A 114571-nucleotide genomic window follows, 5' to 3' on the forward strand; every position below is an offset into this window, starting at 1 on the left:
GCGGGGCGGGGCGGGGCGGGCGCGACGCGGGGGGGGGCGCGACGCGGGGGGACGCGACGCGGGGGGGTGGGCACGGCACGCGGGGGCGGAGCCGGTACGAAACGGGAATGACGTGTTGCGGCACCGCGTCGACGGGGTTCGGCCTGCACATGCTCCCTCTGAGATCACCTCACGGGTCACGCGTCCGCAGGATTCCACAGGGATGGGACGAGACTGTTGCGTGCCAGCGTTATCCACCGCTTGTCCCCAGGAAGTTTCCCCAGCAGTGGATAACGCTGGCTCCCACAAACCACAGATGTGGACAACTCCTGGGGAAACCGCTGTGGACAAGTACGGAGGGTTATCTTCCTGTCCACCGGTGCGGGAAGGGTGTGGAATTCCTGTTGAAGGTTCTGGGGACGACGAGCCGGTACCGTTCCGGCGTTATCCCCAGGCCTGGGGGCAAACCCCGTGGATAGCCGGTGGATAGCCGGTGGACAACGGTGGACAACTTCCGCCCGGTCCGCGACTGTGGACGCAGACGGGGGTTTGTACCCCGGTTTCACACAGGCTGCACACCGGTGGATAACCCTCCTACCTGCGTAAACGCGGGTTCTCCACACTGTGCACAGCCCCGATGAAGATGACGAGTTATCTCTTCTAAGAAAACAAAAACCAATCATCACCGTTGTGGAAGGTGTGGATGCTCGTCAGACCGGCTTCACGGCCGTCGAGCCTGAAGAACTCACCGGGGGCGGGCGCACGCCGCAGCGGCCCGCGCCATAGAGTTCTCAAGTCCGCCCCTATAAGAGGAAGCACGCGGAGGACACCATGAAGTTCCGGGTGGAGCGAGACGCCCTTGCCGACGCCGTGGCATGGACGGCGAAGAGCCTGCCCAGCAGGCCGTCGGTGCCGGTCCTCGCCGGGGTCATGCTGCGCGTGACCGACGGCAGACTGCACGTCTCCGGCTTCGACTACGAGGTCTCCAGCCAGGTCACCGTCGAGGTGCAGGCGGACGCGGACGGCGCCGCGCTGGTCTCCGGGCGTCTCCTCGCCGAGATCACCAAGGCGCTGCCGGCCAAGCCGGCCGACGTCGCTGCGGTCGGCGCGCATCTGGAGCTGGTGTGCGGCAGCGCCCGCTTCACCCTGCCGACCATGCCCGTCGAGGACTATCCGACGTTGCCGGAGATGCCGTCCAGCGCGGGCACCGTGGATGCGCCGGCCTTCGCCGCCGCGGTGGCTCAGGTGGCCATCGCGGCCGGACGCGACGAGACGCTGCCGATGATGACCGGCGTCCGCATCGAGCTGAACGGTTCCAGCCTGGCGATGCTGGCCACCGACCGGTACCGCTTGGCCCTGCGTGAGATGGAATGGCAGCCGGACGACCCGGAGATCAGCCTGAACGCGCTGGTGCCGGCGAAGACGCTGAACGACACCGCGAAAACGCTCGGGCCCCTCGGCGGCGCGGTCACCGTGGCTCTGGCGCACGGCAACGCCGGCGAGGGCATGATCGGTTTCGCTGGCGGCACCCGGCGCACCACCAGCCGGCTGCTGGACGGTGCCAACTACCCGCCGGTCCGCTCGCTCTTCCCGGCCAGCCACAACGCCGAGGCCCGGGTGACGGTGGCCGGCCTCATCGAGGTGGTCCGGCGGGTGGCGCTGGTCGCCGAGCGCACCACCCCGGTGCTGCTGAGCTTCAACGACGAGGGGCTCGTGGTCGAGGCCGGCGGCACCGAGGAAGCCCGCGCCAGCGAGGCGATGGATGCCACCTTCACCGGCGAACCGCTCACCATCGGCTTCAACCCGCAGTACCTCATCGACGGCCTGCAGAACCTCGGAGCTCCGAACGCTGTGCTCTCGTTCGTCGACGCGTTCAAGCCCGCGGTGATCTCCCCCGCGTCCGAAGACGGCGAAATCGTGCCCGGTTACCGCTATCTGATCATGCCGATCCGGGTAACGCGCTGATACTGAGGGCGTAGAACCACACATTTGCTAGGGGGAACACCATGCAGCTCGGCCTTATCGGTCTCGGCCGAATGGGCGGCAACATGCGCGAGCGCCTGCGCGGCGCCGGGCACGAGGTCGTCGGTTACGACCGCAACCAGGAGATCAGCGATGCCGCCAGCGTCGCCGAGATGGTCGAGAAACTCTCGGCACCGCGGGTCATCTGGTCCATGGTGCCGGCCGGCCAGATCACCGACGAGGTGATCGGTCAGCTCGGCGAGCTGCTGTCCGAGGGTGACATCGTCATCGACGGTGGCAACTCCAAGTTCGTCGACGACGCGCCCCGGGCCGAGCATCTCGCCACCAAGGGCATCGGCTACCTGGACTGCGGCGTCTCCGGCGGCATCTGGGGAAGCCAGAACGGGTACGCCCTGATGGTCGGCGGTTCCGCCGAGGACGTCGCCAAGGCCCAGCCGATCTTCGACGCGCTCAAGCCCGAGGGACCGTACGGCTTCGTGCACGCTGGTCCGGTCGGTGCCGGCCACTACACGAAGATGGTTCACAACGGCATCGAGTACGGCATGATGCAGGCGCTCGCCGAGGGTTGGGAGCTGCTCGAAGCCTCCGAGTACGTGGACAATGTCCCTGGTGCGATCAAGAGCTGGCGTGAGGGCAGCGTGGTCAAGTCCTGGCTGCTCGACCTGCTGGACCGTGCCCTGGACGGGGACCCGGAACTGGCCAAGCTGAAGGGCTATGCCGAGGACACCGGCGAGGGCCGGTGGACGGTGGACGAGGCGGTCCGCCTGGCGGTGCCGCTGCACGTCATCGCCTCGTCGCTGTTCGCCCGCTTCGAGTCTCGCCAGGACGACTCCCGGGCCATGAAGGCCGTCGCCGCGCTGCGTCAGCAGTTCGGCGGTCACGCGGTCGTCAACTGATCCATGCACGTACGCCGGGTCGAGTTGACCGATTTTCGTTCGTACGAGCGGATCTCGGTTGATCTCGACCCGGGTGTGGCCGTTATCGTCGGCCGCAACGGGATGGGCAAGACCAATCTGGTCGAGGCCCTCGGATACGTCGCCACCCTGACCAGTCATCGGGTGGCGACGGACGCCCCGCTCGTCCGGGCGGGCGCCGCGTCGGCGGTGATCCGGTGCGCGATCGTGCACGACGGGCGGGAGTTGCTGGTCGAGCTGGAGCTTGTGCCCGGCAAGGCCAACCGCGCTCGGCTCAACCGCTCTCCGGTACGCCGTCCCCGCGAGGTGATCGGCGCGTTGCGCACGGTCCTGTTCGCCCCGGAGGATCTGGAGCTGGTGCGCGGCGAGCCGGCCGAGCGGCGCCGCTACCTCGACGACCTGCTGGTGGCGCGCCTTCCGCGGTACGCCGGAGTGCGCGCCGATTACGACCGGGTGATCAAACAGCGCAACGCGTTGTTGCGTACCGCTTACCTGACCCGCAAGGTCGGCGGCACGAAGGGGCAGGACCTCTCCACGCTCGCCGTGTGGGACCAGCACCTGGCGCGTCACGGCGCGGAGCTGCTCGCCGGCCGGATCGAGCTGGTCGCCGCCCTCGGGCCGCACGTGACGAAGGCGTACGACGCGGTGGCCGCGGGGCGTACGTCGGCCTCGGTGGCCTATCAGTCGAGGCTCGGTGACGGGCTGACGCCGGACCGGGCCGCGCTGGAGGAGGCGTTGCTGGCCGCGCTGAACGAGCGCCGCACGGCGGAGATCGAGCGGGGGACCACCCTGGTCGGTCCGCACCGCGATGATCTCCTTCTCGGCCTCGGCGAGCTGCCGGCCAAGGGGTACGCGAGCCACGGCGAGTCCTGGTCGCTCGCCCTCGCCCTGCGGCTTGCCGCCTACGACCTGCTGCGCACGGACGGCATCGAACCGGTGCTGATCCTGGACGACGTGTTCGCCGAGCTGGACGCGGGCCGCCGGGACCGGCTGGCCGGGCTGGTGTCCGGCGCGACGCAGCTCTTGGTCACCTGTGCCGTCGCCGAGGACGTGCCGAGTACCCTTCGGGGTGCCCGTTACGACGTCACACCCGGAGCGGTGACCCGTGTCGAATGAGCCCGCCACGCCGGCGCCCGACGGCGGACCGGCCGGTTCCGCACCGGACGGTTCCGCACCGGCCGGTCCGGAACTCGCCCGCGCCGTGCTCGACGCCGCCCTGGCCAAGCGGCGTGCCGCCCCGCGCCCCCAGCGACGGCGCGGCGGCCCGGGGGAGGGGCGGCGGCTACGGGGCTATTCCGGTCCGGGACCCGATCCGCGGGATCCGCAGCCGTTCGGCGCCGTTCTGGAACGCTTGATGAAGGCGCGCGGCTGGGAGAAGCCGCGCGCGGAGGCCACTGTCTTCGGTGCCTGGGAGAAGGTCGTCGGCGCGGACATCGCCAAGCACAGCCGGCCGGTGAAGCTGGACGCGGGCGTGCTGACCGTGGAGGCCGAGTCCACCGCGTGGGCCACGCAGTTACGCATGTTGTCGGCCACGCTGCTGCGCAACATCGCTCGCGAGATCGGGCACAACGTGGTGACCCGGCTGAACATCCACGGCCCGGCCGCGCCGTCGTGGGCTCGCGGACCACGCCGGGTGCAGGGCCGGGGGCCGCGCGACACCTACGGCTGATCCCGGGGTGCCGGCCGGGCCATGCAGAGCGAACGGTCAGTAACTGGCGAAGACCGCGAATCCGCGCTCCGCGCAGCGGCGATAGAAGCCGGCCAGGATGGCCAGTTCGGTGCGGGCGAACGTCCAGTGCGGCGGGTTGCCCGCGTCGTCGCGCAGCGCCGTCAGCCGGTGGTCCAGCCAGCGTAGCTGCTGCTCGGCGAGACGTCCGGAGGCCACCGCGTTGCGCATCACGCTCGCCACGCTGTCGAAGGTGACCAGATCGCCGTATGGTTCGTGGCCCTCGACGAAGCGCTCCAATCCGCCGGCAATCCAGGCGCACCCGTCCGGGTCGATCACTGGGTCCTCATCCTCCGCGGCCGCATCCGTGGCATACAGCACGCCGTCCAGCCCGAGAAGAAGATCGACCAGCTCGGTGTACGCGGTGGCGCGTACCGTGCCGGTCTTGGCGATGTGCAGCGCGAGGGCTCCGGTGGGTGCTGCGACATCGGGAGCATCCGCCACGGCGCCGAAGTCGACGAACTCCGCGGGAGCCACCGGGTCGTAGTATTCACTGGTCCGCGGCCAGTTGACCGCGACATTCTCCAGCCCCTTGTCCAGCGCCATGGGGCACACCTCTCCTCGACCTGAGCCGTGCGGCCGTCCGGCGGCGACACCGGCCCGCGCGGGCAGGGTACGGCACCACTGCCCACCGTTGCGAGGCAGTGTCGCAGCGCGTGGCCGGATTGTTCGGCAGGCGCGCCCTGGGGTGTGGCGGCCGCATCATTCGACATTGCGCACTACTGTCGGCTCGTGTAGGGGGACCCGTGGGTAGCGCCCTGCGGGCGGCTGCGGCAATCTGAGGCACCCGGAAGAGGGTGCCGGACCCGCAAATACTCGATCCGGCGGAGTAGAATCGAGACAGACCGGGAACGTCACAAGCGTTTCGTACGGCCCCTTGCCGCCCTGAGCGGTGATCGGCCCCTCGTCACGCTACGCGATGTTTTCCAGCCGATCACGATCCGCGGGCGACCGCGGCGACCGGCGCGGCTCGGCTCCACCGGTGGTCCGCCTTCTCCCGCGGGTTGTCGTGTGTGCCCTGCCCGCCGAGCGCCCGCCTGCCCGCCAACCCCGTGTCCGGTGCCGCACAACGGCGCCGGGGACGAGAAAGTGGCCAAGGGTGGCAGAGAAGAAGCAGGAATACGGTGCCGAGTCCATCACCGTCCTTGAGGGTCTTGAGGCGGTTCGCAAGCGCCCGGGCATGTACATCGGTTCCACCGGCGAGCGCGGACTCCACCACCTCGTCTGGGAAGTGGTCGACAACGCCGTCGACGAGGCGCTCGCCGGCTACTGCGACACCATCGACGTGATCCTGTTGTCCGACGGCGGCGTCTCGGTCACCGACAACGGCCGTGGTTTCCCCGTGGACCTGCACCCGAAGCTGAAGAAGCCCGGCGTCGAGGTCGCGCTGACCGTGCTGCACGCGGGCGGCAAGTTCGACGGGAAGGCGTACGCGGTCTCCGGCGGTCTGCACGGTGTGGGTGTCTCGGTGGTGAACGCGCTGTCCACCCGGATGGCCGTGGAGATCCACAAGTCCGGCCACGTCTACCGGCAGAAATACACCGCCTCCAAGCCCGGCCCGCTGGAGAAGGGCGAGGCCACCCAGACCACTGGCTCGACGGTGCAGTTCTGGCCCGACCCGACCATCTTCGAGACGGTCGACTTCGACTTCCAGACCATCTACCGCCGGCTCCAGGAGATGGCATTCCTCAACAAGGGGCTGACCATCAACCTGGTCGACGAGCGCCCCGATTCGGTGGATGCGGACGGCAACGGCCGCCGGGTCACTTTTATGTACGCGGGAGGCATCGCCGACTTCGTGCGGCACCTGAACAACACGAAGAACCCGATCCACAAGTCGGTGGTGGAGTTCGAGTCCGAGGCGCTCGAGGACGGCATGGCGGTCGAGATCGCCATGCAGTGGAACGAGTCCTACGGCGAGTCGGTCTACACGTTCGCCAACACGATCAACACCCACGAGGGCGGTACGCACGAGGAGGGCTTCCGGGCCGCGCTGACCAACACGGTCAACCGCTACGGCGTGGAGCGCAAGCTGCTGAAGAACGACGAGAAGCTCTCCGGGGAGGACATCCGTGAGGGCCTCGCCGCGATCATCTCGGTGAAGCTGGCGAACCCGCAGTTCGAGGGCCAGACCAAGACGAAGCTCGGCAACACCGACATGAAGAGCTTCGTGCAGAAGATCGCCAACGAGCGGCTCGCCGACTGGTTCGACCGCAACCCGGCCGAGGCCAAGACCATCATCACCAAGGCGTCTCAGGCGGCCCGCGCGCGCATCGCCGCGCAGCAGGCCCGCAAGCTGGCCCGGCGCAAGTCGCTGCTGGAGTCCGGGTCGATGCCCGGCAAGCTGGCCGACTGCCAGTCCACCGACCCGCGGGCGTCCGAGGTGTTCATCGTCGAGGGCGACTCGGCCGGCGGCTCGGCCAAGCAGGGCCGCGACAACGTGACGCAGGCGATCCTGCCGATCCGCGGCAAGATCCTCAACGTGGAGAAGGCCCGTATCGACCGGGTGCTGAAGAACAACGAGGTCCAGGCGCTGATCACCGCTCTGGGAACCGGCATCCATGACGAGTTCGACATCGCGAAGCTGCGCTACCACAAGATCGTGCTGATGGCCGACGCGGACGTGGACGGCCAGCACATCCAGACGTTGCTGCTGACCTTGCTGTTCCGCTTCATGCGCCCGCTGGTCGAGCAGGGGCACGTCTACCTGGCCGCCCCGCCGCTCTACAAGATCAAGTGGAACCGGAAGGGGGACGATGCCCAATACGCGTACTCCGACCGGGAACGCGACGGCCTCATCGCGCTGCGCCAGCAGAAGAAGGCAAACGCCAAGCCGGACGACATCCAGCGCTTCAAGGGCCTGGGGGAGATGAACTACACGGAGCTGTGGGACACCACGATGAACCCGGCTACCCGCACCCTGCGCCAGGTCACCCTGGACGACGCGGCGGTGGCGGACGAGCTGTTCAGCGTGCTGATGGGTGAGGACGTCGAGGCGCGCCGATCGTTCATCCAGCGAAACGCGAAAGATGTCCGCTTCCTGGATATTTGATTGGGAACGTTCTGAAACGCTGTCTCGCAAGGACGGCACGGCCCGTCCACAGCACGCAGCGTATTTCCACAGCCTTATCCACAGCTAAAAGCACAGCCTTCGGGCTTTTGTCCGAATCTTGGTTGAGTAAGGGTTAACAGTGACTGACACTCCCGAGCCCCCCGGCGACGCGACCGAGGAGAACCCGGTCGGCGGCGCCGTCACCGATCGGATCGAGCCGGTCGGCCTCGAAGTCGAGATGCAGCGCTCGTACCTCGACTACGCGATGAGCGTGATCGTCGGCCGCGCCCTGCCCGACGTCCGCGACGGCCTCAAGCCGGTGCACCGCAAGATCCTCTACGCGATGTACGACTCCGGATTCCGGCCCGACCGCGGATACGTCAAGTGCGCTCGCGTGGTCGGCGAGGTGATGGGCAACTATCACCCGCACGGCGACTCGTCGATCTATGACGCCCTGGTCCGCATGGCCCAGCCATGGTCGTTGCGCTACCCGCTGATCGACGGCAACGGCAACTTCGGCTCACCCGGCAACGACCCGCCCGCGGCCATGCGTTACTGCGTGGCCGGCGACACGCTGGTCCGCATGGCGGATGGCGACGAGGTGCGCATCGACACCCTGGTGCCGGACGCCGCGCCCTCCTCGGAGACCTCGATCGACATTAAGGTCGCGGGCCTCACCGGCGAGCCGGTGCGGGCGAACGCCTTCTTCCACTCCGGCACGCATCCCACCGTGCGGATCCTGACCACCGACGGCGACGAGCTGGTCGGCACGCGGAACCACCCGGTGCTGTGCGCGGTGCCCGGTGCGGCCGGTGCGCCGGTGCTGCGCTGGCTGCTGCTCTCCGAGCTGGCCCCGGGCGACCTCGTGGCGCGACCGGGCGATTCCTGGTCGCTGCCGGCGCCGCTGCGCAGCCCGGACATCGCGGACATCGATCACCCGTCGCGCATCCTGCCCGGTTCGGCCGCACCGACCGCCTTCTCGTACGCGATGGTGACCGGCGTGGCGGACGCCGGACCGCGTGCCGTCTACAGCATCCGGGTGGACACCGAGGACCACGCGTTCGTCACCAACGGGTTCGTCAGCCACAACACCGAGTCGAAGCTCGCCCCGCTGGCCATGGAGATGCTGCGGGACATCGACGAGGACACCGTCGACATGCAGGACAACTACGACGGCCGCGCCAAGGAGCCGTCGATCCTGCCGGCGCGCTTCCCCAACCTGCTGGTCAACGGCTCCGAGGGGATCGCGGTCGGCATGGCCACCAAGATCCCGCCGCACAACCTGCGGGAGATCGCCGCCGCCGTCCAGTGGTGCCTGGACAACCCCGAGGTCGACGAGGCCACCACCCTCGAAGCGCTGATCGAGATCGTGAAGGGACCCGACTTCCCCACCCGGGGGCTGATCGTCGGTCAGTCGGCCATCCAGGAGGCGTACCGGACCGGTCGTGGCTCGATCCGGATGCGTGCCGTGGTCGAGGTCGAGGAGGACCCGCGCGGCCGGCCCTGCCTCGTGGTCACTGAACTGCCGTACCAAGTCAACCCGGACAATCTCGCCGAACGCATCGCGGAGCTGGTGAAGGAGGGCAAGCTCACCGGCATCGCCGACATCCGGGACGAGTCCTCCGGGCGTACGGGCATGCGGCTGATCCTGGTCCTCAAGCGGGACGCGGTCGCCAAGGTGGTGCTGAACAACCTCTACAAGCACACCCAGTTGCAGGACACCTTCGGCGCCAACATGCTCGCCCTGGTCGACGGGGTACCACGGACGCTGAACCTGGCGCAGTTCATCCGGTTCTACGTCGAGCACCAGATCGAGGTCATCCGCCGGCGCACCGCCTACCGGCTGCGCAAGGCCGAGGAACGCGCGCACATTCTGCGTGGTCTGGTGAAGGCGCTCGACATGCTCGACGAGGTGATCGCGCTGATCCGGCGCTCGCCGACCGTCGAGGACGCCCGTCAGGGCCTGATCCAGCTACTCGACATCGACGAGGTGCAGTCCCAGGCGATCCTCGACATGCAGTTGCGGCGGCTGGCCGCGCTGGAGCGACAGAAGATCATCGACGAGCTGGCGAAGATCGAGATCGAGATCGCCGATCTGCGGGACATCCTGGCCAAGCCGCAACGCCAGCGGACGATCGTGTCCGAGGAGCTCGCCGAGATCACCGCGAAGTACGGCGACGACCGGTTGACACAGATCATCCCGTTCGACGGCGAGGTCTCCATGGAGGACCTCATCGCCCGCGAGGATGTTGTGGTAACAATCACACGTACCGGATATGCGAAGCGGACCAAGGCCGACCTCTACCGCTCGCAGAAGCGCGGCGGCAAGGGCGTGAGCGGTGCGTCACTGCGTCAGGACGATATCGTCAGCCACTTCTTCGTGATCTCCACGCACTCCTGGATGCTCTTCTTCACCAACAAGGGCCGTGTGTATCGCGCCAAGGCATACGAGCTCCCCGAGGCCAACCGGGTGGCCAAGGGCCAGCATGTGGCCAACCTGCTGGCGTTCCAGCCGGACGAACACATCGCCCAGGTGATCCAGATCCCGAACTACGAGGTGGCACCGTACCTTGTGCTGGCAACCAAGAATGGTCTGGTGAAGAAGACCCGGCTGGCGGAATTTGACTCCAACCGCAGCGGTGGCATCATCGCCATCAACCTGCGGGAGGATGACGAATTGGTGGGTGCCGCGCTGGCAGCTCCGGAAGACGATCTGCTCCTGGTGTCGAAGAAGGCCCAGGCGATCAGGTTCAACGCGACCGACGAGGCGTTGCGCCCGATGGGTCGCGCCACCTCCGGTGTCATCGGCATGCGCTTCGGAGAGGCCGACGAGCTCCTCGCCATGGAGCTGGTACAGGACGGGATGGACGTTTTGGTGGCCACCAACGGTGGGTACGCGAAACGGACGCCCATCGAGGAGTACCCGGTGCAGGGTCGGGGTGGTAAGGGCGTGCTGACTGCGAAAATCACGGAGCGTCGTGGTGGACTGGTCGGCGCCTTGGTGATCAGCCCGGAGGACGAACTGTTTGCCATCACCAGCAATGGTGGTGTGATCCGGACTCCCGTGAAGCCTGTACGGCGCACGCGGGATCGGAACACAATGGGGGTCAAGCTGATGGACCTCCCCGAAGGTGTAACCATCGTGGCGCTTGCTCGCAATGCCGACGAGCCTGACGAACAGGACTAGTTGATGACGGAGACAACGGCGAAGTCGGGGGGCCCGGGTGCCCCGACTACTCCGGTCGACGAGGAGCCGAAGAAGGACGGCGGCGCTGCGCAAGCCGGTCGCGAACCCGGCCGCGACGCCGCTGGTCGCGCGTCGGTTTCCGGCGACGCCTCGTCCCCGCCCAAATTCACTCGGGCGCCGGGCATGGCCCCGCCTCCGGGTGATCCGGCTGCCGACGGTGACGCCTCTGAACCCAAGCGGCCGGCATCACCGGCCGTAGCCAAGGCCTCGGCGACCGTGCCGATCGTCACGAAGGGCAAGGGCGCCGCTCCGGGCACCGGATCGCGACCCGGCACGGCACCCGGCAAGCCCGGTCAGCAACCGCAGCAGCCCGGCGGTGGCCCGTCCGGTCGCCCCGGTGACGGCCGTCCCGGCGACCCGGGTGCGAAGCGGCCCGGATCGGGCTCGGCGGCCGGCGGTGCCGCCGTGGGCGCCGCCCGCGTCGCCGAGACGATGCGGTCCGCCCGCGCCACGGTGTCGTCCGCGGCCGCCCGCGGGCCGCGGCGGGCACGGCTCAACCTCAAGCGGATCGATCCTTGGTCCGTGATGAAGTTCTCGTTCGCCGTGTCGATCGTGCTCTTCATCGTCGTGGTCGTCGCCACCTCCGTGCTCTACCTCGCGCTGGACGCCATGGGCGTCTGGACGGAGGTCAACAGCAGCCTCGGCGAACTGGTGAACGCCAGCGGCGGGTCCGCCTCCGACGGCGGTGGGTTCCGGGTCACCGCATGGGGCGTCATCGGCACGTCGATGCTCATCGGCGCGGTCAACGTGGTGCTCTTCACCGCCCTGGCCACCCTCGGTGCGTTCATCTACAACGTCTGTGCCGACCTGGTCGGCGGCGTCGAGCTGACCCTGGCCGAGCGCGACTGATTGCCGGGTTCGGGGGCGGCCCAGCGTGGCCGCCCCCGAATTTGGGTGGCAGTGCGCGATAAGCTAACCTTCGGTGTCGCTGCTGAGGGGCTATAGCTCAGTCGGTTAGAGCGCAGAGCTGATAACTCTGAGGTCGCTGGTTCGATTCCAGCTAGCCCCACTCGCACCTCGACACCGACACCGACGTGAGGAGAGGCCATGCTGAAGAAGCTTCTGGTGCTGGCCGGCCTGGTCGGCGCGGCAACTCTCATCATGAAGCGTGTCAAGGCATCCAGCGACGAGCGCGCTCTGTGGCACGAGGCGACCACAGCGCCCGACCTGCGATAAGCTTCGTTCTTTCCGGGGCCCTAGCTCAACTGGCAGAGCACCGCCTTTGCAAGGCGGGGGTTAGGGGTTCAAGTCCCCTGGGCTCCACCACACCACCTGTTGCGCTGGAAGTCGTTTCCGCCAAGGCGGGATTGGCAGCATTCGGGCCTGCGCCCGCCTTCGGGGCTCCTTGGGAGAAACGGCGTAAGTCGAGCGGGCTGCCTTGACGCCGGGTGCACGTCGTTCTCGGCGGGCTAGGCGCGTGGACCGCCGTTGCCGATGACCTTTCCGCCGAGCCCGGACCGCGACGTGGGCTGGCCGATCAGTTCGACGAGAACGTCGTCGCGACAATCGTCGCCGAAAACGGAAGTGACGGCGTCGGTGAGCGTCGCCACGAGCTGTGCGGTGACAGCGGACGCGTCCGATCGTGCGAACACTTCCTCACGCATGTCCATGGTGACCGACGGTGCGGCCGTGCTGAGCGCCGTTCCGCCGCGAGCCCATCGGCCGGCCGGAACGCCGATGAGTTTGACGTCCGTCGGGACGGGGATGCCCCGGCTGGCCGCGGCCAGCCGGGGCATCCCCGTCCCGACGAACTACCCCGTGGCGGGGGTCAGTGGCACGAGTGCGGCGCCGGGCCGTTGTCCACCAGACGGTACGTGTCGTCCAGCGCCGCGTCGCCCAGCTCCTCCAGGATCAGGTTCCCGTTCGAGGCCCGCTGCAGGTACGCCGACCGGTTGCTGATCGCGTACTCCTCGTCGCCCACGGCGGTGATGGTGAAGCGCTGCTCGGGCTTGCGGGGGTTGCAGGATGCCCCCTCGACGCGCAGCGAGGCCGTGGTCTGCGGGTGGTACTCCTGCCAGCACAGCGGCCGGTCGTTGGCGTCGTCGTACGCCTTGATCAGGTACTCGTCGCCGCCGAGGGGCTTCGGCACGAACAGTTGCCGTCCGCTGTCGTCGTCCGCCTCGCGCAGGAAGCCGTCCTCGGGCAGGGCCACGCCCGACTCGAAGGACTGGACGCGCACGATGGTGACCCAGCGGTCGCCGGACAGCACCGGGTCGGTGGCGGCCGTGGTCGGGGTGTCCGCCTTCGCCGCGGAGCCGGTTGTCGTGGCGGCTGTGGCCGGGCCGGCGACGCCGACCGCGACCATGGCGCCGGCGCACATCACGGTCGCGGCGCGAGCCATCATCTTCGCCTTCTGCATGGATCCCCCTCTGTCGCGATCCCCGTCCGTCCTGACGAGGATCTCTGTATGGCACGGTGTCGACCCTCGTGGCGTCGACACATGAGGAGAGACGCGCGAGTGGCGGGGGAGCCTGCACCCCGGAACGAAGTTTTTGCGACGACGGGTGATCCGGGGACGGGGGACCGCTTTCGCGTGTAAGAGTCAATGACCGTTCGGTTCTTGCATGGAGATCGTGCGCGCGAGAATATTCGCGTGTGACGATGCGCACGCTTCACATGTTGTCGACGGGTCAGGCGGCGGTCTTGCTCCGGTCCTCGCGCGCGCACGTGGTGGATCTGTGCATGCGTGGCCTGCTGCCATCCGTACGGGTCGGCGGGCAGCGCAGGATCCGGCGCAGCGACGTCGAGGCGTTGATCCAGCCGTCGCTGACCCGCGAGGAACTGCGATCTCTGTGGCTGCACCGGGCGGTGGCCGGCAAGGTGGTGGCGAATCCGTCGGCGGTGCTCGCCGCCGCCTCGATCAACCTCCGCCGCCTGCGCCGGCGCCATCCCGACGGGTCCGCATGGGAGTGGCTGGACCGCTGGGACGCGGTGCTCGACGAGGGCACCGAGGCGGTGCTGGAAGCGCTGACCTCGTCGGCGGAGTACGCGGTGAGGTTGCGGCGCACCTCACCGTTCGCCGGAATTCTGGCGGAGTCCGAGCGGCGGCGGATCCTGAAGGCGTTTGCGGACAGCCGGCACGATCATGCTCGGCCGTTGCGGCCGGAACGGCTGGAGCAGGTGCTGAGCAGCGTGTGAAGCGGCGGAACGGGCCGCGTCGGCATCAGCGGTGCAACCACCCCAGCAGGTCGGCGGGGGCGAGCTGGGAGGCGCGATCGCGATAGTCGGCGAATTCCTGCTCGGTGAGTAGTTCGCGTCCCGCCCCCGAGCTGCCGCGCCGGAAGAAGGCGCGGGTGTCTTTGAGCACGCCGACCGGGTTGGGGGCGAGTTCGGCGGCCCGCGAGCGCATCTGCGCGAACCCGGCCGCGTCGACGAGCTCGGGCCATCGCTGCGCGGGAACCTCGATGCCGAGCCGGGCGGCGATGCGTCGCATCTCACCGTCCAGGTCGGCGCTCAGGTCGGCGTAGTGGACGAGGACGACGTTGGGTTCGTGCCGTCGGTGCCAGGCGTCGCTGAGGTGCCACATGACGCCGGGCAGCGAGTCCATCGCGTCGGCCGGGGCGACGTCGTGGTGAATCCAGCCGAGCAACGAGTCGTGCATGGTGGGCGGCGTCTCCGGAGCCGCCGTCTCGTCGGGAGGGACGTTGCCGGCCAGTTCGGCGAGCCGCGCCCGATCGAGGTTGTTCCCCTGATGGAACAGGGACACGGCCATGTCGAGGGGATGCCGGGCCACCACGATGTAGGTGGCTCGCGGATCGATCGGCACGCCGTCCAGCGGCGTGTGCGTCTTGATGAAGCGGCGGTGCGGCTGGGCCTCCAGCCGGGCGTACACCTCATCGCGGTCGATCACCAGCCAGTCCAGCCACGGCGAGAGCGTGGCCAGCGGTGCGGGCAGCTCCGGCGTCTGGAAGATGAGCAGCGCGCAGATCATCTGCATCCATGTGGTGCCGCTCTTGGACCGGGTGCTGATCACGATGTCGCCGGCGCGGAATGGAAACCCGTCCCACCGGGCGCTGTCCTCATCCGATGATCGATATCGCACTCGACGGAGGATAAGGGCGGGGTGGTCGATGGCAACCGAATTTCGCTCAGGTGGCTGGCGCGGGTGCCGGCCGGCCGGCACCCGCGCCAGCCTGCTCGCGGGTCACACGGGCGATGGTCCGGCGCCGTTGCACGACGAAGTGGCCGCAGGTGAGGGCGTAGCCGAGGGCGAGAACGTCGCAGACGATACGCAGGCGCAGCGATACCGGCGGCAGAAGCGAAGCCGTCAGCGCGGTCGCCGTCCAGGTGCTCAGCAGGACGGCGTTGACCGTGTCGTGCGCGACCCAGCGCGGCACGCGGCGACCGGCCTGACGTCCGACCTCATCCAGCAACGCATGGCCCATGCCGGCGGTGAGCAGGCCGAGGAGAAGCGTCGCGAACATGGAGTGCGTGCCGCCGGCGACCGCGGCCACCGCAGTTCCCCCGACGAGCAGAGCGAGCCCGCTCACCGTGCCCACTCGCGCCCTGCGACGCTCTCTCACAGTTACTCAGAGTCGGCAGGTTGGGCCGGGGCCTGAGCCGAATGCGCTGCCGGTCGCGCCCGCGTGGCATCCCGCCCGTACGTGCGCAAGGATGGCGGCGTGATGGGAAGCTTGAAGCTTGAGCCGGCTGTTTCCCGGCTCGATCTGCTGGCCGCTCCGGTGGCGGCCGCATTGGAAGTCATGCCGCCCGAGGCACCGGTCGACGGCGACCAGGTGATGGTGGCGCCGATCGATCCGGACCTGGCTGACACCGCGGCGTTCTGCGAGGCGTACGGCGTACGTCCGGAGGAGTCCGCGAACTGCGTGATCGTCGCGGGTCGGCGGGGCGAGGTGACCCGTTACGCCGCGTGCGTGGTGTTGGCCACCACGCGTGCCGACGTGAACGGTGTGGTTCGCAGGTACCTGGACGCCCGTAAGGCCAGTTTCGCGCCGATGGCCGACGCGGTCCGTCTGACCGGCATGGAGTTCGGCGGGATAACCCCGATCGGGCTGCCCAAGGAGTGGCCGATTTTGGTCGACTCGCGCGTGGTCGCCACCCCGCACGTCGTCGTCGGTTCCGGGGTCCGGCACAGCAAGATCTCGGTCGCCGGCCCGGCGCTCGGCGCGCTGCCCGGAGCCGAGGTGATCGACGGGCTGGCCACGGAACCACGTTCCACGTGAAACGTCATCGACGGGTGTCGATGATCTCCCGCCGCTGAATCTCGGCCAGGGCCTCGCGCAGCATGGCCACCTCCTGGGCGCCCTGCACGGCGAACCGGCCGTCGATCACGAACGTCGGCACGCTGGTGATGCCCAGGTCGCGCGCGGCGACCAGGTCGGATCGGACCATGTCGGCGCCCCAGCCGGACACCAGGCAGTGCAGCGCCGCGTTGCGGTCCAGCCCGATGACTCCGGCGAGGGCGGCCAGGTCGGGGAATGACCCCACGTCGATGCCCTGGGTGAAGTGCGCCCGGTGCAGCACTTCGACCATGTCGGCCTGCCGTCCGTGCCGCGCCGCCCAGGCCACCAGCCGGTGCGCGTCGAAGGTGTCGGTCGCCACCGCCCGGTCGAAGTCGAGGATCAACCCCTCGCTCGCGGCCAGCGAGGTCACCTGGGCGAACATCCGCTCGGCCCGGGCAGGGCCGCCCAGCTTGGCGGCCAGTGCCTGCTTGACCGACATCCGGCGGGGTGGCGGCGACGGGTCCAACTGGAAGGCTCGATAGGTGATGCGCACCGGGCGGCCGAAGCCGGCAAGCGCCGCTTCGAGGCGGCGTTTGCCCAGGTAGCACCACGGGCACGTGATGTCCGACCACACCTGAATGTCCACGATCACTCCGTCTGCTCGCGTACCTGGCGTTTGAGGCGCGCCAGGATCGCCGTGCCGCCGCGGACGCGCAGCGGGCTGATCGCCTGGGCGAGGCCCATGGTGGCGTAAAGATCGTCTGGCACCGCGAGGATCCCGGCCGCGTCCGCGCCCGCCAGGCCCTCGGCCAGGATGCCGGCGAAAGCCCTGGTAGTAGGCGCCTCAGGCGGGCAGTCGAAGTGCGTCGTCACGGTGCCGTCCGGGCGCACGTCGGCCTTGAGGAAGAACGGTGTCTGGCATTCCGGGACCTGCTCCATGCCCTCGTGCGCGGCCATCCCCGCCGGCAGTGGGGGCACCGCGTCGGAGAATTCCAGCAGCATTTCGAGCACGACCTCGCGCGGCGCGGAGGCGAACTCCTCGACGATCTCGGCGAGCTTCGGCGGCATGTCGGTCACCCCCGCGACAGTACGCTCGGCATGGCAGCGATCACGCCGACGCGGTCGCCGGGTGGAGAGCCACGTCACTGAGGCTCAGGATGCCCACGGGCGACCGGTCGGCATCGCAGACCAGCAGCCTGCGGACCCGACGGCGGCGCATTGCCAGCACCGCCTCGTCCACCGTCGCCGACTGCTCGATCATGATCAGCTCACGGGTGGCGACCGCGGACAGGGGAGTGGCGCTGGGCCGCAGACCCTCGGCGACGACCCGGATCACGATGTCCCGATCGGTCACCAGTCCGGCGATGGTCGAGCCGTGCGTGACCACCACATCACCGATGCCTTGATCGCGCATCGCCTGGGCCGCTTCGTCCGCCATGGTGTCGTCCGGCAGATACACCACGCGGCGCGTCATCACTTCGCCGACCGCGTTCCTGTTCATGGTGAACCCTCCCCGCGTCGTCGGTGAAACGGATACCCGGGCGATTCGCCTGTTACACGTGGTGAAGGCGGTGAATCAGGGTGTCGCGATCGTCACGATGCATTTCCTCGCCACGAAGTGAAAAACTGTCACGTCGGCGGCGCATGAACTCGCGTTCAGGGGGTGAGCGGCAATGGCCTGGCGGCGTTTCGTGGCGATGGGTGACAGCTTCACCGAGGGCCTCAACGACGCCTATCCGGACGGCTCCTATCGCGGCTGGGCCGATCTGGTCGCCGCCCGCCTGGCGCTCGACTCCGGCCCCGACTTCCAGTACGCCAACCTCGCGATCCGCGGCCGCCGCCTCGACCAGGTCCTGGAGGAGCAACTCGAACGGACGCTGGCCATGCGGCCGGATCTGGTCAGCTTCGCCGCGGGCGGCAACGATGTGCTGCGGCCCCGGGCCGATGCGCGGGCCCTGGTCCGCCGGATCGAGCCAGCGATCGCGCGACTGCGAGCGGTTGGCGCTGACGTGATCCTGTTCCGATTCGCCGACGTCACCGCCCACCTGCCCGCCCAGCGCATCGTCGGCGCACGGGCCGCGGTGCTCAACGACGGTGCGCAGGAGACGGCGGAGCGCTACGGCGCCATCCTGATCGACCTGTTCAGTGACGCAGCCTTCCAGCATCCGGCCATGTGGAGCGCGGACCGGCTGCACCTGTCCGCGGCCGGCCACCGGCGGGTCGCCGGTCATGTGCTGAACGCGCTCGGCGTGGGCGTGGACGAAGCGTGGATGCTGGTGCCGCCGGTGCCCGCGCCGACCCCGTGGCTGCTGGCCCGGGGCGCGGATCTGCGCTGGGCGCGGGAGCATCTGGCGCCGTGGGTCGGCCGGCATCTGCTGGGCCGGTCCTCTGGCGACGTGCGCACCGCCAAGCGCCCGGAGCTCGGCCCGGTCGGGCACTGAGCGGAAAGCGATACGGTGAAGTCATGTCCGTCCCGAACGATCCGGCACCGCACCTGCAGGCCTATGCGCACCCCGAGAAGCTGGTCACCACCGAGTGGCTCGCCGCCAACCTCGACACTCCGGGGCTGGTCGTGGTCGAGTCGGACGAGGACGTCCTGCTTTACGACACCGGTCATATCCCCGGCGCGGTCAAGGTCGACTGGCATCTGGAGCTGAACGACCAGCTCACCAGGGACTATCTCAACCCTGCGGCGTTCGCCGCGATGTGTCGTGCCAAAGGGATCGGTCGTGACGACACGATCGTCTTCTACGGCGACAACTTCAACTGGTGGGCGGCGTACGCGCTGTGGGTGTTCAGCCTGTTCGGGCACCGTGACGTGCGGCTGCTGGACGGCGGTCGGCAGAAGTGGGCGAGCGAGGGCCGTACCCTGACGCGGGAGAAGACCGTCCGCGAGCCTGCCGCCTATCCCGAGCCGCTGCGCGAGGACGCGCCGCTGCGAGCCTTCCGCGATCAGGTCATGGCGCACATCTCCAGCGGTCGGCCACTGGTGGACGTGCGTTCGCCGCAGGAGTACACCGGCGAGCTCACACACATGGAGGCGTACCCGCAGGAGGGTGCCTTGCGGGGTGGGCACATTCCGGGCGCGGTGAGCAAGCCCTGGAAGTCCGCGGCCGGCGAGGACGGCACCTTCAAGCCGGCCGACGAGCTGCAGAAGATCTATCGTGACGACCTCGGCTTGGAGTCCGGCGATGACGTGATCGCATATTGCCGGATCGGCGAGCGGTCGAGTCACACCTGGTTCGTCCTGCATCACCTGCTCGGCTACCCGCAGGTGCGCAACTACGACGGTTCCTGGACCGAGTGGGGCAACCTGGTGCGCGCTCCGATCGCCCGCGGCACGGAACCTGGCGGGATGAGCTGACCGATCGGGAATGCCGCATGATGAACGATCGTTCAGGGTCGGCTTGACAGCAGGATAGAGTTTGCCTGTGACAACGCTAGATCAGCAGCAGCGGACGGGGGCGCCCGCTCCGCGCCGGCGTTCGCGCCGGGAGGAGATTCTCGAGATCGCCGTCGGCCTCTTCGCGGCACGGGGTTACCACGGCGTCTCGATGGACGACATCGGGTCCGCGGCCGGAGTCACCGGGCCGGCGCTCTATCACCACTTCGCCGGCAAGGAGGCGATGCTGGCCGCCGCCCTGATCCCGGTGAGCGAGGGCCTTTTGCACGGTGGCCGCGAACGGGTGGCCAGGCATCCCGATGACGCGCACGCCGCGCTGACCGACCTGATCAGCTTCCACGTCGAGTTCGCCCTGGAGAACCCGGCCGTCATCGCGTTGCATCTGCACGAACTGGACCGGTTGCCGCAGGAACCACGCCGGCAGATTCGCCGCCTGCAGAGGCTTTACGTGGAGGAGTGGGTCGGCGTGCTGACGGCGCTGCGTCCCGGCATCGACGCAGCGGAGGCACGTGTGCTCGCGCATGCCGCCTTCGGTTTGATGAACTCCACGCCGTTCCTCGGCGGCGAGGTGGACCGGGATCGCTGTGCGACCCTGCTGTGTGAGGCCACCGCGATTGCGCTGGTCGGCCAGTAGGGAATTCCCGCGTCCGATCGCTGATAGAAAGATGGACATGATCGACTCGCTGCTCATCGCCAACCGAGGCGAGATCGCTCGCCGCATCATCCGTACCGCCAAGCGGCTCGGCATCCGCACCGTTGCCGTGTATTCCGAGGCCGACGCGGGCATGCCGTTCGTCGTCGAGGCGGACGAGGCCATCTGTGTCGGCCCGGCAAATCCGGCACAGAGCTATCGCAACACCGAGGCCATCCTGGCCGCGGCCAAGTCCACCGGCGTGCAAGCCGTCCACCCCGGATACGGCTTCCTCAGCGAGAACGCCGACTTCGCGCGCGCGGTGGCGACCAACGGCCTGATCTGGGTCGGTCCGTCCGCGGAGGCGATCACCGCGATGGGTGACAAGATCAATGCACGCAACCTGATGGCGGACGCGGGTGTGCCGGTGGCACCGGGCACGCACGACCCGGCGGCGACCGTGGAGGCGGCGGTCGAGGCCGCGAACACCATCGGATACCCGGTGATGGTCAAGGCCGCGGCGGGCGGTGGCGGCATGGGCATGGCGGTGGCCGCCGACGAGGCCGCTCTGCGCGTCGAGTACGACAAGGTGCACAGCTTTGCCGAGCGCATGTTCGGCGACGGTTCCGTGCTGATTGAGCGCTACTTCCCGCGCGTACGGCACGTCGAGGTGCAGATTCTCGGCCTGGCCGACGGGCGGGTGATCGCGCTCAGCGAGCGGGAGTGCTCGGTGCAGCGGCGCAATCAGAAGCTCGTCGAGGAGGCGCCCTCCCCGGCGGTCTCTCCGGAGCTGCGGGAACGCTTCCTGGCCGCCGCGGTGCGCGCGGGTGAGGCGGTGAACTACCGCAACGCCGGCACGGTCGAGTGTCTGTTGGACCCGGCCACTGGCGAGTTCTTCTTCCTTGAGATGAACACCCGTCTGCAGGTGGAGCACCCGATCACCGAGCTCATCCACGGCATCGACCTGGTCGAGCAGCAGTTGCGCATCGCTTCCGGCGAGCCGATCACCTTCTCGGTCGACGCCCCGACCAGCGGGCACGCGATCGAGCTGCGGGTCAACGCCGAGGATCCCAAGCGCTTTCTGCCCGGACCGGGCAAGATCACCACCTGGTCGGAGCCCAGCGGTGACGGCGTCCGCGTCGACTCCGGCTTCGCCGCGGATACCACGGTCACCCCGTTCTACGACTCCCTGATGGCCAAGCTGATCGTGTACGGCACCGACCGGCAGGACGCGATCGCCAAGGCACGCGCCGCGGTGGCCGACTTCCAGATCGCCGGGCCGAAGAACAACCTGCCGTTCTTCGCCGAGCTGCTGGACAACGCGGAGTTCGTCGGCGGCGACTATGACACGGGAATCGTCGCACGGATGAGGTGACAGCCATGACGAGTGCGGTCTCGATCCGCGAGGTCGCCCCCCGGGACGGCCTGCAGAACGAAGCCCCGATCCCGACCGACGCGAAGATCGCGCTGATCGACGCGTTGAGCGGGACCGGAGTGGGGCGGATCGAGGCCGTCTCGTTCGTGCATCCGCGGGCCATTCCCCAGATGGCCGACGCGGACGAGGTGTGGGCCGGGATGACCCGCAACCCCGACGTGCGTTACTCGGCGCTGGTGCCGAACACGCGCGGCGCGGAGCGTGCCCGGCGTGCCGGATTCCGTGAGATCGAGGTCGTCGTGTCGGCCAGCGACACGCACAACCGGCGCAACCTGAACCGGTCCACGGCGGATTCGCTGGACGACATCGCCGCGCTGATCCCCCTGGTCCACGAGGCCGGGGCGACGGTGGAGGTCATCGTCGCGACCAGTTTCGGCTGTCCCTTCGAGGGGGACGTCGACCCGTCGGATGTCGCCTCCCTGGTGGAGCGGGTGCGCGCGGACGGGGCGGACCGCATCGCGTTCGGCGACACCACCGGGATGGCAACCCCGCGGCGCGTGCGTGACCTGCTGGCCGAGGTGCGCCCGGATCTGCTGCATTTCCACGACACCCGAGGGACCGGGCTGGCCAACGTGCTGACCGCCCTGGACCTGGGCATCACCGAATTCGACGCCAGCGTCGGAGGCATCGGTGGCTGCCCGTACGCGCCGGGGGCGGCCGGCAACATTGCCACCGAGGAACTCGTGCACATGCTGCACGACATGGGCATCGCCACCGGTATCGATCTGGACAAGCTGATCACGGTGGCGGAGATGGCCGAGAAGGTGATCGGCCGCACGCTCGCGTCCGGCGTGCTCCGCGCCGGACCCCGCACCAGGTTGGTGTGAGTCCGGCTCCGTGGCGCCGCCAGCTCGGCAAACGGGCCTGTGATGCTCCCCCGTTCTCGTTGTGTGGCCCCAAACGATGGGCTACATTAACGATCGTTCAGTTCCGATAGGGGGTCCTGTGTCGCTCGACAACGGCGGATCGCTGGAAAGCACCCGCAAGCGCGTGATCAGCGGGGGCGCGGAGCGTTACCACGCGGCCAACGCCGCGAAGGGGAAGATGTTCGCCCGCGAGCGGATCGCATCGCTTGTCGATGAGGGTTCCTTCGTCGAGGACGGGCTCTTCGCCAACAGCCTGGCCGACGGCCTCCCGGCCGACGGAGTGATCACCGGTGCCGCCCGCATCGCCGGTCGCGACGTCTGCCTGATGGCGAACGACTCCACCGTGAAGGCCGGGTCCTGGGGTGCCCGTACGGTCGAAAAGATCATCCGGATCATCGAGCGGGCCTATGCCACAGGCGTCCCGATGATCTACCTCGTCGATTCGGCGGGTGCCCGGATCACCGACCAGGTCGACCTTTTCCCCGGTCGGCGCGGGGCCGGCAAGATCTTCCACACCCAGGTCCGTGCCTCGGGCTCGGTGCCTCAGATCTGCGCCCTGTTCGGCCCGTCGGCCGCGGGTGGCGCATACATCCCGGCGTTCTGCGACGTGGTCGCGATGGTCGACGGCAACGCGAGCATGTACCTCGGCTCGGACCGCATGGTCGAGATGGTGACCGGCGAGAAGACCACGCTGGAGGCCATGGGGGGCGCCCGGGTGCACTGCGCCGAGTCGGGGGTCGGGCACTTCCTGTGCAAGTCCGAGGCGCAAGCGCTGGACGTGGTCCGTCAGTACCTGTCGTACGTACCGCAGAACTGGCGGGAAGCGCCCCCGCAGACGGCCGCCGCCGAACCGGCCGAGATCGACCTCGCTGCCCTGGTTCCGGCGAACGAACGGCAGGCGTTCGACATGCGCCGCTACATCCGCGGCATCGTCGACGAGGGCACCTTCTTCGAGATCCAGGCGCTGTGGGCCAAGGAGCTGACCGTTGGCTTCGCGCGTCTGAACGGCAGGCCGATCGGTGTGGTCGGCAATAATTCGCTCTTCAAGGGCGGGGTCCTGTTCGTCGACTCGGCGGACAAGGCGACCCGGTTTGTGCAGCTCTGCGACGCGTTCAACCTGCCGCTGCTCTTCCTCTCCGACGTGCCGGGGTTCATGGTCGGCTCGGCGGTGGAAAAGCAGGGCATCATCCGGCACGGCGCCAAGATGATCTCCGCGGTGTCGGAGGCCACGGTGCCCAAGATCTGCGTCGTCGTGCGCAAGGCGTACGGGGCGGGTCTGTACGCCATGGCCGGGCCCGGCTTCGAGCCCGATGCCACGCTGGCGTTGCCCACCGCGAAGATCGCCGTGATGGGTGCGGAGGCCGCGATCAACGCCGTGTACGCCAACAAGATCGCTGCGCTGGAGCCGGACGAACGAGACGCGTTCGTGGCACAGCGCCGAGCCGAGTACGAGAGCGACATCGACGTGTTGCGGCTCGCCAGCGAACTCGTCGTCGACACCGTCGTCGAGCCGGCCGCCCTGCGCGGTGAGCTCGTCCGCCGGTTCGCCGCGGCCCGCGGCAAGGAACGCGACTTCTCCCGGCGCCGGCACGGCGTCACGCCCGTCTGACAGGAGCACAAACGATGGTCGACTTCCGTCTCAGCGAGGAGCAGGAGGCGCTGCGTGCGAGCGTCCGGGACTTCGCTCGCGAGCAGATCGCGCCCGTGATCGCCGAGCACTACGACAAGCACACCTTCCCGTACGACGTGGTGCGGCAGATGGGCAAGATGGGGCTTTTTGGTCTGCCGTTCCCGGAGCGCTGGGGCGGCATGGACGGCGACTATTTCGTGCTTTGCCTGGTGCTCGAAGAGCTGGCCAGGGTGGACAGCTCAGTGGCCGCCACGCTGGAGGCGGCGGTGTCCCTGGGTGCCATGCCGCTTTTTCGGTACGGCACGCCGGCACAGCAGGAGCGCTGGCTTCCCGCGCTGGTCAGCGGTGAGGCGCTGGCCGGCTTCGGGCTCACCGAGCCGGGCGCGGGGTCGGACGCCGGGGGGATCACCACGCGAGCGGTCTACGACGACGCCCGTGACGAATGGGTGATCAACGGAGCCAAGGCGTTCATCACCAATTCCGGCACCGACATCACCACCCTGGTCACGGTCATGGCGGTCACCGGCGTCGGCGCGGACGGCGCCAAGGAGCTGTCCACCATCATCGTGCCCTCCGGCACGCCGGGTTTCACCGTCGCGCCGGGATACTCCAAGGTCGGCTGGTGTGCTTCGGACACACATGAACTGGCCTTCGACGACGTGCGGGTGCCCGGCGACAATCTGCTCGGAGCGCGCGGGCGCGGCCTCGCCCAGTTCCTCCGGATCCTGGACGAGGGACGCATCGCTATCGCGGCGCTGGCGACGGGACTCGCTCAGGGATGCGTGGACGAGTCGGTCACCTATGCCGCCCAACGGTCCGCGTTCGGCCGGAACATCGGGGCTTACCAGGCGATTCAGTTCATGATCGCGGACATGGAGTTGCGGGCGCACACGGCTCGGCTGGCGTATTACGACGCCGCGGCGCGGATGCTCGAAGGAACCGACTTCAAGCGGCACGCCGCACTCGCCAAACTGCACGCCGGCAACGCGGCGATGGACAACGCCCGCGCCGCGACCCAGGTGCACGGTGGGTATGGGTTCATGAACGAGTCGGCGGTGGGCCGGTTCTACCGCGACGCCAAGATCCTGGAAGTCGGTGAGGGGACGTCCGAGGTCCAGCGCCTGATCGTGGCACGCGACCTCGGCCTCTGATCTTGTGTAGGAATTCCGACTCGTTACCGTCGCATCCGCGACAACCGCCCCGCTGAACTCGGCAAACATCGACATTGTTGCCTACTTTCGAGCCATGTCGTCTGATCACGGGTCTGACTCCAGCGTTGGTCCGGGATTCGACGTCGCGCTACGCAGTCACCGGCTGCGGGCAAAGCTGACTCAGGAGGAGCTGGCCGTCCGCGCGGGTGTGGGGGTTCGCACGGTGCGCGACCTCGAACGCGGCCGGGCCTCACGCCCGCAGCGCAGCACCGTCGAGTTGCTCGCCGCTGCGCTGAGCCTGAGCGGTCCGGACCGGGCGGACTTCCTCGCCGCGGCGCGCCGAGGGCATCGCGCGACCAGTACGGTCTTCCCGGCGCCTCCGCCGGCTGAGACCGCGGTCGGCACACCACTGCCGGCCGCCACCGATCTCATCGGCCGCGACGAGGACGTCGCTGACCTCTCCGCTCGGCTGAACGCGCCCCTTCCGGCCGCGGCGCGGGTGATCACGCTGGTGGGCCTGGCCGGAGTAGGCAAGAGCGCGTTGACGCTGGTGGTGGCGCATCGCATCGCCCCGGCGCACCCCGGCGGCGTGGCGGGGGTGGTCGTCACCGAGGGGTCCACCGCGGGTGAGATCCTCGGCGCGATCGCGGCGGTGTTCGGCGCCGGTCGTGCCGAGGACCTGTCGGCGCGGCTCGACGGACGGTCCGCGGTGATCATTCTGGATGCCGTGGAACGCGCCCCGGACGCGAGCGCCGAGGCGGCTTCGTGGCTGCTCGATCACGTGGCCACGCTCCGTTTTCTGTCCGCCGGGCGGCACCCGATCGGACTGCCCTCAGAGCGTGTCTGGCCGCTGGGCCCGTTGCCGGTGCCGCCGGACGATCCGCCGCCGAGCCTGAAGGACGCCGTCGAATATCCGGCGGTGGCGTTGTTCGTCGACCGCTTGGCACGGGTACGCCGTGCCCCGGTCGAGGACGACGAGGTGCTGCCGCTGTCGCGGCTCGTTCGTCGGCTCGGGGGCCTGCCGCTGGCGATCGAGTTGGCCGCCGCGCGGGGCCGAGTGCTGACGCTGCCCGAGATGCTCGATCGTTACGGCGACCGGGTGCTCGACCTGTCCGGTGGTCCGGGTGATGCGGTGGTCTCCGTGCGGGACGCGGTGTCGGCCAGCTACGTCCTGTTGCGGCCGGCGGAACAGTTCGCCGTCCGCCGCCTGGCCATGCTGCGCTACCGCTGGTCGCTCGCCATGGCCGAGCAGATGATCGGTCCGGGCGTGGACGTGGTGCCGTTGCTCGACCGCCTCCTGGAACTGGGGCTGCTGGGCGTGCGCGGCAACCGCGCGCTGCGTTTCCGGCTGGTCGACGTGGTGCGGGACTTCGCCACCGAGCGTGCCGCGGCCGAGGGTGACCTGACCGCGGGCCGCCGTCGGCACGCCGAAGTGATGGCGGATCTCGCGCAACGCATCGCGCCCGGCCTGGCCGGCGCGCGGTTCTCCGACGCGGCGACCCGGCTGGACGACTCGGCGGGCGATCTGGGTTCGGCGCTGGCGTTCGCCGCGGGCGAGGATCCGCACATCGCGTTGCGCATCGCGGCGTCGCTGCCGCGCTGGTGGCGGCTGCGCGGCCGGGACGTGACCGGGCGGCAGTGGCTGCATCGACTGCTGGATGATCCCCGCACCGCGGATGCTGACCCGGCGGTGCGTGCCTGGGCGAGGGTCGGCCTCGCCCAACTGGCGTTGGAACACGGCGCCGGTGCCGAGGAGATCGAGTCGGTCACCGCGGCCCTGGCGGAGTTCACCCGGCTCGGCGTGATCTCCGGCCAGCTCACGGCGCACAACCAGCTCGCTGCGCTGTGGGTGACCATGGCCCGGCATGACGAGGCCCGACGCCATGGCGCGGCGGCGCTGGAGCTGGCCCGCAGAAACGGCCGGATCAGGGACATCGCGGTGGCGCAGAACAATCTGACATGGCACGAGATACGCGTGGGCGATCTGGGGGCGGCCGGTGATCGCCTGGCCGAGGTGGATCGGTTGGCGGCCCGTGCCGGGGAAAGCCGGCTCCGGGCCGTGGCGATGGCGAATCTGGCCGAGGTGGCGCGGCTGGACGGCCGGCTGGCCGAGGCGGAACGCCTGGGCCGCCGGGCCGCGGCGGCGTTGCAGGGCATCGGCGATCCGAATCATCGCCGGCGTGTGCTGGCCACCGTCGGACTCGCGCTGGCCGAGGCGGATCGCCTCGACGCGGCGGCGGCGGTGCTCGGCGAACTGCGACCGGCGGCCGACTCGGGCACGCCAGCGGACGGCCCGGCCGCGGTGCTCGACGGCACCATCGCCCGCAGCCGTGGAGACTGGGCCAGGGCCGTGGCGAGCTTCGCCCGCGCGGCGGACGCCTATCGCGGCAGGCATGATCCGCGGGATGTGGTGGTGGCACTGGTCGGCCTGGTGGCCAGCACGGTCGATGCCTCCGCACGTCAGGTCGCGGTGCGTCGCCTGGAGGAGTTCTGCGCGGCGACGGAGATCAGTCTGCTGCCCCGGGAACAAGCCGCGGTCCGTGGCCGGCGAGATTGAGAGCCGGTGGGTCGGGGAACGGGGCGTCGGCGTGGGCAGCCGACGCTGATTCCCCCCACGCGCCGGCCACCACAACGCCCCATCAGTACACGGCGTGACCGTGGCCTCTCCGGTGCCGGCTTTGCCCGTCTCCCCGGTGAACGGACAATCTCGGTGCACACGCACCGCCGGAAGCGGACCGCCGCAGTCGCGCCGCATCCCCCTGCGTGATCACCCTAGCCGCGTACGTGTGGTGATTAGCGGCAAAAGCGCCCTTGGTCCCGCGACCGAACTGGTTCTGCCGGTATTTCTGCCGGTAGCCGTCATCCGGGACAGGCGCCTCACTGCGGTGGAAGATGCACCTCGTCGTCGGTGGTGCCGGCGGTGGCGCACGGGTTGACCGCATCGCGGATCGCGCGCAGCGATGCCATCAGGCCGGTGAACTGATCGGCGGAGAGCGGCTCGATGAGCCACTGCTGAATGAGCTCCAAGTGCTCCGGCAGCACGTCGTCCAGCCGGGCCTTCCCCGGCTCGGTGACCACGGCGTACGACGATCGACGGTCGCTGGGGCATGCCTCCCGGCGGATCAGGTCGTCGCGCTCCATCCGGTCCACCACCCGGGTCACGCCGGACGTGGACAGCGAGGTCTGCGCGGCGAGGTCGGTCATGCGCAGCCGGCAACCCGGTGACCGGGCCAGTCGCATCAGCACCTCGAACTCGACCGGAGAGAGATGGTGCTCCTCAAGCTGCGCGGCGAAGCGATTCATCATGCCGGTGTAGGCCTCGGTGAACAGTCCGGCCGCGGTGAAGCGGTGGTCACTCAGATCGGTTCGCACCCGACAAGCATAACAGGCTATTGACTTGAGGAATATTGCTGGAGATATAGTTGCTCCGTCAGATAATATTTCGGGCGTCCTCAGGAGGGCAGTCATGACCGACACCGCCGCCAACAGCCGAGACTTCGAGGGTCTGCAGATCCCGGTCCCCGGCACCTATCTGCTGGACTCCGCCCACAAGCGCGTGGGTTTCGTCGCCCGGCATCTCATGGTGAGCAAGGTGCGCGGCGAGTTCGCCGAGGCGACGGCCACCGTCACCATCGCCGAGGATCCGTTGCAGTCCGCGGTGACCGCCGAGATCCAGACCGCCAGTGTGCACACCGGTCAGAAGGACCGGGACAACCACCTGCGCACCGGAGACTTCTTCGAGGCGGAGAAGTACCCGACCATGGTCTATCGCAGCACCGGCATCAAGTCCCACTCGGAGGCGGAGTTCGTGCTCGACGGCGAGCTCACCATCAAGGACGTCACCAAGCCGGTCGAGCTGCTGGTGGAGTTCGAGGGCGTCGGTCGCAGCCCGTATGGTTTCGATGTCTTCGGCTTCAGTGCCACCGCGGAGATCGACCGCGAGGAGTGGGGCCTGACGTACAACATGGCCCTGGAGTCCGGCGGCGTGATGATCGGTAAGAAGGTCAAGATCGAGATCGAGGGTGAGGCCATCCGCCAGGCCTGATCGCGACACCCTGCCCTCCCGGCGGCTCCTCTTGCAGGCGGTAATGCTTCGGTAGCGCTACGTCGATTCCGATGGCAAGGTGAATCGGGCGCCATGCGTGTTCGTGCCACCTACCGTGCCGGGAGGGCAGATGGGCAAGGCACTCTTCGAGGCAGTCGCCACCAGTGGGGACCGCAGTCGTTACCGCGAAAAGGTGCATCGCTGCCTCGACGTCCTCGCGAGCATGTTGAATGACGCCGGGTTCACCGAAGTCCGCTGGATGACCGGGCTGGAAATCGAGATCAACCTCATGGACGCGGCAGCCGAACCGGCCATGCGCAACACCGAGATCTTGTCCAACCTGGTCGATCCCGGTTTCCAGCCCGAACTCGGCCAGTTCAACGTCGAGTACAACGCCGCGCCGCGCCTGATCCAGGGCGATGGCCTGGCCGACTATGAATGCGACATCCTGGACAGCCTGCGAGCCATCGACGACCAAGCCCGCAAGGCTGAGAGCACCATCGTCCTGATCGGATCCCTGCCCACCCTGACGGCCGATCACCTGGTGCTGGCCAACCTCTCTCCCCACGAGCGGTACCGCGCGCTGAACGACGAGATCGTCGGTGCCCGGGGCGAACTGCTCACCGTCGACATCCGTGGCGTCGAACGGCTGCGCGCCGCCAACGACTCGATCGCCACCGAGGCGGCATGCACCAGCGCCCAGTTCCATCTCCAGGTGCCGGCGGACCGATTCGCCGCGTACTGGAACGCCTCCCAGGCCATCGCTGCGGTCCAGGTGGCGCTCGGTGCCAACTCGCCCTTCCTGTTCGGCCGACACCTCTGGGCGGAGACCAGAGTCGCGTTGTTCCAGCAGGCCACCGACACCCGCCCGGAAGAATTGAGGGCGCAGGGGGTTCGGCCCCGCGTGTGGTTCGGGGAACGCTGGATCACGTCGGTCTTCGACCTCTTCGAGGAGAACGTGCGCTATTTCCCGCCGCTGCTGCCGGTCCTCGGCGACGAGGATCCCGCGCGGGTGCTCCGCGACGGTGGCGTGCCGCACCTGGCCGAGCTGCGGCTGCACAACGGGACCGTCTATCGCTGGAACCGGCCGGTGTACGACGTCATGGAGGGCGTGCCGCACCTGCGGGTCGAGAACCGGGTGTTGCCGTCCGGACCGACCGTGGCGGACATGCTGGCGAACGCGGCCTTCTACTTCGGGCTATGCCGGCGGTTGGCCGAGCAGGACCGGCCCGTCTGGTCGCAGTTGCCCTTCGGCACCGCCGAGGACAATTTCCTGGGCGCGGCCCGCCACGGTATCGAAGCGACGGTGGTCTGGCCGCGGCTGGGCGAAATCGGGGTCACCGACCTGGTGTTGTCCACCCTGCTGCCGCTGGCGCACGAGGGTTTGGACCGGTTCGGCGTCGCCCCGGCACATCGCGACCGGCTACTCGGCATCATCGAGCAGCGCTGCCGCACGCGGCGTAACGGTGCGTGGTGGCAGGCGGCCTCGATGCGGCGCGCGGAGCAGCGGCGTCACCTGGATCGCACGTTGGCGCTGCACGACATGCTGACGAGATACGCCGCGCTGCAGCAGAGCAACGACCCGGTGCACACCTGGCCGGTGGAATAGGCCCGTCCGGAGATCCGACGGGCACCCGGATCACTCCTCGGAGCCGACCGCCTCGTCGGTGCGGGTGCCTTCCTCGCGACGGGTCTTCCGCCGCCCACGTCCGGTGGTCGCACCGCTGCGCGAACCGGCTCCCCGCGATCCCGCCGAGGCGGGGGAGCCGTTGCGGGCCGAGCCACGCCCGCCGCCGCTCGGGCTGTCCGAGGCGGTGGCCGAGGCATCCTCGGATTCCCGCGGCGGATTGATCCGCGCGATGGGCGGCGAAGCCGGGGGCGGTGCCACGGTGCCCCGCGACGGCGTCGGCTCGGGGCGCGCGGGATCCTCCCCGGAGCGGCTGCCGGAAGCCGGTTCCGGACTGGCGAATCCGGGTGCCGTGGCGGGCTTGGGAGCAACCGGCGGCGGCGCGACGGGTTCCGGGGCGACGGGTGGCGGTTGTATCGGGCGGGGGACCGCGGGCGTGGGCACTCCATCCCGCTCGGCTGGCCGGGCCGAACCGGTCGGCACCGGGCGGGCGGCGGGCGGCGTCGGCCGGTCCGCCTCGGCCGCAGGCGCCTGGCGAGGCGCCTGCTTGCTGGGTGCGGCCTTGCTGGGTGCGGCCTTGCCGGATGACGCCTTGCTCGGGTCGGCCTTGCCGGCCCTGCGGAAGGACAGCCTTGAGGGCTTCTTGCCGTCGGCCGGGGCCGCGGTCGCCGTGGGGGCTTGATCGGCCGCGTCGTCGGTTCCGGTGCCAGCGGTTTCCGAACGACCCGTCCCGGTGACTGGGCGATCATCGGCCGGGGTGCCGGCGGGCGCGGCGGCGCCGCGTGCCGTCGGCTCGCCCTCCTGCGGGCGGGTCTCCTTCTTTCCCCGCTGGGCCTTCCGTGGCGGGACCTCCCGCGCTGCGGCGGGCGGGGCCTGCTGCGGCGGGGTCGACGGGGGTTGATTGCGGGGGCGTGCCTCCCGGGCTGCGGCCTGCCTGCCCAGCGCCACCATCAACGCCGAACCGGCGAGGCCGGCAAGCACGGCGTACGGCGCTACCAGGTATGCCGATTCGAGAGGTCCCAGCGTGCCGGTCAGCCGCGGCGACAGACCGAGGAAAGCGACCGCGACCAGCAGCGGACCGACGGCTCCCGAGGAAGCAGTGCCCAGTCCCAGCTCGCGGCGCCGCACCGCGGGCCATGCGGCGATCATGCCGACGAGCATCGCGGCCAGCAGGGTCAGCAAGCCGCTGGGCAGCGAGATCGATCCGAGCCGGGCACGTCCGTCGTCGGCGAACTGCCAGCTCGTCAAGTAGGTAGCGGAGTCCCGATGGGTGCTCAGCTCGATGACCACCGCAGCGGTGGCCAGCCCCCAGAGCCACCCCGCCGTGGTCATCAGGTTGGCCGCCACCGGGCGGGAGACGACCGCCCAGTAAGCCACCACCAGACCCATCAACACGCCAAGGATTGCGTACGCCCCAGCGATGATCTGCGGTGAGAACGTCTCCGTGGGCACGGCGTACCGGGCTGGCAAGGCGATCAGCGCAACGGTGATCAGCGCGCCGATCGCTCCGGCGAGTGCGAGAGCGAGCCGCCACAGTCCCGAGGGGCGTTCGCGGCGCATCCGCGAGGCGATCACCGAGCCGAAGACGGTGGCGCTCGCCGCGATCCATGTCGCCCAGCCGAGACTGCCGAGCCACATGCTGTCGTCGGCGGTCGCGATCGCGGGCCACTGCACCACGCCCAGGCCGTATCCCAGGCCCAGTTGAGCAGCCCCGGTGCCGGCAGCCGCGCCTGCCGCGACCGCCGCCTGTGCTGTCCACCCCTTACCGGCCATGCCGGGCACTGTAGCGGTAGGCGACGATGCCTGCGAATTGGTCGCTGCGTCGGAGGACACCACGACACGATCGCCTGACCGGCGGAGGACCGCCGAATCGGATACGTTGACCCCCAGGGCAAAGGCTGCCATGGGAAGGGATCCGGCGATGTCCGACGAGCATGATCGGCCATCGCGGCCGGACGAGACGCGCCAGTTCTCGCCGTTTGACGACGAGAACGCCGGCGACCCTTCGCGAACAGCGGCCGGCCCAGGCGGCGTCGCCGGTCGTGGCGCGCAAGAGCCGGATCGTACGCAGCAGATGGACGCCGCCGACGAGACCGCGGTGACGCCGCGACGCGGCGAGCCGGACGCCACCTCCGTCATGCCCGCCGATTCGACGACGCAGGATCCGCGCGGCGGGGCCTGGTCCGGACGCGCCGAGGTGCGCCCGCCTCGGCCGGGCGAGAGCGAGTACACGCGGACCGAGTGGGACATGCCGCCGCCGGACGAGCCCCGTGGGCACTGGTGGATGCCGATTCTGATCGGGTTCCTGGCACTTGTCGTCCTCGCCCTTCTGGGCTGGGGCATCTACCTCATCGCACAGGCGACGAGTGGCGACGAGAATCCGGGCCCGACGGCGTCGGCGACCGGGACGACGACCGAGCCCACGACCGAGGCGACCACGACGGAACCCACCACCGAGCCGACGACGCCGGAGACGACCGAGCCGACCCAGCCGGCCGAGGTGACCGTTCCCGCCCTGCGCGGGCTGTCCCGCGAAGACGCCCAGCAAGCTCTGGACGACAAGGGCCTGGCGTACCGCCTGATTTTCCGTACGGCGGACGCGCCCGCCGACACGGTGATTGACAGTGATCCGGCGGAAGGGCAGGAGGTGCCCCCGGACACCGAGGTCACGCTCGTCATTGCGGCGGAGCGGACGACACCCGCGACGACCGCCACCGCAACCCCCACCGACACCACACAGCAGCAGCCGGAGGACTGAACCCCCGAGCAGGTTCAGTGCATGAAGCTCAGCGCTTGGAGCGCAGCGCGCGCGTGGCGACGACGCCGGAGTTCAGCCCCGGCTGGCGGCCGTTGCGCGCCCGCGGGTCCGGTGCCTTGCCGACCTGCCGCAGTCCGCTCACCTGGACGAAGATCGACCGTCGCTCTACCGCGTCGCCGGCCGAGTTGAGTTCGTATCCGTCGAGCCAGATCCAGCCCTCATAGGTGGGCCAGTCGTGAACGCGGATGACGCGGAAGAGCATCGGCGACGCGAATTGGACGCTCGCTGCCTTCGTCACATGTATGACATCGCCGGACCGAGGAAGCACGCCATCTCCTGACCTGAAAAGCCTTCGCTATAGCACATTTTGCGTCGATTGCACGCAGGTCGCTATTATGCCCATCTCGTGCATATTCGAACCCTTCGGCCTAGCCGCCTGCCGAAGCGTGCCACGGTGCTCGATTCCGCCTATTCGACACACATGCCGTGTCCCAAATGGATCACTCCATGATGGACCGGGTGCCGCCGCCGATCCCCCGCGATAGGCGTCGTTATTTGGGGTAAAGGACGAGGTTCGGCGGATCTTCAAGGACGCTGAGTGATATCCGCCGTACGGAAAGGGTGCACCACAGGAGGCCGTCGATGCAAGTTGCATGTCAGTCTTTGGTGACTATTGATCATTGATGGCGCTGCCTTCGGGGGGATGTCGGCATGCTGCGCAAGGGGTGACGCTTACGTTCGGAATTTGATCCATTACCGCTGGTAGACGTCGGGATGATGACCGTGGGATGAGTCGGAATCATTCATCGGCGAATGGCCCGCAAGTATGACAAAGTGCTGCACCGGCTTGGTGGTTCCACATCGGCCTTTTGTCCAATGATGGCGGCAATGCCGCGGCACAAGCGTATTGCGGCCGAAAGGACGTCGTCGGGTGTCCTCTCGGCCGAGTGCTACCGGGCCGATCTATGTCTTATTTGTGGGCATTTGGGTTGCCTGAATGGCGGAACCGTCCGGCGGTGGGCGGTCGCCGCCGTCTCCCTGCCCGAGTGAGCGTCGTTATCGATGGAAAGCGATCTGATGCAACCCCGAAGGAGGGAGTTTGTCATGAAAGCCGAAGTCAAAGGCCTCCACGTCGATCTCAGCCGCGCCGAGTGGATCAAGAGCACCCGAGGAGCGCATGCGGCCCCGAATCCGATCGAGGTGGCGTTCGTCGGTGAGGCGATCGCGGTGCGTGACGCCAAGAATCCGGCAGGCCCGGCGCTGATCTTCACCGCCGCCGAATGGGACGCGTTCGTGGGCGGTGCGAAGGACGGAGAGTTCGACCTGTAGCCCACCCGTTTCCGCGGCGCCACCGCCGGGACGGCTCGCCGCCGGGTCCCTCCGTCGCCCCACGGGGGTCCGCCTCGTTGAACGCTCTAGCGTGGATCGGTCCGCGCCGCCGGTGAGACGGCCGCCGAACAGGCAGGGTGAGAGAGATGACGATGGGTGCCGAGGACCTGAACAGCGGCTCTGCGACGGCGCAAGATCGCTTCAGCGGTGGCGTGAGCGCCTACCGGCAAAGCCGCCGTGAAGCGTCGGATGCCGAGGGCGATCTGCTGTCACGCCACGACGGATCGGCGCTGCCGACCCGGACGCCGGGCATGTCCTCTCCGCTCTCCGCCGGACTCGATGCGACGGGTCCGCTCGACCGGGCTGCGAAACTGCCCTCCCTGGACCTGCACGGCATGACCGAGCCGGTGTTGCCCCCGGCCGGCCTGCCTGAGACGTTGAGCCTGTCCATGGCGGATCACCCGCTGCTGCGGGGCCTGCTGCTGGAGTTGCCGGCGCGTGGCACGCTGCCGTCCTCGGACTGGCTGGACCGGTGGTTCGAAGCGGCGCGCTCGATCCTTGAGCTGCTGTACGTGCAGGAGGCCAGGCGCGGCTGACGTGGCCGGAGCGGTGCGGCTCATTCGGGCCGGAAACGGCGCAACGGCGCAATGACCTTCACGGTGTAGCGGCTGTGACGCATCGCGTGACGGATGCCGATGGCCAGCACCGCCACGCCGACGGCGACGACGGCGATGGCCGCCAGGTCGCTGTCCGGCACCACGATCACGTCCGCGGCGATGGGTAGGCCGACGATCGCCGCGAGGCCGGTCACCTGCAGCGGCGCGGCGATCAGCGGATGCGCTGCGGCGGCGCGCAAGGCGGGCGGCACCGGTGCGGACGGTGCCGTTGCGAAGGCCGCGGCGGACCACCTGATCTGGGTCAGCCGATGCAACCCGGCGGTGAGGGCGATCAGACCGGGGATCGCGGCCAGCAGCACCGCCGCCGGCGCGGACGACGGGCCGGGCAGCGCCAAGGCCATGACTGGCACCGCGACGAACACCGCGGCACCCGCGCCGACCAGCAGGGACAGGATCCGTGCCCGGCGCCGGAGGTCGGCCGCGGTGCGTGTCATCGGAAGCCCGTCCGCCAGCAGTCCGGCGATGAGCCAGACGACCGCGAGCGTGCCGACGACGATGAGGTCAGCCGTGGGTTTCACATCGACAGCCTCCACCAGCGGGGCGAACGGCAGAACCGGGTATCGCCCGGAGCGCGCACCCGTAAGGGGTGGATGTGCTGCCGCTAGGTGACCGATAGCCGACAAATGGCGGCGAGCGCCCGCCAGTAAATCCGGGCAGATGCCGCGAAAACCACAATGGACGATGTCGCACATCCGCGTCGAGTACGGCAGACGTTCACGAATCGGTGCGCTCCGGCTTCGCTCACACGGCGAAGTCGGTCACCGGATCGGTGCTGGCCGGCGGTGGGGTCGCCCGCCACAGCCCGGTCTTCTGCGCGGCCAGGCGCGCCAGGTATGCCGGGTTGAGCAGGACGTACCGGCGCCACAGGCGTTTCGGTTCCAGCCCGAGCCGCCAGAGCCACTCCAACCCGTATCGCTGCATCCACGACGGCGGGTTCCGCAGCAGGCCGGCGTGGTAGTCGAACGCCGCACCCACGGCGAGCAGCGGCATGTCCAGAAGCGGACGCATCGCGTACGTGAAGACTTCCTGCCGTGGGCAGCCCAGTCCGACAAGCACGATGCGCGCCCCGGAAGCCTTGATCCGGTCCGCGATCTCGGCCGGTTCGCCGGGCCGGTCGCTGCGGAACTTCGAGGCTTCCACGCCGGCGATCTTCAGGGCCGGGAACATCTGCTCCAGGGCGGGCACCAGACGGTCCAGGGTGGGCTGCGTGGATCCGTACAGATAGACCGGCAGACCCTCGGCGGCGGCATTCTCCAGCACCCGCAGCGTGAGCGTCGGACCATAGACGCGGTCCGGCAGCCGTGCGCCGTGCAGCAGGCCCAGCGCCCAGCGCACCGGTTGCCCGTCCGGGGTGACGAGGTCGAACGCGTTGAGCCGGCCGTTGTGGGCACGGTCCTGCACGCCGGTCATCACGCCGTGCACCGCCAGGGCGGTGACCGCGTACGGTGTCCGCTCGCGGGCCGCCGTGCAGATGCGAGCGGTGGCGGCGTCGTAGTCCACCGCGTCGACCAGTACGCCGAGGACGTTGCGCTTGCCGAGATCGATCATGACTGACTCACCTGGGCGCGCCCTCTACCCACTTGTCCACGTTCGCCTCGTAAATCTCCTGAAGGATCATCGGTACGTCGTAGACCTGCTTCCAGTCCGGGTAGTCCGCCTGGAAAGCGGCGTTCGAGCCGATCCACCACTTGTGGTCGCCGACCCGGTTGTCCGCCACGTACTCGGTGATCATCTCCTTGCTGCTGATCTTCTCGGCCAGGGCAAAGGCCTCCAGGTGCGAGGAGTTGGAGAACCGGCCGCCGCCCAGGTTGTAGACCGCAGCGGACCGCGGGTTGCGGAAGAACGCCTCGAAGGCGGTCAACACGTCGTGACTGTGGATCGAGTCACGAACCATCTTGCCCTTGTATCCGAAGATCTTGTATGTGCGGCGCTCCATGTTGCAGCGCATCACGTAACCCAGGTAGCCGTGCAGCTCGGTGGCCGAGTGCGCCGGCCCGGTCAGCGTGCCGCCGCGGAACACCGCAGTCCGCATACCGAAGTAACGACCGAACTCCTGCACCATCACGTCGGCGGCCACCTTCGAGGCGCCGAACACCGAGTGCAGGCACTGGTCGATCGACATGTCCTCGGCGATGCCCTGGTAGTACGGGTGGTCCTCGGGCAGCTCCCAGCGGGTCTCCCGCTCGACGTACGGCAGGGAGTTGGGCCGGTCGCCGTACACCTTGTTGGTGGAGCAGTGGATCACCGGGGCGTCGATGCAGTGTTCTCGCACGTTCTGCAACACGTTGAGGGTGCCGACCGCGTTCACGTCGAAGTCGGTGAACGGATCTCGCACCGCCCAGTCGTGCGACGGCTGTGCCGCGGTGTGGATGACCACCGCGATGTCGGTGCCGTAGCTCGCGAAGACCTTCGCCAGCGCGTCCCGGTCGCGCAGGTCGATGCCGTGGTGGGTGTACCGGTCACCGAGGTCGGCGGTGAGTTTCCGGACGTTCCAGGCGGTCGACGCCTCGGCGCCGAAGAATTCCTGGCGCATGTCGTTGTCGATGCCGACCACGTCGAGGCCGAGCCCGGCGAAGTGCCGGACCGCCTCGGAGCCGATCAGACCTCCGGACCCGGTTACCAGGGCGACAGTCACGTACGACACTCCTGTGCTCGGGGACGCGAAACAGCCGCGAGCATAGCGCCTCGATCGTCACGCTCCGCTGTTCCCCGCACGAGGCGGCACGAACAGGGGGTACCCAGCAGTTCCGAGGAATCCCCAAGCCGAGCCGAAGGCGACCGCAGAGGAGCGCCCACAACGGGTCGAGGGGTGCCCACCGAGGGGTGGGGTGGATGCCGAAGGCGACCGCAGAGGAGTGCCCACAGCGGGTCGAGGGGTGCCCACCGAGGGGGGTGGGGTAAGGATGCCGAAGGCGACCGCAGCGGTGCGCCCACAGCGGGTCGAGGGGTGCCCACCGAGGGGGGTGGGGTAAGGATGCCGAAGGCGACCGCAGAGGAGCGCCCACAGCGGGTCGAAGGGTGCCCACCGCACCGTGGGGCCGTCCGGGGGCTCGGCCCCCGGAGCAGACATGACGAGGCCCCCAGGTCCGCGCTTTCCGCGGACAAGGGGGCCCAGGGACTCGTGGGGATGGGGGGAGTTGAACCCCCACGTCCTTTCGGACACACGGACCTGAACCGTGCGCGTCTGCCATTCCGCCACATCCCCATGTGACGAACTCGCGAAGCCGTCGAGACCACTTCGTGAGGTTGCTCCGAGACCATACCCTGAAAGCCCCGAAGCGCGTTCACTGGCTGTGACAGATTACGCTGTCCGAGTCACATCAGGAACAACCAGTCACATCGAGAGCATAGAGACCCGCGATGCGAAGGAAGACTAGCACGGCATCGTGGGCCGTAATACGAGGGTCAGAAGTGCCGGCGACTCTTCGCTACAGATGCGCAAGCGGCCGCCGGATACCATCATGTCCTCGGAACCCGAGGAGGAGCCGGTGAGCGTGCTGCAGCGCTTTGAGAAGCGGTTGGAAGGCCTGGTCGAAGGGGCCTTCGCGAAGGTGTTCAAGGGTGTCGTGCACCCTGTGGAGATCCTTAATGCCATGCAGCGGGAGGCCGAGGCGCACAAGGCCATCCTTGCTGGTGGGCGGACCCTTGTCCCGAACCGTTACGTGATCGATCTCTCTCCGTACGACCACAGCAGGCTGGCGCCGTACGCCGCCGCGCTGGCCCAGGAGCTGGCCCAGTCGCAGGCGGAGTTCATCGGCGAGCAGGCCTGGACGGTCTACGGCGACGTGATCGTGGAGATTGAGCGCGGTGACGGGCTCGACACCGGCATGTTCCGGGTCACCGCGGAGGTGTACACCGGCGGCGAGGTCGCCCCGGTGCAACAGCCGGCGTACGACTCGCAGCCGGCCTATTCGCCGTACGACCAGGGCGGCGGCGGTGGCGGCTACCAGCAGCACGGGCACAACGGCCGCAACGTCGGGCTGGTCTCCGGTGACGGGCGTACGTACCCGCTCCAGATGGGCTCCACCGTGATCGGCCGCGGTGACCAGGCGAACCTGCGCCTGCCGGACGTCGGGATCTCCCGGCGGCACGCCCGGCTGGATTACGACGGCAGCCAGGTCGTGCTGACCGATCTGGGCTCGACCAACGGCACGATGGTCAACGGCCAGCGCGTGTCGGCGGTGGCGCTCAATCCGGGCGACATGATCCAGTTGGGTACCACCACCCTGACCTTCCGAGTGGACGGCTAGTCGCCTTGCCCGAGTTCGTCCTCACCGTCGCCCGGTTCGGCTTCCTCGTCCTATTGTGGATCTTCGTGTTCACGGTGGTCGGGGTGATTCGTCGAGACCTCTTCGCCGGGCTTCGGCCCAAGAGCATCGTCGCCACCCCCCGCGGCGTGGGTGGAGCGGTGAATCAGGGTCGCCCGGCGGCGAAGGCGAAGCGCGGTAAGGCGGCGCGCCAGCTCGTGGTGACCGCCGGTCAACTGGCCGGCACGCGGATCACGCTGGGCGAGAATCAGATCACGATCGGCCGTGCGGAGGATTCCACACTGGTCATCACGGACGATTACGCCTCGGCCCGGCACGCCCGACTGGTTCCGCGAGATGGCCAGTGGTTCGTCGAGGACCTCGGCTCGACGAACGGCACCTACCTCGATCGCGGTAAGGTCTCCGGGCCCACTCCCGTCCCCCTTGGCGTGCCGATTCGCATCGGACGCACTTCTCTTGAGTTACGGCCATGACTCTGACCCTGCGCTATGCCGCACAAAGTGACCGCGGTCTGATCCGAGACGGAAACCAAGATTCCGTCTACGCCGGACCGCGGCTACTCGCTGTGGCCGACGGCATGGGTGGCATGGCTGCCGGTGACGTAGCCAGCAACATCGTCATCGCGGCCATGGCACCACTGGACGAGGACGTTCCCGGTGACGCCCTCGTCGACGCGCTGCGCCACGCCGTCGGAACCGCCAACCAGCAACTCCGCGACACCGTGGACGCCAACCCTCATCTGGAGGGCATGGGCACCACCCTGACCGCCGTGCTGTTCTCCGGCAGCAAGATCGGGATGGTGCACATCGGTGACTCTCGGGCCTACATGCTTCGGCAGGGCGAGTTCGCCCAGATCACCAAGGACGACACGTACGTGCAGATGCTGGTCGACGAGGGCCGGATCAGCCCGGAGGAGGCGAGCAGTCACCCTCAGCGCTCGCTGCTCACCCGCGCGCTGGACGGTCGCGACATCGACCCCGAGTACTCCGTCCGTCAGGTGCAGCGCGGTGACCGCTACCTGATCTGCAGCGACGGCCTGTCCGGCGTGGTCAGCGCGGACACCATCGGCGACAGCCTGCGGGAGATCACCGATCCGCAGGAATGCGTCGACCGCTTGGTCAAGCTGGCGCTGCGTGGCGGCGGGCCGGACAACATCACCGTGGTGGTGGCCGACGCCACCGACGCGGACATCGTCGAGCAGTCCCCGATCGTGGGCGGCGCGGCGGCGCGTGACCGCGGCAACAACACGGTGGCGGACGCCTCCAGTGCGGCGGCGCGGGCGGCCGCGCTGCAGTCACCGCCACGGCCGGCCCAACCGGACAGCACCACCTACGGCGGTGAGGACGCGGAGCCGAAACGGCACCCGATCCGCACCAGCCTGCTGGTTCTGGTCCTGCTTGCGCTGCTGGGCGGCGGTCTCTACACGGGCTGGCGATACACCCAGAGTCAGTACTACGTCGGCGCGACCGAGTCCGGTCAGCTAGCCATCTTCCAGGGCGTGCCCGGCCAGATCGCCGGCCTCGATCTTTCGACGGTCAGCGAGACCAGCACGGCTCGCCTGGAAGACCTCACCACGGCCGCACAGGACCGCGTCAAGCAGGGCATTCAGGCGGACAGCCGGACCGATGCGGAGAGTCGGCTCGCGGATCTGACCGACGATGCGCCGGACAACCCCAACCTGAAGCCGCTCTGTCCGACGCCGACACCGGTGCTGCCGAGCGACATCGCGTCGCTGCCGTCCTCGGTGCCGTCGGCCTCGGGGCCCACCGTTGCGCCGTCCTCGGGCGGCCCGCAGTCCTCCGCACCTTCCGTGCCTTCCTCCGCCGCACCGTCGGCGGCACAGCCCACGCCGTCCAGTTCGCCGGACGCTCAGCCTTCCGATGTCGCTCCGCCGGTGGAAGACCCGGTCGGGTGCCGCCCGGTCGATTGAGCAGCCGCTTGCCTCGTTGGGGGACTCCTTCGTGACCGCGCCCGCCGCACCGGCTCCGACACCCGCCTCGACGGGTGAGCAGTCGCGTGTTCCCGGGGCGAAGACGCGTCGCAACGCCGAGCTCGCCCTCCTGCTGTTCGCCATGGTGCTGGTCGCGGTCTACGCCGCGACGGTGGAGGCGAATCAGTTGGACACCATCACCACCACGTTCTGGGTTCCGGCCGCGATTCTCACCACGCTGTTCCTGGGCCTGCATCTGGTGGTGCGGTTCCGCGCGCCGTACGCGGATCCGATCTTGATCCCGGCGGTCGCCTTGATCAACGGTTTGGGCGTGGCGTTCCTGCGCCGGTTGGACATCGCGAAGGCGCTCTCCGCCAAACAGCCCGAGCCGGGAGTCTTCGCCGGCACCGGCGGCCGTCAGCTCGCGTGGACCCTGGCGTCGCTGATCCTGGCCGCGGCGCTGCTGCTGGTGATCAAGGACCACAAGATCGTTTCCCGGTACGCGTACACGCTGGGCCTGGCCGGCATCATCCTGGTGATGATCCCGGCGATGCTGCCCAGTAGCCTCTCCGAGGTCAACGGCGCCAAGTTGTGGATCAAGTTCGGATCGTTCTCGATTCAGCCCGGTGAGTTCGCCAAGATCGCACTGGTCTCGTTCTTCGCGTACTACCTAGTCCGCAAGCGCGAGGTGCTGTCCATGGCGAGCCGGCGCGTGCTGGGCATCGACTTCCCGCGCGGCCGAGACCTGGGTCCGGTGATCACGGTCTGGCTGCTCAGCCTGCTGGTGCTGGTCTTCGAGAAGGACCTGGGCACGGCGCTGCTGTACTTCGGCCTGTTCGTGGTGACGCTCTATGTGGCCACCGAGCGTGCGAGCTGGCTGATCATCGGCCTGGTGATGTTCTTCGGTGGCGTCTACCTCGCCTACCTTCTCGGCTCGTGGGTCGGCGGTCCGTTCGCGAACTTCTACGATCGTGCCTCGATCTGGCTCGACCCGTTCGCGCCGCAGTACGTCACCAACGAGGGCTTCCAACTCGTGCAGTCACTGCTCGGCCTCGGCACGGGTGGCTTGTTCGGCACCGGGCCGGGTGCCGGCTCGCCGGGCTTCGTGCCCGAGGTGCGTACCGACTTCATCTTCGCCGGTATGGGCGAGGAGATCGGCCTGTTCGGCCTGTCCTCGCTGCTCGTGGTCTACCTGTTGATCGTCGAGCGCGGCCTGCGCGCGGCGATCGCGGTGCGTGACTCGTTCGGCAAACTGGTCGCCGGTGGCCTGGCGTTCACCCTGGGGTTGCAGATCTTCGTCATTGTGGGAGGTATCACCGGGCTGATTCCGCTGACCGGCCAGACCACGCCGTTCATGTCCGCCGGCGGATCCTCGTTGATGGCCAACTGGCTGCTCGTCGGGATGCTGTTGCGCATCTCCGACGCGGCTCGCCGGCCGGCCGAGGGCGGTCCCGCCGCGCAGCCTGCCGGGATCAAACAGCCGCCCGCCCAGCTCCACGGCGCCATGACGGAGGTGATCAGGCCGTGAACGCACCACTACGCAAGGCCAGCGTGGTCATTCTCGTGCTGTTCGGCCTGCTGTTCGCGAACCTCAACTGGGTTCAGGGGTACAAGGCAGACGATTACCGCACCAGCGACTACAACGGACGTGTCCAGGTCGCCGAGTACGAAGTTCCCCGCGGCGTCATCGAAGCGGACCGTCAGCCGCTGGCCCAGAACAAGGTGACCGACGACACTCTCAAGTACCTGCGGGTCTACCCGGACAAGAAGCTCTACGCCCCGGTGATCGGCTACAAGCCGGTCAATCTCGGTGCCACGGGCATCGAGCGCAGCGAGAACGAGTTCCTCTCCGGCGCCAGCGACAAGCTGTTCGCGGACCGCGTCAGCGCCATGTTCACCGGGGACAAGCAGGGCGGCGGCAACGTCGTGCTCTCGCTGAAGACCAAGGCGCAGGAGACGGCGTACCAGGAATTGACCCACAACGAGCGCGGCGCGGAAAAGGGCTCCGCGGTGGCCATCGATCCGCGTACCGGTGCCGTGCAGGCCCTTGTCTCGATGCCGACCTTCGACCCGAACCCGCTGGTCAGCCACGACAAGGAGGCGGCCAAGGCGGCGTACGACAAGCTGAACTCGGACAACGACAAGCCGCTACTCAACCGGGCGCTCTCGGAGACGTACCCGCCGGGGTCCACGTTCAAAGTGATCGTCTCGTCGGCGGCGTTGCGTGCCGGCTATGAGCAGAGCACCGAGATTCCGGCCGGGAACAGCTACACCGCTCCCGGCTCCGGCGCGCCGATCCACAATGCGGAATCGGAGACATGCCCGGGCGCCGAGGTGACGCTCAAGGAGGCGTTGACCGACAGTTGCAACACCGGTTTCGCGCAACTGGGCGTCAAGCTCGGCGCGGACAAGGTCAAGCAGGAGGCGCAAGCCTGGGGCTTCGAGCAGGACGACCTCACGGTCGGTGAACTGGACGACGGCGGACTGTCCGTGGCGGCCAGCCGCACCGGAGAGATCAAGAACCCGGACGGCAGCACCGACCAGGCCGGCCTGGCCCAGTCGTCGATCGGTCAGAAGGATGTCCGGATGACCACGATGCAGGGTGCGCTGATGGCGGCGACGGTGGCCAACGGCGGCCAGCAGATGCGGCCCTACCTGGTCCAGCAGCTACTCAGCGCCGACCGGCGGCCGATCTACAACGCCAGCCCGAAGACGTTGCGCACGCCCATCGACGGCCAGATCGCCAGCGACCTCAAGGACATGATGGTCAGCGTGGTGGAGAACGGAACCGGCCAGCGTGCCGCGATCGACGGCTTCGAGGTGGGTGGCAAGACCGGAACCGCGCAGAACGCAGTGGATGCCGACCCGCACGGCTGGTTCATCGGCTTCGCCTTCAACGAACAGGGTGAACCTGTCTCCGCGGCATGCGTCATGCTGGAGAACGTGTCCGGCGGCCACGCCAGTGCCGAAGCCGCCCGCATCGCCGGGCTCATCATGCGAGCCGCGGCGGGCCGGGGAGGCGACTGACATGATCAGCCCTGGGGTGAGCCTCGGCGGCCGATATCGGCTGGACGAGCGCATCGCGGGCGGCGGCATGGGCGACGTGTGGCGTGGCACCGACGAGGTGCTGGGCCGCACGGTCGCGGTCAAGATCTTGCTGCCGGCGCTGCTGGACGAGCCGGGATTCGCCGAGCGGTTCCGCGGCGAGGCTCGCACCATGGCGACCATCAATCACCCCGGTGTCGTCGACGTCTACGACTACGGCAGCGACCAGCACTTGGCGTTCCTGGTCATGGAGTACGTCGAGGGCGATGCCCTGTCGCGCACGCTCAGCCGGGTGGGCCGGCTGACCCCGGCACGCACCATGGCGCTTGTCGCCCAGGCGGCGGACGCGCTGCAGGCCGCGCACACCAACGGCATTGTGCACCGCGACGTGAAGCCGGGAAATCTGCTGGTCCGGCCGAATGGGACGCTCGTGCTCACCGACTTCGGCATCGCCCGCTCCGCCTTGGTCGGCCAGCTCACCGCGGCCGGCTCGGTGCTGGGCACAGCGTCGTACATCTCGCCCGAACAGGCCTCCGGGGCGGTCGCCACCCCGGCCTCGGACGTGTACGCGCTGGGCGTGGTGGCCTATCAATGCCTCTCCGGCCACCGGCCGTTCGACGGGGCGACGCCGATCGAGATCGCGATGAAGCACGTCCAAGAGTCGCCGCGCCCGCTGCCCGGGGACATCCCCCCGCCGGTACGCGCCATCGTGGACCGCGCCATGGCCAAGGACCCGGCGGCGCGCTGGGCCACCGCGGCGGCCATGGCATCGGTGGCACGCCAGGCCGCAGCCGGCCTCACCACGGCCGTGCAGCAGCCCGCGGTCAACGGCTCCGCGATGGGCAACCGTCCCGGCTCCGGCAGTCCGGTGCGGAACCACCCGCCGTCCAGCACGCACCATCGCCCTCGCTCGGGCGCGCCGTCCTCGGGACCGCCCGGACGCCCCGGCTCCGGATACCCGGGCCAGGGTCAGGCGAGACCGCAGTACCCGATGCCGCAGCAGCCGGTGTCCGGCGGCCAGGCCCGCGGTGCCGCCTCGGTGCCGCCCGCCCAGCAGTACGGCAACCCGCCGGGGATGGGACAGCGGCCGGCGGTTGCCGAGAACTCCGGCGGTCGGCAGGTGCTCATCGTTTTGGCCGTTGTGCTGGCGCTTCTCGTGCTGCTCTGCGCCGGTGTCATTTCGTTTCTGCTCAAACAGAACCAACTGGGCGCCGTAGGCGTATCGTCCGGTGACACCCCGGCCGCCCGAACGGCCGCGCTCGGTACGGGAACCGGGGCGGCAACGTACCGTCTTATCAGGCAGCAGGCGCACAGCCTGGACCAAGCGAGCGAAGGACGACAGACGCTATGACGGCGCAGGCCCGCTTGCTCGGCGGCCGCTATCAGGTCGGCGAGCTGCTCGGTTACGGCGGCATGGCCGAGGTGCACCGTGGCCGCGACCTTCGGCTCGGCCGGGACGTGGCGATCAAGATGCTGCGCACCGACCTCGCCCGCGACGCGACGTTTCAGGAACGGTTTCGCCGCGAGGCGCAGAACGCCGCCGCGCTGAACCATCCGGCCATCGTCGCCGTCTACGACACCGGCGAGGAGGTGTCCTCCACCGGTGAGCGGCTGCCGTTCATCGTGATGGAGTACGTCAACGGCCACACGCTGAAAGAGGTCCTCACCGCCGAGCAGCGGCTCCAGCCGCGCCGCGCCCTGGAGATCATCGCGGACATCTGCGCCGCCTTGGAGTTCAGCCACCGGCACGGCATCATTCACCGTGACATCAAGCCCGGCAACGTGATGCTCACGCAGAACGGCCAGGTCAAGGTGATGGACTTCGGCATCGCGCGGGCGCTGGCCAGCGGTGCGACCACCATGACGCAGACCAGCGCGGTCATCGGCACCGCTCAGTACCTCTCCCCGGAGCAGGCGCGCGGCGAGTCGGTGGATGCCCGCTCCGATGTGTACGCCGCGGGCTGCGTGCTGTTCGAGCTGCTCGTCGGGCACCCGCCGTTCGTCGGGGACAGCCCGGTCAGCGTCGCCTACCAGCATGTGCGGGAGGACCCGAAGGCGCCGAGCGAGATCAATCGCGAGGTTCCTCCGCCGGTGGACGCGATCGTCCTGAAGGCGTTGGCGAAGAACCCGCTGAATCGCTATCAGAGCGCGCAGGAGATGCGCGCCGACGCGTTGCGCGCGGTGGCCGGCCGGCAGGTGCTGGCCACGCCGGTGATGACGCATGACGAGACGATGGCGATGAACGGGCCGATGCATCAGCAGGCGGGCGCCACCACGATGACGCGCCCGGTGTCCGGCGGCCCGCCGCCACCCCACGAGCCGGAACGCAAGACGTCCTCGTGGGTGATGGCGGTGCTGGCGGCCGTGGGTGTGCTGGCCGTGGTGACGCTGGGCGTCGGGCTCTTGCTGTCGAAGAAGAACGGCGACGACGACCCGCAGACCCCGGCCACCGTGCAGATGCCGAAGGTCACCGGTCTGAGCGAGGACGACGCTCGGTCCGAGCTTGAGAAGAGCAACTTCGACAAGATCAGCGTGGGTACGCCGATCGAGACCGACGACTGCGACGACAAGGTGGAGAAGCAGTCCCCGACGGCCGGTACGCAGATCCGCGTCGACCAGCCGGTGAGCTTCCAGATGTGCACCTCGCCGGAGCTGACCCGGGTGCCGACCGGGCTTGAGGGCTCCACCCGCGACGCGGCCGAGCAGGCCTTGAAGGACGCCAACCTGGACCCCGAGTTCGACGAGGTGAGCAGCACCGAGCCGGAGGACCGGGTGCTGGACGTGGAGAAGGCCGGCGAGCAGGTGCCCCCGGGCACCAACATCACCGTGAAGGTGTCCCGCGGGAACCTGGCCGAGGTGCCCAACGTAGTGGGCAAGAGCGAAGAGGTCGCGACCGCGCTGCTGCAGAACGCCGGTTTCGAGGTGAACAGCAAGACGGTCGAGCAGGACGGCGGCATCCCCGGGACGGTGTCCAAGCAGGATCCGTCGGCCAAGGAGAAGGTGGAGCGCGGCAAGACCGTCACCATCTCGGTGATCACGGCCCCGGAGCCGGAGCCGACCGAGACGGAGTCCAGCAGCCCGAGCGAGCCTCCGGGTCCGGGCGACGGCGGGGGCGGCAATGGTGGTAACGGCGGCGTCGGGGACATCTTCCCCCGAGGCTGACCGGTCTGCTTGACGCGTGGGGTTGGTTCTCAGGCGGCGGCGAAGGCGGATCGCCGGCGGGCTTCCACCTCGGCGGCGAGCTGCGGCGCCCGAGCGACCGCGTCGTCGAGACCGCACACCGCCAGCCAGTTCGCCAGCATGGTGTGCCCGCCCTCGGTGAGCACCGACTCCGGATGGAACTGCACGCCCTCGACGGGGAATTCGCGGTGCCGCATCGCCATCACCACACCGGACTCGGTGCGGCCGGTCACCTCGATCGCGTCGGGCAACGTTTCCGGCATGACGGCGAGTGAGTGGTAGCGGGTGGCGGTGAACGGGCTGGGCAGGCCGCGCAGCACCCCCGTGCCGTCGTGGTGTACCCGCGAGGTCTTGCCGTGCAGCAGCTCCGGGGCGCGTGCCACGGTGGCGCCGAAGGCCGCGCCGATGGCCTGATGCCCGAGGCAGACACCGAAGATCGGGAGCTTCTCGGCGTACGCGGTGATGACGTCCATCGTGATGCCGGCCCGGTCGGGGCTGCCCGGACCGGGAGAGAGCAGGACACCGGCGGCCCCGAACCGGCCGACGTCGCCGACCGAGATCTCGTCGTTGCGTCGCACCTCGCACTCGGCACCGAGCTGGCCGAGGTATTGCACCAGGTTGAAGACGAACGAATCGTAGTTGTCGATCACCAGGATGCGCACGTGATCACCGCCCGGAGGCCGTCGGCGCGGGGGCGTTGGAGTTAACGTCGTACGGGATGTCGTCGGGCGCGCCCACGTCGGAGGGGTGCACCCCGTCCGCGCCGCCGGGGCCGCCACCCTGCTCGGTGCCGGTGCCCACCTGCACGTCGTCGAACGGCAGCAGCGGGGTCGCCCATGGGAAAACCACGTACCAGAGCAACGCCCCGATCACCGTCAGGAGCACGAGTGAGCCAGCCAGTTTGCCGTACAGGCCGAAGGGGAGCTTGCGCCAGATCCAGGCGTACATCGCCGCGCTATGCCTTTGCGATCTCGTCGGGCTTGCCGGCGTCCGGCACGGTGGGGTCGCGCTTGACCGTCTCCGCCAGTTGCGCGTGCACGATCAACCGTTCGTAGTTGTTGAACTTCGGGTTGCACGTGGTCAGGGTCAGCATCGCCTTGGTCGGCGTGACGCCCGGCTTGTCCGGCACCGGCGCGACCACCTTGACCGCAGTCGGCTTGACCACCTCATGCGAGGAGACCTTGTAGACATACCAGTTGTCGCGAGTCTCGACGCCGATCACGTCGCCGGGACGCAGCTCGTCCAGGCGCCAGAAGATCTTCTTGATCCGGTGCCCGGCGACCGAGAAGTTGCCGATCTCTCCGGGCAGCGCGGTGTCCGGGTAGTGGCCCGGCGCGTACCTGATGTCCTGCGGCGTGACGCCGTCGACGACCACCCACTCCTTGTCCAGCTTCGGAATGTAGAGGCGGCCGACCAGATCCTCGCCCGGAGCATCCGGCGCGGCCACGGTCGGCCCGACGCTGGGTGCCACGGTCGGGTCGTTCCACTGCTGGTCGAGGGCGTTGTTCAGGGAGTCCTGCTCGTCCTGCACCTTGGCCGCGTTGCCGAACACCTCGTAGCCGGCGAACAGCAGCACGATCATGCCGAAGGTGATCATCAGCTCGCCGCTGACGCGGATGCCGGTGCGGATGCGGGAGCCGAGCGTCGGCCGTGTCAACTCGGAGTAGACGCTGCGGTAGCCGTCCCCGGTCTGCTCCGGGCGGAGCTGAACCACCCGTTCGCCGCGTCGTCCGCGGCCGTCGCCCTCGCCGGGAGTCGCCGGTGGATCGGCGGCGACCGCGGCGCGCGGTGCGGGGGGCGCGGCACGTGCACGGGCGACCTGATCGGTGCCTGGCTTCGCCGGACCGGACTCGGGGGCCGACCGCTGCCGGGTGACCGTGCTGCGGCCCGAGCCGCCGGCGTCGCCGGGTGCCGCTCCGCCGTCGCCGCGCACCGGCGGCAGCAGGCCGGTGGGGGCGTCCACCATCGGAATCACCGAGGTGGCGGAGGGGTCTCGGGGCGCGGAGGGGTCTCGGGGCGGCCGGGCCGTCGGCACCGCGGGCGACTGCGGGGCGGGTCCGCCGGCCTCCGCCGCCGCGAGGTAGTCGAAGCCGGCACCGGGTAGGTGGGCGCTGGACTGGCTGCTGTGGTGGCGGTCGTTGACGAAGGGTGCCGCGGCCTCGCGGCCTGGTTCCGCCCCGCCGCCCGGCCGGACGGATCGGGTGGGGTATCGGCGCGGTGCCGATTCCGCCGCGGTCGACGTGCCGCCGTCGCGCTGGTGTCCATCGTGGCCGCGCCCCGGTGCCGGGGCCTGCGCGGACGTCTGAGCCGAGGGTGCCGGTGCCTGCTGCTCCTGCTGCCAGGAGAGACCGACAGCCGGGGCCAGGGGGCCGCCGGGCACCCCGTCGTCCGACGCGTCGGTGATGCGCGGAATGTAGGCGGTCTGAGCGTCGCTGTCGGGGGCGCGATGCCGCCCCGAGCGGGCCGCGCCGCCCGGCTGCTCCGGAGGCACCATCAACCGCCAGCCTGGGCGAATCGGAGGTCGCTCGACCCGTCGTAAGCCCGCACCGTCACGTTCCTCTCGACTGTCTCCGTGTAGCCAAGCCCGTAGTCGGCGACCGCAGCGCGGAACTGCTGGACGCCGTCCGCAGACTCCAACGCTCGATGCATCGCCGGGGGTTCGCCGATCGCGGTGATTCGGAACGGCGGCGAGAAGACCTGGCCGTGCAGCAGCAGCGTGTTGCCCACACAGCGTACCGCGCTCGTGGAGATGACGCGGACATCCATGATTGACATTGCCTCGGCGCCTCCGGCCCACAGGGCGTTGACCACCGCTTGGACGTCACTCTGGTGGACGACCAAGGCGTCGTTGGCCGGGGCGTTCGCGCCGATGTCGGAGGCCCGGCGGGGGGAGTCGTCCAGCACCACGGTGAGGCCGGGGCCGCGCAGCGAGGTGAAGCCGGCCGCCTTCCGCATGCTGTCCGCGCGCTGCCGAGCAGACTTGGCCGGCTCGTCCACCTCGGCCAGCCGGGCGGCGTCCTGGTCCACCTGCGCCCGCAGATCGGCAGCTCGCTGTTCCCGGTCGGCCAGGCGATCGCGCTTGTCCGCGATCAACTGGGCGAGCTGGGGGCGCCGGTCGTCGCGCAGCGCGGTGCCGTCGGCGGTGCGTGCGGAGGTGGTGAACAGCAGGCCGGCGGCCAGGGCGATCAGCGGGACGCCGACCGACCAACCGCGCTGGCGCTGGCCGCGGCGGCGCGGACGCAACCCGCCGAGCGCCCGCCGCAGCACGAGGCGCCATGACGGCGTGCCGGCGGTGTACTCCACTCGGTGTCCTCCTCGTGCGTGATCGTCCCGCCGTAGCATGCAGCGAACGGTCTTGACGTCGCGCGCGGCAATTTTTCTCCCCGGCGGGTGCCGGTGTGCGCGCCGTCTTGACTACGCTAGCCATCGAACAGTATTCGCCACGGGCAGTGAACCGGTGTCCCCGGAGCCGCTCTGCGGTGGGTTGTTCACCACTTGTTGCCTCAGGAGAGCACTGTGCCGAAGTCTCAGGTCCGAAAGAAGAAGGTCTACACCCCGCCGACGGACATCCGGCCCGCCGCGAACGCCGCGTCGAAGAAGCCGAGTCCGATCTGGCTGCCGTTCACCGCCGTGTCGTTGATCGTGATCGGCATCGCCTGGCTGGTGGTCTACTACCTTTCGGAACAGCAGTACCCGGTCGAGGCGTGGCGCTACTGGAACCTAGCCGTCGGGTTCGGATGCATGGTCGCCTCTCTGGGCATCCTGGCCCGCTGGCGTTAGGCCACCGCCGATCCCAGCCTCGTCGGGTTTTCGTGTGCGGGGCTGCGCCCCTGTGATTACCAGTGGGTAACATGAGGGCCAGCCAGCCGCAGCCGCCGACGAGGGAGTAGGGAGGCACCATCGCGATGGGCGCCGCTCAGATCGTTGCCACCGTTCTGGCGGGCGTCGTCACGCTCGCCGCAGTCGTGCTGGCGGTGCGTGCCGTCCTGCAGATGACCGCGGTGATCCGCCTCGGCAAGCCCGATCCGGAACGCTCCGTCGGTAAGGCCGTGCGCACCCGCACGATGCTGGCCGAGACCGCCGGGCACACCCGGATGCTCAAGTGGGGCACGGTCGGCGCTGCCCACTGGTTCGTGATGGTGTCGTTCATCATCCTGTTCCTGCTGGTGCTTGAGGCGTATTTCGAGGTGGTCGACCCGGCGGGTGGGCTGCCCGTGGTCGGCGGCTGGACGGCGTACGGGCTGGTCACCGAGATCATCGGAGTCCTGGGCCTGGCCGGCATCGTGGTCCTCATCGTGATCCGGCAGCGGTCCCGCCGCGCGCCCCGGAGCCGGTTCACCGGCTCCACGATGTGGCAGGGCTATTTCGTCGAGGCGGTCATCGTCGGCGTCCTGATCTGCGGATTCCTGATCCGCGGCTTCAAGGTCGCCAACGACACCTTCGAGTTCCCCCTGTGGGCCACGCCGGTCAGCCACGCCGTCGGCGCCGTGCTGCCGGCCGCGGCGGACGGCCCCACCTGGGTGGCGCTGGTCAAGCTGCTCATCTCCATGGGCTGGCTGATCACCATCGCGCTGAACGTGACGATGGGCGTGGCCTGGCACCGCTTCCTGGCGTTCTTCAACATCTTCTTCAAGCGGGACCCGGACAAGCCGGCCGGCTCCGGCCTGGGCCCGCTGCGGCCGATGATGACCGAGGGTAAGCCGCTCGACTTCGAGGAGGCCGACCCGGAGAAGGACCAGTTCGGAGTCGCGCAGGTGGAACAGTTCACCTGGAAGGGTCTGCTGGACTTCACGACATGCACCGAGTGTGGCCGGTGCCAGTCGCAGTGCCCGGCCTGGAACACCGCCAAGCCGCTGTCGCCCAAGCTCCTGGTGCTCTCGTTGCGTGACCACGCGTACGCGAAGGCGCCGTACCTGCTCGCCGGTGGCGGCAAGGATCTCACCGGCGAGGAAAAGGGAACCGAGGAGCAACTCGCCAAGGTGGACGTGCTGGCCATGGCCGAGGCCGAGCGCCCGCTGATCGGCACCGAACAGGAACAGGGTGTCATCGACCCGGACGTGCTCTGGTCCTGCACGACCTGCGGCGCATGCGTGGAGCAGTGCCCGGTGGACATCGAGCACGTCGACCACATCGTGGACATGCGCCGCTACCAGGTGCTGATCGAGTCGAGCTTCCCGTCCGAGGCCGGCGTGATGCTGCGCAACCTGGAGAACAAGGGCAACCCGTGGGGCGCGCCGCAGAGCACCCGCGAGGACTGGACCAAGGGCCTGGACTTCGAGGTGCCACGCATCGGCGAGAAGGAGAATCCGGAATACCTGTTCTGGGTCGGCTGCGCCGGCGCCTTCGAGGACCGGGCCAAGAAGACCACCCGGGCGGTGGCTACGCTGCTGCATGAGGCCGGCGTCGACTTCGCCATCCTGGGCGAGGGCGAGACCTGCACGGGTGACCCGGCGCGCCGGATCGGCAACGAGTTCCTCTTCCAGATGATGGCTCAGCAGAACGTCGAGACGCTCAACGACGCGGGCGTCACCAAGATCGTGGCCACCTGCCCGCACTGCTTCAACACGCTCGGCAATGAATATCCGCAGCTAGGCGGATCGTTCGAGGTCGTGCACCATACCCAGTTGCTGGCGCATCTGGTCGCCGAGGGCCGGCTGACGCCGGTGCAGCCGGTCGACGGGGGCGTCACCTACCACGACCCGTGCTACCTGGGCCGGCACAACCGGGTGTTCGCCCCGCCGCGGGAGGTCCTCGGCGCGGCCGTGCAGGGTGGCCTCACCGAGATGCCGCGGAATGCGGAACGCTCCTTCTGCTGCGGTGCCGGCGGCGCCCGCATGTGGATGGAGGAGAAGATCGGCAAACGGATCAACATCGAGCGCACCGAGGAAGCCCTGGCCACCGGTGCGAAGACGATCGCCGTCGGCTGCCCGTTCTGCTACACGATGGTGGGCGACGGGGTCACCGCCAAGGGCGAGCAGGAGAACGTCGAGGTAATCGACGTGGCCTCGGTGCTGCTGCGTTCGCTGAAGCAGGAGGCGTAACCGGCTCGGCTCGCTCCGGGAGTGGATGCTTTGGTCACGTACCGTTATCGAAAAGTCTCGGTGCGCGAGCCGACCCCGTGCGCGCCCACCGCGCGGGAGCTTCCGGCAGAATGAGGGCCGAGGTGAACCGATCATGGACGGCCTGATCCTGACCGCGGTGCTTCCCCTGGCAGCCTTCGCGCTGCTCACGGCGGGCAACGCGTTCTTCGTGGCCGCCGAGTTCGGACTGGTCACCGTCGATCGGGCGGAGATCGACCAACGGGCCGACGCCGGAGACCGGCGGGCCGGCACCGTCCGGAACGCCCTGCACGAGCTCTCCTTCCAGCTCTCCGGAACGCAACTGGGCATCACGCTCACCGCGCTGCTCACCGGCTACCTGGCCGAGCCGGCCCTGTCGCGGCTGTTCGTGCCGCTGATCGGGCCGGTCGCCGGTGACGCCACCGACACCATCGCGCACGTGCTCGCGCTCGTGCTGGCCACCATCGTGTCGATGCTGTTCGGCGAGCTGGTGCCGAAGAACGCGGCACTGGCCCGGCCGATGCGCGCCGCCTTGGCCACCGCAGCCCCGCTGCGCACCTTCTCGAAGCTCTTCAAGTGGCTGATCGGCGCCCTGAACGGCTCGGCCAACTGGCTGGTCCGGCGACTGGGCATCGAGCCGCAGGAGGAACTGGCGAGCGCCCGGTCACCGGAGGAACTCGGCCTGCTTGCCGCGATCAGTGCCTCGGCCGGCGCGCTGCCCACCGAGACGGCCACCCTGCTGCGCCGGACCATCCGTTTCGGCGAGAAACGCGCGGCCAAGGCCATGACGCCGCGGGTCGACGTGGTGGGGCTCACCACCACGGCCAGCGTGGTCGATCTGATCGCCGTGGCCCGGGAGACCGGACACACCCGGTTCCCCGTGTACGAGCGGACACTCGACCTGGTCACCGGCGTAGTCGCGGTGCCGGACGCGTTGGGTGTGTCGCCCGAGCGCCGGGGCGCGACACGCGTGTCCGCCCTGGCCCGTGAGCCGGTGCTGGTGCCGGAGAGCCTGAGCCTGGACAAGGTGCTCACCGCGCTGCGCGCCGCGGACGCCGATATGGCCATCGTGGTCGACGAGTACGGCGGCACCGACGGCGTGGTCACCGTCGAGGACCTGATCGAGGAACTGGTCGGCGAGATCGCCGACGAGTACGACGTGGAGGTGGCGTTCGCCGGCAGCGTCGAGGTGACCGCGCCCGGTGGCGACAAGACGTACCTGGTGGACGGCCTGCTGCGCGAGGACGAGATGGTGGAGCAGACCGGCTTCCGGCTGCCCGAAGGCCCGTACGAGACGCTTGCCGGTTTCCTGCTCGCGCGGCTCGGCCACATCCCCGCCGCCGGCGAATCGCTGGAGGCGGACGGCTGGGAGTTCACCGTGATGCAGGTGGACCGGCACCGCGTGGAACAGGTGCGGGTGGTCGCCCCGTCCGAGGAGGACGACGATGACTGAGGTCTTCGTGACGGTGATCCTGCTGGTCGGCAACGCCACGTTCGTCGGGGGCGAGTTCGCTCTGATCGCTTCGCGGCGTACCGCGCTGGAACCGCTCGCCGACACCTCCCAGCGCGCCCGGTGGGCGTTGTCCGCGATGAACCAGATCCCGCTGATGATCGCGGGAGCCCAGTTGGGCATCACGATCTGTTCCCTGGGCCTGGGTGCCATCGCCGAGCCGGCCCTCGCGCATCTGCTGGAGGGCCCGTTCGCGGCTGCGGCGTTGCCGGAGGACCTGGTGCACCCGGTGGCCTTCGTGATCGCCCTGGTCGTGGTGGTCTTCCTGCACACGGTGGTCGGCGAGATGGTGCCGAAGAACATCACCCTGGCCGGGCCGGAACGCTCGGCGCTCATCCTGGGCCCGTTCATGTTGGCCTTCTGCACCGCCACCAAGCCGGCGCTGACCGCGATGCGTTGGGCGGCGCGGGCGGTGCTGCGGCTGTGGAAGGTGGAGGCCACCGACGCGGTGAAGACCGTGTTCACCGCCGAGGAACTGGCCGGCATGGTCACCCAGGCGCGCAGCGAGGGCCTGCTCGGCACCGAGCAGTACGAACGTATCCACGCCGCGCTCGGTCTGGGTGACCGGACCGCGGCCGACACGCTGCGCCCCTGGTCCAGCGTCACCACGGTGGCCGAGGACGTGTCACCGGCGACCTTGGAGGCGCTTGCCACCCGCACCGGGCGCTCACGCTTTCCGGTGGTTCAGCGGGAGACCCGGCGGGTGCTCGGCTTCGTGCACGTCAAGGACCTTCTCGGGTACGAGACCGGCCAGCGTCGCCGGCCCATCCCCGCCGAGATCATCCGACCGTTGGCCGTGGTGGCGCCGGAGCGCAGCCTCGCCGAGTTGCTGCTCACCATGCGGCGGGACCGTCGGCACATCGTGCTCGTCAGCGACGGCCGCAGACCACTCGGCGTGATCACGTTGGATGACGTGCTGCACGCCGTGGTCGGCGAGCCGGCGCTGGCACCCGTTCGACCGACCACGTAAGGGTGCTTTCGCCGGTCTGACGCCGTGCCCGTGGGCACTTTTAACTCCTTTCCGGACAATATCCGCATGTTCCTCGCTCGGCGTCTCGTCCTCACCGCGGCTTCCCTGTCCCTGGGCGCGTCCCTGATCACCGGCTGTGCCCGCGAGGAGAGGCTGCCCGTCACCGGTCCGCCATCCCCGGCCGCGCCGAGCACGCCGCCGCCCAGCGCCGGGGTGCTTGCCGTCGACGGGTCGGTCACCACGCACGCCGAGCCCGGCGACGACGTGGGCACCGCCTCCACGCCCATCTCCGTGCATTACGCCTTCGACAGCAGTGCCGACGAGCCGGTGACCGACGTCGACGGCGGGCATCTGCTGCGGACGCTGGCGCAGAACGGCGGACGACTGCGACTCGTCCCCCGAGGCGACGGCCTCGCCGTGCAATATCCGAAGCGGTGCACCCTCCCGTCCGAAAAGGACTGCCCGCGCGCGATCCTGGAGGGGCTGCGCGACGACGACCTGAACCCCGGCATCCGCCCGCTGCGGTACGGCGCCTCGGTGCTGATGCGCCGCGAGGACCTCGCCGACGGCGCCAACGTCCTGCAGAAGGGCTATTCGGTGGGCGGCGTCAGCCAATACAAGCTGCAGGTTGACCACCTCGGCGGGCACCCGAGCTGTGTGATCGTGGGGGACGGCAGCCACATCTACCGCGCCGAGCCGGACCTGAACGTCGCCGACGGAAAGTGGCACCGGCTGGACTGCGCGCGCACGGACCGGGGCCTGGTCCTGTCCGTGGACGGCGTCGAGCGGGCATCGGTCCCGGTGCCGGCCTCGCTCTCGGTGGCCAACGGTGAACCGTTGCGCATCGGCGGCAAGGGGCCGAGCAATCGCAACGACCAATTCGCCGGCCGGATCGACGACGTCTACGTCGTCATCGCGTGATCTTGATGGAATCGAGATCCGTGTACGTCCGAACGGGACGGTAACGTCCCGCGCCCGATGGTAGGAAGCTTCCATGCTCTCTACCGTCGCCCGTGGAGCGGTCCGCGGGGCGCTTGCCGTCGCCACAACGGTCGCCATGACCGTTTCCGGCGCTTCCGTTGCGCACGCCGCGGCACCGCGTCTCGCGCTGACCGCGCTTTCCTTTGAACAGTCCGATGTCGACGTCACCCAGGGTTTCGCCGCCAACAAGCTCACATGGACGGTCACCAACACCGATCCGGACGCCGAGTCCATCGGGGGCACCGTCACGATGCGCATGCGCAGTTCCGTGACCGGCGCGCTGGTCGGCCACGACTGGGTCGCCAACTACGAGTTCGGCTCGACGTGCTGCTCCGACGCCGCATACGAGTCCGGTACGCCGCAGGAGTCCACGTACTCCTTCTACCTTCCGGTCCGGCAGTACGCCGACGCGACCACCGCGAGTTGGGAGGTCACCAAGATCACGATCGCGGCTCGCGGCACCACCAAGACCATCGGCCGCAACCTGCTCCAGGACTACGGGTACCGCTTCACCGCACACACGCTTGTCGACTCCTCCGGCCCGCGCGCCGATTACATCAGCCTGTACAACTCGCATCCGCCGTACCTGTACGTCGGGGACGGCCCGAACACCGTCAACTACGACCTCACCGTCCAGGACGGAGAATCCGGTTTCTGGAAGGGCCGGGTCCGGTTTGCCGGGCCACACGGCCAGAGCATCAGCACCACGTTCACCTGGGAGCGGGACTCCAACAGCACCGGCTTCCACTGCGGCATGTCCGGCGGCGGCGATCGCGACGGTACGTACATGCCGTGCACCGTCAGCATCACCCTGCCCGCCGGCGCCGCGGCCGGTAGCTGGCGGATCGCCGCACTGGTGCTGCAGAACAACGCCGGTGGCGTGGCCACCTATAAGAACCCGACCGCCCCGTCGATCACCGTGACGTCCAACGAGACGATGCGGGCCTCGGACTTCGTCATCGATCCCAACCCGGTGGACAACTGGCGCGACAACGTGCGGACCGAGCTCTCGATGAACGTCACCGGGGCCCGCCGGGGTGTCTCCGGCGTCTCCCTCGACTTCGGCATCGACGGATGCCGGATGTGGGGTACCCCGACGGTCAAGGATGACGGTCGCATCGCCGTGCAGGTGTCGGTGCCCCGCGGGGCCACGCGCTGCCGGGTGGAGGCCATCGCCATCACCGACGGCGCCGGCGACGTCTCGCTGTACGGTACGGGCTTCGACGCGCCCGACCCCGGACTCGCCATCACGCAGATCCCCAGCACGGAGGCGCCGGTGGCACTCGGCGCGACGTTGAGCCCGTCGACCCAGCCGGCCAGCGAGGTCGGCATGAGCTCGGTGAGGCTGACCATCCAGGCCGAAATCAAGGTGGCCCCGGTGGACGAGACCGAGATCCACGTCTACGACGCCGACGGCAACGTGGTCTCGCAGTCGTTCGGGGGCGCGAGCCAGGATGCGGACGGAACCGTGCAGAAGTGGCTCTACTTGCCCTACTTCACCCTGGAACCGGGCGAGTACACGGTCGGGTTCCGCCTGACCGACGCCTCCGGGCTGTCCAGCGCGTGGAACATGCCGGACCGGCCGAACAGCCGGGAACTCCCGGGCGGACCGCTGGTCTTCACCGTCACCGAGGGCTGACCGCGGTTTTCGGATTCTCGGGTGGGCGGGCGATCGACGATCGACCGCCCACACGAGTCTGCCCATGCCGTCGGGAGACACCCGGCGGCGGATACGCTGCCGGTGCGATGTGGCCGGGCGAGCGGAGGGGGACGCGGTGCAACTGACCTACTGCCACGACACGACGGCCGCGGACTGGCTCGCCCAGGCGTCGACCCCCGCCATGCAGTTGATCACCATGGGCCCGGCGGGCTTTCCGGCGTACGCGCGGCTGCGCTTCATTCCCGACCCCAGCCACCCGGGTCAGGTCGAGGCCGACGTCGAGGTCCCCGACGACCATCCCACGGACTGTGCCCTGACCGGGTGGGCTCTGCACCGGCTTGCCGCGTTCACCGCCACGCCCGGCGACTGCTTCTTCTGCGTCTGGGACGGCTACTCGGACGTGAAGCTGCCGCCCGAGGCGATGGACGGGGCGATGGTTGAGTTGCCGCACCGGCGATACGCCCTGCTCCGCGGGCCGCTGCGCGGCATCGACACGTGGCAGGACGACATCGGCGGTTGGCCGCCGGCATTCGTCTGGCCGTACGACCGGAGCTGGTGCTTCACCAGTGACGTGGACCCACATTGGGCGGGGATCGGCGCGACCCGGGCAGCGGTCGACGCGCTGCTGAACGATGCGGAGCTCGACGTGGTCCGGGCGCGCCCGGACGAGCCGCAGCCCACCTACTACTGAGGCGCACCGAGACCGCGGGTGCAGGGCCGGGCTTGAAGCTACCTTGCGGTGCAAGGTACCATGTCGTGCATGAGTGATGCCGCGCAGCTTTCCACCAGCCTGCGACGGGGAACCCTGGAGTTCTGTGTGCTGGCCATGGTCGAGCGCGAGGACTGCTACGGCACCGAGATCGTGCGCCGGCTCGGGGCTGAGCGGAGCCTCGCCACCACCGAGGGCACGATCTATCCGCTGCTGTCCCGGCTGCGCCGCGTCGGCTGGCTGAACAGCGAGTGGAGCGAGTCGCCGAGCGGCCCGCCGCGGCGCTACTACACGCTGACCGACAGCGGCCGAGCGGCGCTGGCGCACTTCCGAACCGAATGGGTCTCGTTCCGACAGACCGTCGATCGTCTCGTAGGGATCGGTGAACAATGACCAGCAATCAGACGGACCTGGCCGACGAATACCTGCACGAGGTGGAGTTGCGCCTCAGCGGTCTGCCGCTGCTGCAGCGTCGAGAACTGCTCGCCGCGCTGAAGGAGCACATCGCCGAGGCCCGCGAGCATGCCTCATCCGAGGGTGAACTGGTCGAGGTGCTGGAGCGCCTGGGCAGCCCGGAAGAGGTGGCTGCGGCGGCCTACCAGGAAGCCGGGACGCAGGCCGATGCGAGGACGCCCGCGTCGTCGGCCCAGCGGACCGGGCGGGTGGCGCGCCACGAGATCGTGGTGATGGTGGTCGGCGGCGTGGTGGCGCTTCTGGTCCTGGTCTCCGTGCTGCTCCTCATCCAGGGCAGGTCCACCGGGCACAGCGTGCCGGCCCGTCCGGCGCCGTCGGCCACCCGATAGCCCGGCCTCGCGCGTTTCGTGGGCGTATCGAAATTCGCATACGCCCCGGCAACGGTCGTCCGTCTTCAGTGGAGGAACAACCCCGGCGCACGGTCTGCGCCGGGATTCCCGACTGGGGGAGGACCGTGACCATGACATCGACATCGGTGCCGGGCGTCGACCGGCGGCGACTACTGCAGTGGGGCGGGCTGGCAGCCGTCGGCGCGCCCTTGGCGCATGCCGGGCTCGCGCACGCCGAACCGATCTCCGCCGCCTCGTCCGGGCACGACCGGATCCCGCCGGACACCCGGCCCGGCGGCGCCTACGACCGGTACATTGCGCGGTTGGCCGCCGAGGGCAAGTTCTCCGGCGTGGTAATGCTGTCGCACCGAGGCCGGACCGTGCTCTCGCGCAGTTACGGCATGGCCGACGAGGAGCGGGGGATCCGCAACCACGAGGGCACCGCGTTCAGCCTCAGTTCCGCGGGCAAGACGTTCCGCGCGGTGGCCATCCTGCAACTGGCGCAGCGGGGCAAGCTGCGGCTGACCGACACGGTGGGCGAACACCTGACCGGTTTCGCCGCCGACATCGCCGAGCACGTGAACATCCACCACCTGCTCTCCGGATTGTCCGGGCTGGATTCCCCGGACGAGGACGTGCAACGCATCTTCAACAGCGGGGAGGAGGTGCACGGGTATTACGAGCGGCGGGCCCGGCAGGCGACACTGGTCGGTGTCCCGGGCGTGCCCCGGAGCGCCCACGCGGAAGCCGAAGTCACCATTTCCGCGCTCATCGTGGAGGCGGTGACCGGCATGACGTACTGGGACTACGTCACGGAGAACGTCTTCCGGCGCTGCGGCATGACCGGCTCGGGGTTCTACACCCGGCCGCAGTGGCTGACCGATCCACACATCGCACACCCCGTACATGACGGTGGCCGACGGCAGCGTGGTGGACGCGCTGCACCACCTGGACCAGGGCAGCCCGGAGTCGTACATGCTGGGCAAGAACCCCGGCCGCGCCTTCATCGACGCCCCCGGCGACGGTGGCTTCAGCACCGCGCCGGACCTGATCCGGTTCGCGCACGCGCTGACCGACGGCACGCTGCTGGACCGGCCCTGGGCGGATGTGCTCTTCGGCGCGAAGATCCCGCACGGACCGACGTCGTTCGGCGCCTACGGGCTGGCGATCGGCATCGTCGAGGGTCAATGGGCATACCAGCGCGCCGGGGGCAATCCCGGTGTCGGCGCCAACTGGAGTCTCTATCCGGACACCGGCTGGGCCGGCGCCATCCTCGACAATCGGGACGGCGTACCACTGGTGGACCTCATCGGGCGGGAGAATCAGGCGGTCACCGGCGCGCCGCCGGACGATGGCGCAGGGGGCGGCTCGGGTGGCTGAGACGCGGGCGTATCGCGGGCATATGCAAAACCGCATACGGCCTCCTGGTCGAGACCGCACAGTACGTCTTCCGGCTCGACCGTGTGTCGTCGGTGGACGACGTGCTGGTCAACGCCGCCGGCGCAGCCCTCTTCGGCCTGGCGTCGCGCCGTTGGTGGCGAAGCGCGGCGGCAGAGCCGCAGGACCAGCCGAGCCGCACGCCGTCGCCCGTCCCGTGAGCCGCGTGTCCGGTCTGCGGTCATCGGCGGGTTTTGGTGCGGACCATAGGCTTCGGGCATGCGCGTTCTGATCGTGGAGGACGAGCCCTACCTGGCCGAGGCCGTCCGCGACGGTCTGCGGTTGGAGGCGATCGCCGCCGACATCGCCGGCGACGGTGACTCCGCCCTGGAAATGCTCAGCGTCAACTCGTACGACCTCGCGGTCCTCGACCGGGACATCCCCGGCCCCTCCGGTGATGAGGTCGCCCGGCACATCGTCGCCGCGGGAATCGGCATCCCGATCCTCATGCTCACCGCCGCCGACCGGATCGACGACAAGGCCTCCGGGTTCGAGCTCGGCGCCGACGACTACCTCACCAAGCCGTTCGACCTGCGGGAGCTCGTGCTGCGGCTGCGGGCGCTCGACCGCCGACGTGCGTACGCGCGACCACCGGTCCGGGAAATCGCGGGTCTGCGGGTCGACCCGTTCCGCCGGGAGGTCTTCCGTGACGGACGGTACGTGGCGCTCACCCGTAAGCAGTTCGCCGTCCTGGAGGTCCTGGTCGCCGCCGAGGGTGGCGTGGTCAGCGCCGAAGAGCTGCTGGAACGGGCCTGGGACGAGCACGCCGACCCGCTCACCAACGCGGTCCGCATCACCGTCTCCGCACTGCGCAAACGGCTCGGCGAACCGTGGATCATCGCCACCGTCCCGGGCGTCGGCTACCGCATCGACCCGCAACCGGACGCCGGGCGGCCGGGCGGCGGACGTGGATAGGCCGCAGGGGCTGAGCGTTCGCGTCAAGCTCACCCTCAGCTATGCCGGATTCCTCATGCTCGCCGGCGTTCTGTTGCTCGCCACGGTGTGGTTGTTCCTCCTGCGCTACGTCCCCGAACGCGCGCATCTCGTCCCCGCCCCCGGCTCCGACGAGGTGCCCAGAACCGGTGTCTTCCCGGTCCGGTCCGAGCTGCTGGACGCCTTCGCCCCGCGAGCCGCCGCCGTGCTGATGTTTCTGCTGGCCCTCGGGCTCGTCGGCGGGTGGATGCTGGCCGGCCAGATGCTCGCGCCGCTCACCCGCATCACGGATGCGGCGCGGCGGGCCGGCAACGGCTCGCTGTCCCATCGGATCCGGATGACCGGCTCGGGAGACGAGTTCCGGGAACTCTCCGACACCTTCGACGCGATGCTCGACCAACTCGAATCGCACGTCGCCGAGCAGCAACGGTTCGCCGCGAACGCCTCCCACGAACTGCGTACCCCGCTGGCCATCACGCGGACACTCCTCGACGTCGCCCGCAAGGACCCCACGCAGGTGCAGCCCGAGCTCATCGAGCGACTGCACCACGTCAACGCGCGGGCGATCGACCTCACCGAGGCGCTCCTGCTGCTCAGCCGCGGCGATCTGCTGGCCCGCGACACCGTCGACCTCTCCCTGGTCGCCGAGGAGGCCGCCGAGACCCTGCTTCCGCTCGCCGAACAGCGACGGATCACGCTGGACGTCACGGGCGCACCGGCCCGGACCAACGGCTCCGCCGAGCTGCTGCTGCGGATGGCGACCAACCTCGTCCAGAACGCGATCGTCCACAACCTCCCCACCGACGGCACCGTGACCGTACACACCGAGGAGCAGCACGGCACGAGCCTGCTGCGCGTCGAGAACACCGGCCATCGGCTGCCGCCGGACCTGGTGCCGACCCTCGCCGAGCCGTTTCAGCGCGGCACCGAGCGCGTGCGCACGGACGCGCACGCGGGGGTCGGCCTGGGCCTGGCCATCGTGCGGAGCATCGTCCGCGCTCACGACGGAACCCTCGACCTTGTCGCCGGCCCCACCGGCGGCCTGGTGGTCACGGTCCGATTCCCCGGTACGACATGAGGGCTCGCCGCAACGCCGCCGGGTCAGCAGTCCTCCGTGGAGGACTGCTGACCCGGCAGGTACAACGTTCTTATCCCTGCTTGACCAGCGTGAAGTCGACGGTGGTCACGTTGCCCGCGATGTCGAACACTTCGAGCTTGTTCGCTCCCTCGACGGCTCCGAAGACGCCGGGCTTGACGTAGTTCAGGTCCGACCATTTGTTGTCGGTCAGGTCCTTCACCGTGCCGTTGAGCACCGCCTTGTCGATCAGCCCCTCGTCGAACAGCTTGAAGCTGACCTCGCTGAAGACGCCGTCCCGTCCCTTCGAGCCGTCCTTCACCGTGACGGTCGGGGACTTCCGGTCGGGCCGCTGCTTGACCAGCCCGTGCAGTGCGTCGGCGAGGGCCTTCGCGTCCCGGTCGACCTGAGCCTGGGTCGCCTCGGTGGCGCGCAGGGTCGACTTGGCGGCCTCCAGCGCCGGCAACAGCGGAACCCAGCTCGCCGGCGTGTACCGGAGGCTTTCCAGTTTGTTCGCCCGGTCGACGAGCCGCTGGAGCTTGGCGGTCTTGGCCGCGACGGCCACCGGGCACTGGACGTACTCGTCGCCCTTGGCATGGGTGAGCAGGAGCGAGGTGGATCCGGTCTTCCCCGCCTTGAGGGTAACGGTCACCTTGCCGTCGCCGTCGATCTTCGGGGTGCCGGAGACCGCGACGACCTTGTCGTCCAGCGAAATGACGCTGACCTCGTCGTCCTTGTCATGCGGGGAGATGGTGGCCACGCCGATCGCCTTCTTCTTGCGCGGGTCCACCTTCAGCGGCGAGGCGTCACAGGTCAGCGTGTAGCCGCCAAAGACCTCGAATTCGAAGATCGAGATCCCGTACTTCGTGGTGGGCAGACCGATCACCCGCAGGTACCGGACATCCGTCGGTGTGAAGTCGACGACGTTCTTGGGGTCGTCCGACGACTTCTGCACGTGCGCCAGCTCGGTCCAGTGTTCGCCGTCGAGGGAGCCCTCCACGCGGTAGTCGTTCGAGGTCGCGGCCTCCCAGGTGACGACCGCCTGGTTGACGTTGCGGACCTGCTCCAGGTCGACTTGGAGCCACCGCTCGGTGGTGTACGGGGCGTCCTGCCGCTGCGACGACCACCGGGTGGTGGGGTTGCCGTCGTTCGCGTTCGTCACCGCCAACGTGGTGTTGTACACCGAGTCGGCGCTGATCGGCCGGCCGAGCGCGAGGTTCTCCCGACCGGAGGACGCGGCTGGCGCGTCGGTGACCCGGTCGTCCGGGAAGACCTCGAACTCCCAGAGGGAGACCGCGTACTGGGTGGTGCTCCGCTGCACGGACTGCATCCGTACGTACCGTGCGGTCTCGTCCATCTTGATCAGGTCGACGCCGCCGTCGGAGCCCGCACCGCTGGTGGCGAAGGCATCCCGCCAGGTCTTCCCGTCGTCGGAGAGCTGGATCTTGTACTGCTTCGCGTAGGACGCCTCCCACCAGAGCCGGACCGACTTGACCGGCTGGACCGACCCCAGGTCGACCTGGACCCAGGCGGTGTCCGAGAAGTTCGCGATCCACCGGGTCTCCGTGCTGCCGTCGGTCACGTTCCCGGCGGCCCCGCTGCCCGAGCCGGAGGCGGTGACCGGCCGGCCCAGCGCGCGGTTGACGCTCGCTTCGGTGGCGAGTTCCTTGACGGCGTACCCATGTCCGCCGGAACTGGTGACCATCAGCACCCGGACGAAGGTCGCCAGGGTGGGCGCGATCTCCAGATCCACGTGTCCACCCGAACCGTCCGAGGCGTAGCTGCGGTCGGTCCAGACCTTGCCGTCCAGCGAGGTCTGCACCAGGTAGCGCTTCGCGGAGTCGTCGCCCCAGGTGATTGACACCTTGGTCAGCAGGGTGCCGGGCTCAAGCTCCTTCTGCAGCCACGCCGTGCCGTCACCGGCCGAGTGCCAGGCGGTGGACTCATCGCCGTCGCCGGCCAGCGCGGCGGTGCCGCCCTTCGCGGAGCTGCTCGCCGTGTACGCCGACCGGCCACCCGGCGCGCTCGCCGTCAGCGGCACGGTCACGGTCCGACCGAGGTCGGCCCCGGAGCCGAGTGCGACGACGCCGTCGTATGCGCCCTTTGTGCCCTGGACGGCGACGTGCACCACCAGGCCGGGCCGGCTCGGGTTCGCGACGCTCACCACGGGGGTGTCGCCGGACTCGTCGAGGATCACGATGCAGGGCTGGCTCACCTCAAGCGAGTGCCCGCCGCCCAGGTCGAGGCTGCCCGCCTGGTAGAAGGTCGCCATGGTGCGGTGCAGCCCGGCGTGCCGGACCGCCTGGACCTTGGCGTCGTTGCGCAGCACCTCGACCGCCGGGTCTGCGGCGTACGCCTTGACCTGCGCGGGCGTCTTCGCCGGCAGGACCACGTACTGGTAGCCGGCGTCGGTCGGCTTGACCCCATGGTCGAAGTAGAGGGTGAAGGCGTCCCGGGTCACCGGGTCCTGGTCGATCCAGTTACCCGTCTGCGCCTTGTTGGAGACGAGGACCTGCTGGTCGCCCGGGAAGACGTAGCCGACCTCGTCGTTGTACGCCCAGGTCGGGTGCGCGACGGCGGCGGAGTCGGTGCCGGCCGGCACGGCCTTGCCGTTGACCGAGGCGTTGGACTTCGCGACCGCCTGGTTCACGGTGGTGTGGATGGCGGCGGCCGAGTCGGAGTCGATCCCCGCGCCGAGCGCGACCATCTCGTCGTCGAAGTAGTAGTAGCTCTTGCTCCCCTTGGTGGCGGCCCGGTCGAGGGAGTAGACGCTCGCGCCGTAGGTGCCGTCGGAGACGCCGCCGGTGAAGCTGCCGCCGTTGCCGGTCGAGCCCTGGACCTGGTCCTTGACGTACGGGGCGGTCACTCCGGGGTAGTGGAACCAGTCGAAGGCCGGTCCCAGGTCGTACTCGTGGTTGTTCACCTGGATCGTGGTGCTGCCGGCGCTGTTCCAGACGATCTCGTTGCCGACCTCGGGACGGAAGATCGAGCGGTACTCGCTGCCGACCATCCGGCTGGAGTTCACCCGGGTGAAGATCCCGTAGTCGTCGCGGAGGTGGGAGTAGTACTCCGAGCGCCAGAAGTACTTGTCACCGGTGACGCCGTTGGTGCGGGTGCGGCCGTAGATGCTGTCCAGCACCGCCTGGTACGCGCTGGCGTAGAGCGGGTCGACGCGGACCATCTTCGTCAGCGGCTCGATGAACTCCGCCGCGTGGCTGGTGACGCCGCCGATGGTCGGCGTCGGGCGGTACCACAGGTAGAGCATCCCGAGGTCGCCGCGGATCATCCACCGGGTGCCGTCGATGATGTAGTAGGCGATGGTGTCCAGGTTGTCCCGGCTGAACGCGAAGGTGGTGCCGCGCGCGGCGTCCGCCCACAGGGCGACGTTGGTGAAGAGGGCCATGCCGTAGCCCTCGCTGTAGAGCTGGGCACCGTGCGCCCAGAAGCTGGCGTCGGGCTGGACCGCCTCACGCACCGTGCCGGAGTTGTCGACGGCGACGGTCTGGACCATCGTGTCGAACCCGGCGCGGATGTTGTCGGCGTTCTTGGTGGCGAGCGCCTCGAAAAGGTAGTTGGTGGTCCGCCATGCGCCGTTCGCGCCGACCGGGTCCAGCTTGCCGCTGTTGTGCTTCAGGGTGACCTGGAGCGCGTCGTCGCTCAGCGCGTCGCCGACAAACGTGGAGATGCGGCCCATCGCGATGGACTCGCCGATCTCCGTCTCCCACCAGTTGGTGTTCCCGGGGTCGACGGCGTCCCAATATCCGAGCGCACGCTCCAGGCCGTTGAGCACCTCGGGCTTCTCGTACCCCGGCGCCGACGGGTCGCGGTAGGCCTGGGCCATCGCGACCATCCGGTACAGCGCGATGTACGCCTGCCAGACACGGCCGTTGGCGGAGCTGGTCCGGTCCGCGTAATCCACGTCGGACCAGGAGCCGTCGGCCTGCTCGGATGCGACGTACTGCAGCGCCTCGGAGGTGCGGCCGAGGAAGATCCCGTTGGCGATCTTGACCTCGTCGCCCTGGGCCAGGTAGTACTCCCGCAGTCGCGAGATGATCGTCGCGACGCCCTCGTCAACGGATGCGGCGGATGCCGGCGGTGGTGCGACCGCGATCCCGAAGCCACCGAGTATGAGACTCAGGGCGACCGCGATATGTAATCTGATGCGTCTCATACTCGTCTCACATTCTCTCCATGGGGGTGTCCGCACGGCGCTCCAGCTCGGCGACGCCGATCTGGGAGTCCGCCATGCCGTAGAAGACGAAGGTGCGGCCCTCGATCTCCTCGACGGCCGTCGGGAAGACGACGTTGCCCAACGTCCCTTGCAATTCCTCGTCGGTCTCGGGTACGAGGAGCGGCTCCGGGGTGCGGGTCAGCACCCGACTCGGGTCGTTCGGGTCGAGCAGCATCGCGCCTGCGGTGTAGCAAGCGCCGTACGCGAGCTCGAAGCCCTTGACGTCCGCTCCGGTCACGCCGTGGTGGAGCACGAGCCACCCCTCGGGCACCCGCAACGGCGCCGGCCCACCGCCGATCTTGGACTCCTCGAACGGCATCTCCGGGGTGGCGAGAAGCTTCGACCCCCGCACGTACGTGAGTGCCGAAAGATCGCGCAGCACCTCGTCCAGGCCGACGTAACCGATCCAGATCGACGGACGTACGTCCTCGATGCCCGCCGGCGCCGGCGCGCCCTCTCCGGGGCGCAACCAGTCGAGATCCCACATCGGACGGTGCAGGAGGGCGAGGGCGAGCTGTCCGTCCGGTCCCGGGACAGCCTCCGGAAAGAAGACGACGTCCTTGTTCGGGAACAGGTTGAGGTCGGTGTCCAGCTCCGGCTGGTAGGCGAACCGGATCGGCCCGAGACGTTGCCAGGCCACCGTGTCCGACGACACCGCGAGAGCAGGGCAAGGTCCGAGCGGCCCGTACGCGATGTACGTCATGACGTGCATGCCGAGAGGCTCGACGAACGTGATCCGCGGGTCCTCGACACCGGCGTTCTGTCGGCCGTGTTCCCATCCCTCGTCGGGGGAGAGCACGACGCCGAGCCGCTCGACGCCGACCGGTACCCCGTTCTCGACCATCACCCGGGCGCGGCCGATGCGCGAGACGTTGCCCTGCGCCACCAGGCGGGGGAAGAGGTAGAGGTGTCCGTCGGGCCCCCACGCCGTACCGGGGTTCAGCACGCCCTCGACCTCAAGCGCGTTGCCCGGCTCGGGCCTCATGACGGTGCCGATCCGGCGCAGCCGATAGGGGACGGTCGAAAGGGGGGAGATCTGGTTCGCCTGGGTCATTACCTAGCCTTGAGGTGTGAGGTTCAGCCCTTGAGGGCCGAGCCGAGGTTCGCGGACTTGAAGTGCCGCTGGAAGAGCAGGAACAGGACGACGGCGGGGATCGCCAGGACGCACGCCCCGGCGAGGACGGCGCCCATCGGGTTCGCCTGGAAGGTCGAGTTCGCCTGCGAGAAGTTCGCCAGGCTCACCGCCAGTGGCTGCATGGCGGCGTCCTTCGTGACCAGGAACGGCCAGAGGAACTCGTTCCACGGACCGATGAAGGTGACAAGCATCGCGGTGAGGACCGCCGGACGGACCAGCGGAACCGCGACCGACACGAGGATCCGCAGCTCGCTCGCCCCGTCGATGCGGGCGGCGTCGAAGACGTCCCGAGGGATCTGGAGGAAGTACTGCCGGAAGATCAGGACCGCGACCGAGTTGATGGCGAACGGCAGGATCATCCCGAGGTAGCTGTCGGCGAGGTTGAAGTAGCGCACCACCATGACGTACAGCGGGACCATCAGCAGTTGGAACGGGATCGCCTGGACCAGCAGGACGAGCGCGAAGACGAGACCCTGCCCGCGGAAGGACAGGACGGCGAGCGCGTAGCCCACGAGCAGGCCGAGAACGAGGGTGCAGCCCACCACGCCGGCCGTCATGATCAGCGAGTTGAGCAGCGATCCGAGCAGGTCGATGGAGCTGTTGACGCCGACGAAGTTGTCCAGCGTCAGATTGCCCGGCAGCGGCAGCAGCCCGAGGATGCTGGTGTCCCGCTCCTTCTGCAGCGCACCGACGATCATGTAGTAGAACGGCACCAGCGCGAGGAACGCGCCAACGAGCAGGACGGCGAAGCGCAGCGCGGCGAGCAGGCCGTGACCGGCCCGGTCACTGTGCTCCTCGGTCGTCCGCGGAGTTCCGGCGGTCGCCGGCGTGGCGTTGGTCGCCATGTCAGCTTCTCCTCTCGGTCAGGCGGCGCGAGACGAGCGACAGGATCATCACGGCGAGCACGAGGATCATGCCGATCGCCGCGGCGACGTCGGGTTTTCCCTGCTGGATGCCCTTCTGGTACATCAGCAGCGCGGGCGTCATCGACGCGCCGTTGGGCCCGCCCCCGGTGAGCAGGTACGGCTCGGTGAAGATCTGGCCGGTCATGATGATCGAGAGCAGCACCACGAGCGACGTGACGGGGCGGACCCCGGGGAGGGTGACCGTGCGGAACCTGCGCCACGCGCCGGCACCGTCCACCTTCGCCGCCTCGTGCAGCTCCTGCGGGACGGCCTGCAGCCCGGCCAGGAAGAGCAGCACGTAGAAGCCCAGGTTCTTCCACGTCACATAGACCGCGATGAGCGGCATGATGAGGTGCTGGTTCGCCAACCAGGTGGGGTCCGGCGCGAGATCACCCAGCAGCCTGTTGACCACCCCGTTGCCGTTGAACATGAAGATCCACACGGCGAGCGTCGCGACCGATGCCGTGACGTAGGGGATGTAGTAGGAGACCCGGAAGAAGCCCTTCCAGTGGACGACCGCGTCGAGTCCGGTGGCGAGCAGCAGCGCCAGCACCACGGTCAACGGGAGGTTGACCACGAGAAAGACGAGCAGGTTGCCGAACGCCTGCCGAACGCTTGCGTCGTCGACCACCTGCCGGAAGTTGTCGAGCCCCACGAAGGGGTGCGGCACCGCAACGCCGGGAGCGGTGAAGAAGAAGTCGTGGAACGCCATCCACACCCCGAACCCGAAGGGGACCAGGAAGACGATGACGACGAACGCCGTGTAGGGGGCGCTCAACAGCAGCCCGAGCGGGTGCTCACCGAGGATGCGTTGGAGGCGCCGACGGCGCTGGGTGGGCCTGCGGTCGCCGCGGCCCGGGGGTGGGGCGCTGCGCGCAGTGCCCCACCCCTTCGACCGGGACTCCGCGTCACGGAGGGTGGTCATGAGTCTCCCTGTCCGTTCCGGATCAGCTGGAGATCTTGTCGATGTTGGTCGCCGCTGCGCCGAAGGTGCTGTTCAGATCGCCCTTGCCGGATTGCACGGCGCTGCTCCAGGCGTCGCGGAAGACCTGCATCTTCTCCGCGAGACCATCGACGGTCGGCACGTCGACGGCGAGCGGGACCGACGCGGCGAACGGCTGGAGGAACTCGTTCTGGGCGAGGTAGTCCGACGCGAGATCGGTGACGTCGGTACGGGTGGGGAACTGTCCCGTGGTCTCCAGCAGCGCCAGGTCGTTGTCGTCGTTCGTGGCGAACTTCGCGAAGTCCCACGCGGTCTGCTTGTTGTCGCACGCGGTGTAGAGCCCGATGTTCTTCGAGTCGGCGAAGGTCGACGTCGCGTCGGCGGCCTTACCGTGCGCGGTGGGCATGGGCACGACGCCGAACTCCACCTTGCCGTCGAACTGTCCCTTGCCCCACGGGCCGGCGACGCCCATCGCCGCGACACCGTCGGCGAACGGCCCCGCCCACATGTCACCGCTGTACGCCTCGGCGGAGGAGTAGCCCTGCGCATAGAGGGTCTGCCAGAACTGGAGCGTCTCCATGCCCTGCGCATTGGTGAAGGTGGCCTTGCCGTCCTTGATGAACTGCGTGCCGTCCGAATTGGCGAGGTAGAAGGGGTAGAAGTCGAAGAGCATGTTGGTGTAGTCCGAGGTCGCCGGCGGATAGATCGCCACATCCGCAGCGCCGGCATCCTTGACCGCCTTCGCCGCGGCGAGCACATCGGCGTACGTCTTGAGCTGCGGTTTCTCCGGGTCTAGCCCGGCCTTCTGGAAGACTGTCTTGTTGTAATAGAGCATGAACGGGTTGGTCTTCCAGGGGAGCTGGTAGAGGTCCCCGTCCGTGCTGCGGAAGCCGTCCGCCCCGGTGCCCGAACGGCCGGTGATGTACTTTTCGCCGTCGTCGAAGGTCTTCGAGAGGTCGACCAGACCACCCTGTTTGCGGAACGCGGGGACGGCCGCCGGTGCGGTGTTGAAGACCAAGCACGGCGTGTTCCCCGCGGTGATCGCCGCCCCGATCACGTCCTCCGACGAGCTGCCGGCCGGGATGGCCTGAGCCGTCACCTTCTCGTCCGGGTACTCCCCGTTCCACGCTTCGACGACCTTCTTGGTCCAGGCGATCTCCTGCTCGTTCGTCGAGGTCCAGACCTTGATCGGCCCGCTCGTCAGCTCGCCGCCCGTCCCGCCGTCGCCTCCGGACCCGCACGCGGCGAGCGGCAGCGCCACCGCCGAGGCTGCGGCCAGCGCCACCACTCGTGTCAGACGCCTCATCGCGGTATCTCCTCATCCGGGCCGTAGCGGCCCGATCGTCGTCTCCGTCGCCGGCGTCGTGGCGGGACGGCCTCCGCCGTCAACGCCTCGACACGGCGATCAAACCGGTTTGAATCTGCCGTGTCAAGATTGTTAATTCATGAGGCGGGCGTGTTTCGTGCCTTCCCTCGCATCACGGGCGCGAGTGCGGCAACCGGCATCAAAATCCCAGCTAGAAGCGCTCTGATGTCGATCGCGAGCCGCCTCGGGGACGAAAAATCCGCATGGCCGAGGTACTAAACTATTGCTAAACCATGCGCTAGAGTTTTGCCGTGATCGAATCCGAGCCCTCGCCCAACGGGGCGGCAGAGGCCGAGTCCAGCTCGCGCAAGCGCGTGGTGATCGGCGACGTGGCAGCCCGCGCCGGCGTCTCCAAGAGCGCCGTGTCCTTTGTGTTCAACAACCGCTCCGGCGTCAGCGCGTCGGCCCGCGAACGTATCCTCCGCGCCGCGGACGAGCTCGGGTGGCGCCCCAGCGCGCGGGCTCGCGCCCTGTCCCGCAGCCACGCCCAAGCCGTCGGGCTCGTCATTCGCCGCGACCCGGAACTGCTCAGCACCGACCCCTTCTTCCCCCAATTCATGGCGGGCGTCGAGATCGGGCTCACCGCACACGACTACTCCCTGGTCCTCCAAGTCGTCGCGGACGAGCAGTCCGAGCGTGCCGCCTACCACCGGTTCGCGGACGCGTCCCGCGTCGACGGCGTCTTCCTCACCGACGTGCGCATCGGGGACACCCGGCCGCAGGACGCCCGGGAGCTCGGGCTGCGCGCCGTCGTCATCGCTCCGGAGGACGCCGCGTCGGACGACGGCGTCGCGATCGGGATGAACGACTCCGACGGTGTCCGGCGCGCCGTCCACCACCTGCACTCGCTCGGGCACCGACGGATCGCGCACGTCATGGGCGCCCCCATGTACGTGCACACCGAAGCTCGGCGCCGCGCGTGGCGGGAAGCCCTCGTCGATCTCGGCCTGCCCGTCGGCACGGTCGTGACCGCGGACTTCACCGGAGCGTCCGGCGCCCGAGCGACGCACGAACTCCTCGATCTCCCCGAACCACCGACGGCCATCGTCTACGGCAACGACCTCATGGCCATCGCCGGTGTGTCGGCCGCAACCGACCGCGGTGTGCGGGTGCCCGAGGACCTGTCCGTCGTAGGGTTCGACGACATCCCGCTCGCGCCGTACGCGCTGCCACCCCTCACCACGGTCCGGCAGAACGTCGTGGCGTGGGGCACCGCCGCCGCGCAGACGCTCGTCGCCCTGGTCGAAGGACGGCAACCGCCGACCGTCCGCCTGCCGCCCGTCGAGTTCGTCGTGCGCGGAAGCACCGGACCGACCCGCGACCGGCGCCACGCCTGACCGCGAGCGTCAGGTCCCGGTATCTTGAAGCCGATAGCCGATCGCGTGCCAGGGGGTGTGTATGACTGTCGAGATGGTCGCGCCGGCCTGGATGCATGAGCAGGTCACCGCCGAGCAATACGCGACGTGGACGCAAGAGCAGTGCGCGGGCATCGAGATCGTGGATGGGATGGTCCTGGTGAGTCCGAGCGCCTCCAAGCGCCACAACCGCCTGGCCAGGCTCCTGGCGAACGCCCTGGATGCCGCCGCGGGTCCGGACTGGAACGCGGACACCGATTTTGACGTCCGGCTCCAGGATGTGCCGCTGAACAACCGTCGTCCGGATGTGACGGTGTACCGAGCCGAGACGATTGACGTCATTCCGACACGGCCCGAGCACGTGCTTCTCGTCGCCGAGGTGGTGTCTCCCGGGTCGGAGACGACCGACCGGATCGTCAAGGCCGATCAGTACGCGAGGGCCGGCATTCAGTTTTACTGGCGTGTTGAGCAGGCTGTCACTGGTGCGCCCATCGTCTACACCTACGTTCTCGACCCGGCGACTGGCCGTTACCGCGACGGCGAAGTCTTCGCTGGCGTCGTGAAGCTGACCGCACCCTTCCACGTCGAGGTCGACCTCAACGAGATCTAAGCGGCGGCGGCTCCCACCGACCTGGTCCGCGCACTTTGCGGACCAGGGGCTTCTCGGCTTGGAGCGGGTGACGGGAATCGAACCCGCTCTGTCAGCTTGGGAACTCGCGGAGGAGCCGCCGTTGACCCAGTTCGGCAGGTCGCGTGCGTGGTCGGAGTGGTCTGCGTTCCCCGCTGTTCCCCGTGGGTCCCCGCCGCTACGGGCACGCGGGGGGCACGGCTGGCGGCTCGCGGGCCCGCTATTTGAAGGGAAGGGGGCGGATGCGCATGCGCTCGTCGGTGATCACGACGAAGGCGCCCTTCGCGAGGTCGTCCTCGAACTCTGGGAGGTTGGCCGTCAGCACGGCGGCCAGCGACGCCGCGGATCGATCGGAGCGGCGGAAGAGGACGACGCTTGGTGTGTCCGCTCCCGAGCGGGCGAGGATCTCGCCGAAGTCGGTGTCTGCGGACAGCAGGATGCGCCCGTCTTGGACGGCGCGGGCGAGGACTGTTTCATCGGGCTCGCCGGCCAGATCGCAGCCGGTCACGTGGAGGGCGTCGTGATCGGCTTGCGTCAGCAGGGCGGCGACGCGGGTCGACAGGCATTCGTCGACCAGGAACTTCACGCCGACATCCGCAGCGGCAGTTCGCGTTCGTCGACGGCGAGCGCGGCGAAGCGCAGGCCGGCCAGGATGTCGTCCTTGGTCAGAGTGGGGTATTCGGCGAGCACGTCGGTGGCGTCGTACCCCTGGCCGAGCAGTCCGATGACGGTCGCCACCGGGATGCGGGTGCCGGCGATGCAGGGCACGCCGCCCATGACCCGATGGTCGATGGAGATCCTGTCGCTCATGGCTCTCATCATCGCGCCCAGGCGCCGGTCTTCGCCAGGAACGGACGGACAAGGGACCATGTTCGGAGCGAGTTGGGCGCGCGGCGGCAGCCACCAATGGCCCGCTAATGGCCCGCTTCCTATCGAGAGCCATCAGCATGACCCCGAGATCGTGGGGTTTCCGGGGCTCGGCCCTGGAGCAGGTATGCGAAGAGCCCCTGGTCAGCGCTTTCTGCTGACAGGGGCTCTTCGCGATGAGCGGGTGACGGGAATCGAACCCGCACTGTCAGCTTGGGAAGCTGATGTTCTGCCATTGAACTACACCCGCGTAGCGGCATCACTCTACCCGATCGTCGGCGGGTGCTGCGCGGCCGCCCGGCGCCTATGCCACGGCCGCGCCCACCAACGACCGCGCGGCTAACCGCGTCGACGGGTCGCGCCAGGTGTGGGTGATCGGCGCGGTGCGGGGGACGGCCGCCAGAGGCAGGGCGCCGGCCGGGCCGTGGTGGCGCAGCATGGCTTGCTCGACGGTGAGCTCGAAGAGCTGCCAGTCCACCGATGGCGAGGCGCGCAGGGCGTCGGCGAGGCGGGTGATGACGACGGGATCGGTGACGCGGCGGGCGTGGCCGGACACGTATGCCTCGTCGTCGCTCTCCTCGGGCGGGTAGGAGTGCAGGGCATAGCGCCCGTCGCGCTCCAGATCGCGGCGTTTCGGGGAGTCGACCACGAAACAGTAGAGCCCCTCGCCGGTGATCACCGGGGAGACCGGGTGCAGCCGTGGGCCACCGTCGGGGCGGATCGTAGCGAGGTAGCCCATGCCGGGCCCATACTGCTGCAGGAGTGCGCGGATCGCGGTGGCCAGCCGGGGCTCGGCGGCGGTGAATTCGGACCAGGAAGCCATGACGCGATCATATCGAACATGTGTACGATGAGGCCACCGAAAGGGCGTGCGACACACGATCGGTACAGTGTTGCGATGCTGCTCTCCGACCGTGACCTGGCCGCCGAGATCAAGGCGTCCCACCTCGCGCTGGAGCCGTTCGAGCCGGAGTTGATGCAGCCGTCCAGCATCGACGTGCGGCTGGACCGCTACTTCCGGGTGTTCAACAACCACCTCTACACCCACATCGACCCGGCGGAGACCCAGGACGAGCTGACGTCGCAGGTGGAGGTGCGCGACGGCGAGCCGTTCGTGCTGCATCCGGGCGAGTTCGTGCTGGCGTCCACGCTGGAGGTGATCACGGTCGGCGATGCCTTGGCGGCGCGGCTGGAGGGCAAGAGCAGTCTGGGGCGCCTCGGGCTGCTGACCCACTCCACCGCGGGCTTCATCGACCCGGGGTTCTCCGGTCACGTGACGCTGGAACTGTCCAACGTGGCGAACCTGCCGATCAAGCTGTGGCCGGGCATGAAGATCGGCCAGCTCTGCATCTTCCGCCTGTCCAGCCCGGCTGAGCACCCGTACGGCAGTGCCAAGTACGGCTCGCGCTATCAAGGTCAGCGCGGCCCGACGCCGAGCCGGTCCAGCCGCAACTGGCGCACGTGGGCGACCGGCTGAGGCGAGCCGCGAGGGAGAGGAACACCCCCGTGTATCTGATGATCTCGACATACCGTGTCCCGCTGGAGCAGGTCGATGAGGCGCGGGCGGACCATCTCGCGTTCCTGGGTGGACTGGAGGCGGACGGCCTGCTGGTGTCGGCCGGCCGGCAGGATCCGCCGGCCGGCGGCGTGGTGTTGCTGGCGGTGGACTCCGAGGCGCGCGCCCGCGAGGTCATGGCTGCGGATCCTTACGTGACCGGTGACCTCGCGACATATCAAGCGATCGGGTGGACCCCGGCCCGCGGCGCGCTGGTGAACTGGACGGCGGGCTGATTCACAGGTCGGCGCCGGTGAGCAGCCCGCGCACGGTCAACTCGGCCGACACGGCGGCGGGGCATTCGTCCACGATGACCGCCCCGCCGAGGTAGGTGGCACCCGCGGTGGTGATCAGCCGGGCGAGCGCGCGGATCTGCGCGCCGGTGGACGCCCAGTCGTCCACCACCAGCACCCGATCGTCCGATGTGAGCAGTGCACGGCGTGCGCCGAGGCGCTGCGCGTCGCCGCGATGGTCGGCGGGCACGTCCGCCCAGATCATCGGTTCGGCGGTGGGCCGCCGCGCGCCGGCCCGGTAGACCTCAACGAACCCGGCGTCGCAGGCCACGGCGACCAGCGGTCCGAGCAGGAATCCGGTCACCTCCGGCGACACGACGACGGTCGGCGCGGCGCCGGGGAACAACCCGGCCAGCCCGGCGCCCACCGAGCCCAGCACGATCGGATCTCGCCACCAGCCCGAACGGTCACTCACCAGCAGATCGTCGCCGACGTCCGTCCACCGAAAGGTGGCTTGCAGACGTTCGCGCAGGTCGGGCAGCACCCGGCCATCCTGCCATCGGATGCGCGGGTTGGCCGTACACCCGTTGGCAACGGCTGCACCGGGTGGTCAGAACCTCATCGGACGACGGGTCAAGATGATGCCGTCACGGGCCTTCATCAGGCATGCTGTTCGCGGTAGACGATGCCTTTCATCCCGCCGGGTCGTCACCCGGTCACCCCAGCCACCCGCGCCGGTCTCGGCGCGGCGGTCGTGCTGCTCGCGGCCATCTCGGCGGTGGAGATAGCGCAGGGTGGTCGGCCGGAGTTCATCGGGTTGCTGGCCGCGGTGCCGTTCATGGCCGCGGTCTTCGCGTTCTGGCGGACGGTGCTGAGCGTGGGCGCGCTGACCACCGCGGTCAGCCTGGTGTTCACCGCGATGGACGGCGAAGTCGGCATGGTTGGCATGGTCAACGTCGCCGGCATCATGGTGGCCACCGGCATCGCGGCCGCGATGGCGACGGTCCGGCAGCGTCAGGCCGATCGGATCGCCGAGTTGTTGCGCCTGGCGGCGGTGGCCCAGCAGGCGGTGCTGCGACCGATCGGGCCCCAGGTGGGCAACCTCGCGGTAGCGGGTCGATACATCTCGGCGTCGGCCGCCGCGGACATCGGGGGCGATCTCTACGAAGCGCTCGATACCCCGTACGGGGTACGGATCATCATCGGTGATGTGCGCGGCAAGGGCCTGGACGCGGTACGGCTGGCCAGCATCGTGCTGGGCTCGTACCGGCATGTGGCGTATGAACGGTCGGATCTGCGCACGATCGTGGCCGACCTGGACCGTGCGGTGGCGCGCAGCGTGGGCGACGAGGACTTCGTGACCGCTGCGCTGCTGGAGGAACGTGGCGGGACGCTCACCATCGTCAACTGTGGACATCCGGCACCGCTGCTGCTGCGCCGCGGGAAGGTGATCGCCTTGGAGCCGCCGGCGCCGGCGCCGCCGCTGGGCTTCGTCCCGGTGGCCGAGCCACGCGTGGAACGGTTGGAGCCGGGCGACCGGTTGCTGCTGTTCACCGACGGGCTGGGGGAGGCGCGGCGGGAGGGCGAGTTCTTCCCCACCGCCGACCGCGGCTGGCGGCTGCTGGGCCACGGCACGGTCGCTGATGGTTTGGCGTCACTGGAGACGGCCCTGATCGACTGGGTGCACGGCCGCCTCGACGATGACATCGCGTTGGTGCTGATGGAGTACACCGGGCATGCGGAAGCGCCCGCGGTTCCCGTGCCGAGCTGGGAAGTCGGCACCGCAGGGAGCTGACGTGCCGGTTTAGTAGACGCCGGCTTTCTCCGCGGCCTTCTCGGTCGCGGACTCCACGGGTTTCTCCACGGGGACCGTCGGTGCCTCGGACGGTGCAGGGGTGTGAACCGGGACGTCACCGTCGGCGGGTTCGGGTGCGCGATGCCGCCCGACATATCCGCGAGGTTCCTCGTCCCGTCGAGGTTCGGGAATCAGATTCTTGATCGAGGCGAACACGGCGACCTCCCCGGGTCTCGACGCGAGTGCGTACACGGGGAGCAACGAGTCGTCGCACTCGTCGATACGTCGTGCGGGTGGTTGTTCTGGCAAATGGCCGATCGGTTGCCCCGACGGCCACCCGATCGGTGACATTCGACGTCCCGGTCGGCGGTCGAAGCCGCGTCGGACGGGCACATTCCGGCGTATCACCTGGCGTCTTGTCGACTCCTACCGATGAGTAATACAGTGGGTGTTACTGACGGGTAACCCACGTCCGGAGAGCGGGGCCAGCCATGACCCATTACCACAGCAACCTGCGCGACCTGCAGTTCAACCTGTTCGAGGTCTTCGGAGCGGACCAGGCGTTCGGCCAAGCTCCGTTCGACGAGATCGACGCGGACACCGCGCGTGACGTGCTGGACGAGGTCAACCGGTTGGCCCGCGAGGACCTCGCGGCCAGCTACACGGACGCGGACCGCAATCCGCCGGTGTTCGACCCCCAGACGCACACCGCCCCGCTGCCGGAGTCGTTCAAGAAGTCGTACGAGAAGTTCATGGCTTCCGAGTTCTGGCGGCTGGACCTGCCCGGCTCACTGGGCGGCACGCTGGCGCCCCGGGCGCTGTGGTGGGCGATCGCCGAGCACGTGCTGGGCGCCAACGCGCCGATCTGGCTCTACGCCAACGGTCCGTCGTTCGCGCACGTGCTGAACATCGAGGGCACGCCGGAGCAGCGGGAGTGGGCCAAGCTCTTCGCGGAGAAGCAGTGGGGCGCCACCATGGTGCTCACCGAGCCGGACGCCGGGTCGGACGTCGGCGCCGGGCGCACCCGGGCCGTGCCGCAGGACGACGGTTCCTGGCACATCGAGGGTGTCAAGCGCTTCATCACCTCGGGTGAGCACGACCTCACGGACAACATCATCCACTACGTGCTGGCCCGCCCGGTCGGCGTCGAGGGGGTCGGGGGTCCCGGCACCAAGGGTCTGTCCCTGTTCGTGGTGCCCAAGTTCCACTTCGACCCGCAGACCGGCGAGCTGGGTGAGCGCAACGGTGTCTTCGCCACCAACGTCGAGCACAAGATGGGCCTGAAGGTCTCCAACACCTGCGAGATGACCTTCGGCGGCAACGGCATCCCGGCGAAGGGCTGGCTGCTCGGCGACGTGCACCAGGGCATCCGCCAGATGTTCATGATCATCGAGTACGCCCGCATGATGGTCGGCACCAAGGCGATCGCCACCCTGTCCACCGGTTACCTGAACGCCCTGGAATACGCCAAGAGCCGCGTTCAGGGTGCGGACCTGACGATGAACTCGGACAAGTCGGCGCCGCGGGTCACCATCACCCACCATCCGGACGTCCGTCGTTCGCTGATGCTGCAGAAGGCGTACGTCGAAGGGCTGCGTTCCCTGGTGACGTACACGGCGACGTGGCAGGACAAGGTGGCCATCGCGGAAGCGGCCGGAGACACCGAGACCGCCAAGGCCGCCGCCCGCGTCAACGACCTTCTGCTGCCGCTGGTCAAGGGAGTGGGCTCGGAACGGGCGTACGAACTGCTCAGCCACGAGTCGTTGCAGACCTTCGGCGGTTCCGGCTTCCTGCAGGACTACCCGCTGGAGCAGTACGTCCGGGACGCGAAGATCGACACCCTGTACGAGGGCACCACGGCGATCCAGAGCCTGGACCTGATCTTCCGGAAGATCGTCAAGGATCAGGGTGTCGCCCTGGCCACGGTGGCCGGGGAAATGCAGTCGTTCGTCGAGTCCGAGGCGGGCAACGGCCGGCTCAAGGAGGAACGGCTCGCGCTCGGCAAGGCGCTCGGCGAGCTCCAAGCCATCATGGGCACCCAGATGACCTGGCTGCAGGCCGTGCAGGAGGGCGACAACGGCGGGCTCTACAAGGTCGGTCTGACCTCTCGCCGCGTGCTGCTGGCCCTTGGCGACGTGCTTGTCGCGTGGCTGCTGCTGCGTGGCGCCGAGGTCGCGCTCGGCGCGCTGAACACCGAGGTGACCCCGTCGGACAAGAACTTCTACGAGGGCAAGGTGGCCGCCGCGCGGTTCTTCGCCCGCGAGGTGCTGCCGCGCATCGGCGCCGACCGGCGGATCATCGAGAACACCACCCTCGACATCATGGATCTGCCGGAAGAGGCGTTCTGATCGTTCTCCCGTCCCCCAGAGCAGGAGGCGGACCGGCGGACAACGACGTCCGCCGGTCCGCTGCCTGTCCGGTGTCAGCCGCGGGCGGTGTGCTCGGTGATCAGCGGCATCGAGTGGGGTTCGGTGGTCGCCCACGACCGGTCCGTGCGGTGCACGGCCAGACCGGCGGTCTTCAGGCCGCTCAGGGTCGCCGCTTCGGGATCCGGGCGCAGCAGCAGGGACACGTCCGACATGGTGGGGTTGTGTCCCACCACCAGGACCGTCCGGACGTCGTCTGGCACCCGCCGGAGCAGGTCGAAGACCTCGGTGCGGCCACCGTCATACAGGCCCGCCTCGTAACGGACCTCGGGCGACACGGCGGCCTCGCGGGCCTGGGAGAGCGCCACCGCGACACCATGCCAGGTCTGCCGGGTCCGAGCAGCGGGAGAGCACAACACCAGTTGCGGTGCGATGCCCTCGTCGGCCAGCCAGGCGCCGACGGCATCCGCGTCCGTCTCGCCCTGCGTGGTCAGTCTGCGGTCGATGTCGGTCAGCTCACCAGGGGTCTCGGCCTTCGCATGGCGCAACAGGATCAGGGTGCGCGCAGTCATGAACATCAGCTTGCCTGATTGAGTTTCGCCCTGCCGGGGTAACACGCAGGCGTTCGAATCGACCGAGGTCGTGTCTGCGCCGGACGGGCGGGGCACCCACCAAGGAGGGCCCGATGGGCATCGGCGGAAGCATCTTCCTTCTCGCGCTGGGGGCGATTCTGGCGTTCGCCGTCAACGCGCAGGTCAGCGGAATCGACATCAACATCGTCGGCTGGGTGCTGATGGCGGCTGGTGTCGTCGGTCTGATCATCACGCTGTGGTACTGGAACAGCCGGCGCCGCACCGTGGTCAACCGGGAGCGTGTCGCTCCGGCCAACGGCCAGGTGGTGAACGAATACCGTGAGGTGCGTCGGGAGGACCCGCCCCCGCCGCCGCCCACCTACGGTAGCTGAGCCCTCGGCACCGGCCCGCGACCCCTGGCGGGGGCTGCGGGCCGACGGTGCTCTGGGCCCGTTTCGGTGCGGTAGACCGAAATCCGGGACCGGCCGGTGGCGACGATGCGATCGGCCGGCGCGATTCAGGCGTACAGGGCGAAATAGATCGCGATGTGATGGCAGAGCGCGGCGATCAAGGTGCAGGCGTGGAAGAACTCGTGATGGCCGAAGACCATCGGCCACGGGTTGGGCCGACGCAGCGCGTAGAACACCGCGCCCACGCTGTAGATGGCGCCGCCGGTGACCAGCAGCACCAGATCGGCGACCCCGCCGCGGTGCAGCACGTCCGGCAGGATCGTCACGGCGGCCCAGCCGAGCGCGAGGTACAGCGGGGCTCCGACCCAGCGTGGCAGGTGCGGCCAGATGGTCTTCAACGCGACCCCGCCCAGCGCTCCGCCCCAGATGAGGGTGAGCATCAGGGTGGCCTTGGTGGTCGGCAGCAACAGCACGCAGAACGGGGTGTAGGTGCCGGCAATGAAGATGAAGATCATTGAGTGGTCCATGCGCCGCATGATCTGGTAGCCGCGTTCGGACCAGATGCGGCGATGGTAGAGGGCGCTGACGCCGAACAGCCCGCACACCGTGAGGCTGTAGACGGCGCAACTGACCAGCGGCGCGGCGCCGGGTCGGCTGGCCGCGATGGAGCAGAGCACGATGCCGCACGCGAGTGCGACGAAGAACGCGTACTGGTGAAGCCGACCTCGCAGCCTGGGCTTGCCGAGGTCGGCCGGCTTCATCCGGAACGGGGCCGATGGCGTCACGACGATAAGGCTACGGCACCGTAAGTTACTGCACGGTAGTGAAATCTCTTACTTCGCCGGGTCCACGCCACGCAGGATCAGCGGCAGCCGGGCGGCGGCGCCCGGGGACACCACCACCGGTACGCCCCAGTCCTGCCGGGTGAGGTGACAGGCGGCGTGCTCGACGTCGGCGTCGCAGGTGGCCGCCTGCGCCACCACCTGCAGCACGCCGCGCGGCACGCGCGGATCGATCACCAGCCGGCGGGACAGGTCCGTGGTGACGCCGGCGCCCTCGGCCAGCAGTTCGGGCGGGGCTGCGGACACCTCCAGGCGCGTGGACGGCCCGTACGTGTCGTCGAGTTTCTGGCCGGGAGCGGGAGTGAAGATCACCTCCAGCGTCATCGCGCCGGGCGGAACCGTGGCGGGCGGGCGTTCGACGCGGTGGCGTTGGCCTGCCACGGTGCTGACCGCGCTCGGTGCGAGTCGCGTCAACCGGTGTGCGCCGGACTCCACCACGATCACGTCCCCGTCGCCGGTCACCAGCACGTCGCTGGGCTCGGCCAGCTCCGCCTGCACGGTGGAGACGGCGTCGGTGTCCGGGTCGTATCGGCGTACCGCGCCGTTGTAGGTGTCGGCAACCAGGACCGAGCCGTCCGGAGCGGCGGCGACCCCGAGCGGGTGCTGGAACAGCGCCTTCCCGCCTGGCCCGTCGACGTGGCCGAAGTCGAACAGACCCTGACCGACCGCGGTGTGCAAGGTGCCGTCACGGATCCAGCGCAGCGCCGACGTCTCGCTGTCCACGATCCACAATCGATTGCCGGAGACGGCCAGGCCGGACGGTTGCGCCATCCACACGTCGGGCAGTGCGCCGTCGCGCAGCGACTCCACGGTGGTGCCCGCGTAGACGCCGGCGGTGCCGGCTACCGGATCGAACCACCACAACTGGTGGATGCCGGCCATGGCGACGATCACCCTGCCGTCGAACCAGACGACATCCCACGGCGAGGACAGATCGGCGGTACGGGAGTCCTGCCCCGCCTCGCCCCAGCCGGACCGCTCCCCGCCCGAGTCGGTCCGCCCCTCGGCCGGGGCGGACCGCCAGGGTCGCCCCGAACCGGCGACGGTGGTCACCTCACCGGTGGCCAGCGCGACACCGCGCAACCGGTGGTTGACCGTGTCCGCGACCACCACGTCGTACCCGGCGATCGCCGCGACCTCGCTCGGAAGCAGGCACAGGCCCTGCGGCTCGGAGAACGGCGCGCCACGCTCGCCGGAACCGATGCGCCGGACCACCGTGGCGCCGTCCGGGGTGATCTCGGCCAGCGAGTGCCGTGCCGAGTCGGACACCAGCAGATTGCCGCTCGGCAGTTCGATCGCCTTGCCGGGGAAGCGCAGCAGGGTGTCCGGTGGGTCGGGCGGCACGTACGGGCCGTCGCCGCGATGCAGCGTGCCCGCGGCATCGTGCTCGTTGATCAGATCGTCGAGAAGCCGGGAGAGGCCCTCCGCGTGGCCCTCGCCGGCCATCGACGCGACCAGGTAACCGGCCGGATCGATCACCGCCAGCGTGGGCCACGCCTTGGCCGCGTACTGCTGCCACAGGTGCATGTCGGCGTCGTCGACCACCGGATGCCGGACGCCATACCGCTCGACGGCGGCGGCCAGGGCGTCGGGGTCGCGTTCGTGCTCGAACTTCGGCGAATGCACGCCGATCACCACGAGCACGTCCCCGTACCGCTCCTCCAGCGGGCGCAGCTCGTCCAGCACATGCAGGCAGTTGATGCAGCAGAAGGTCCAGAAGTCGAGCAGCACCACCTTGCCGCGCAACCCGGCCAGGGTGAGCTCCTGGCCGCCGGTGTTCAGCCAGCCCCGCCCCCGCAAGTCGGGGGCGCGCACCCGAGCGCTCATCCGCCCGGCTTGAGGCAGAGCACCTTCGTCCGTCCATCGCTTGTCGGGTTCACCACGTAGGGCTGGCCGGGATCGTCACACTGCGCCTGATTGTCGACGATGGAGACCACCTGGAACGCGCCGGGAGCGCCGCAGTCCGCCTTCACGGCCTCGCTGCCGGACTTGGCCACGCAATCGCCCGCGTTCACGTCGAAGCCGCTGTCCGAGCCGCGGGAGATCAGCCACACGATGCCGATGGCGACGCCCACCAGCAGCGCCGCGCCGACGATCACGGAGATGAGCGTCGGAAGCATCCGCACGTGCGGGGTCTCCGGCTTGGCCGCTGCGGTCTCCTCCGCCGCGTCGGGCTTGAATTGGTCGAAGCGGCCCTGCTCGGCCTCACCGGACGATCCGGGCCAGGACGCGGTCTCGTCCGCGACCGGCGGCGGCGCCACGGTGGCGCGATTGGCCGGCCCGCCGAAGCCATTCGGCGAGGGTTCCTCGCCCGGCTGCTGCGGGACGAAACCCGGCTGCTGCGGGACGAAGCCGTTGTCCATGCCCGGCTGCCGACGTGCCGACGGCGGGAAGCCGTTCTCCACCGGCGGCGGGGCATGCATCGAGGACAGGGCGGGCGGCGGAACGTACGGGTCGCCCGGGCCGGACGGGGGGCGTCCGGAGATGTCGGTGGTGTGTTCGCCGTACGGGTTGGCGCCGAACGGATCGGGCCGTCCCTGCGCCGACGGACCCACCTGGCCATGACCGCCGGTGCCCGGATCGTTGGGGCCGGGACCGCCCGCACCGGAGCCGTATACCGCCGGGCCGGACGACCCGGGACGGTCTCCGGAACCGCCGTGCCCGCGTCCGGAGACGTCGGTCGTGAACTCGGTGTACGGAGGCCCGCTGGGAGGCGGTGCGGAATCGGCGGGCGGCGACGAAGGGACGAACGGCGGCGGCGCCACCCGGGCGCTCGCCGCGGCGCGGCCGGAGTACGGATCGGACGGACCGGATTCCGGAGTGCCGCCTTCCCACGCGTTCGGCGGGTCCGCCGGTGCCGGCATATCGCGATCGTCCCGATACGGGTCGTCGAGCCGCCGTGCGTCGCGATAGGGATCGTCGTCTCGATGCGGATCCCCGCGATGAAGGTCGTCGCGGTAATCGTCGTGGGGGTAATCGTCGAGGCGGACTTCCTCCTCGCCACGATCGTCATGAGCCGTCGAAGGGTCGGCGGTCGAAGCGGCACGACCGTAGACCCGGGCCTGCGGCTGCCCGGCGGCCCTGGACGGCAGCTCCTCCTGGGGAGCCGGCGTGGCCCTGCTGGCCGTGGGCACCGACGCGCTCGCGGACACCGCGCGGCCTCCCGAGGTGGGATGTCCCTCGGCGGCCTCCCGTGGTTGCGGCACGGCGGCATCGTGCTCGGCCGGGCCCGGCTCAGGGTCACCCACCGGGGCGAAGCCGGGAGCCGGCGCGCGCTCCGCGAAGCCGGGCTGCTCCGGCCGGTCCGCCGAGCTGGGCGGAGCATCGAAGGGCCGCGGGCCGGAGTCCGGTTCGCCGAACGGGGACCGGGCCGCCGGCTCGCCGAACGGGGACCGGGCCGCCGGCTCGCCGAACGGAGACCGGGCCGCCGGCTCGCCGAACGGAGACCGATCGGCGGGCCCACCGAAGGGCGCCGGTGGGTCGGGCATGTCCCCACGATCGGTGTCGCCACGCCCCGGGTCGGCGGAGAGCGCCATGCCGAACGGTCCGGGGCCGGAGGTGGGCCGCTGTCCGGGCGCGGGCTGCTGAGCAAAGCCGGGCTGTTGCTGCTCGAACGGCGAGCGCTGTGACTCGTACGGCTGTGATTCGTACGGCTGTGACTCGTACGGGCCGCCGCGGTCGGCCGGTGCACTGCCGAACGGACCGGTCGGATCGAACGAACGCGGCCGTTCCGCCGGGCCGCCGGGCTGTTCCATGGGGCCGCCGGCTTGCGGCCGTTCCGCCTGGCCGCCGAGCTGCGGCGGGGGACCGAACGGGGATTCCCAAGGTGCCGGCTCCGGCCGGGACGACGGGTCGCGCACCGGAAGGTCGGAACTCATCGGCTTGCCGGGCCCGGAATCCGATGCGGCCGGGCCGCCGGGGAGCGGAGGCGGCGGCATCGCGGGGGGCGGCGGTGCGCCGAGCGATGGTTCACGCCGCGGGAGCGCGGACGAATCGGGGTCCGGCGCTTGCCGGGTGGCGGGGGAGCGCGGCGCGTCCGGCAGGTCGGACAGGGTGGCGCCGGGCACACGTACGCGCTGATCGCCGAAGGCCGAAATGCCCGCCGGACGCGCATTCGGGGTGTCCGAGAGCGACGTCGGACGATCCCGCTCGGCGAAGCCGGCGGGGTTGCCGAAGCCGGCGGGGTCGTCGTGCGCGGAGGGGCCACTGTGTGCGGACGGCAGGTCGGCGCGGCCGGGCGAACCCGCTGCGAAGCCGTGCACGTCGTCGTCCGATCGGTAGGGATGCGGTTCCTCGCCGGATGGCGGTGCCCACGGGGATCGATCGGGCGCGCCGCCGGGCTGCGGAACGCGGGCCGCCGCGGAGACCGAGGCATGCCCGGTCGCGCTGCCTCGCGCCGGCGCCGGACTACCCTCCACCGCGCCGCCGCCTGCCGGGCTCTCCGGGCGCGCCGAGTCCTGGTCGGCCAGTCCGGGCTCCGGCCCCGACGACGGGCCGAAACGGGATGCCGCCGGGCCGAAGACCGGGCCGGACTCGGCAGTCGGAATGCCATACCTGCTCTGGTCGCTCACCTGCCGGTTCGGCTCGGCCTGGCCGAATTTCGGCACGGCGGGCACCACGAAGGGGGAGCCGCCGTTGGGTGTGGCATGCGGCGGCGGCTCATAGGAGGTGGGCTCGGGCATCGGTGGGCGCGGTGCGCGGCCACGGTCGTCGGCGTCGGGCGGAAAGCCGTCGGCGCCGAAGCCTTCCGACGCGGCGCCGGACGGCGGTTGACCGCCGTACTGCCCCTCGGACGTCATTCGCGCCTCCTTCGTTCTTGTCGGCCCCGCCGCTGAGCACGGACGCCGTTCCGGCGTGCGCCGCGCCATCGTGCCAGCTATCGGCCTGGCCGTGCAGGGCCCGTGGCCTCCCGTAGGGAGCGGGAGACGGCCCCCGATCGCCCCCCGGCCGACCCGGCCTGAAGACAACCCGAACAACCGTACCGGGCGATGCGGCTCGGAGGAACTCCGGTCCGGCCCCGGCGACACCGGAGATCTACGCACGAATGAGGCGGGCAGACATGCGCAACGGCCCGCCCGGGTCGTCCCCGGACGGGCCGTTTCTGCTGCTCAGATGGCGATCGCTGGGCGGTCACCTGATCTGGCGCTGGGCGAAGATAGCAATCTCGTCACGCATTGCCTGCGAGGGAGCCGAAAGCCATGCGCGGTCGATGGCCCGGTTCTGGCGGTTGATGAGTCGGCGGGTGCGGATGCGGTTGATCATGCTCACGGTGGTGCTCACTCCCTGGGCCTTCGCGGCCTTGTCACGGTGCTTCGTTGCGCACTACCAATTGTGCGTCGGTGAGCGACGAGCAGCCAATGAATCAGGGGGTGATGCGCAGCACCAGCCTCATCTTCTAAGGTCCGCCAGCATTGCTGCCGAATAATCTAAGTCCAGGCGAGAAGTGCCCCCTCCGGATCGGTGAGGAAGTCGCCGATGTCCCGCAAGAACCGGGACCCCAGTTCGCCGTCGACGATCCGATGGTCGAAGGACAGGCCCAGAGTGGTCACCTGACGCACCTTGATCTTGCCCTTGTGGACCCAGGGCGTCGGCCGGATCGCGCCCAGCGCGAGGATGGCCGACTCGCCCGGCGGCAGGATCGGCGTGCCGGTGTCCACACCGAAGACACCGACGTTGGTGATCGAGAACGTGCCCCCGGCCATCGCGGCCGGTGGGGTCTTCCCAGACTTCGCGGTCCGCACCAGCTCGTCCAGCGCCGATGCGAGGTCCCGGAGCCCGAGCCGCCCGGCATCCTTGATGTTCGGCACGATCAGCCCACGCTCGGTAGCCGCGGCGATGCCGAGATTCACGACGTCCTTGACGACGATCTCGTTGGTCGCGCCGGACCATGTCGAGTTGACCATCGGATGCCGCCGGATCGCGAGCAGCGCCGCCTTCGCCACCAGCAGCAGCGGCGAGATGCGTACGTCACGAAACTCGGGCCGACCCTTGATCTTGTCGAGGGCCTTCAGTGACCGCGTCACGTCGACGGTCAGGAACTCGGTGACGTGCGGCGCGGTGAAGGCGGACGCCACCATGTTCTCCGCGGTGAGCTTGCGCACGCCCTTGACCGGGATGCGCCGCTCGCCGCCGGCGATCGTAGGTCCGGGTGCCACCGCGGCCGTCTTACCCGGCGCGGCGGCGGCCCGCTGCACGTCGTCGCGCGTCACCGAACCGAGCGGGCCGGTGCCGCTGATCTCGGCGAGGTCCACGCCCAGATCGCGGGCCATCTTGCGCACCGGCGGCTTGGCCAGTGCTCGGTGCCCCGGCATCCGTGGTGAGGCGGGCCGTTCCGGCTCCGGCAGGACTGGATCCGGGGTGGCCTCCTCCGGCGCGGGCGCGGCCGGTGCTGCCGATGTGGGCCGCGCGGCGCCCACCCGCGGCCGTCGCTTGGCAGTGACGTTGCGCGGTCCGTAACCGACCAGCACCGCGGTCCGTCCGCCGGGCGCCGGACCACCGATCAGGCCGGGTTCCACCGCGCCCTCGGCCGGCGCGACCTCCACCGCCGCCAGCGAGGCTGCGGACGGCTCCGGGGCGGCGCCGTCCGCCGGCGATGCCGGCCCCGCGCCGGGCTCGGTGTCGATGGCGACGATCGGCATGCCGACCTCGACGGTGGTGCCGGCATCGTGGTAGATCCGGGTCACCACCCCGGCCCACTTCGCCGGGATCTCCACTGCGGCCTTAGCCGTCTCCACCTCGACGATCGGCTGATTCAGCTCGATCGTGTCGCCCACCTTGATCAGCCAGGAGAGGATCTCTCCCTCGGTCAGTCCCTCGCCCAGATCGGGCAGGTTGAACTCCTTGATCCGCGACATCGGCGTCACCATCCGAACGTGCGGTCGACGGCGTCCAGCACCCGGTCGAGGTCGGGAAGGTACTCCTCCTCGACCCGGGCCGCGGGATAGGGCACGTCGTACCCGGTCACGCGCAGCACCGGCGACTCCAGCGAGTAGAAGCACTCCTCGGTGATCCGAGCCGCGATCTCCGAGCCCAGTCCGAGGTTGCCCGGCGCCTCGTGCACCACCACGCACCGCCCGGTCCGGCGCACCGACTCATATGCCGGCCCGAGGTCCAACGGCGAGAGCGTGCGCAGGTCGATGACTTCCAGATGGCGTCCGTCCTCCGCGCCGGCGGTCGCCGCGTCCAGCGCGGTGCGGACCATCGGCCCGTACGCCAGAATCGTCGCGTCGGTGCCCTCGCGCACGATGCGCGAGGCGTGCAGCTCGGCCTCGGCCGGCCGGTCCAGCTCCACCGTGCCCTTCTCCCAGTACCGCCGCTTCGGTTCGAAGAACACGACCGGGTCGTCGCTGCTGATCGCCTGCTGGATCATGTGGTAAGCGTCGGACGGGTTGGCGCAGGTCACCACCTTCAGACCGGGCGTGTGGGCGAAATACGCCTCCGGCGACTCCGAGTGGTGCTCGACGGCGCCGATCCCACCGCCGTACGGGATCCGGATGACGATAGGCAGCCGGACGTTGCCGTTGGAGCGGTAGAACATCTTCGCCACCTGGGCGACGATCTGGTTGTACGCCGGAAAGACGAAGCCATCGAACTGGATCTCGCAGACTGGGCGAAATCCGCGGATGGCCAGGCCGACCGCGGTCCCGACGATGCCTGCCTCGGCGAGCGGAGTGTCGATGACCCGGTCCTCACCGAAGTCCTTCTGCAGCCCGTCGGTGATGCGGAAGACGCCACCGAGCTTGCCGACGTCCTCGCCCATGATGATGACCTTGGGATCGTTCTCCAACGCGCGGCGCAGGCCATGGTTGAGGGCCTTGCCCAGGGTGAGAGTCTCGGCCATCAGTGGTCACTCCCCTCGAACGCCGCGTGGTAGGCGACGAACTGCTCGCGTTGCGCGTCGACCTCGGGCGAGCCGTTCGGATACGCGTTGTCGAAGAGTGTGACCGGCTGCGGATCCGGCATGGCCAGTACGCGTTCGCGCAGGCTCAGCGCCAGCGACTTGGCGGAATCGTCCACGTCGGCGAAGAAGGTGTCGTCCGCGATCTGCTGCTTGGTGAGGAACGTCCGCAAGCGCAGGATCGGGTCCTTGGCCTGCCACGACTCCACCTCACTGGCGATCCGGTATCGGGTGGGATCGTCCGAGCTGGTGTGTGCGCCCATGCGGTAGGTGTACGCCTCGATGAGCGTCGGTCCCTGTCCTTGACGGGCGTTGTCCAGTGCGGCCCGGGTCACCGCGAACGTGGCGAGCACGTCGTTGCCGTCCACGCGTACGCCCGGGAAGCCGTACCCGTCGGCCCGCCGGTGCAGCGGAATGCGCGTCTGGCGTTCCAGCGGTTCGGAGATCGCGTACTGGTTGTTCTGGCAGAAGAAGACGATCGGCGCGTGGAACACCCCGGACCAGACGAAGGACTCGTTCACCTCGCCCTGGCTGGTGGCGCCGTCACCGAAGTAGGCGATCACGGCCTCGCCGTCCGGGCCGCCGGTCTTGCCGTCCATGGTGATGCCCATGGCGTAGCCGGTGGCGTGCAGCGTCTGCGAGCCGATGACGATCGTGTAGGTGTTGAACTTGAACTCGTTGGGGTCCCATCCGCCCTGGTCGACGCCCCGGAACAGGCCGAACGGCATGATCGGGTCGATGCCGCGGGTGTAGAGCACGCCGTGCTCGCGGTAGGTCGGGAATGCCATGTCCTGCGGTCGCAGCGCCCGGCCCGAGCCGACCTGTGCCGCCTCCTGGCCCAGCAGGCTGGCCCAGATGCCCAGTTCGCCCTGGCGCTGCAGAGCGGTGGCCTCGGTGTCCAGGCGGCGTACCGTCACCAGATCCCGGTAGAGCTCGCGATATTCGTCGTCGCTGAAGTCGACCGTGTATGTCGTGCCCTCGGCGGTGGTGACGCTGTCGACTCGCTCACCGTCGGGGGTGAGTAGTTGGACGAAGCCACCGGCCGGGACGTCGGCCCCGACTTCGCTCTCGCCGTTCGCCATCCGTGTCTCCCTGTTCCTCATCTACGCCCGCGGCGGGTGTCGCCCGTCCGCACGGCTGACCGCTGGGTGTCGCCGCGCTGGACCGGGTGAGGTTGCCGCGCGACGTCTCGGCAAGGTCAGGAACCCTGCCGGGGAGTGACGGCCCCCACCGCTCCCCGCTGGTATGCGGGGGCGACGGCAGCGGTGCCATCGTCACCATCCTGACAGAGAACGTGAGCCCGGTTACAGAGCAGGTCGATCACATCCCGGAAATTATGCCGTCGCGGTTCTCGGGGCTTTTGTCCGGTTAGCTGTTTTTCGTCACCTCACTTCCGTACGAAGGAACGGCTTCGGCCGCTGCCGATATGGGCGTCCGTCGTTCACCCCAGCACTGGAGCGATTCAAAAAGATCTTTCCCTGGGGAGGGCGGTCCGGTGCCGGAGGGATCGAAGAACGAGCGCCTCGTGCCGCCGTTGCGGAGGTTGCGCCGGAGGCTGAACGGCATCTACCGAGCCGACGGCTTCGCCGGCCCGACCCGCCGGTACGTGCTGGTCGTCGCCATGCTGGTGGGCTTGGCATCGCTGCCGACCCTGGCGGCGATCCTGGCCGGGTCCAACGAGCTGTCCGAGGGTGACACCGGCACGATCGACATCCCGTTCCTGCCGCCGCCCTCGTCTGCGCCGGTCATTCCGTTGATCCCGGCGCCGTCGTCCGCGGTGCCGTCGTCGTCGCAGCCCGCGTCGCCCGGTGCCGCGTCCGCTCCGGGGCCGGTCTCGTCCCCCCACACGGCGCCTTCGCCAGGGTCTACCTCGTCCTCGGGTGTGTCGCACGCTCCGGATGCGTCCACATGGCGGCCCGGCGCGGCGACGGCCACCCACGGCTCGGCAGCATTCGCCGACGAGGGTTCGGGCCGGGCCGTGAAACACGGCGGCGTGACCGGGTCGGGCGCGGCGAACGGCGCCGGTGGTGACAGCTCGGATCATGCCGCCGGGTTTTTCGGTGTCAACGGCGCCAGCGGCACCGCCGGCGCGGATGCTCCGTCCGCGCCGGACGGCAACGGCACGTCCGAGCATCCGGCTGGGCCCACGCTGCCCGCCGGTCCGGCGGAGCCCAACAGGCCGGCGCAACCCGCGGGTCCGGCGGAGCCTGGGGGTCCGGCCGAGCCCGGGGGTCCGGCCGAGCCCGGGGGTCCGGCGCGTCCAGGCCGACCGACGCAGCCCGACCGGCCCGCCGACCCCGCCAAGGAGGAGCGGTCACGGCGTAGCCGCACCCCATGTCACGAGCGCAGCGCGGGCGGGTCGCGCCCCGCGCCGCACAAGCCGTTGGCCCGGTCGCCGTGGCGCGACAACGTCGACTCCCCGGTGCGCAACCATCATCGCAACGGCGTTCGCGGTGATCGCGACGGCCGCGGCCGGGAGCGCGCACGTCATGTCGCCACTGGTGCGCACCGAAAGCAGCCTGCCCGCGCGGACCGCACAGGAAACGTCGGCGGCCACCACGCCAGCGGCGCGAGCAGCCGGAGATGACCAGCGTCTATACGGCGACCACGCGAACACGGTGGAGTCCGGTATAGCAGGCATACGTTTGCGACGACTTGCCGCGTCCGGGCGGAATTTCGGATCTGAGGCGTTACGTGTCGTCGCCCAGGCGGTGCCGGTTCGTCTCGATCCAGGCGTCTATCGCGTCGCTGTCGTTCGGATCAACACCCTCGGAGATCAACTGTGCCACCGCCGCCGTCGCTGGGCTGCGTCGTTCGCCGGTTGCGTAGAGACGCGCGAACTCCGGGATCATCTCCTCAAGCACCTCGCCGGTCTGCTCCACCGCCGCGGCCGGCAGACCCCGTTTGCCGATCGCGTAAGCGGACCAGGCACGCGCCACCTTCGGCAACATGGCCGCGTCGTCCATGTCGAGTACGGCGCGCCGGTGCACCCAGTCCAGCAGGAACAACTCCGCCACCGCCGGGCTCCACCGCAACGGGTCCGAGTCGGGCAGGGTGGCCGCGTGATCCAGGATCAGCCCCAGGCAGAAGTGCAGGCTCGCCGCTTCGTCATCGGCACGTATGCGATCGAGGCCGAAGCGCCCGGCGGACGGCGAGGCGAGGAAGTCGCGTGCCACCTCGGGGGCCGCCGGGTGTGGTGGTTCGGGCAGCGGCGGGGTGGTCGCGGTGGGCAGCAACGCCAGGCGGGCGCCGGCGAGCGCCCGGTCGGTGGACAGCGATCCGGATGAAGGCAGGTCGGTCAGCTCGTCGGTGACCTCCAGGTGGCGGTGCACCTCCCCGCGCAACCGGCCCGGATCCTCCTCGCGGAACCACGTCAGCTCGTCGTCGGCGCACATTTCGCGGACCTGCCCCAGGATGCGGTCTGCCGGGCCGCCCACGAAGACGTCCTTGGTGATCCCGATGTTGTGATCGATGAGCGCCACCACGGCGTGTTCGGGGCCGCCCTCGTGCGCGTCGTCGTAGGCGAATGTCACCAGGTAGGACGTCTGGTCGCCGTACACGTCGCCGTAGGCGTAACAGCCCGTCGGGCGCACCCGGCCGAGCTGCGCCGCCCACCCCGGCGCCTGCGCCCCACGCCGGACCTCGGCGGCGCCGTCCGCATCCGGCACCAGGGCCGCGAACACCTCGCGGATCGTGGTGGCGTCGGCGGTGCGTCGCCGGTGCGTGGCGCTGAGGAAGTGGCCGACGAACGCGCGGACGGCCTGCACCCGATCCGTCTCGGCCACCGAGTAGATGCTGCCCAGTAAGGCGGTGCCGAGCATCTCGGCGTCCAACGCGCAGTCCAGCTTCGTCACGTCGCGGGCGGCTTGCAGGACCGCTTCGTACGGAGTCTGAGGTGCCGGCATGGGCCGAGCCTACTCGCGACGCACGGCGGTCGAATTACTCAGATCGGACCACGGTCAGGGCTTCGCGGGCCTGCGCGTACGCGTTGAGCACCTCGCGCACCGGCGCCACCACCTGCTCGCGGGCCACCTCGGTGACCGACGCTCGCAGCCGTTGTTCGGCGCGTTTGCGGGCGCGCCCGGCTGCCCAGTTGATCACGGGCGTGATCAACAGCCAGAGCAGCAGACCCGCTAGCAGCCCGCCGAGCAGCAACAGGGTCGGAAGCGGTACCTCGCCGACCTTCGGCGTGTCGAACTCGGGCAACCCGAGCACCCGTACCGCGTACCCGGCGATCAGCCATCCCAGGCCGACCACCGCGGCCAGGGTGACCACCCACTGCAGCAGGCCGACCACCCGCCACCACAGCGGGCGGCGGGACACCCCCAGGTCGGTGGTGGCGACCGCGCGGTCCAGGGCATCCGGCAGGTCGGCGCTGCGGGAACGGGCGGCGGCGTTCAGGGGCGCCGCCCAGATGGCCGGGATCGGCGCGGCGGCGCGGTCGGCGACGGCCCGCACGGACAGGCCGACCGCGGACCGCTGCGCGGCGTCCGGCTCGGGGAGCGAGCTGCGCGGCACGATCTCGGACTCCGTCGATTCCGGCAGGTGCAGCCGGCGCAGCGGGTCGGGCCGCAGACGGCGCAGCCCGCGCAGCACCGGCCAGCCGGTGGACGCGGCGGCGCGGTGCCGGTACGCGTTCCCGGTCGCCGCGGCCACCGCGGGCACGCCGGCCGAGGTGGCGAGCGCGTCGGAGAGCTGCCGCACGGTCGCGCGGTCCACTTCGTCCTCGGCTGCGGGCGGCCCCATCGTGCCGGCCAGCTCTTCGCTCACCGTGTCCAGGTCGGCCGACAGCCGACGCAGCGCGGCCTGCCGGTCGGCGACCGTCTTCTCCAGCGCTGCGCGCAGCTCGGTCAGCATGCCGGGCTGTTTTGCGGACGTGGCCATGACCGGGGACGTGGTCAGCCCGTCGTCGCCGAGCAGCCGCTTCAAGTCGGTGAGCACCACGTCGGTGTCGTCGGTGGACAGCCGATCGGCCTGGTTGAGCACGACCACCGTCACGTCCGCGTGTGAGCGGAACTTCCGCAGGTAGGCGTCGTGCAGGACCCGGTCGCCGTACTTCTGCGGATCGACCACCCAGACCATCTGGTCGACCAGGCCGAGCAGGCGGTCCACTTCGAGGCGGTGGCTGCGCTCCACCGAGTCGAAGTCGGGCAGGTCCAGCAGCACCAACCCGTGCAGGGCGGCCTCGTCGTCGCCGTCCAGCGCGCTCTCCCGGATGAAGCGCTGGCGTGGCAGCACGCCGATCCAGTCGAGTAGCTGATTGGCTGGCTCCAGCGGACCCCATACGCAGGCATGCGCCACGCCGGTGGTCGGCCGGCGCACGCCGACCGGCGACAGCCGGAGCCGGGCCAACGCGTTGAAGAGGCTCGACTTGCCGCTGCCGGTGCTGCCGGCCAGGGCAACCACGGTGTGGTCCCGGGACAGCGACAGCCGGCTGCCCGCGCGCTCCACCAACGTGTGCGCCGCCACCAGGTCACCGTCCGGGAGATACGGGTCGACCACGCGCAGGAAGCGAGACAGCGCGCTGAGCCGTTCCGCCAGGCGTTCCGCGTCCACCCGGTCGTCGCCGTGGCCGAGCGCGTCCCGCACCTTTTCCACCAGGCTCACGACGGTTGCACCAGGCTCATGACGACGTTCCTCCGGAGGGCGCGGTCAACGCGAGTTCTTCCCGGGCACGTTCCACCGCGGTGGCCGCGTGGCGCAACCCCGCGCCGGGATCGGCGTCGAGCCCGGCCGCAGCCGCGCGCTCGGTGTAGCGCGCCGCCTCGGCGTTGAGCAGGTCCGTGATCCGTTCCATCAAGTTCTCCCGGGCCCGGCCGGCGAGCGTGCGGATCGCCTGGTCGCCGAAGATGGCCTCAAGGACCTTCTGCGCGGCGACGGTGGTGCCCGCGCCGACGGCAACCTCCGCGCCGGTGGGGATGAAGGCGGTCGAGGTGAACACGGCGATCATCACCGCGAGGCCGGCGCCGTTCACCGCGTACGCCGCACCGCGCGCCACCACACGCCGGTCCCCGGCCTCGGCACGGACGAGCTCCAGCACCCACTGCTGCCAGTCCCGGACCAGGCGCTCGGCGCGATCCGGGAGATCGGGCGCGGGCCGTTGCAGGGCCGGTTCCAGCAGCGCCACCCCGGCCGGGTGGGCCTGCCACGCCTGCCAGGCCTGTTCGGAGGCGTCCGCGCACACTCCCCGGATCAGCGTGACCAGTTGGGACTCCAGCGCGTCCTGCAGGTTGCGGCCGGGCGCCGGGCGCCCGGTGAGGGCGGCCACCAGCCGGTCGCGGACCTGTCCCACGCGCGATTCGAGGGTGCGCAGGAACTCGCCGGTGCCGATGAATTCCTGCCAGCGTGCGAGCACCTCGCCGCGCAGCAGGCGGCCGTCCTGCAGCCCCTGCTCGATGGTGCGGCGGGCGGTCCGGTAGGCCGCGATCACCCGCTCCTGCAGCGCGGCGGCGGCACGGCTCTGCTCGTCGGCGGCCTCGGCCAGCCCTTCCACGGTGGGCTGCAGCGCCGCGAGTGCACCGTCCAGCGTCTGCCGCACGACCGCGGCCCGCGCGCTCGCGTCCACGGCGAGCTGCGCGAACCAGTCGCGCAGGGGCGCGGTGACGTCGTCCGGCAGCAGCCCCTGAGCCTCCAGGTGCGTTTCCGGCATGACGAACAGCGGGGCGGCCGACATGTCATGCGCGGCCAGCATCTCGCCGAGATGCGCCGAGACCTCACCGGCCGCCTCGGCTGGAACGCGGTCGAGCACCAGCGCGATCACGGTGCCGCGCAACCGTGCGGTGGTCAGCAACTCCCACGGGACGGCATCCGCGTATCGGGCTGCCGTGGTCACGAAGAGCCACAGGTCGGCGGCGGCCAGGAGCTGGGCCGCCAGGGCGCGGTTGCGGTCCACCACCGAGTCGATGTCCGGCGCGTCCAGGAAGGCGAGCCCCGACCCGAGCGCGGGCGCGGGGACCAACTGCAGGGTCCGCGGGTCGGTGCTCGACTCGGTGATGCGTGTCAGGCCGGGCAGCAGTTCGCCCTGCCGGAACCAGGGCAGGTCGTCCGGGTGGCTGACCAGGACCGGGGAGCGGGTGGTCGGACGCAGCACGCCGGCAGCGCTGACCGGTGCCCGGACCAGACTGTTCACGAGCGTGGACTTGCCCGCGCCGGTGGAGCCGCCGACCACCACCAGCAGCGGTGCGTCCAGACGCGCCAGGCGTGGCAGAAGGTAATCGTCGAGCTGTGACACCAGCGCCGTACCCACCCGGCGGGCCTCGTCGGCGGAGGGCATGGCCAGCGGATAGGTCGTCCCGCCGATGGTCGCCCGCAGGCGGCTGAGCGCCTCGGCCAGCCGCCCGAGTGCGGGCGGTGGTTCCGCCATGACAGGCGGTTCGGACACCGTGTCCGCTGCGGTGGATTGCTCGGTCGTGGGACCCTTCACCTGCGCATCCCGCCGATCGGCCGGGGATGACGACGACTCGGCCGGGGATGACGGCGACGGTTGGCCAGCGTTTGGCGCCGGAGCCGGGGCGCGGTTGTCCGGGGCGGCGTCGGCGGCCGTCGCCTGCTCCGGCGGCCGGGCCTCGACGTCGTCCTTCTCCGGTCCTGGCGCGGAGGCGGCGGCGGAGGCCGGCGATCCGACCGCGTCACCGTGCGTCGTCACGGGTAAAGCGTGCCCGATCGATACGACACAGACAACAGGTGCCGCTGTGCCGTGACCGGACAGGAATGTGGGGAACGCAACTTGCGCCCAGTTGGCTCAACTTCGATTTGACGATGCCGATGATCGTGGCATCATTGAGCCAGGTCCGCTCAACTTGGGCCGGAGTCAGCACGAAGCAAGCCAGCATGAAGCGAGGAAGCGAACATGGCACGAGCGGTCGGCATCGACCTCGGCACCACGAACTCCTGCGTCAGCGTTCTGGAAGGAGGCGAGCCCACCGTCATCGCCAACGCTGAGGGCTCCCGGACCACCCCGTCCATCGTCGCCTTCGCGCGCAACCAGGAGGTGCTCGTCGGTGAGGTGGCGAAGCGCCAGGCGGTGACCAACCCGGACCGGACCATTCGTTCGGTGAAGCGGGAGATCGGCACCAACTGGTCGATCGACATCGACGGCAAGAAGTACACCCCGCAGGAGATCTCCGCGCGGGTGCTGATGAAGATCAAGCGGGACTCCGAGGCGTACCTGGGCGAGCCGGTCACCGATGCGGTGATCACCGTCCCGGCGTACTTCAACGACGCGCAGCGCCAGGCCACCAAGGAGGCCGGCGAGATCGCGGGCTTCAACGTCCTGCGCATCGTGAACGAGCCCACCGCCGCCGCCCTGGCGTACGGCCTGGACAAGGGCTCGAAGGAGCAGACCGTCCTGGTCTTCGACCTCGGCGGCGGCACCTTCGACGTCTCGCTGCTGGAGCTCGGCGAGGGCGTCATCGAGGTCAAGTCCACGTCCGGCGACAACCACCTCGGTGGTGACGACTGGGACCAGCGGGTCATCGACCACCTGGTCAAGACGTTCCGCGGTGCCAACGGCATCGACCTGAGCCAGGACAAGATGGCGCTGCAGCGTCTGCGTGAGGCCGCCGAGAAGGCCAAGATCGAGCTGTCCGCCGCCACCACGACCAGCATCAACCTGCCCTACATCACGGCCGGCCCGGACGGGCCGCTGCACATGGACATGACGCTGAGCCGGTCCGAGTTCCAGCGCATGACGCAGGACCTGCTGGACCGCACCAAGGCGCCGTTCGAGCAGGCGATCAAGGACGCCGGCATCAAGGTCGCCGACGTCGACCACGTCATCCTGGTCGGCGGCTCGACCCGCATGCCCGCCGTGTCGGACCTGGTCAAGCAGCTCACCGGCAAGGAGCCGAACAAGGGCGTCAACCCGGACGAGGTCGTCGCGGTCGGCGCCGCGCTGCAGGCCGGCGTGCTGAAGGGCGAGGTCAAGGACGTTCTGCTGCTCGACGTGACCCCGCTGTCGCTGGGCATCGAGACCAAGGGTGGCATCTTCACCAAGCTGATCGAGCGCAACACCACCATCCCGACCAAGCGCTCCGAGGTCTTCACCACGGCCGAGGACAACCAGCCGTCCGTGCTCATCCAGGTCTTCCAGGGCGAGCGCGAGATCGCGGCGTACAACAAGAAGCTCGGCACCTTCGAACTGACCGGTCTGCCGCCGGCGCCGCGCAACGTGCCGCAGATCGAGGTCACCTTCGACATCGACGCCAACGGCATCGTGAACGTGCACGCCAAGGACATGGGCACCGGCAAGGAGCAGAAGATGACCATCACCGGCGGCTCCGCGCTGCCGAAGGACGACATCGAGCGCATGATGCGCGACGCTCAGGACCACGCCGACGACGACAAGAAGCGGCGTGAGGACGCGGAGACCCGCAACCTGGCCGAGCAGTTGCAGTGGCAGACCGAGAAGTTCCTCGCGGAGAGCGGCGACAAACTGCCCGAGGACAGCCGGGACAAGATGAACGAGGCGCTCGGCAACCTGCGCAGCGCGCTCGGCGGCCAGGACATCGAGAAGATCAAGTCTGCGCACGAGGAACTCGCCAAGATCTCCCAGGAGGCCGGTTCGCTGCTGTACGCCCAGCAGCAGGCCGACGGAGCCCAGGGCGCGCAGGGTGGACCCGATGCGGACGGCGCACAGGCGCCGGGCGCCGGTTCGGCCGGTTCGGCCGGTCCGTCCGCGAACGCGGCGGGTGGCCAGGACGATGTGGTGGACGCCGAGATCGTGGACGAGGACGAGAAGAAGTGACCGCCGCGGAGGACGAGAACGACGGTCGGACGACCGAGCGCGTCGTCATCCGCAACCGTCGCAAGATCAATCCGAACCAAATGCCGGCAGGGGAATCCGTGAGCGAGGACGAGGCCAAGGCGAAGGCCAAGGAGCAGGCCGGCGGTGCGCACCGCGCGCCCGAGACGGACGAGAACGACGCATCGGGTGCCACCGAGTCCGCGGAGCGCACGGAACCGGCCGCGGGCGAGGCTTCCGGGTTGGGCGCCGAGCTGGAAGCACTGCGCACCGACCTCGAAGAACGGACTCGCGACCTGCAACGGATCAGCGCCGAGTACGCCAACTACCGCAAGCGGGTCGATCGTGACCGGGCCACGGCAGCCGAGCAGACCACCGGTCACGTGCTGACCGCGCTGCTGCCGGTGCTCGACGACATCGATCGGGCCCGCGAGCACGGCGACCTGGTCGGCCCGTTCGCCACAGTGGCCGAGTCGCTGAACGCGGCGACCGGGAAGCTGGGACTGGTCGGGTTCGGTGAGAAGGGCGATCCCTTCGACCCGACCCGGCACGAGGCGGTGGCGCACCAGACGTCGGCCGACGTCAGCGAGCCGACGTGCGTCGAGGTGATGCGCCGTGGTTACACCCTGGGCGAGCGCTTGCTGCGTCCCGCCCTGGTCGCGGTCGCTGATCCGGAGTGATCTGCTCGATTGTCCCGCCCGCCGGCTCAGCGGCGGGCGGGACGTCCCGATTCGTCAGGAGGGGGTGGACCAGATGAGTTCGAAGGACTGGCTTGAGAAGGACTTCTACGCCGTCCTCGGGGTGAGCAAGTCCGCCTCGTCCGACGACATCAAGAAGGCGTACCGGAAACTGGCGCGGGAACTGCACCCGGACCGCAACCCGGGCAACAAGGACGCCGAGGACAAGTTCAAGGCCGCTTCCGAGGCGTACGACGTGCTTGCCGACGAGCGCAAGCGCAAGGAGTACGACGAGATGCGCTCGTTGTTCGGCTCCGGGGCGTTCCGCCGCGGAGCCCGCACGGGCGGTGGCGGCGGCACCCAATTCGACCCGTCGGACCTGTTCGGCGGCTTCACCGGGGCCGGTGCCGGCCAGGCCGGTGGCGACCGGCGGTTCGGTGGCGCCGGCTTCTCGGACATCTTCAGTTCGATCTTCTCGGGCGGCACCGGCGGCGGCACGCGCCGCGGGCCGCAGCGCGGCCGTGACGTGGAAGCCGAGGTCACGCTCGATTTCGTGCACGCGGTGAAGGGCACGACGCTGCCGCTGACGCTGCGCTCGCCGGGCGTGTGCGACACCTGTCACGGCAACGGCGCGAAGCCGGGCACCACGCCCCGCACTTGCCCGCAGTGCTCCGGAACCGGGCTGATCTCCCGCAACCAGGGGTCGTTCAGCTTCTCCGAGCCGTGCCGCGAATGCCAGGGCTCGGGGCAGATCGTGGACGACAAGTGCCCGGAATGCCGTGGCACCGGCGGGGTGACCAAGAACCGCACCATCAACGTCCGGTTCCCCGCGGGCGTCGCCGACGGGCAGCGGATCCGGCTCAGTGGCCGCGGCGAACCGGGCGCCCGCGGCGGCACCGCGGGCGATCTGTACGTGCAGGTCCGGGTCCGTCCGGACGAGTTGTTCGGGCGCAAGGGCGACGATCTCACGCTCACCGTGCCGATCACGATGGCCGAAGCCGTGCTGGGCGCCGATCTGCGGGTGCCCACCCTCGACGCGCCGGTCACCTTGCGAGTGCCGCCCGGAACGCCCAGCGGCCGGACGCTGCGCGCGCGGGGCAAGGGCGTGGCGCGGCGCAACGCCGAGGCCGGCGATCTGCTGGTCACCGTCGAGGTGCAGGTGCCGGCGTCGGTGTCGGACGAGGCTCGGGACGCGCTGGAGCAGTTCGCCAAGCTGACTCCGCCGGCGGCCCGGGAGCGCATCGAGGCACGGTTGCGCCGGTCTTGACACCAACCGGTGGCGAGCTGACACACAACGGGGTGGAGGGGACCTTCGGGAAAGGGGCGGCACATGTACGAAGAGATCAACATCTCGGTGGAGCAGGCCTCCGACGCGAAGGTCTTGATCATCTCGGTGGCCGCGCGGCTAGCCGGTATGCATCCACAGACCCTGCGGCAGTACGACCGGCTGGGACTGGTGCAAGCCGGTCGCGCCGGTGGCGGGGGCCGGCGTTACAGCGAGCGCGACGTGGCGCTACTGCGCGAGGTGCAGCGCCTCAGCCAGGAGGACGGCGTCAATCTGGCCGGCATCAAGCGCATCATCGGCCTGGAGCAACTGGTCAGCGACCTGCAGGAGCAGGTCGCGGAGCTCACCCAGGAACTTCGGGTGGCGTACGCCCGGATCGCCGAGATGGAAGCCATGTCACCGTACGCGCCGAGCCGCGACCTCGTCCGCCAGGAACGTCCGTCCACCGCCCTGGTGGTGTGGCGTCCGCGTCGCCCGCACACGTGACGGCGCGTCAGCGCCGCCCGAACAGGGCGAGCCGACGCGGATGCCGGACCAGGCCGCCCTCGATCCATTCCTGGTAGTCGAAGAGCTCGGGGCGGGTGGACAACACCCGGCAGTTGTGCGCCCAAATGGCCATCGGCTCGTCGCCGACCTCCTCCGCGCGCTCGATGTATTTCTTCAGGCGGCGCTTGCGCTGCGACGTCGCATTCGACCGGACGCCGTCGGCGGCGTAGATATACATGCAGTGCAGCGCGAACCGGCGCGCCGGACACTGCCGGTCCATCGCCAGCTCGAACAGCGTCGGCCCGAGGACGTCGCCGGAGATCAGCAGGTCCCAGTCGAACGGCATGGTGTCCAGCGGGACGGACTCCGGGTGATAGGCCCAGGCGCGCAGTTCCTCCGGCCGGGGGTCGACCGGGTTGGCGAAGCCGGGGAATCCCGAGTCACGCTCACGCACGCTCACGCCGCCGCCTCGTCCTCATCGAGCCGTCTCATCACCGAATCGAGCGAAACGCTAGCGTGCCGGACGGTTCCGACGGAAGGTGCCCGGGATCACAATGTGATACTCGTCGGTAGCTTTGAGCTGCCCGAATGATGATGAGATCAGTCGGTCGCCGGTACCCGTTCGGTTGTTCGGCGGGTGGCGGCGCGTCGGCGCAGCCACGACTTGGCCCAGGCGTAGTCCGGGATGCGCGCCAGCAGCGGACCGCTCACCACCGTGATCAAGACGTACGCGGTGGCCAGCGGGGCCAACTGGGGTTGCACCCCCGAGACGACCGCCAGGCCCGCGATGACCACGGAGAACTCGCCTCGTGGCATGAGTGCCAGACCGGCCCGTAACCGGCCGGGCAGCGCGATGCCGGCCTGTCGTGCCGCGACATAACCGGTCAGCACCTTGGTCGCCATGGTCAGCACCGCCAGACCGAACGCCGGCAGGAGCACCGGTGGCATGTCGGCGGGGTTGGTGGTGAGCCCGAAGAACACGAAGAACACCGCCGCGAACAGATCCCGCAACGGCGACAGCATCTCGACCGCGTGATGGGCGACCTGGCCGGACAGCGCGATGCCGACCAGGAAGGCGCCGACCGCGGCGGAGACGTTGAGCTCAGCCGCGACCCCGGCGACGAACAGCGTCAAGCCGAGCACGCTGAGCAGCAGCGCCTCGGCGTCCTGCACCGATACCGCCTTGGAGATCGCCCCGCCGTACCGGATGGCGAGCACCAGCACCGCGATCACCGTCACCACCGCGACGGCCAGGGCCTGCATGCCTCCGACGAATCCGACGCCGGCCAGCACCGCGGTGATCAGGGGCAGATAGAAGGCCATCGCGAGATCCTCGATGACCAGCACGGAGAGGATCACCGGGGTCTCCCGGTTGCCGAGCCGGCCGAGATCGCCGAGCACCTTGGCGACCACGCCGGATGACGACACCCAGGTGATGCCGGCGAGCACGAGGGTGGCCTTCCACCCCCAGCCGAGCAGCAGCGCGAAGGCGGCGCCGGGCAGCGCGTTGAGCAGCGCGTCCACGATGCCCGCCGGCGCCGCCGACCGCAGGTTACCGACGAGTTCGGTGGCGGAGTACTCCAGACCCAGCATGACCAGCAACAGGATCACGCCGATCTCGGCGCCGACCTCGATGAACTCTTCACTCGCCGACAGCGGCAGCAACCCACCGTGCCCGAACGCCAGCCCGGCCAAGAGGTACAGCGGGATCGGGGAGAGCCCGATCCGGCGACCCAGGCGGCCCAGCATGCCGAGCGCGAAGAGCAGCGCGCCGACCTCGATGAGAAGGACCGTCGTGCCGTGCACCGGCTCAGTCGCCGATGTCGCCGGCCAGGATGGCGGTGACGCCGTCCAGGCCCTGCCGGGTGCCGACGACGACCACCACGTCGTTCGCCTCGAAGACGAACGAGGGGCCGGGCGAGGCGATGACCTCCCGGTCGCGCAGCACGGCGACGATGGACGCCCCGGTACGCGTACGAGCGCGGGCGTCGCCCATGCGTCGCCCGACGAACATCGATCCCGCGGGGATGGCGATCTGCTCGGTGAGCAGCCCCGCCGCCTGCTGGCGCAGACCGGCGAGCTGCCCCAGCATCAGCGAGGCGCCGAGCACGTCGGCCAGCGCCGCCGCCTCGTCGTCGGTCAGTGGTATCGAGGCCAGGCAGGCATCCGGATCGTCGACGTCGTAGAGCACCAGGTCGCGCCGGCCGTTGCGGTGTGAGACCACACCGACCGTACGACCGGAGTTGGTCACCAGATCGTGACGGACGCCGATGCCCGGAAGCGGAGTCTGTTCTACCCGTACACGCACGTCTCTACGGTAACGGCCATGAAGATCATCTGACCCGTACGTTCACTGGTGACTCGTCATGTCACCGGCGCGGGTGGCCTGCGCGGCGGTGCGCGCGGGTGGCCGGGTCACCACCAACAGCGCCAGCCCGGCCGCGGCCAGACCGGTGCAGAGCACGAAGGCCAGCCGGAAGCCGAAGTGCTGGGCGAGCCCGAACAGCGGGCCGGCGAGCATCGCCCCGAGCGGGAACGCGTTGGTGAACAGCGTGGTGGCCTGCCCGGGCCGGCCCGGCAGCATGTCCTGGACGTAGCTGATGCCCAGGCCGGTGACCGCGGCGATGAAGGTCGCGTTGACGATCTGGGCGGCGAGCAGCATCCCAACCGCGTGCGAGGCGCTGGCCAACGCGTAGTAGGCCACGCCGCAGGCGCCGCCGGCGAGGATCAGGACGCGCGCCGGCACGCGGGTGGACAGGGCGCCGAACCCGAGCATCAGCGGGATTTCCAGCGCGGCGCAGAGGCCGAGGACGAGTCCGGAGTCGGACACTTCGCCGCCCAGATCGCGGCTGACGTACAGCGGCAGCGCTTGCACCGCGAGGGTGAGCGGCGTCTGGAGGAGGATGAAGCCGATGCTGGTGAACAGCAGAACGGGCCACGACGCGTCGGGCGCGTCGGAACCCGTCGGCCCGGTCGGTCGCGGGCGTTCCGGCGGCCCGAGCTCGCGCAGCCACACCACCCCGACGAGCAGCGACAGCGCATAGAAGACGGCCGCGGTGCCGTAAACCAATCGAAACCCACCGGCCTCCAGGATGACCGCGGCCATCGGCGGGCCGGCCACCCAGGCGATGGAGAAGACGGTACGCAGCGCGCTGATCCCCATCGCCGCGCGTGCCGGGCTGTTGCGCTGCAGCACCTGACGCGCGTACGCGAAGGTCTGCGGGAAGAGCGCGTTGGCGACCGCCGTGGCGGTCACCGTGAGCAGCAACAGGATCCAGTAGCTGCGGATGACCGACGTCAGCGACGTGCCGATCACTCCGGCGGCGGCGGCCGTGATGATGATGCGACGGCGGACGGCCCCACGGTCGGATATCCGACCGATCAGCGTGGAGGAGACCACGCCGGCCAGCGGCGCCGCGATGAGCAGGCCGGTGACCTGAAGCGGGCCGGCCTCCACCTCGGTGGTCAGGAACAGGGCGAGGAACGGCATGACGATCGAGACCGACATGCCCACGCTCAGGAAGATCAGACCGAGGGGGAGCAGGGCCCGGCCAACGCTCGGGCGCGGTGGAGTCTGAGCGGCCACGACTTCTCACCGTACGGGTCTGCCGATCGAGAACCGAGGGATGCGCCACGTGTCCGGGATCACGTCCGGCCGAAGAAAACGAGGCCCGGAGGTATCGACACCGGTGGTTACCTTCGGCGGTCCATCTGATGAACGGAGAATTGCTCGTGTTCAAACGTGGACCGTCCGGACCCTTTCTCGCCGCCGCCCTCCTCGCGGCGCCCGTGCTCGGTGTCCTCCCGGCATCGGCGGCCTCCGCCGCCTGCCCGCACCTGTCCAGTGACTTCAACGGCGACGGCTACGCCGACGTGGCCGCGGGGGCGCCCGAGGCCGGGGACGTCCCGTCCGGCTCGCTGTCCGGTGCGGTGACGATCGCCTACGGAGCGGCGGACGGGATCGACACCGGGTCGACGCCGCCGCACACGTTCACCGCGCGGTCGGTCGTCGAGGCGACCGGCGACGAGGGCTCGCTGGGCTCGCTGGGCTACCAGATCGCCACCGGCTACTTCGACGGCGACTGCTTCGCCGATCTCGCCGTCAGCGGACAGAACCGGGTCGCCGTTCTCTACGGTTCGGATTCCGGCCTCGGAACGGACCGCGCCAAGCTGTTCGACAAGTCGAGCATCGAGGGCGGCGAGACCCGGATCTGGTTCGGTGACGCGCTCGCGGCCGGTGACTTCGACGGCGACGGCCTCGACGACCTCGCCATCGGTGCCTCCGGACTGCACTGGAACCGCGAGGTCGGAACCCCGGACACGGACGACGACGGCGGGGCGGTCGGCATCCTGCCCGGGTCGGACTCCGGCCTGACCACCGACGGTGCCTTCTGGCTGACCCAGGACAGCCCCGGCGTGCCCGGCGGTGCCGAGTCGCTGGACGGCTTCGGCCGGGCGCTCGCCGCGGCCGACTTCGACCTGGACGGCCGGGCGGACCTCGCGATCGGCACTCCGTTCGAGGCGCTGAGCGCGGGCCCGGTGGGCGCGGTCGTCGTGGTGCGCGGTTCGGCCGAGGGACTGACCGGCACCGGCGCGCAATGGTTCGACCAGGGCACGGCCGGTGTGCCGGGCAACCCCGAGGAAGGTGACCACTTCGGCCGCGCGCTGGCGGCCGGGGATCTCACCGGTGACGGTCGTCCGGATCTGGTGATCGCGTCGCCGGACGAGGCCATCGGGCAGATCAGCAGCGCCGGCGCGATCGCGGTGCTGAAGAGCGGCCCCACCGGGGTGAGCGCCACCGGCGCCCTGGGCTTCGACCAGAGCGACCCGCAGATCCCCGGCGAGGCGGAGAACGATTTCTTCGGCGCCGCGCTGGCGATCGGCGACCTGAACCGGGACGGTCGTGCCGACCTGGCCGTCGGGTCGCCGAACGAGTCGGTCGGGAGCGCTCCGTACACCGGCGCCGTGATCCTGCTGTACAGCGGCTCCGGGGGGATCACCGCGACCGGGTCGCGGTGGCTGGACCAGAACTCGACCGGAATCCCCGGCGCGAACGAGGACAGCGACGCGTTCGGCTCCGCCCTGCACGTGGTGCCCGGCGCGTACGGCGGCCGGAACGCTCTGGTCGTGGGCTCGCCCGGCGAGGACACCGGTTCCGCGCAGGACAGCGGCGCCTTCACGGTGGTGCCCGGCGACGCGGCCGGCATCCCCGGACCGACCGGCTACTTCTTCGGTCCCAGCCGGCTCCCCGACCTTCCCGGACGCACCGACCTGGGCAGCAGCCTGGGCTGACGGGCCGCCCGGTCGGCGACGCGGTGGTGTCGCCGACCGGGCATCGGTGAGTTCCGTTGCCGCGGTGGATCGGCCGACCTAGAGTTGAGTGGAACACGCTCAAGTCTGTCAGCGTTGTCGCCGGGTGGACCGCACCGATCAGGGGAGCACATGAAACTCGAACGTCTGACCACCAAGAGCCGCGACGTGATTCTGGCCGCGGCCGCCGACGCCACTGCCCGCGGGCACGCCACGGTCGAGCCGTGGCACCTGGTGCTGGCGCTGTTGGACACCGGCGGATCCACCGCCCCGGCGCTGTTGCGCGCGGTCGGTGCCAACCCCGCCGATGTCCGACGGACCGCGCTGCACGCGATCGAACAACTTCCCGTCGCCCGGGGCTCCAGCACGGCCGAGCCGAGCCTGTCCCGCGAGCTGACCAACGCGGTGAACGAGGCGCATCTGATCGCCAAGCCGCTGGGTGACGAGTATGTGTCCACCGAGCACCTGCTGGCCGGCCTCGCCCGCGTCGGCGGACCGGTGGGCAAGGCCCTGCGCGAGGCCGGGGCCGGCGAGGACGCCCTGGTCGCCGCGTTCCCCGCGGTCCGCGGCGGCGACCGCAGGGTGACCAGCCAGGATCCCGAGCAGACCTACCAGGCGCTGGCGAAGTACAGCGTGGACCTGACCGAGCTGGCCCGCGACGGCAAGATCGATCCGGTCATCGGCCGGGACACCGAGATCCGTCGTGTGGTGCAGGTGCTGTCCCGACGCACCAAGAACAACCCGGTGCTGATCGGCGAGCCGGGCGTCGGCAAGACCGCCATCGTCGAGGGGCTGGCGCAGCGCATCGTGGCCGGTGACGTCCCGGAAACGCTGCGCGACAAGAAACTGGTCTCCCTGGACCTGGGCGCGATGGTGGCCGGCGCGCAGTACCGCGGGCAGTTCGAGGAGCGCCTCAAGTCGGTGCTGGAGGAGATCCGCAACTCCGACGGTCGGGTCGTCACCTTCCTCGACGAGTTGCACACCGTGGTCGGCGCGGGCAAGGGCGAGGGCTCGATGGACGCCGGCAACATGCTCAAGCCGATGCTGGCGCGCGGCGAGTTGCGCATGGTCGGCGCGACCACGCTGGACGAGTACCGCGAGCACATCGAGAAGGACCCGGCCCTGGAGCGGCGCTTCCAACCGGTGGTGGTCGGCGAGCCGAGCGTGGAGGACACCATCGGCATCCTGCGCGGGCTCAAGGGCCGCTACGAGGCGCATCACCGGGTGCAGATCACCGACGGTGCGCTGGTTGCCGCGGCAAGCCTGTCGGATCGCTACATCAGCGACCGATTCCTACCGGACAAGGCCATCGACCTGATCGATGAGGCGGCCTCCCGCCTGCGCATGGAGATCGACTCACGTCCGGTCGAGCTGGACCAGTTGCAGCGGGTCGTGGATCGGATGCGCATGGACGAACTGGCGCTGGCCCGGGAGACCGACGAGGCGTCCCGCGCCCGGCTCGCCAAGCTCAAGCAGGATCTCGCCGATAAGCAGGAGGAACTGACCGCGCTGAACGCCCGATGGGAGCGGGAACGCGGCGGCCTGAACCGAGTCGGCGAGCTGAAGAAGACCCTCGACGAGGCCCGCGGCGAACTGGAGCGCGCGCAGCGCGACGCGGCGTGGGAGAAGGCGTCGCGCCTGCAGTACGAGGAGATCCCGGCCCTGGAGCGGGAGATCGCCAGCGCGTCCGCCGCCGAGGAGGAGAAATCGGAGCCTCCGATGGTGAAGGAGGAGGTCGGCGCGGACGACGTCGCCGAGGTGGTGGCGTCCTGGACCGGCATCCCAGCCGGGCGCATGCTTGAGGGCGAGACGGCGAAGCTGCTGCGCATGGAGGATTCGCTGCGGGCCAAGGTGATCGGGCAGACCGAGGCGGTGGCCGCGGTCTCCGGCGCGGTGCGCCGCAGCCGGGCCGGCATAGCCGACCCGGACCGCCCGATGGGCAGCTTCCTGTTCCTGGGCCCGACCGGCGTCGGCAAGACCGAACTGGCGAAGGCGCTGGCCGGCTTCCTCTTCGACGACGAACGGGCGATGGTACGCATCGACATGAGCGAGTACGGCGAGAAGCACTCGGTGGCTCGCCTGGTCGGGGCGCCGCCGGGATATGTCGGGTACGAGGAGGGCGGACAGTTGACCGAGGCGGTTCGCCGCAGGCCGTACTCGGTGGTGCTGCTGGACGAGGTGGAAAAGGCCCATCCGGACGTCTTCGACGTGCTGTTGCAGGTCCTCGACGACGGGCGCCTCACCGACGGGCAGGGCCGCACGGTGGACTTCCGGAACACCATTCTGGTGCTCACCTCGAACCTCGGCTCCACCACCGACCCGATCATGGGTGACGAGGAGCGGCGCAACGAGGTGATGGCGGTCGTCCGGGCGCACTTCAAGCCGGAGTTCCTGAACCGGCTGGACGACATCGTGGTGTTCCACTCGCTGACCAAGGACGACTTGGCCGCGATCGTGGACATCCAGCTCGGAAGACTGCGGGCACGGCTGGCCGAGCGCCGTCTCAAGCTTGAGGTCAGCGAGCCCGCGGTGGCGTGGCTCGGCGATCACGGATACGACCCGATCTACGGCGCGCGACCGTTGCGCCGGCTCGTCCAGTCGTCGATCGGCGACTCGCTGGCGAAGGCCTTGCTCGCCGGTGAGATCACCGACGGGGACACGGTGATCGCCGACCTGTCCCCGGCCCAGGATGGCCTGACGGTGCGCCGGGCCTGAGCGGTCGACGCGAAGCGAAAGGCCCCGGATCTCTCCGGGGCCTTTCCACTAGCCGGCCTTGGCCACCGCCTCCCGCTGCCGGTAGGCGTGTGTCATGAGGATGTCGGTCAGGGCGAGCAGCTCGCCCCGGTCGGACCAGATCCGGATGCCGTCGCGGTGGAGCTCGTATCGGACGTCTTTGTAGCGGGATCTGGTGTCGTCATGGTGAACGACGGTCAGAGTGTCGGCGTGGGGCATGGGACTCACCGGTCCTTAACGGGTCTGGGGCGGCCGCGGCGTGGTCACGCGGCCGGCTTAAAGGGGTAGGCGCCCGGATCCGGTCTGCCTGGGCCCCAGCCATCGGGATGCGGGGGCGGCGACTCGGTCGGGCAGCAGGCAGCGCCAGTCGGCTGGGAAGCTCTCGGCGCGCCACGAAAGGGAAGTGTATGGGTCGGCGTGCCTCCTGTCGCCCCCCTGATCGAGCGACCTTTTAGGCTGGTTTCCTCCGGCGTCGCCCGATGTTGCCACAGCGTGACGTTCTGGACACACGGGTCGCAGAACTGGAAACCGCCCGATACCTTGAGTGGATCTAGGAGGGGGAAGCGTGACCGATCCGACAGGCACACACGCGACTAGTCCGGCGGCCCGCCCCACGGTGGTGACCGTTTCGTCCATCTTGTTGTTCGTCGCGGCGGGGCTCACGGTGCTGAGCGGAGTGCTCTCGATCAGCGTGGTGGGCCGGATCGGCGACGTCTACCACGACGTCTACGGCAGCGGTTCATCCGGTGAAGCGGACATCGCCGTCGCTGCCACCGTCGGCGCGGTGGTCATCAACCTGTTGATCGCGGCCGGGATGGTGGTGCTCGCGCTGCTCAACAACCGGGGCAAGAACCCGGCGCGGATCGTCACGTGGGTGCTCGGCGGCCTGTTCGCCTGTTGCAGTGCGGGCGGCACGATCCTCAACGGCGTGGCCGGTTCGATGGACCTGCCGGGCGCCGACGGCGGCACCGGGGTCAGCCCGCAGGAGTTGGAGCGCCGACTGAACGACGCGTTGCCGTCCTGGCTCAACCCGGTGACCGTGACGCTCGATGTGCTGGCCGTGCTGTGCGTGCTGGCGGCGCTGATCCTGCTCGCCCTGCCGGCCGCGAACGCGTTCTTCCGCAAGCCCGCTGCGGTCGGCTGGGATCCCTCGCAGCCTTATTACCCCGCCCAGCCGGGTGGTCAGCCCTATCCCGGCGGCCAGCCTTACTCGGGTGGCCAGCCTTACCCGGGCGGCCAGCCTTACTCGGGCGGCCAGCCTTACTCGGGCGGCCAGCCTTACTCGGGCGGCCAGCCTTACCCGGGTGGCCAGCAGCCCTATCCGGGCGGGCCGTACCCCGGTCAGGAGTCGGCCCCGCCCGGCTACCCGGCATACCCGGGTCAGCCCCAGCCGGGTCAAGCGCAGCCGGGTCAAGCCCAGCCGGGTCAAGCGCAGCCGGGTCAAGCCCAGCCGGGTCAAGCGCAGCCGGGCCAGCCACAGCCGGGCGACTCGCCGTCCGGTCCGCCACCGTCCGGCGGCGCGGGAGCCGACCCGTGGTCCACGCCGGCGCGCGAGGAGCCGCCGCGGGATGACGAGTCCGACGGACCGCCGAAGCCGCCTCCGTCGGATCCTGCGCCGCCCGCCTGAGCGGGACGGCCAAAACGGGTAGGTTCGGTGCGACGGATCACCCGGGAGAAGCCGATGTCTCACCCTGTCCAGGCTCCGCCGACACCACCGGCCGCGAGCCCCTCGTCTCGCCCGGTGGCGGTGACGTCTGCCGCCGCCGTGCTGTGTGTGATGGCAGTCGTCGGATTGGGCTACGCCGTCGCGACGGTGGCCGTGGCCCCGGGGCTGACGGACCGATTCCGCTCGTCCGCCGTGGGCGTTCGTCGTGACGCGGTGGAGGGATACGTCACCGTGGTGTGGATCGGTGCGGCAATCGCTCTCGTGCTCGCACTGGTGCTTGTCGCGCTCTATGTGACGCTGGCGGTGGGGTTGCGCCGCGGAAGCAACGGCGCCCGCATCGCGACCTGGGTGGTCGCCGGGCTCGGACTGATCGCCGGTTGCGGGTCCACGGCCACCGTGTTGATCCAGCGCCGCGGCGAGCCGGTGCCGGGCTCCATCGGTGCGGCGCTGGCGGACGCTTATCCCCACGGTTGGATCGGCTGGAACGTGACCCTCGCGGTGGCGCAGATGCTGGGGTACATCCTTGTCGCTGCGCTGCTCGCAGCCGCGCCCGGTGCCTATTTCGGCCGTCGGCCCGCGCCCGGCCGCCCGCCGGTCTTCTATCCGCCCGTCCACCAGCCGGCCATCGGATACCCGTCGGCGGTCGGCCAGCCCGGGGTAGCACCGCCCGCGGCCCCGGTGGGACCGCACTCCGTGGCGAGCAACCCGTGGGCCCGCCCGCCCGGTGATGCGCCCGGCGCCGCGGGTGGGACCGGCTACCAGCCCGCGGCACCGTCGGCACCCGCCCCCGGCCCGGACGACGAATTCTGGTCCCGGCCGTCCACCTGACCACCCGGCCGATACGCTGCGTCATGCATCGATCGCGCTTATTGCGATCTCGGGGGCGGCCTTCAACGCAATCCCTAAAGAGATGTGCGTCACATTTCAAATAGTGGTGCCATTGCCGTCCTCCGCGTTTCCGGGTCCTCCGAACGGATGGCATCGACAGATAATGATGTCCCCAAGTCGTCCGTATGGACGCCATCTGCGATACCACCGGGCAACTGTTCGTCGTCGGACGGCCAAAAGCATCGCGACGACGACACGCGGTCATGGGCCGGCGTGGCGAGTCGATCAGCCCTCGGGTGGCCACGCATTGCCCGGGGAAATGGGCTTTGAGCTGCATCTATGGCTCTGTGTGACGGTCCACGGAGCGGGATCTGTAAATAATGCGTCCTATTTAACGGGCCGGAGGTGCGTGCCCATTGGCGGCTTTACGCACCGGCGGGGCGGAACGTTCCGGTTTCCGTTCAGCCAGTACTCTCGATGTCATGGAAGTCCTGCATGACCTGCGTAAATCCACGAGCACCTGTGTGGTTGCGCTGCGTCGTGCGCCG

101 protein-coding genes, 4 tRNA genes and 1 pseudogene are annotated in these 114571 nt (G+C 69.5%); 61 read left to right on the forward strand and 45 right to left on the reverse strand.

Going from position 1 to position 114571, the window contains the following annotated elements; all coding sequences use genetic code 11:
• Positions 1-810 precede the first annotated feature (810 nt).
• From dnaN to IEY73_RS15265, 4 genes are read left to right on the forward strand one after another with little or no spacing between them, the layout of a single operon-like run.
• Positions 811-1944: a DNA polymerase III subunit beta gene (gene dnaN, locus IEY73_RS15250; protein ID WP_189079869.1), complete on the forward strand. Its 1134-nt coding sequence runs from the start codon at positions 811-813 to the stop codon at positions 1942-1944.
• A 41-nt stretch (positions 1945-1985) separates the two neighbouring features.
• Entirely contained in the window at positions 1986-2858 is an 873-nt protein-coding gene (gnd, locus tag IEY73_RS15255; RefSeq protein WP_189079870.1) for a phosphogluconate dehydrogenase (NAD(+)-dependent, decarboxylating), read from the forward strand.
• 3 nt (positions 2859-2861) lie between these two features.
• Entirely contained in the window at positions 2862-3992 is a 1131-nt protein-coding gene (gene recF / locus IEY73_RS15260) for a DNA replication/repair protein RecF (protein WP_189079871.1), read from the forward strand.
• Positions 3982-4545, forward strand: coding sequence for a DciA family protein (locus tag IEY73_RS15265; protein WP_189079872.1), 564 nt, complete (start codon positions 3982-3984; stop codon positions 4543-4545). Before recF ends, IEY73_RS15265 begins: the two co-directional genes overlap by 11 nt.
• Before the next feature lie 36 nt (positions 4546-4581).
• Here the strand turns inward: IEY73_RS15265 and IEY73_RS15270 are convergent, their stop codons facing one another.
• Entirely contained in the window at positions 4582-5148 is a 567-nt protein-coding gene (locus IEY73_RS15270) for a hypothetical protein (RefSeq protein WP_189079873.1), read from the reverse strand.
• Positions 5149-5701: 553 nt separating this feature from the next.
• Between IEY73_RS15270 and gyrB the strand changes: the two genes are divergently transcribed.
• The 6 genes from gyrB to IEY73_RS15295 all read left to right on the forward strand — a co-directional run bounded on the left by gyrB (position 5702) and on the right by IEY73_RS15295 (position 12167).
• Entirely contained in the window at positions 5702-7654 is a 1953-nt protein-coding gene (gene gyrB, locus IEY73_RS15275) for a DNA topoisomerase (ATP-hydrolyzing) subunit B (RefSeq protein WP_189079874.1), read from the forward strand.
• Between the two features lie 139 nt (positions 7655-7793).
• A complete protein-coding gene (gene gyrA, locus IEY73_RS15280) occupies positions 7794-10841 on the forward strand; it encodes a DNA gyrase subunit A (RefSeq protein WP_444543376.1) in 3048 nt (1015 codons plus the stop codon).
• 3 nt (positions 10842-10844) lie between these two features.
• The gene (locus tag IEY73_RS15285; protein ID WP_189079875.1) at positions 10845-11750 is read left to right on the forward strand and encodes a DUF3566 domain-containing protein; all 906 of its coding nucleotides are present in this window, start codon (positions 10845-10847) and stop codon (positions 11748-11750) included.
• Positions 11751-11836: 86 nt separating this feature from the next.
• Positions 11837-11910 (forward strand) — tRNA-Ile (locus tag IEY73_RS15290).
• Positions 11911-11948: 38 nt separating this feature from the next.
• Positions 11949-12077 carry a DLW-39 family protein gene (locus IEY73_RS33565; protein ID WP_229715857.1) on the forward strand — a complete coding sequence of 43 codons (129 nt, stop codon included), beginning with the start codon at positions 11949-11951 and terminating at the stop codon, positions 12075-12077.
• Between the two features lie 14 nt (positions 12078-12091).
• A tRNA-Ala gene (locus IEY73_RS15295) sits at positions 12092-12167 on the forward strand.
• A 143-nt stretch (positions 12168-12310) separates the two neighbouring features.
• Here IEY73_RS15295 and IEY73_RS15300 read toward each other — a convergent pair.
• A complete protein-coding gene (locus tag IEY73_RS15300) occupies positions 12311-12637 on the reverse strand; it encodes a hypothetical protein (protein ID WP_189079876.1) in 327 nt (108 codons plus the stop codon).
• Positions 12638-12669: 32 nt separating this feature from the next.
• Complete coding sequence (locus tag IEY73_RS15305; protein ID WP_189079877.1) at positions 12670-13260, reverse strand: hypothetical protein; 591 nt, start codon at positions 13258-13260, stop codon at positions 12670-12672.
• A gap of 242 nt (positions 13261-13502) precedes the next feature.
• Here IEY73_RS15305 and IEY73_RS15310 point away from each other — a divergent pair, with 242 nt between their 5' ends.
• Positions 13503-14039, forward strand: a complete 537-nt coding sequence (locus tag IEY73_RS15310) for a helix-turn-helix domain-containing protein (RefSeq protein ID WP_189079878.1) — start codon at positions 13503-13505, stop codon at positions 14037-14039.
• Between the two features lie 25 nt (positions 14040-14064).
• Here IEY73_RS15310 and IEY73_RS15315 read toward each other — a convergent pair whose 3' ends face one another.
• On the reverse strand, positions 14065-14943 hold the full coding sequence (locus tag IEY73_RS15315) for a sulfotransferase domain-containing protein (protein WP_229715858.1): 879 nt from the start codon (positions 14941-14943) through the stop codon (positions 14065-14067).
• 46 nt (positions 14944-14989) lie between these two features.
• A complete protein-coding gene (locus IEY73_RS15320) occupies positions 14990-15391 on the reverse strand; it encodes a hypothetical protein (protein WP_189079879.1) in 402 nt (133 codons plus the stop codon).
• 135 nt (positions 15392-15526) lie between these two features.
• On the opposite strand from IEY73_RS15320, the gene IEY73_RS15325 reads away from it, so the two are divergent.
• On the forward strand, positions 15527-16084 hold the full coding sequence (locus tag IEY73_RS15325; RefSeq protein ID WP_189080000.1) for a YbaK/EbsC family protein: 558 nt from the start codon (positions 15527-15529) through the stop codon (positions 16082-16084).
• 4 nt (positions 16085-16088) lie between these two features.
• Here IEY73_RS15325 and IEY73_RS15330 read toward each other — a convergent pair whose 3' ends face one another.
• The 3 genes from IEY73_RS15330 to IEY73_RS15340 are packed head-to-tail and all read right to left on the reverse strand — an operon-like array spanning position 16089 to position 17585.
• Positions 16089-16730, reverse strand: coding sequence for a DsbA family oxidoreductase (locus IEY73_RS15330; RefSeq protein ID WP_189079880.1), 642 nt, complete (start codon positions 16728-16730; stop codon positions 16089-16091).
• Positions 16731-16732: 2 nt separating this feature from the next.
• Positions 16733-17161, reverse strand: a complete 429-nt coding sequence (locus tag IEY73_RS15335) for a SufE family protein (protein WP_189079881.1) — start codon at positions 17159-17161, stop codon at positions 16733-16735.
• A gap of 31 nt (positions 17162-17192) precedes the next feature.
• A complete protein-coding gene (locus IEY73_RS15340) occupies positions 17193-17585 on the reverse strand; it encodes a CBS domain-containing protein (protein ID WP_189079882.1) in 393 nt (130 codons plus the stop codon).
• A gap of 172 nt (positions 17586-17757) precedes the next feature.
• Here IEY73_RS15340 and IEY73_RS15345 point away from each other — a divergent pair, with 172 nt between their 5' ends.
• The 8 genes from IEY73_RS15345 (at position 17758) to IEY73_RS15380 (ending at position 27757) form a co-directional block, all read left to right on the forward strand.
• Positions 17758-18525, forward strand: coding sequence for an SGNH/GDSL hydrolase family protein (locus IEY73_RS15345; RefSeq protein ID WP_189079883.1), 768 nt, complete (start codon positions 17758-17760; stop codon positions 18523-18525).
• 23 nt (positions 18526-18548) lie between these two features.
• A complete protein-coding gene (locus IEY73_RS15350) occupies positions 18549-19448 on the forward strand; it encodes a sulfurtransferase (RefSeq protein WP_189079884.1) in 900 nt (299 codons plus the stop codon).
• Positions 19449-19515: 67 nt separating this feature from the next.
• Positions 19516-20121 (forward strand): TetR/AcrR family transcriptional regulator, encoded by a 606-nt coding sequence (locus tag IEY73_RS15355; protein WP_189079885.1) that lies wholly within the window; start codon positions 19516-19518, stop codon positions 20119-20121.
• Positions 20122-20158: 37 nt separating this feature from the next.
• Positions 20159-21493, forward strand: a complete 1335-nt coding sequence (locus IEY73_RS15360) for an acetyl-CoA carboxylase biotin carboxylase subunit (RefSeq protein ID WP_189079886.1) — start codon at positions 20159-20161, stop codon at positions 21491-21493.
• Between the two features lie 5 nt (positions 21494-21498).
• Positions 21499-22380: a hydroxymethylglutaryl-CoA lyase gene (locus IEY73_RS15365; protein WP_189079887.1), complete on the forward strand. Its 882-nt coding sequence runs from the start codon at positions 21499-21501 to the stop codon at positions 22378-22380.
• 118 nt (positions 22381-22498) lie between these two features.
• Positions 22499-24028, forward strand: a complete 1530-nt coding sequence (locus tag IEY73_RS15370) for an acyl-CoA carboxylase subunit beta (RefSeq protein ID WP_189079888.1) — start codon at positions 22499-22501, stop codon at positions 24026-24028.
• Between the two features lie 14 nt (positions 24029-24042).
• On the forward strand, positions 24043-25200 hold the full coding sequence (locus tag IEY73_RS15375) for an acyl-CoA dehydrogenase family protein (RefSeq protein ID WP_189079889.1): 1158 nt from the start codon (positions 24043-24045) through the stop codon (positions 25198-25200).
• 94 nt (positions 25201-25294) lie between these two features.
• Positions 25295-27757 carry an ATP-binding protein gene (locus tag IEY73_RS15380; RefSeq protein ID WP_189079890.1) on the forward strand — a complete coding sequence of 821 codons (2463 nt, stop codon included), beginning with the start codon at positions 25295-25297 and terminating at the stop codon, positions 27755-27757.
• Between the two features lie 320 nt (positions 27758-28077).
• Here the strand turns inward: IEY73_RS15380 and IEY73_RS15385 are convergent, their stop codons facing one another.
• Positions 28078-28572: a MarR family winged helix-turn-helix transcriptional regulator gene (locus IEY73_RS15385; protein WP_229715859.1), complete on the reverse strand. Its 495-nt coding sequence runs from the start codon at positions 28570-28572 to the stop codon at positions 28078-28080.
• Positions 28573-28666: 94 nt separating this feature from the next.
• Here IEY73_RS15385 and IEY73_RS15390 point away from each other — a divergent pair, with 94 nt between their 5' ends.
• The gene (locus IEY73_RS15390) at positions 28667-29245 is read left to right on the forward strand and encodes a YceI family protein (RefSeq protein WP_189079892.1); all 579 of its coding nucleotides are present in this window, start codon (positions 28667-28669) and stop codon (positions 29243-29245) included.
• Positions 29246-29375: 130 nt separating this feature from the next.
• Positions 29376-30854 carry a glutamate-cysteine ligase family protein gene (locus IEY73_RS15395; RefSeq protein WP_189079893.1) on the forward strand — a complete coding sequence of 493 codons (1479 nt, stop codon included), beginning with the start codon at positions 29376-29378 and terminating at the stop codon, positions 30852-30854.
• Positions 30855-30884: 30 nt separating this feature from the next.
• Here the strand turns inward: IEY73_RS15395 and IEY73_RS15400 are convergent, their stop codons facing one another.
• A complete protein-coding gene (locus IEY73_RS15400) occupies positions 30885-32645 on the reverse strand; it encodes a DUF2339 domain-containing protein (RefSeq protein WP_189079894.1) in 1761 nt (586 codons plus the stop codon).
• 148 nt (positions 32646-32793) lie between these two features.
• On the opposite strand from IEY73_RS15400, the gene IEY73_RS15405 reads away from it, so the two are divergent.
• The gene (locus IEY73_RS15405) at positions 32794-33630 is read left to right on the forward strand and encodes a PASTA domain-containing protein (protein ID WP_189079895.1); all 837 of its coding nucleotides are present in this window, start codon (positions 32794-32796) and stop codon (positions 33628-33630) included.
• A 28-nt stretch (positions 33631-33658) separates the two neighbouring features.
• On the opposite strand, the gene IEY73_RS15410 is transcribed toward IEY73_RS15405, so the two are convergent.
• The gene (locus IEY73_RS15410; protein ID WP_189079896.1) at positions 33659-33958 is read right to left on the reverse strand and encodes a hypothetical protein; all 300 of its coding nucleotides are present in this window, start codon (positions 33956-33958) and stop codon (positions 33659-33661) included.
• 734 nt (positions 33959-34692) lie between these two features.
• Here IEY73_RS15410 and IEY73_RS15415 point away from each other — a divergent pair.
• Positions 34693-34959, forward strand: coding sequence for a DUF397 domain-containing protein (locus IEY73_RS15415; protein WP_373292797.1), 267 nt, complete (start codon positions 34693-34695; stop codon positions 34957-34959).
• Between the two features lie 146 nt (positions 34960-35105).
• On the forward strand, positions 35106-35555 hold the full coding sequence (locus tag IEY73_RS15420) for a hypothetical protein (protein WP_189079897.1): 450 nt from the start codon (positions 35106-35108) through the stop codon (positions 35553-35555).
• 20 nt (positions 35556-35575) lie between these two features.
• Here IEY73_RS15420 and IEY73_RS15425 read toward each other — a convergent pair whose 3' ends face one another.
• The 4 genes from IEY73_RS15425 to IEY73_RS15440 all read right to left on the reverse strand — a co-directional run bounded on the left by IEY73_RS15425 (position 35576) and on the right by IEY73_RS15440 (position 38841).
• Positions 35576-36154 (reverse strand): hypothetical protein, encoded by a 579-nt coding sequence (locus IEY73_RS15425; RefSeq protein WP_229715860.1) that lies wholly within the window; start codon positions 36152-36154, stop codon positions 35576-35578.
• Positions 36155-36377: 223 nt separating this feature from the next.
• Positions 36378-37184: a WecB/TagA/CpsF family glycosyltransferase gene (locus IEY73_RS15430; RefSeq protein ID WP_189079899.1), complete on the reverse strand. Its 807-nt coding sequence runs from the start codon at positions 37182-37184 to the stop codon at positions 36378-36380.
• 7 nt (positions 37185-37191) lie between these two features.
• On the reverse strand, positions 37192-38271 hold the full coding sequence (locus IEY73_RS15435; RefSeq protein WP_189079900.1) for an NAD-dependent epimerase/dehydratase family protein: 1080 nt from the start codon (positions 38269-38271) through the stop codon (positions 37192-37194).
• A 487-nt stretch (positions 38272-38758) separates the two neighbouring features.
• Positions 38759-38841 (reverse strand) — tRNA-Leu (locus IEY73_RS15440).
• A 256-nt stretch (positions 38842-39097) separates the two neighbouring features.
• Between IEY73_RS15440 and IEY73_RS15445 the strand changes: the two genes are divergently transcribed.
• From IEY73_RS15445 to pknB, 7 genes are all read left to right on the forward strand, one after another.
• On the forward strand, positions 39098-39886 hold the full coding sequence (locus tag IEY73_RS15445; protein ID WP_189079901.1) for an FHA domain-containing protein: 789 nt from the start codon (positions 39098-39100) through the stop codon (positions 39884-39886).
• A 5-nt stretch (positions 39887-39891) separates the two neighbouring features.
• On the forward strand, positions 39892-40377 hold the full coding sequence (locus IEY73_RS15450) for an FHA domain-containing protein FhaB/FipA (protein WP_189079902.1): 486 nt from the start codon (positions 39892-39894) through the stop codon (positions 40375-40377).
• Positions 40374-41834 (forward strand): PP2C family protein-serine/threonine phosphatase, encoded by a 1461-nt coding sequence (locus IEY73_RS15455; RefSeq protein ID WP_189079903.1) that lies wholly within the window; start codon positions 40374-40376, stop codon positions 41832-41834. The genes IEY73_RS15450 and IEY73_RS15455 overlap by 4 nt, the downstream gene beginning before the upstream one ends.
• Positions 41835-41976: 142 nt before the next feature.
• The gene (locus tag IEY73_RS15460) at positions 41977-43362 is read left to right on the forward strand and encodes an FtsW/RodA/SpoVE family cell cycle protein (RefSeq protein WP_229715868.1); all 1386 of its coding nucleotides are present in this window, start codon (positions 41977-41979) and stop codon (positions 43360-43362) included.
• Positions 43359-44861 carry a peptidoglycan D,D-transpeptidase FtsI family protein gene (locus IEY73_RS15465; RefSeq protein ID WP_189079905.1) on the forward strand — a complete coding sequence of 501 codons (1503 nt, stop codon included), beginning with the start codon at positions 43359-43361 and terminating at the stop codon, positions 44859-44861. The genes IEY73_RS15460 and IEY73_RS15465 overlap by 4 nt, the downstream gene beginning before the upstream one ends.
• Position 44862: 1 nt before the next feature.
• Positions 44863-46230 carry a serine/threonine-protein kinase gene (locus tag IEY73_RS15470; RefSeq protein ID WP_189079906.1) on the forward strand — a complete coding sequence of 456 codons (1368 nt, stop codon included), beginning with the start codon at positions 44863-44865 and terminating at the stop codon, positions 46228-46230.
• Positions 46227-48041, forward strand: a complete 1815-nt coding sequence (gene pknB, locus IEY73_RS15475; RefSeq protein ID WP_189079907.1) for a Stk1 family PASTA domain-containing Ser/Thr kinase — start codon at positions 46227-46229, stop codon at positions 48039-48041. The genes IEY73_RS15470 and pknB overlap by 4 nt, the downstream gene beginning before the upstream one ends.
• A gap of 29 nt (positions 48042-48070) precedes the next feature.
• Here the strand turns inward: pknB and IEY73_RS15480 are convergent, their stop codons facing one another.
• The 4 genes from IEY73_RS15480 to IEY73_RS15495 are packed head-to-tail and all read right to left on the reverse strand — an operon-like array spanning position 48071 to position 51362.
• The gene (locus IEY73_RS15480; protein ID WP_189079908.1) at positions 48071-48721 is read right to left on the reverse strand and encodes an aminodeoxychorismate/anthranilate synthase component II; all 651 of its coding nucleotides are present in this window, start codon (positions 48719-48721) and stop codon (positions 48071-48073) included.
• 4 nt (positions 48722-48725) lie between these two features.
• Complete coding sequence (locus IEY73_RS15485) at positions 48726-49007, reverse strand: hypothetical protein (protein WP_189079909.1); 282 nt, start codon at positions 49005-49007, stop codon at positions 48726-48728.
• A 7-nt stretch (positions 49008-49014) separates the two neighbouring features.
• The gene (locus IEY73_RS15490) at positions 49015-50553 is read right to left on the reverse strand and encodes a class E sortase (RefSeq protein ID WP_189079910.1); all 1539 of its coding nucleotides are present in this window, start codon (positions 50551-50553) and stop codon (positions 49015-49017) included.
• Positions 50553-51362, reverse strand: a complete 810-nt coding sequence (locus tag IEY73_RS15495) for a DUF881 domain-containing protein (RefSeq protein ID WP_189079911.1) — start codon at positions 51360-51362, stop codon at positions 50553-50555. The genes IEY73_RS15490 and IEY73_RS15495 overlap by 1 nt, the downstream gene beginning before the upstream one ends.
• A gap of 213 nt (positions 51363-51575) precedes the next feature.
• On the opposite strand from IEY73_RS15495, the gene IEY73_RS15500 reads away from it, so the two are divergent.
• The 13 genes and pseudogenes from IEY73_RS15500 to IEY73_RS15555 all read left to right on the forward strand — a co-directional run bounded on the left by IEY73_RS15500 (position 51576) and on the right by IEY73_RS15555 (position 64199).
• Positions 51576-51839 (forward strand): cell division protein CrgA, encoded by a 264-nt coding sequence (locus tag IEY73_RS15500; RefSeq protein WP_189079912.1) that lies wholly within the window; start codon positions 51576-51578, stop codon positions 51837-51839.
• 125 nt (positions 51840-51964) lie between these two features.
• Complete coding sequence (locus IEY73_RS15505; RefSeq protein ID WP_189079913.1) at positions 51965-54100, forward strand: (Fe-S)-binding protein; 2136 nt, start codon at positions 51965-51967, stop codon at positions 54098-54100.
• Between the two features lie 133 nt (positions 54101-54233).
• Positions 54234-55571 carry a hemolysin family protein gene (locus IEY73_RS15510; protein WP_189079914.1) on the forward strand — a complete coding sequence of 446 codons (1338 nt, stop codon included), beginning with the start codon at positions 54234-54236 and terminating at the stop codon, positions 55569-55571.
• Positions 55564-56598: a hemolysin family protein gene (locus IEY73_RS15515; protein WP_189079915.1), complete on the forward strand. Its 1035-nt coding sequence runs from the start codon at positions 55564-55566 to the stop codon at positions 56596-56598. The genes IEY73_RS15510 and IEY73_RS15515 overlap by 8 nt, the downstream gene beginning before the upstream one ends.
• A 66-nt stretch (positions 56599-56664) precedes the next feature.
• Positions 56665-57519, forward strand: coding sequence for a LamG-like jellyroll fold domain-containing protein (locus IEY73_RS15520; RefSeq protein WP_189079916.1), 855 nt, complete (start codon positions 56665-56667; stop codon positions 57517-57519).
• A gap of 73 nt (positions 57520-57592) precedes the next feature.
• Positions 57593-59218, forward strand: coding sequence for a hypothetical protein (locus tag IEY73_RS15525; RefSeq protein ID WP_189079917.1), 1626 nt, complete (start codon positions 57593-57595; stop codon positions 59216-59218).
• A 109-nt stretch (positions 59219-59327) separates the two neighbouring features.
• Complete coding sequence (locus tag IEY73_RS33570) at positions 59328-59930, forward strand: hypothetical protein (protein ID WP_229715861.1); 603 nt, start codon at positions 59328-59330, stop codon at positions 59928-59930.
• Positions 59931-59999: 69 nt separating this feature from the next.
• Positions 60000-60341, forward strand: coding sequence for a PadR family transcriptional regulator (locus IEY73_RS15535; protein ID WP_189079918.1), 342 nt, complete (start codon positions 60000-60002; stop codon positions 60339-60341).
• Entirely contained in the window at positions 60338-60751 is a 414-nt protein-coding gene (locus tag IEY73_RS15540) for an HAAS signaling domain-containing protein (protein ID WP_189079919.1), read from the forward strand. Before IEY73_RS15535 ends, IEY73_RS15540 begins: the two co-directional genes overlap by 4 nt.
• Positions 60752-61107: 356 nt before the next feature.
• Positions 61108-61635 (forward strand): annotated as a pseudogene (locus IEY73_RS34120) (serine hydrolase domain-containing protein); the annotation flags it as partial.
• 22 nt (positions 61636-61657) lie between these two features.
• Positions 61658-62131, forward strand: coding sequence for a serine hydrolase (locus IEY73_RS34125; RefSeq protein WP_268240451.1), 474 nt, complete (start codon positions 61658-61660; stop codon positions 62129-62131).
• A gap of 276 nt (positions 62132-62407) precedes the next feature.
• Positions 62408-63103 (forward strand): response regulator transcription factor, encoded by a 696-nt coding sequence (locus IEY73_RS15550; protein WP_189079920.1) that lies wholly within the window; start codon positions 62408-62410, stop codon positions 63101-63103.
• Positions 63096-64199, forward strand: coding sequence for a sensor histidine kinase (locus tag IEY73_RS15555; RefSeq protein ID WP_189079921.1), 1104 nt, complete (start codon positions 63096-63098; stop codon positions 64197-64199). The genes IEY73_RS15550 and IEY73_RS15555 overlap by 8 nt, the downstream gene beginning before the upstream one ends.
• Positions 64200-64269: 70 nt before the next feature.
• Here the strand turns inward: IEY73_RS15555 and IEY73_RS15560 are convergent, their stop codons facing one another.
• From IEY73_RS15560 to IEY73_RS15580, 5 genes are read right to left on the reverse strand one after another with little or no spacing between them, the layout of a single operon-like run.
• Complete coding sequence (locus IEY73_RS15560) at positions 64270-68367, reverse strand: discoidin domain-containing protein (RefSeq protein WP_189079922.1); 4098 nt, start codon at positions 68365-68367, stop codon at positions 64270-64272.
• 7 nt (positions 68368-68374) lie between these two features.
• Positions 68375-69481: a glycoside hydrolase family 130 protein gene (locus tag IEY73_RS15565; RefSeq protein ID WP_189079923.1), complete on the reverse strand. Its 1107-nt coding sequence runs from the start codon at positions 69479-69481 to the stop codon at positions 68375-68377.
• 23 nt (positions 69482-69504) lie between these two features.
• On the reverse strand, positions 69505-70407 hold the full coding sequence (locus tag IEY73_RS15570; protein WP_189079924.1) for a carbohydrate ABC transporter permease: 903 nt from the start codon (positions 70405-70407) through the stop codon (positions 69505-69507).
• A 1-nt stretch (position 70408) separates the two neighbouring features.
• Positions 70409-71392 (reverse strand): carbohydrate ABC transporter permease, encoded by a 984-nt coding sequence (locus tag IEY73_RS15575; protein WP_189079925.1) that lies wholly within the window; start codon positions 71390-71392, stop codon positions 70409-70411.
• 22 nt (positions 71393-71414) lie between these two features.
• Positions 71415-72716 carry an ABC transporter substrate-binding protein gene (locus IEY73_RS15580; RefSeq protein ID WP_189079926.1) on the reverse strand — a complete coding sequence of 434 codons (1302 nt, stop codon included), beginning with the start codon at positions 72714-72716 and terminating at the stop codon, positions 71415-71417.
• A 311-nt stretch (positions 72717-73027) separates the two neighbouring features.
• Here IEY73_RS15580 and IEY73_RS15585 point away from each other — a divergent pair, with 311 nt between their 5' ends.
• Together IEY73_RS15585 and IEY73_RS15590 are read left to right on the forward strand one after the other, a co-directional pair.
• Positions 73028-74113: a LacI family DNA-binding transcriptional regulator gene (locus IEY73_RS15585; RefSeq protein WP_189079927.1), complete on the forward strand. Its 1086-nt coding sequence runs from the start codon at positions 73028-73030 to the stop codon at positions 74111-74113.
• A 61-nt stretch (positions 74114-74174) separates the two neighbouring features.
• Positions 74175-74741 (forward strand): Uma2 family endonuclease, encoded by a 567-nt coding sequence (locus tag IEY73_RS15590; RefSeq protein ID WP_189079928.1) that lies wholly within the window; start codon positions 74175-74177, stop codon positions 74739-74741.
• Between the two features lie 238 nt (positions 74742-74979).
• Here the strand turns inward: IEY73_RS15590 and IEY73_RS15595 are convergent, their stop codons facing one another.
• The 4 genes from IEY73_RS15595 to IEY73_RS15610 all read right to left on the reverse strand — a co-directional run bounded on the left by IEY73_RS15595 (position 74980) and on the right by IEY73_RS15610 (position 76449).
• Entirely contained in the window at positions 74980-75345 is a 366-nt protein-coding gene (locus IEY73_RS15595; RefSeq protein ID WP_189079929.1) for a DUF5615 family PIN-like protein, read from the reverse strand.
• Complete coding sequence (locus tag IEY73_RS15600) at positions 75342-75569, reverse strand: DUF433 domain-containing protein (protein WP_189079930.1); 228 nt, start codon at positions 75567-75569, stop codon at positions 75342-75344. The genes IEY73_RS15595 and IEY73_RS15600 overlap by 4 nt, the downstream gene beginning before the upstream one ends.
• Positions 75570-75805: 236 nt before the next feature.
• Positions 75806-75876 (reverse strand) — tRNA-Gly (locus IEY73_RS15605).
• 54 nt (positions 75877-75930) lie between these two features.
• Complete coding sequence (locus IEY73_RS15610) at positions 75931-76449, reverse strand: pyridoxamine 5'-phosphate oxidase family protein (protein WP_189079931.1); 519 nt, start codon at positions 76447-76449, stop codon at positions 75931-75933.
• A 75-nt stretch (positions 76450-76524) separates the two neighbouring features.
• On the opposite strand from IEY73_RS15610, the gene dcd reads away from it, so the two are divergent.
• Positions 76525-77103, forward strand: coding sequence for a dCTP deaminase (gene dcd / locus IEY73_RS15615; RefSeq protein WP_189079932.1), 579 nt, complete (start codon positions 76525-76527; stop codon positions 77101-77103).
• A gap of 38 nt (positions 77104-77141) precedes the next feature.
• Positions 77142-77417: a YciI family protein gene (locus IEY73_RS15620; RefSeq protein ID WP_189080003.1), complete on the forward strand. Its 276-nt coding sequence runs from the start codon at positions 77142-77144 to the stop codon at positions 77415-77417.
• 1 nt (position 77418) lies between these two features.
• On the opposite strand, the gene IEY73_RS15625 is transcribed toward IEY73_RS15620, so the two are convergent.
• Positions 77419-77958: a phosphoribosyltransferase family protein gene (locus tag IEY73_RS15625; RefSeq protein ID WP_189079933.1), complete on the reverse strand. Its 540-nt coding sequence runs from the start codon at positions 77956-77958 to the stop codon at positions 77419-77421.
• A 141-nt stretch (positions 77959-78099) separates the two neighbouring features.
• Between IEY73_RS15625 and IEY73_RS15630 the strand changes: the two genes are divergently transcribed.
• Together IEY73_RS15630 and IEY73_RS15635 are read left to right on the forward strand one after the other, a co-directional pair.
• Complete coding sequence (locus IEY73_RS15630) at positions 78100-79209, forward strand: PP2C family protein-serine/threonine phosphatase (RefSeq protein ID WP_189079934.1); 1110 nt, start codon at positions 78100-78102, stop codon at positions 79207-79209.
• 491 nt (positions 79210-79700) lie between these two features.
• Complete coding sequence (locus tag IEY73_RS15635; RefSeq protein WP_189079935.1) at positions 79701-81557, forward strand: acyl-CoA dehydrogenase; 1857 nt, start codon at positions 79701-79703, stop codon at positions 81555-81557.
• A 74-nt stretch (positions 81558-81631) separates the two neighbouring features.
• Here IEY73_RS15635 and IEY73_RS15640 read toward each other — a convergent pair whose 3' ends face one another.
• Positions 81632-82147, reverse strand: a complete 516-nt coding sequence (locus IEY73_RS15640) for a SixA phosphatase family protein (RefSeq protein WP_189079936.1) — start codon at positions 82145-82147, stop codon at positions 81632-81634.
• Positions 82148-82260: 113 nt separating this feature from the next.
• On the opposite strand from IEY73_RS15640, the gene IEY73_RS15645 reads away from it, so the two are divergent.
• Positions 82261-82539 carry a DUF6458 family protein gene (locus IEY73_RS15645; protein WP_189079937.1) on the forward strand — a complete coding sequence of 93 codons (279 nt, stop codon included), beginning with the start codon at positions 82261-82263 and terminating at the stop codon, positions 82537-82539.
• A gap of 125 nt (positions 82540-82664) precedes the next feature.
• Here the strand turns inward: IEY73_RS15645 and trhA are convergent, their stop codons facing one another.
• From trhA to pdhA, 7 genes are all read right to left on the reverse strand, one after another.
• Complete coding sequence (gene trhA / locus IEY73_RS15650; protein ID WP_189079938.1) at positions 82665-83342, reverse strand: PAQR family membrane homeostasis protein TrhA; 678 nt, start codon at positions 83340-83342, stop codon at positions 82665-82667.
• A gap of 48 nt (positions 83343-83390) precedes the next feature.
• A complete protein-coding gene (locus tag IEY73_RS15655) occupies positions 83391-85226 on the reverse strand; it encodes an NHL domain-containing thioredoxin family protein (protein ID WP_189079939.1) in 1836 nt (611 codons plus the stop codon).
• On the reverse strand, positions 85223-88198 hold the full coding sequence (locus IEY73_RS15660) for an LppU/SCO3897 family protein (protein ID WP_189079940.1): 2976 nt from the start codon (positions 88196-88198) through the stop codon (positions 85223-85225). The genes IEY73_RS15655 and IEY73_RS15660 overlap by 4 nt, the downstream gene beginning before the upstream one ends.
• A 331-nt stretch (positions 88199-88529) precedes the next feature.
• A complete protein-coding gene (locus tag IEY73_RS15665) occupies positions 88530-88667 on the reverse strand; it encodes a hypothetical protein (protein ID WP_189079941.1) in 138 nt (45 codons plus the stop codon).
• A gap of 158 nt (positions 88668-88825) precedes the next feature.
• Positions 88826-90253, reverse strand: a complete 1428-nt coding sequence (locus IEY73_RS15670) for a dihydrolipoamide acetyltransferase family protein (RefSeq protein WP_189079942.1) — start codon at positions 90251-90253, stop codon at positions 88826-88828.
• Positions 90254-90258: 5 nt separating this feature from the next.
• Positions 90259-91242, reverse strand: coding sequence for an alpha-ketoacid dehydrogenase subunit beta (locus IEY73_RS15675; RefSeq protein ID WP_189080004.1), 984 nt, complete (start codon positions 91240-91242; stop codon positions 90259-90261).
• Complete coding sequence (gene pdhA, locus IEY73_RS15680) at positions 91239-92378, reverse strand: pyruvate dehydrogenase (acetyl-transferring) E1 component subunit alpha (protein WP_189079943.1); 1140 nt, start codon at positions 92376-92378, stop codon at positions 91239-91241. Before pdhA ends, IEY73_RS15675 begins: the two co-directional genes overlap by 4 nt.
• Before the next feature lie 413 nt (positions 92379-92791).
• On the opposite strand from pdhA, the gene IEY73_RS34130 reads away from it, so the two are divergent.
• Positions 92792-93883 (forward strand): hypothetical protein, encoded by a 1092-nt coding sequence (locus IEY73_RS34130; RefSeq protein ID WP_268240452.1) that lies wholly within the window; start codon positions 92792-92794, stop codon positions 93881-93883.
• Positions 93884-93986: 103 nt separating this feature from the next.
• Here the strand turns inward: IEY73_RS34130 and IEY73_RS15695 are convergent, their stop codons facing one another.
• From IEY73_RS15695 to IEY73_RS15705, 3 genes are read right to left on the reverse strand one after another with little or no spacing between them, the layout of a single operon-like run.
• A complete protein-coding gene (locus IEY73_RS15695; protein WP_189079946.1) occupies positions 93987-95201 on the reverse strand; it encodes a hypothetical protein in 1215 nt (404 codons plus the stop codon).
• Positions 95202-95235: 34 nt separating this feature from the next.
• The gene (locus tag IEY73_RS15700; protein WP_189079947.1) at positions 95236-96903 is read right to left on the reverse strand and encodes a GTPase family protein; all 1668 of its coding nucleotides are present in this window, start codon (positions 96901-96903) and stop codon (positions 95236-95238) included.
• A gap of 16 nt (positions 96904-96919) precedes the next feature.
• Complete coding sequence (locus tag IEY73_RS15705) at positions 96920-98659, reverse strand: GTPase domain-containing protein (protein ID WP_189080005.1); 1740 nt, start codon at positions 98657-98659, stop codon at positions 96920-96922.
• A 486-nt stretch (positions 98660-99145) separates the two neighbouring features.
• On the opposite strand from IEY73_RS15705, the gene dnaK reads away from it, so the two are divergent.
• From dnaK to IEY73_RS15725, 4 genes are all read left to right on the forward strand, one after another.
• On the forward strand, positions 99146-101041 hold the full coding sequence (gene dnaK / locus IEY73_RS15710) for a molecular chaperone DnaK (RefSeq protein WP_189079948.1): 1896 nt from the start codon (positions 99146-99148) through the stop codon (positions 101039-101041).
• Positions 101038-101718, forward strand: coding sequence for a nucleotide exchange factor GrpE (gene grpE, locus IEY73_RS15715; protein ID WP_189079949.1), 681 nt, complete (start codon positions 101038-101040; stop codon positions 101716-101718). Before dnaK ends, grpE begins: the two co-directional genes overlap by 4 nt.
• A gap of 73 nt (positions 101719-101791) precedes the next feature.
• Positions 101792-102982, forward strand: a complete 1191-nt coding sequence (dnaJ, locus tag IEY73_RS15720; RefSeq protein ID WP_189079950.1) for a molecular chaperone DnaJ — start codon at positions 101792-101794, stop codon at positions 102980-102982.
• A 63-nt stretch (positions 102983-103045) separates the two neighbouring features.
• Positions 103046-103486 (forward strand): heat shock protein transcriptional repressor HspR, encoded by a 441-nt coding sequence (locus tag IEY73_RS15725; protein WP_189079951.1) that lies wholly within the window; start codon positions 103046-103048, stop codon positions 103484-103486.
• Between the two features lie 7 nt (positions 103487-103493).
• On the opposite strand, the gene IEY73_RS15730 is transcribed toward IEY73_RS15725, so the two are convergent.
• The 4 genes from IEY73_RS15730 to IEY73_RS15745 form a co-directional block, all read right to left on the reverse strand.
• The gene (locus tag IEY73_RS15730) at positions 103494-103940 is read right to left on the reverse strand and encodes a hypothetical protein (protein ID WP_189080006.1); all 447 of its coding nucleotides are present in this window, start codon (positions 103938-103940) and stop codon (positions 103494-103496) included.
• A 146-nt stretch (positions 103941-104086) separates the two neighbouring features.
• The gene (locus IEY73_RS15735) at positions 104087-105292 is read right to left on the reverse strand and encodes a cation:proton antiporter (protein ID WP_189079952.1); all 1206 of its coding nucleotides are present in this window, start codon (positions 105290-105292) and stop codon (positions 104087-104089) included.
• A gap of 4 nt (positions 105293-105296) precedes the next feature.
• Entirely contained in the window at positions 105297-105794 is a 498-nt protein-coding gene (locus IEY73_RS15740) for a cation:proton antiporter regulatory subunit (protein WP_189079953.1), read from the reverse strand.
• A 42-nt stretch (positions 105795-105836) separates the two neighbouring features.
• Complete coding sequence (locus IEY73_RS15745) at positions 105837-107072, reverse strand: sugar efflux transporter (RefSeq protein ID WP_229715862.1); 1236 nt, start codon at positions 107070-107072, stop codon at positions 105837-105839.
• A gap of 146 nt (positions 107073-107218) precedes the next feature.
• Here IEY73_RS15745 and IEY73_RS15750 point away from each other — a divergent pair, with 146 nt between their 5' ends.
• Both IEY73_RS15750 and clpB read left to right on the forward strand, forming a co-directional pair.
• Positions 107219-108778, forward strand: a complete 1560-nt coding sequence (locus IEY73_RS15750; protein ID WP_189079954.1) for an FG-GAP repeat protein — start codon at positions 107219-107221, stop codon at positions 108776-108778.
• A gap of 150 nt (positions 108779-108928) precedes the next feature.
• Positions 108929-111511 (forward strand): ATP-dependent chaperone ClpB, encoded by a 2583-nt coding sequence (gene clpB, locus IEY73_RS15755; protein WP_189079955.1) that lies wholly within the window; start codon positions 108929-108931, stop codon positions 111509-111511.
• Positions 111512-111559: 48 nt separating this feature from the next.
• Here the strand turns inward: clpB and IEY73_RS15760 are convergent, their stop codons facing one another.
• Entirely contained in the window at positions 111560-111748 is a 189-nt protein-coding gene (locus tag IEY73_RS15760; protein ID WP_189079956.1) for a hypothetical protein, read from the reverse strand.
• 346 nt (positions 111749-112094) lie between these two features.
• On the opposite strand from IEY73_RS15760, the gene IEY73_RS15765 reads away from it, so the two are divergent.
• Both IEY73_RS15765 and IEY73_RS15770 read left to right on the forward strand, forming a co-directional pair.
• A complete protein-coding gene (locus IEY73_RS15765) occupies positions 112095-113156 on the forward strand; it encodes a hypothetical protein (protein ID WP_189079957.1) in 1062 nt (353 codons plus the stop codon).
• A 114-nt stretch (positions 113157-113270) separates the two neighbouring features.
• Entirely contained in the window at positions 113271-114023 is a 753-nt protein-coding gene (locus IEY73_RS15770; RefSeq protein ID WP_189079958.1) for a hypothetical protein, read from the forward strand.
• The last annotated feature ends 548 nt before the right edge of the window (positions 114024-114571 follow it).

It is taken from the genome of Mangrovihabitans endophyticus, from assembly GCF_014646155.1.
Taxonomy (GTDB): Bacteria; Actinomycetota; Actinomycetes; order Mycobacteriales; family Micromonosporaceae; genus Actinoplanes; species Actinoplanes endophyticus.

What these genes read in the sequence shown, in the direction of transcription:
- dnaN (WP_189079869.1), top strand. Translation starts at nt 811, where the DNA reads ATGAAGTTCCGGGTGGAGCGAGACGCCCTTGCCGACGCCGTGGCATGG.
- gnd (WP_189079870.1), top strand. Translation starts at nt 1,986, where the DNA reads ATGCAGCTCGGCCTTATCGGTCTCGGCCGAATGGGCGGCAACATGCGC.
- recF (WP_189079871.1), top strand. Translation starts at nt 2,862, where the DNA reads ATGCACGTACGCCGGGTCGAGTTGACCGATTTTCGTTCGTACGAGCGG.
- IEY73_RS15270 (WP_189079873.1), bottom strand. Translation starts at nt 5,148, where the DNA reads ATGGCGCTGGACAAGGGGCTGGAGAATGTCGCGGTCAACTGGCCGCGG.
- IEY73_RS15285 (WP_189079875.1), top strand. Translation starts at nt 10,845, where the DNA reads ATGACGGAGACAACGGCGAAGTCGGGGGGCCCGGGTGCCCCGACTACT.
- IEY73_RS33565 (WP_229715857.1), top strand. Translation starts at nt 11,949, where the DNA reads ATGCTGAAGAAGCTTCTGGTGCTGGCCGGCCTGGTCGGCGCGGCAACT.
- IEY73_RS15300 (WP_189079876.1), bottom strand. Translation starts at nt 12,637, where the DNA reads ATGCCCCGGCTGGCCGCGGCCAGCCGGGGCATCCCCGTCCCGACGGAC.
- IEY73_RS15305 (WP_189079877.1), bottom strand. Translation starts at nt 13,260, where the DNA reads ATGCAGAAGGCGAAGATGATGGCTCGCGCCGCGACCGTGATGTGCGCC.
- IEY73_RS15310 (WP_189079878.1), top strand. Translation starts at nt 13,503, where the DNA reads ATGCGCACGCTTCACATGTTGTCGACGGGTCAGGCGGCGGTCTTGCTC.
- IEY73_RS15325 (WP_189080000.1), top strand. Translation starts at nt 15,527, where the DNA reads ATGGGAAGCTTGAAGCTTGAGCCGGCTGTTTCCCGGCTCGATCTGCTG.
- IEY73_RS15340 (WP_189079882.1), bottom strand. Translation starts at nt 17,585, where the DNA reads ATGAACAGGAACGCGGTCGGCGAAGTGATGACGCGCCGCGTGGTGTAT.
- IEY73_RS15345 (WP_189079883.1), top strand. Translation starts at nt 17,758, where the DNA reads ATGGCCTGGCGGCGTTTCGTGGCGATGGGTGACAGCTTCACCGAGGGC.
- IEY73_RS15350 (WP_189079884.1), top strand. Translation starts at nt 18,549, where the DNA reads ATGTCCGTCCCGAACGATCCGGCACCGCACCTGCAGGCCTATGCGCAC.
- IEY73_RS15360 (WP_189079886.1), top strand. Translation starts at nt 20,159, where the DNA reads ATGATCGACTCGCTGCTCATCGCCAACCGAGGCGAGATCGCTCGCCGC.
- IEY73_RS15365 (WP_189079887.1), top strand. Translation starts at nt 21,499, where the DNA reads ATGACGAGTGCGGTCTCGATCCGCGAGGTCGCCCCCCGGGACGGCCTG.
- IEY73_RS15375 (WP_189079889.1), top strand. Translation starts at nt 24,043, where the DNA reads ATGGTCGACTTCCGTCTCAGCGAGGAGCAGGAGGCGCTGCGTGCGAGC.
- IEY73_RS15380 (WP_189079890.1), top strand. Translation starts at nt 25,295, where the DNA reads ATGTCGTCTGATCACGGGTCTGACTCCAGCGTTGGTCCGGGATTCGAC.
- IEY73_RS15390 (WP_189079892.1), top strand. Translation starts at nt 28,667, where the DNA reads ATGACCGACACCGCCGCCAACAGCCGAGACTTCGAGGGTCTGCAGATC.
- IEY73_RS15395 (WP_189079893.1), top strand. Translation starts at nt 29,376, where the DNA reads ATGGGCAAGGCACTCTTCGAGGCAGTCGCCACCAGTGGGGACCGCAGT.
- IEY73_RS15400 (WP_189079894.1), bottom strand. Translation starts at nt 32,645, where the DNA reads ATGGCCGGTAAGGGGTGGACAGCACAGGCGGCGGTCGCGGCAGGCGCG.
- IEY73_RS15405 (WP_189079895.1), top strand. Translation starts at nt 32,794, where the DNA reads ATGTCCGACGAGCATGATCGGCCATCGCGGCCGGACGAGACGCGCCAG.
- IEY73_RS15415 (WP_373292797.1), top strand. Translation starts at nt 34,693, where the DNA reads ATGGAAAGCGATCTGATGCAACCCCGAAGGAGGGAGTTTGTCATGAAA.
- IEY73_RS15420 (WP_189079897.1), top strand. Translation starts at nt 35,106, where the DNA reads ATGACGATGGGTGCCGAGGACCTGAACAGCGGCTCTGCGACGGCGCAA.
- IEY73_RS15430 (WP_189079899.1), bottom strand. Translation starts at nt 37,184, where the DNA reads ATGATCGATCTCGGCAAGCGCAACGTCCTCGGCGTACTGGTCGACGCG.
- IEY73_RS15445 (WP_189079901.1), top strand. Translation starts at nt 39,098, where the DNA reads ATGTCCTCGGAACCCGAGGAGGAGCCGGTGAGCGTGCTGCAGCGCTTT.
- IEY73_RS15455 (WP_189079903.1), top strand. Translation starts at nt 40,374, where the DNA reads ATGACTCTGACCCTGCGCTATGCCGCACAAAGTGACCGCGGTCTGATC.
- IEY73_RS15460 (WP_229715868.1), top strand. Translation starts at nt 41,977, where the DNA reads ATGGTGCTGGTCGCGGTCTACGCCGCGACGGTGGAGGCGAATCAGTTG.
- IEY73_RS15470 (WP_189079906.1), top strand. Translation starts at nt 44,863, where the DNA reads ATGATCAGCCCTGGGGTGAGCCTCGGCGGCCGATATCGGCTGGACGAG.
- pknB (WP_189079907.1), top strand. Translation starts at nt 46,227, where the DNA reads ATGACGGCGCAGGCCCGCTTGCTCGGCGGCCGCTATCAGGTCGGCGAG.
- IEY73_RS15485 (WP_189079909.1), bottom strand. Translation starts at nt 49,007, where the DNA reads ATGTACGCCTGGATCTGGCGCAAGCTCCCCTTCGGCCTGTACGGCAAA.
- IEY73_RS15490 (WP_189079910.1), bottom strand. Translation starts at nt 50,553, where the DNA reads ATGGTGCCTCCGGAGCAGCCGGGCGGCGCGGCCCGCTCGGGGCGGCAT.
- IEY73_RS15505 (WP_189079913.1), top strand. Translation starts at nt 51,965, where the DNA reads ATGGGCGCCGCTCAGATCGTTGCCACCGTTCTGGCGGGCGTCGTCACG.
- IEY73_RS15510 (WP_189079914.1), top strand. Translation starts at nt 54,234, where the DNA reads ATGGACGGCCTGATCCTGACCGCGGTGCTTCCCCTGGCAGCCTTCGCG.
- IEY73_RS15515 (WP_189079915.1), top strand. Translation starts at nt 55,564, where the DNA reads ATGACTGAGGTCTTCGTGACGGTGATCCTGCTGGTCGGCAACGCCACG.
- IEY73_RS15520 (WP_189079916.1), top strand. Translation starts at nt 56,665, where the DNA reads ATGTTCCTCGCTCGGCGTCTCGTCCTCACCGCGGCTTCCCTGTCCCTG.
- IEY73_RS15525 (WP_189079917.1), top strand. Translation starts at nt 57,593, where the DNA reads ATGCTCTCTACCGTCGCCCGTGGAGCGGTCCGCGGGGCGCTTGCCGTC.
- IEY73_RS15535 (WP_189079918.1), top strand. Translation starts at nt 60,000, where the DNA reads ATGAGTGATGCCGCGCAGCTTTCCACCAGCCTGCGACGGGGAACCCTG.
- IEY73_RS15540 (WP_189079919.1), top strand. Translation starts at nt 60,338, where the DNA reads ATGACCAGCAATCAGACGGACCTGGCCGACGAATACCTGCACGAGGTG.
- IEY73_RS34125 (WP_268240451.1), top strand. Translation starts at nt 61,658, where the DNA reads ATGACGGTGGCCGACGGCAGCGTGGTGGACGCGCTGCACCACCTGGAC.
- IEY73_RS15550 (WP_189079920.1), top strand. Translation starts at nt 62,408, where the DNA reads ATGCGCGTTCTGATCGTGGAGGACGAGCCCTACCTGGCCGAGGCCGTC.
- IEY73_RS15560 (WP_189079922.1), bottom strand. Translation starts at nt 68,367, where the DNA reads ATGAGACGCATCAGATTACATATCGCGGTCGCCCTGAGTCTCATACTC.
- IEY73_RS15565 (WP_189079923.1), bottom strand. Translation starts at nt 69,481, where the DNA reads ATGACCCAGGCGAACCAGATCTCCCCCCTTTCGACCGTCCCCTATCGG.
- IEY73_RS15570 (WP_189079924.1), bottom strand. Translation starts at nt 70,407, where the DNA reads ATGGCGACCAACGCCACGCCGGCGACCGCCGGAACTCCGCGGACGACC.
- IEY73_RS15575 (WP_189079925.1), bottom strand. Translation starts at nt 71,392, where the DNA reads ATGACCACCCTCCGTGACGCGGAGTCCCGGTCGAAGGGGTGGGGCACT.
- IEY73_RS15580 (WP_189079926.1), bottom strand. Translation starts at nt 72,716, where the DNA reads ATGAGGCGTCTGACACGAGTGGTGGCGCTGGCCGCAGCCTCGGCGGTG.
- IEY73_RS15590 (WP_189079928.1), top strand. Translation starts at nt 74,175, where the DNA reads ATGACTGTCGAGATGGTCGCGCCGGCCTGGATGCATGAGCAGGTCACC.
- IEY73_RS15600 (WP_189079930.1), bottom strand. Translation starts at nt 75,569, where the DNA reads ATGAGCGACAGGATCTCCATCGACCATCGGGTCATGGGCGGCGTGCCC.
- IEY73_RS15610 (WP_189079931.1), bottom strand. Translation starts at nt 76,449, where the DNA reads ATGGCTTCCTGGTCCGAATTCACCGCCGCCGAGCCCCGGCTGGCCACC.
- dcd (WP_189079932.1), top strand. Translation starts at nt 76,525, where the DNA reads ATGCTGCTCTCCGACCGTGACCTGGCCGCCGAGATCAAGGCGTCCCAC.
- IEY73_RS15620 (WP_189080003.1), top strand. Translation starts at nt 77,142, where the DNA reads ATGATCTCGACATACCGTGTCCCGCTGGAGCAGGTCGATGAGGCGCGG.
- IEY73_RS15630 (WP_189079934.1), top strand. Translation starts at nt 78,100, where the DNA reads ATGCCTTTCATCCCGCCGGGTCGTCACCCGGTCACCCCAGCCACCCGC.
- IEY73_RS15635 (WP_189079935.1), top strand. Translation starts at nt 79,701, where the DNA reads ATGACCCATTACCACAGCAACCTGCGCGACCTGCAGTTCAACCTGTTC.
- IEY73_RS15640 (WP_189079936.1), bottom strand. Translation starts at nt 82,147, where the DNA reads ATGACTGCGCGCACCCTGATCCTGTTGCGCCATGCGAAGGCCGAGACC.
- IEY73_RS15645 (WP_189079937.1), top strand. Translation starts at nt 82,261, where the DNA reads ATGGGCATCGGCGGAAGCATCTTCCTTCTCGCGCTGGGGGCGATTCTG.
- IEY73_RS15655 (WP_189079939.1), bottom strand. Translation starts at nt 85,226, where the DNA reads ATGAGCGCTCGGGTGCGCGCCCCCGACTTGCGGGGGCGGGGCTGGCTG.
- IEY73_RS15660 (WP_189079940.1), bottom strand. Translation starts at nt 88,198, where the DNA reads ATGACGTCCGAGGGGCAGTACGGCGGTCAACCGCCGTCCGGCGCCGCG.
- IEY73_RS15670 (WP_189079942.1), bottom strand. Translation starts at nt 90,253, where the DNA reads ATGTCGCGGATCAAGGAGTTCAACCTGCCCGATCTGGGCGAGGGACTG.
- pdhA (WP_189079943.1), bottom strand. Translation starts at nt 92,378, where the DNA reads ATGGCGAACGGCGAGAGCGAAGTCGGGGCCGACGTCCCGGCCGGTGGC.
- IEY73_RS15695 (WP_189079946.1), bottom strand. Translation starts at nt 95,201, where the DNA reads ATGCCGGCACCTCAGACTCCGTACGAAGCGGTCCTGCAAGCCGCCCGC.
- IEY73_RS15705 (WP_189080005.1), bottom strand. Translation starts at nt 98,659, where the DNA reads ATGGCGGAACCACCGCCCGCACTCGGGCGGCTGGCCGAGGCGCTCAGC.
- dnaK (WP_189079948.1), top strand. Translation starts at nt 99,146, where the DNA reads ATGGCACGAGCGGTCGGCATCGACCTCGGCACCACGAACTCCTGCGTC.
- dnaJ (WP_189079950.1), top strand. Translation starts at nt 101,792, where the DNA reads ATGAGTTCGAAGGACTGGCTTGAGAAGGACTTCTACGCCGTCCTCGGG.
- IEY73_RS15725 (WP_189079951.1), top strand. Translation starts at nt 103,046, where the DNA reads ATGTACGAAGAGATCAACATCTCGGTGGAGCAGGCCTCCGACGCGAAG.
- clpB (WP_189079955.1), top strand. Translation starts at nt 108,929, where the DNA reads ATGAAACTCGAACGTCTGACCACCAAGAGCCGCGACGTGATTCTGGCC.
- IEY73_RS15760 (WP_189079956.1), bottom strand. Translation starts at nt 111,748, where the DNA reads ATGCCCCACGCCGACACTCTGACCGTCGTTCACCATGACGACACCAGA.